This window comes from Micromonospora tarensis (assembly GCF_016803395.1).
Taxonomy (GTDB): domain Bacteria; phylum Actinomycetota; class Actinomycetes; order Mycobacteriales; family Micromonosporaceae; genus Micromonospora; species Micromonospora tarensis.
Window position 1 is genome coordinate 1 of record NZ_JAEVHL010000008.1, and the last position, 87,332, is coordinate 87,332.

Sequence of the window (87,332 nt, forward strand, 5' to 3'; positions counted from 1 at the left end):
CGATCATCCGCGCCGCCCGCGAGTGGTCGCGGTCGGCCGAGGCGAGCGCCGCGCCGGCAACGCAGACGTACGGCACGAAGTCGGCCCAGTCGTTGCGGAACACCCGCTCGCGGTTCTCGGCGAACAGCGTCCTGGCCACGTCGAGGTTGCCCAGGCCCAGCTCGCAGAACGCGAGGTTGTGGTATTCCGAGTTGACCGTCCTGGGTTGGCCGAGCGCCTCGTTGAGCGCGATGCTCTCCCGGTACAGCTCCCGAGCGCGGACCAGGTCGCCAGACATCCGCGCCACCCCGGCCAGGACGTGCCTCGGCCGTTCCTCAAGGCTTCGGTCGCCGGCGCGCAGCGCCACCGCGAGCGCCTCCCTGGCCCGGGCTTCCCCACCCGACAGGTCACCGCCACGGATGGCAACCCGGGCGAGGCTGTACCGGGCCTCCACCTCGCCCGCCGGGTCGCCGGCGGCCTGGGCCCGCTCGATCTCGGCCTCGCTCATCCGCACCACGGCGGCGGTCTCGCCGCGCCGGAAGGCCGAGCGGACGTTCTCGCTGAAGGTCATGAGTCTTCCTGTTCCGCTGGCCGGTTGCCCGTCAGCCCGCCTGGAACACGGTCCAGGTCTCCACGAGCGTGAAGCCCATCGATTCGTAGAGCGGTCGGCCCATCGGGCTGCTGTGCAGGTAGGCGGCGTCCGCGCCGGCGGCGATGCCAGCACGCAACACCGCCTCGGTGAGCCCGCGGCCCAGGCCACGACCTCGGGCCGCCGGGACGACGGCGATGTTGAACACGCCGACAGCGCCGCGGGTCCGCACCCCGAACGCGGTGCCGACGGGGCGGCCGGACTCCTCGGCCAGATAGCCGGTCATGGCGTCGGCGTCGAGCACCGCACCGCCCATCAGCGAGCCGAAGGCGCCGTCGGGGACCTCGAAGCTCTGGTTGAGGGCGTCGGTGTACCGCTCGCTCTCGACGGCGCGACCTGGCGTACCGGCGTCCGCTGGGCCGAGCCGGCCCGGAACACGATGTCGTCGGTGGCGCAGGCCAGGAAGGGCAGCTCGGAGCGTCCGCGCAACCCGTGCCGGGCCGCGAGATCGGCGACCTCGTCGCTCGCCTCGCCACGAACCATGAGCGACCAGTTCGGCACCTGCCTACGGACCTCGGTCGCCAGTTCGTCGAGCGACCCGAGGTCGGCTCGGTGGTCGTGTCAAAGACCCCGTTGAGCGTCGGGATGCCGGCCTGGGTGAGCCCTGCGCGAGCGGTGCCGCGCTCGGCGTACCAGCCCTTCGGGGTCACCCGGCAGAGGAGTTCGATGGCGTCGAAGTACGCCGTCGCCATCCGGTCGGCGGTGGTGCTCATATCCGGTCTCCCCCAGAACGCGCTCGCTGGTCCTCGTCCGACAACCTAACCAGCGGTCGGGTTGGCGAGCACCTTCGAGAGGCCGAGGTCACCCCGCACCGGCACCGCGCGGGCGGGCGGGCACTCGTCGTGGCGCACTCCTGGGGTTCGGCCGCGCCGTCTCCGCCGAACGGGTCCGGCGGGCGCCGCGCACCGATCAGGAATCGAGAAGCCCGCGAGCGCCGCCCAGCCTAGCCTTTGCCCAGGTAGCCGACAGCGCGCCAGGCCTGATCAACAGAGGGAGCCCGAGTATGTCAGCGAAGACCACCACTACCGAGTCCGATGGCTTCAGCGCCGAGGAGCGGGCCGCGATGAAGGAGCGTGCCGCCGAACTACGCGCCGAGGGCAAGAAGGGCGCGCAGAAGGCCGACGGCCTCCAGGCGGTCCTCGACCGGATCGCCCAGATGGAGCCGGAGGACCGCGCGCTCGCCGAGCGGGTGCACGTGACGGTGACCGCCGCCGCCCCGGAGCTGTCCCCCAAGACCTGGTACGGGATGCCCGCCTACGCGAACGCGGACGGCAAGATCGTGCTGTTCTTCCAGGACTCCGGCAAGTTCAACTACCGGTACTCGACACTGGGCTTCCAGGACGCCGCCACCCTCGACGACGGCGACCTGTGGCCGGTGGCGTACGCGTTGCGGCAGTGGAGCCCGGCGGTGGAGAAGAGGGTCACCGAGTTGGTGCGGGCGGCGGTCTCCTGACCCGTCCCGTTCCACACCCCGGAGCGAACCAGCGGGCGGTGTCGGGCATCTCGACTGTCCGGCGGAGCCGGGCCGGACGCCCTTCCGCAACCGGCCCGAGGTGAGCGATGATCGGGAACGGAGCTGAGGGAGGCACCCGGTGCGTACGTTGTGGGGCAGGTCGCCAGCGGTGGGACGGGGTCGCCCGGTGACGAGCCGGGCGGCCGACGGCGGCCGGCGGCCGGCGGGTCGCGGTCCCTCAACCACTGCGACGGCGACGCCCCGATGATCATGATGGCGATCGTCAGTCAGTTCGCGATCACCGAACTACCGGAGTGACAATTGTCGATCACTGACCAGGCGTTGGCCATCGCGGCGGCGGAGGCCGGAGCAGCTGTCGTCCGCGCTCGACACGGATCGTCGCTGACGCGCTTCACGAAGCTCGGGGACGACTTCGCCACCACTGCCGACATCGAGGCGGAGCAGGCCATCCTCGACGTCCTGCGGGCGGCGCGTCCGCAGGACGATGTGCTGGGCGAGGAGAGCGGGCGCACGGGTACCGGCGGAAACGGACGCACGTGGCTGGTCGACCCGCTGTGCGGCACGTTGAACTATGCCGCCCGCACCATGCTGGCCTCGGTCAACGTCGCGCTGCACACCGGCACGGGCAGCGCGGTGGCCGCGTCGGCGGACCCGTTCATCGGTGAGGTGTTCTGGACCGACGGCAGCGCCGCGTACGTCCGTAGCGCCGGGACGGACGAGCGGCTTGCCCCGTCGGCCGAGTCGAAGCTGGTCGACGTCAACCTCGACCCACCATTCCCCAGCAGGGACGTCTTCCTGGCCGCTCGACTGCTCGCCGACGAGGACTTCGCCGAACGGTTCCACCCACGGGTGATCTCCACCAGCCTGGCCGTGGCGTGGGTCGCCGCCGGTCGCCGCGCCGCCTACCTGACGGACCGCCACGACCTGGGCCGCAGCGTCCACTTCGCGGCCGGAATCGCCCTCTGCCAGGCGGCCGGTTGCGTGGTCACCGGGCTCGACGGCCAGCCGCTGCACACCGGCGGGAACGGGCTCGTCGTGGCCGCCGACGAGCGACCCACGCCGCCCTGCTGGCCCTCATCCGCAAACAGCGCACCGGGCGGGACCAGGGGCCGAGGTCGTGGTCAGTCGCGGGGCCAGACCTGGACCGGCACGGCCGGGAAACCCGACGCTGAGAAAGTGTTCGGTGCGGCGGTCGCGGAGTAGGCAGTCCGGCCAGGCATCGAGCACCGCCGGCAGGGTGCGGTGACCGACCGCAGTTGACGGCGGGGCCCTGCCGCTGGTCGGAGGCCGCTGGTCGACAGTCAGTCATGGTGGCGGGTGTGCTCCCCGGCGGGCGTGGAGTGGGCCGGGTCGGGCCGCGGCGGGTCGCTTCCGGCGCGGCGCAGGGCGGGGCCGATCAGCAGCGTCGACGTCGCGAACATCGCGGCGAACAGCAGCAGGGCGACGCCGGGTGCCCACCAGGTGGCGAAGCGACGGCGCAGTCGGAGCAACATCGGCGTCATGGCGGCCACGCCCAGCACACCGAACAGCACAGTGCCGCCGGCCCCGGCCAGCAGTGCCGTGCCGGCGAACAGGCCGAGGTGGTGCAGCAGGTGTGGGGCCAGACCCATCGTGGTGCCGAACACGGCCCCGACGCTCCACCGACCGACGCCGGGGCGGGTCGCCGGGCTGTCGTCGGCATCGAAGCGCGAGGCGGTCACCGCTGCCGCGTCGCGGCGCGGTCCCGCACCGGCGCGCGCCCCGGAATCCGCAGCAGCCGGCACTGCCGGACCGTCAGCCACCGGCCGCCCCGCTCACCGCTGCCGCGCTCGGCTGCCTGTTCGCGGCGTGGACGAGTGTCGTCAACGCGGCGATGACCGCCGGGCGCTGCTCGGCCGGGATGTTGCGCAGCAGGTCGGCGAAGCGGGCCGCGCGGGCGACCGCCAGTTCACCGGCAGCGCGACGGCCCTCGGACGTCAACTCCAACCAGACCAGTCGGGCGTCACCGGCGCGCTCGGCCCGTTGGACCCAGCCCCGGGCGGTCAGCTGGGACACCAGCCGACTGACAGTGCTCTTCTCCAGCCGCAACCGCTCGCCCAGAACGCTCTGCGTCAACGGACCGTCCCGGTCCAACTCCCCTACCGCGTGTGCCTCGGAGGTCGGCACCGGCGTGCCGCACGGAGTGCGGTCTGGCTGATGCAACCCGAACGCGCGCACGAACGCGCTGATCCTTCCTTGGAGGGCGAGAGCCTGTTCGAGATCATCGTCCGACATGGTTCGACCCTACAACCAATTGGTTCGATCGTACAACCATGCATCGCCCTGCCGATCCGGCGCGGCGCGGCACGCCGGATACTTGTCCGTTGTGACGACCAAGGCCCTGATCTTCGACTTCGACGGCCTGCTGATGGACACCGAGAGCACGCTGTTGGAGAGTTGGCGGTGGGAGTGGCAGCGGCACGGCCTGCGGCTCGACCCGGCGGGTTTCTTCGCCGACCACGGCGGCGACGCGAACGAGGTTCGGTACGCGACGCTCGGCGCGACAGTGGGGCCGAGCTATGACCGCCCGTCCAGCCACGCCCTGCGGATGGCCTACCGAGCGGAGCTGAACGCCGCACTGAGCCCCGCGCCCGGCATTGTCGGCTGGCTGGATCGAGCCACGGAGCTGGGGCTGCGGCTGGCCGTGGCGAGCAGTTCCCCGAGCACCCACGTCGGCGCACTGCTGGACCAGGCAGGTTTGCGGGCGCGGTTCGAGGTGCTGGCGACCGGCGAGGAGGTGCCCGCGCACAAGCCGGACCCGGCGGTCTACCTGCTGGCGTTGCGGCGACTCGGACTTCCGGCAAGCCAGGCGGTCGCGTTCGAGGACACCGCGCACGGCGTGGCGGCGGCACAGGCGGCCGGGCTTCGCTGCGTGGCGGTGCCGAACCCGCACGCGGACCACGCCCGCTTCTCGGCCGCGGACCTCGTGCTGCGCAGCGCCACGGACCTGGCCCTGGACGCCCTCCTGGCCACTGTGGCGCGGCGCGCGGACAGGCCCACCCGATCTTCGGTCAGCGCCGGCAGGCACACTGAGGAGCGATCCGACTCTTGACATGAAGTCCGGTTGAGGTCCTAGCGTGCCGTCGGTCACCTCAGCACCGTTGTCGAAGGGATTCTGATGCAGCTGCCACGTGTTCTCCGGCCGCGTACCGTCGCGAGCGCGCACTGCGACCTGCCGTGCGGGGTCTACGACCCGGCCCAGGCCCGGATCGAGGCCGAGTCGGTCAAGGCGCTCTCCGAGAAGTACCAGGCCAGCGACGACCCGGAGTTTCGCACCCGCGCGCTGATCATCAAGGAGCAGCGCGCCGAGCTGGTCAAGCACCACCTCTGGGTGCTGTGGACCGACTACTTCAAGCAACCGCACTTCGAGAGGTACCCCCAGCTGCACGGTCTCTTCAACGAGGCGACCAAGCTGGCCGGCGCCGGCGGCGCGAAGGGCGCGCCGACCCGGCGGTCGCCGAGCAGTTGCTCGCGAAGATCGAAGAGATCTCGAAGATCTTCTGGGAGACCAAGCAGGGCTGATCAGCCGAGGGCGGGTGGCTCGGGCCACCCGGTCCGGCGTACCGCGTTCAGGAGGAACCGTATGGCGTCGCGCACTGACCTCGTCGAAGACCTGATGGGGCGTTTCCCCCACGTGCCGCGGGAGGCGGTCCTGAAGGAGGATCTGCTGCGTGGCGGCCTCGCCTTCGACGACGCGGCACTCACCGACAACGAACACGGGGACGTCAAGCCGAAGTCGTACTTCATCTTCTCCTTCGACCACCGGACGCTGCCGGAGCTGGGCAGCGCCGCGCTGCGCCGGCCACCGGAGGAGATCGTGCTCACCGGAGGGCCGTACGAGCTACGTCGGACCGTGGTGTCGGTCCGCATCAACCCCAGCTCGCCGTACCGCGTCGGCACGGACAGCGACGGCCGGCTGCGCCTGTTCCTGGACGGACGCCCGATCGCCGACGTCGGGCTGCCTCCCATGCCGGCCTACTACCGGCACACGCTCGCCAACGGCAAGTCGGTGATGGAGGTCGCCCCGACGATCCAGTGGGGTTATCTGATCTACCTCACCGCGTTCCGGGTCTGCCAGTACTTCGGCGCCAAGGAGGAGTGCCAGTACTGCGACATCAACCACAACTGGCGGCAGCACAAGCAGGCCGGCCGGCCCTACACCGGGGTCAAGCCCGTCGACGAGGTGCTGGAGGCGCTGGAGATTATCGACCGGTACGACACCAACCGGGCGTCGCAGGCGTACACCCTCACCGGCGGCAGCATCACCTCGCAGGTTGGCGGGTTGGCCGAGGCCGACTTCTACGGCCAGTACGCCCAGGCGATCGAGGAGCGGTTTCCGGGGCGGTGGATCGGCAAGGTCGTCGCCCAGGCGCTGCCCCGAGCTGACGTGCAACGCTTCTACGACTACGGGATCCGCATCTACCACCCCAACTACGAGGTGTGGGACAAGCGGCTGTTCGAGCTGTACTGCCCGGGCAAGGAGCGATACGTCGGTCGGGAGGAGTGGCACCGCCGCATCCTCGACTCCGCCGAGGTCTTCGGCCCGCGCAACGTGATCCCGAACTTCGTGGCGGGCGTCGAGATGGCCGCCACGCACGGCTTCGCGACGGTGAACGAGGCGATCGATTCCACCGCGGAGGGGCTCGACTACTTCGTGTCCCGTGGGATCACGCCCCGGTTCACCACCTGGTGCCCGGAGCCCACCACTCCGCTGGGCCGGACCAACCCGCAGGGAGCACCGCTCGAATATCACGTGCGCCTGCTGGAGGTCTACCGGGCGACCATGGACGCCCACGGCCTGTCCAGCCCACCCGGGTACGGTCCGGCCGGCCCCGGGCGAGCGGTCTTCTCGGTCAGCTCCTTCATGGACACCCTGCCGTCGGCCGACTCGTAACGAGCGCCCGCGGGCGGGAGCGCCACCGAAGGGTGCTCCCGCCCGCGTCATCCGCCTCGGCTCGGTTGCCTCAGGCCACCGGCGCTAACTGGCGTACGTCTCGAACTCGCCGACCCGTGGCGTACCGCCCGAGCTGTTGATCCTGAAGCTGATCTTCGTCAGGGCGGTCGCGGCGAAGGTGATCGAGCCGGCCCCGCTGCCGGCGGCCAGGACGGCCCCGTTGTCGTTGTTCACGAGCTGCCAGGCCCCGATGGTGCCCTGGGTGCCGGACGGTTCCCGGATGACCACCCGGGACACCCGGGTGGCCGACTGCCACTTGATCGAGATCGTGCCGGTCGAGCCGGCCGGCGACCACCAGGTGCCGAGGTCGCCGTCGCGCACGTTGCCGTAGCTCGTCCCACTGGCCTTGCTGGAGCCGTCGGCACCCGCGCCGAGGCTGAGGTTGGTCCCACCGGACGGGGGCGGGGTGGTCGGCGGCGGAGTGGTCGGTGGCGGGGTGGTCGGCGGCGGAGTGGTCGGCGGCGGGGTCTGCGGCGAGCAGCTACCGTTCGACACCCGCAGACCCGTGTTGGCCCCCACCGTCTGACGGACGATGTCCGGCACGCAGCTCGCCCCGTCGAGGCTGTACGGGTACGGGATGCTGACGGTGGTGTTGGAGGTCGGGTTGGGACCGGCGGGGTAGTTCTCGCTGCCGGCGCTGGACCAGGTCACGTTGTCGAACACGTTGCCGTTGACCTGCCAGTAGCCGCGTTCGTCGGTGTAGAACGTCCCCAGCACGTCCTTGGAGTCGCGGAAGTAGTTGTTCTCCACCTTGGCCCTGGCTCCGGCCCGGGAGTTGATGCCCGACTCGTGCAGGCTGACGTAGTGGTTGTTGTAGATGTGCGCGATGCCGCCGCGCAGCAGCGGCGTCCGGGAGTCGATGTTCTCGTAGAGGTTGTGGTGGTAGGTGATGAAGCCGTTGGACGTGTCGCTCTCGCTGGACCCGACCAGGCCACCGCGACCGGAGTTGCGCAGGATGCTGTAGGACAGCGTCACGTACTGGGTGTTGTCCTTCATGTCGAAGAGGCCGTCGTACCCCTCCGACTCCCCACCGGAGGCTTCCAGGGTGACGTGGTCGACCCAGACGTTGCGGACCGTGCTCTCCATGCCGATGGCGTCGCCGCCGTTGGAGGTGGGCGAGCCCGACTTCTTGACGTTCCGCACCGTGACGTTCTGGATGATGATGTTGCTGGAGTCGCGGATGTGGATGCCGAGCTGATCGAAGACGGCGCTGCCGACTCCGATGATGGTCACGTTGCTGATCTGCTTGAGCTCGATCACGCCCGCCGCGGTGTTGCAACTCGACCCCGACACCTTGCTGGTGTTGCCGTGGTTGATGGTCCCGGTGACCTCGATGACGATCGGGGTGCTGCTGCTGGCCCGACCGCACAACGCCGCGTGGATCGCCGTGCCGGTGGTGGCCCGCACCGTCTGCCCGCCCGCACCGCCGGTGGTGCCGCCGTTCTGGGTGGCGTAGCCGGTGGCGCTGCCGGCCGCCGCCGATGCCTGCGGGGACGGCAGCGCCACCCCGACCGCGATCCCCACGGCCGCCGTGGCCAGCGTTGCCTGAAGTCGCAGCGCGACTGGTCGTCTCATCTCGCCTCACCTTCACATTCGTCTCGTTGGTCGCGACCGCGCCTACCCTCGGAGTCCTTGAAGGAATAGTCGGCAGTGAATCGCATAGATTTCATCGCTGTGGCTTACGCCCTGGTAGAAGCAGGGTCCTGCCGCGCGATCAGGGTGCCGATGATGACACTGATCACCTGTCCGTTAACTGAAACATCGATGTAACGCAATCGTAGGAAAGCGGTTTCCGGAAAGGCAAGGGCTAGCGCTTGCAGGTTTGTTGCAGTGCTCGGGCCGGCTGACGGGAAGGCGTGGGCGGACCGGCGGCACGGCGTACGGCAGCGCGGGCGAGAACAGTGCCACCACGCACGGAATCCGCAGCATCACCCCGATCACCACCGTCCACACGTACGGCCAGAAGGTGTCGGCGGTGGCGATCGAGTACCCGGCCACGGTCAACCCCCGCACCCTCGACACCGCCACCTTCTCGGTGACCGACACCATCTACAACTTCCGCTTCAACCCCATCGAGGACCTGCCGAAGCTCGCCGACCGGACGATCACCCACACCTACACCAACGGTGTGCCGGGCACCCGGGCCGACCACCGATCGGCACCCGGCAGGTACGTCATCGTCGAACTCGACCCCGCCGACACCGGCGGCTCCACGGTCATCGTCTCCAAGTGCCCGACGTTCCTCTGCACGGTGAAGGTGAACCCCGAACTGCCGACCCGGGTCGTGCAGCGCAAGGACGTGCACGGTCAGCCCGGTCGCGGCGTCGGCAAGGGGCCACTGCTCGCCAGGGCCACCCCGGGCGAGTCCCGGCCGGTCACCGAGAAGCCGGTCAACCAGCTGGTCGACGAGTTCAACTACGGCTCGTTCCTCAGCGGCGGCATGGTCCTGCCGTACCACTACCACCTGCCGAAGAACTACCAGCCCGCCCGGAAGTATCCGCTCGTGGTCGTCCTCCCCGGTCACGGGATGGGCTGGGACGGCGACAACCTCGGGGTGCAACTCGCCGCCGACATCCCGGCCACCGCGTGGCTCCAGCCGGAATGGACCGGCAGCGCCGAGGAGGTGATCGTGCTGGCGCCCCAGCACCAACGGGTCGGCGCGCGCCGAGGCGGACCTGCTGGTCAAGCTGCTCGACCAGTTCGTCGGCCAGTTCGCCGTGGACACCCGCCGGGTGTACGCGTCCACCGTGTCGTACGGCTCCCAGCTGCTGTGGGAGGCCTTCGCCAAGCGGCCGGACCTCTTCGCCGGCGGCCTGGTGACCGGCGGCTTCCCGGTCGGCGCCAGCCAGGCGACCGCCATCGCGGCGGCGGAGGTGCCGGTCTGGATCACCCACGGCGAGCACGACCACCTGCTGAACGTCTCCGGCGCGCGCAACTCCACCGCCGCGCTGCGGCAGGCGTACGCCGCCCGGGGTAAGACGCCGGAGCAGGTCGCCGAGCTCGTGCGCTACACCGAGTACGCCGACGCCGCCTTCTCGGTGCCCGACTACCACGCGGCGTTCGGCCCGACCTACGAGGACCGCGACATCCTCCGCTGGCTGCTCGACCAGGCCAAGCCCGGCAACGCTGGCGACTGACGCGGTGGGGGCCGGGTGAGGTGTCGCCCGGCCCCGCAGCGCGATCTCCCCGCCCGGTCGGGTCAGCGGCGGGTGTCGTCCGGGTCCGGCTCGGCGGCGGACGGCGCACCGCCGACCAGCACCGACTCCCGGCCCTCCGCCCGGGCGCGGGCCAGCAACCCGGCAAGCCGACGTCGGCGGTGCCGGGTCACCGCCCGCACAGCGAGCAGCAGTACGGCGAGGAGACAGAGCAGTACGAGCTGCACCCACGGCACGACCCAGGTGGTGACGGTGGCGGACGCCAGCCGCAGCTCGGCGGCGGCCTGACCCTCGCCGAGCAGGGCCGGTGACGTGGTGACTGTGGTACGCAGACGCCCCAGCGCCCAGACGCCGTCGGCCCGGGCCCGCACCGCGCGGCTGCGCCCGGGAGCAACTCCTCGACCGCGCCGGTGGCGTCGTGGCTGGTCCGGCCGAAGAGGTCGGACACCGTCACCCGGGAGGTTCCACCGACCCAGACGTTGCCGTCGTTCTCGACCGTGTAACGAACCCGGACCGTGCCAGCGCGGAAGGGATTCCACGACGGCGAGTACGACGTGCTGAGGCCGCCCACCGGCAGGGCCGCTCGGGCGACGCCGTTGACCCGCAGCATCACCCGGAACCCGACCCGGCTCTCGACGCTCACCGTCCCCCCGGTGCTGGTGACCGTCGCGGCGATGCCGGCCGGATGGTCGCCCGGCGTGGCGTCCCTGGGCACCGTGATCGTGAACGGCACCACTCTGGTCTCGTTCGGGCCGACAGTGACCCGCTGCTGGACGTCGATCCAGGTGCCACCGTCGACCGAGGGCCGGTCCGACGACAGCATGTTGAAGCGGCCCTTGTCGGTGAGGTAGCCGTCGGCGGCCTTCAGGGAGAAGGCGACAGCGCTGCGGCTGAGGTTCCGTACCGCCAGGTGTTCGGTCACGGCCTGCCCCGGGTCCAGGTTGGCGGTGATCCACCGGCGGTGGTCCGGCCCGGTCGCCGACGCCGGCTGGACCGTCCAGGTCAGGGCCTTCGGGTCCGGTTCCGCCGCCACGGCGGCCGGCGCGGCCGCCACCGTGAGGGACACGACGGCGAGGGCGACGAGCGCCCGACGCAGCGGGGTGACGGTCATGACGCGGCCCTTCGGCACGGGGCTGGCGGGGGCCCGGTGCGGGCCCCCGCCAGGCCACTACTCGAACAGTGAGAGGGTGAGCGTGGAGTTGTACTCGCCGGCGGCGACCTCGGCGGGGGTCCGCAGGTACAGGTCGGCGTTGACCGAGTACGAGTCGCCGGCGACGGCCGCGGAGTCGAAGGCCGAGACCAGCAGCTCCTGGTCGACGAGACCGACGTTGTTGCCCGGCTGGGTGGCCTCGTCCAGCGAGGTCACCACCTCCTCACCCTCGGTGACCAGGCCGGTCTCTCCACCGTCGAGCAGGCGGGGCTTCCAGCCGAAGTGGTCGGCGGTGATCGGTGCCTGGCCGGCGCCGCCGGTGAAGTCGGTCGCGCTGCCGAGCACCGCCCAACCGGCGCCGTCCGGCACCTCGTCGGCGACGCGGGTGTCGGTGACCGTCACCGTCGGGAGCGTACCGACGAACTGGCGGACCAGCAGGGTCGAGCCGTCCTCGGAGAGCGCGACGGCGTCACCGGCGATCGACATCGCGAGGACGCCGGGCTCCCTGATCTCGTCGATGTCGACGGTGACCCGCACGCTGGCATCGTCGCCGGGCTCCGCCACGGCGGGCGACGGCAGCACCGCGGCCCCGGTCAGGACAGCGCCGACGGCGCAGGCGGCGAGCAACTGCCGCCGTTTGTATGTGTTCATGTCAGCTCCGATCTCAGCCGTGAAGGGTTAGCCGCCGCAGGTGCCGGCGGGGTGTTGCACGGTACGGACGGTCGTCACATCCCGCCCGCCGATCGCCCCGGTCACCCGGACCGTGGCCGAAGCAGCCGGCACCGACTCGGCGCGGGTGTTGAAGGACTGGTACGCGTTCGTGCCCGGCGCGACGGCCGTGAACGACCGCTCGCCGTACGGCGTTGCCAGGTTGATCCCCACCGGGGCGTCATGGTCGTTGCGCGCCTGCACCGCCACGTACGCGTTGCCACCCACGCACCGCGTCGACGCGGTGACCGTGACCGGCAACTCGGGTTCGGTGGCCGCCGCGAAGGCCCAGTTGTCGATCTCGAAGAGGTCGACGCCGGCCGGGCCGGTGACGGTGAAGTAGACGTCGTGCACGCCGCTGACGCCGGTGAGGTCGGCGCTCACCTCGGCCCACTGGCCGAGCGGGGTGTCGACCGCGATCGTGCCGACGACCGGACCGGCGGCGTCGTCCAGCCGTACCTGGACCTGCCCGCCGGGCGCGAGCGCCCGCACCCGTGCCGTGACGCTCCGCGCGCCGTCGCCGCCGAAGTCCACCGACGACAACGCCGTCCAGTCGCCGTTGTCGATGTCCCTGACCACCAGGTTCGGTGCCGCGCCGCCGAACTGACCGGAGCTGCCGTCGACCTTCGTGGTCGCGACGCCCTTGCTCCAGCCGAAGGTCTCGGCCTCGAAGAGCCGGTACGGGTCGAAGTCGCGGACCTGGTCCACCCCGGCGTAGGTGCCCACAACCTGCTGGATCGTGCCGTCCGGGTTGAAGGTCAGCTGCTGGATGTGCGGGCTGCGGTACCCCTGGGTGGTGTTGCCGTTGATGCGCTTGTTCAGGGTCGGGGCGTGGTAGGTGAAGTAGTACTTGCCCTCGAACTCGAACACCGACTGGTGGTTGTTGCCGCCGGTGCCGGCGCCGAAAAACTGCGACTGGTTCGGGAAGAGCACCCCGGCGTAGCTCTCCTTCGGCCACGACATCGGGTCGTCGGAGATCAGGTAGCCGATCTGGCCACCCCCGGGGTAGCCGGGAAGCGGCTGCTGGCTGCCGCCGAAGTCGTTCCCACCGAAGTGCGAGGAGTACGAGAAGTAGTACCTACCCTGCCGCTTGAAGACGTGACCCGCCTCGAAGGCGACCGGGGCGTCGACCACCGCCGCCGTCCCCTCGGTCGCGACCATGGTGTCGCTGAGTTCGATCGCCCGGATGTTCTTCGGGTTGTTGAAGCGTTCGGCCGGCGGCATGCTCGTCGACGCCGGACCGCCGCCGAAGTAGAGGTACGGCTGGCCGTCGTCGTCCACGAACGGGGCCGGGTCGAACTTCCACGCGACGTCCTCGGCACCGGGGGTGCTGCCGTTGATCAGCGTGCTCGTGCGCTCGGTGGTCCACGGGCCGAGCGGCGAGGCACCCGTGATGACGTTGCTGGAGCCACCGCCGTTGGCGTAGTAGAGGAAGAACTTCTCCACGCCGTTCACCACCTTCTTGGTGATGCCCGGCGCCCACGAGTTGGCGGTGAACGGTGCCACCCCGTTCGGGCCGGCGACCTGGATCTCGCCGTGGTCCGTCCAGTTCACCAGGTCCTCCGACGAGATCACCGTGATCTGGTTGATGTCGCCGTAGTTGATCCCCGGCGAGACGCCGGTGGACGGGTTCGGGGCGTACCCCTGGGTGTCGTTGGTCAGGTACATGTACACCCGGCCGTCGTGCACGAAGCCGAAGCCGTCGGCGCCGAACTTGTGCCCGATCAAGGGGTTGTGCTCACCCGGCAGCTTGCCGACGACCTCGATGGTCTTCGACGCCGGCGCGGGCGGCGCGGCGCCGACCACCGACACGTCGTCGACTGTGAAGTCCATCAGGTGCACGGCCGGGTCGGTGGACGGGGTGCTCGTCCAGGGGGTCTCGAAGAACAGCCGCGCCGTCGACACGGCCTGCCCGGCCGGGATCGTGAACGTCCCGTTGAACTGCGTCCACTGGCCCTTCGTCGCCGTCACGCTGACCAGGTTGGTGTAGGTGCCGCCGCCGTAGTGCATGGTGGCGAAGAACTGTTTGGTGGCCGGGCCGTCGGCGTTCTGGTACTTGATGCGGGCCGTGAGGGTGTAGGCCTGACCGGCCTGCACCTTGCCGCTGAGGTCCTGCATCGGCCCGGACCCGGTGGTCGTCCGGCTGGTGACCAGCGCGGCGCTCGCGCCGGCGTACGCATCGGACGTGGCCGACAACTGGGCGCCGTCGGCGGCGTTTCCGTTGTTGACGAACCAGTTCGCCAGGCCCTCCTCGAACCCGCCGTTGACGATCAGATTCGTCTCGGCGGCCTGGGCGGGCACCGACCCGGCTCCGAACGTCGCGGCCAGCAGCAGGCCGACCGTCGCGATCGCCGCGACCCGTCCTCGGGTCGCCCGTCGCAGTCGTTGTTCCACGGGACATCCTCCTTCATCTCTGACATGCGGTCATCGGTGTACGGGGGATCGGTGGTGTGGGTTCTCGGGTGGTCCGGACATCAGGGGTCGACCGGCCGCCACCGGCTCGACCACGGCCGGCGGCGCGGGCAGTTCGGCTGTCCGCGCCGCCGGGCCGGTCGGTGGTAAAGCTCGTGGAGGAGCCCGAAGGCCCCGGGGTGGGTCAGCCGCCGCAGTTGCCGGCGGGGTGCTGCGCGGTGTGGACTGTGGTCACGTTCTGGCCCGCGACCGCGCCGGTGACCCGGACCGTCGCCGAACCGGCCGGCACCGCCGCCGCGCGCGCCGGGAACGACTGGTAGACGTCCGCCCCGGACGCCACCACCGGGAACGACCGGTTTCCGTACCGGGTCTCCATGGTGATTGCGACCGGATCGTTTGAGTCGTTGCGCGCCCGCACCGCCAGGTACGCCTTCCCACCGAGGCAGCGCACCTCGGCGGTGGTGGTGACCGGCAGGGCCGCCAGCACGCCGAGCCGGGCCAGTTGGTAGCTGAGCGCCCGCTCCGGTGCGTCGATCTCGTTCTGGGTGCCGAACCGTCCGGCCCGCGCCGAGGTCGCGGCGGCGAGCGCGGACTGCGTCGCGGCCCAGGCGTCAGCCGGGTAGTGGCGGGCGTCGAGCGTCTGCGCGTGGCCGATTGCCGCGTCGAGGGCGGTGCTGTCCAGCGGCCGGGCCTGCGCGGTCAGCACGTCGCTGAGCAGGTAGTCGTCGAAGTCGACGTGCCCGCCGGTCTGCTGGGTCGCGTAGTTGAACAGCCCCACCCGATGCCCCATGAAGTGCGCCAGGCTGCCATCGAGCGCCTGCGGGCCGACGCGGTTGCCGAGCCGGGTCCACCGCACGCCGTCCAGGCTGTAGTAGAACGTCGTCCACAGCTGACCCACCGGCGAGGCGAAGTCGAGGTCCGCCTTGACCCGTACCTCTGTCGCGTCGCCCAGCGGCACCGTCGTACCCGGGATGAAGGCCTCCAGCGTCGACTGGTCGAGGTCGACAGCGAACGGCTGCGACCGGTTGACCACGCCGAGGGTGTTGACCCCGCCGACGCGCTTGACCGCCACGTACGAGAAGCCGCGGTTGTAGGCGGCCAGGCCCGCGACGTCGCCGTCGCGCATGCCGGAGATGTCCATCCGGGTCTGCACCGACTGCCGTGGCCCGAACGTCCGCTGCGACAGCGTGTTGCGGGCCTCCTCGAACCACGCCAGCTCGGCCCGGTTGGACAGCTTGGTGTAGACGTACTGGCCGGTGACCACAGTGCCGGCCGTCAACCGCAGCCAACCGTCGCGGTCGGTCAGCGACCAGTACCTGTTGTCCGGGGCGTGGTTCCACTCCCACGCCAGGTCCAGCCGCGACCCGTTGGGGGCGATCTCCGCTGGGTCGAGCGGCGCCGGGACCGTCCACTGCTCGTCCTGGTACGCCTTGGCCGGCGCGTCGTTGGCGAAGTCGTCCGAGGCGACGATGCTCTTCTGCCGCTCGAACAGCTCCTCGGCCGGGCTGAGCCGGATCGGCTTGTCGAACAGGCCGTTGACCGGCACGGCACCGTTGCTGCCGAACGTCGCCACCCGTCCTGCCAGGTGGCCGGGATGAGCGCCGGGATCCGGCCGATCGGGAACGTGTCCCGGAAGAACATGCCGTGCCAGTCGGTCCGGCCGTCGGCGCGGCTGATCGGCACCAGGCTGCCCTGGGCGAAGCCGTTCGAGTTGAGCACCCCGCGCGCCTCGTAGGTGTTGACCCCACCGGCCGAGGTGTAGCGCCCGAGCAGGTCCTTCGAGCGGAACATGACGACCTGCCGGCCCTGCCCGGACGGCCAGGTGATGATGACGGCGTAGTACCAGCCGTCGATGTGGTAGAACTGCGCGCCCTCGAACAGGCCGCCGATGAACGGCTGCCCGGCGTAGTCACTGGCGGTGAAGATGTTCGGGTAGTCCTGCACGATGGCCGTCAGGTCGGCGTTGAGGCGGACGGCGCTGGTGCCACCGGAGCCGTAGAAGATGTACGGCGTGCCGTCGACGTCGAAGAAGAGCGAGGGGTCGTGCAGGCCACGGCCGAGGGCGGTGCGTTGCCAGCCGCCGTTCTCGATGTCGTCGGTGCGGTAGAGGTACGCGCCGTTGAGGTTGTTGGTGTTGAAGGCGACGTAGAACATGCCGTCGTGGTAACGCAGCGACGACGCCCACTGGCCCTGGCCGTACGAGTTCTGACCGTTGCGCAGCGAGAACGAGTCACCGATGCTCGCCCGGTCGAAGACGTAGTTGACGATCTCCCAGTTGACGAGGTCGTACGACTTCATGATCGGCGCGCCCGGACTCAGGTGCATCGTCGTGCTGATCATGTAGTAGATGTCGCGGCCCTCGTCGTTCTCGGCGGCCGGCACCCGCTCGACGCTGATGTCCGGCACGTCGGCGTTGAGCAGCGGCACCGAGTACGTGCCGGCGCCGGTGTCGGTCGAGGTGTACGACGACCGCGGCGACCACCCGTCCTCGGCGTGCGCGGCGGCCGGGGTGGCCACCAGGCCCGCACCGACGAGGACGGCGGCCGATGCGAACGCGCACAGTGGACGGAGGCGACGAGCCCGCACCGCGTACCACACCCGGGACAGGGCGTTCGCCAGGTGCTGAGCGATGGTGTTCAGGCTGTTCACAGCGGATGTGCGGGTGGAGTTCAGGACACCTGAGCGGATCGACACGACCAAGACGAGCTCCAAACGCGAGAGCGGCGTGAAGGCCATCGTGTTATCGCTAACAACAACTGTCAAGACAATCAATGAAACGCGCCCGAAGTATTCCCGTAACACACACTGTCCACATAGGACAAGTACACCCCCACCCCAGCTCCGACCTGACCCCGGCCCGACCCGGGGTGGGGGTGGGTGGGGGTCAGGCGGTTAGGCAGGTGCGGAGAGCGGCGGTGAGGTTGTTGGCGCGCTCGTCGCCCATGCCGCGCATCTGGTTGACCACGTAGCCGAACCCCACCTGATGCTCGGCGTCGGCGAAGGCCAGGTTTCCGCCCGCGCCGTCGTGGCCGAAGCTGCGCGCGCCGAGCAGCGGCCGGGCTGGCGGCGAGTGCAGCAGGAAGCCGGTCCCCCATCGTTGTCCGGTGTCCGGCGGACCGTGCCGCTGCTGGCCGCGCGAGCGCACGACGACCGCGTCGTCCACCGACGCGACGGCGAGCAGGGGCTCGCCCTGGATGTTCGACACGCAGGCCGCGTAGAGGCGCGCGAGGCCGTCCGCGGTGCTCACCGCGCCCGCGCCCGGGATTCCGGCGGCCCGGATGGCGTCGTCGTTGAAGCTCACCAACCCGTCGGCGTCGGCGGGAAAGGCGAAGGCGCCGCCCATGGTGATGCCCCGTTCGGCGACCGGGTCCACGAACGGTTCGGCATCCGGAGGTGGTGCCAGGCCCCAGGCGACGCTCTCCTTCGCACTGGCGGGCAGCCCGAGCCAGGTGTGCAGGCCGAGCGGCCCCGCCACGGTGTCGGCGAAGAACGCGCCGGGTAGCTGGCCGGTGATCCGCCGGATCACCTCGCCGACCAGCCAGCCGTACGTCATCGGGTGGTAGCCGTGCGCGGTGCCCGGCTCCCACAGCGGGGCCTGCGCCTCGATCGCGCGGATGACCGGGTCCCAGGCCAACACCTCGTCGAGGGTCAGCGGTCGGTCCAGCGCGGGTAGGCCGGCCTGGTGCGTGAGCAGCCACCGCACCGGAATGTCGGCCTTGCCGTGCTGCCCGAACTCCGGCCAGTATCGCGTCACCGGGGCGTCGAGGTCGAGCCGCCCCTGCTGGACCAGCAGGTAGGCGCAGACGGCCAGAATTCCCTTGGTGCAGGAGAAGACGACCACCGGCGTGTGCGCGTCCCACTGTCGCCCGGTCCGGACGTCGGCCACCCCGCCGTACAGGTCGACCACCTTGCGACCCCGCGCGTAGACGGTGAGCGCGGCGCCGACCTCTCCCCCGGTGCTGAAATTGTCCCGGAAGACGTCGGCGACGGGCCCGTAGCGCTCGTCGACGTCGCCGTGGATCTGTGGCTGTGTGCGCACTGCCTACCCCTTCACTGATCCCTGGATCAGGGCCTTGATGAACTGTCGCTGGAAGATCAGGAACACGATCAGGGTGGGGGTGAGGATCAGCAGCGACCCGGCGCACAGCAGCACCAGATCCGTGCCCCACTGGCCCTGGAACGCGCCGAGCGCGCCGGCCATCGTGCGTTTGCTGGCGTCGTCGACGAGGACGATGGCGAGCAGGAACTGGTTCCACGTCCAGAGGAACATCAGGATGGTCAGCGAGGCGATCGCCGGCCGGGCGAGTGGCACCTGGACCCGCCAGAACAACTGCCACGTGCTGCTGCCGTCCACCCGGGCCGCCTCGGACAGCTCGACCGGCACGTTGGTGAAGTGGGCCCGCATCCAGAACACCGCGAACGGCATGTACAGGCCGATCAGCGGCAGGATGATCGCCCAGCGGGTGTTGAGCAGACCGAGATCCTGCATCTGGTAGTAGAGCGGAGTGACCACCGCCTCGAAGGGCAGCGTCAGGCCGAGCAGGAGCAGGCCGAAGACGAGCCGGCCGCCGGGCACCCGCAACTGACCGAGCCCGAACCCGGCCATGGTGGCGATCAGCACGGACACCGGCACGACACCCGCCACGATGAGCAGGCTGGAGCGCAGCAGGGCACCCATGTTGGCGGCGGTGAAGGCGTCGGCGAAGTTCCCCCACTGGGGGTCGGACGGCCAGGCCAGACCGTCGGGTACGCTGCCGCGCGGCTGCAACGCCGCCGAGAGCATGCTCACGAACGGCAGCAGGGTGACCACGATCAGGGCGATCAGCAACACTCGGCCGGTCACCTGTTCGCGTCGGCTCAGGTTCACGGCTTCTCCCCCCGGGTCAGTCGTTGGATCGGCAGCACACAGGCCAGCACCAGCAGCATGAGTACGACGGCGAGCGCCGAAGCGAGCCCGACCTGACGCTGCGAGAAGGCCAGCCGGTAGATCTCCAGGCCCGGCACGGTGGTCTGCAGGCCGGGGCCGCCACTGGTGGAGATGTAGACGATGTCGAAGCTGGCCAGGGCGGCGATGATCGTCACGGTGAGGCAGACCCCGATCTCCTGACGCAGGCTGGGCAGGGTCACGGCGAAGAACTCGCGCACCGGCCCGGCACCGTCCAGGCGGGCGGCCTCGTACAACCCCGGATCAATCTTGCTCATGCCGGTGACCAGCAGGATGGTGCAGAGACCGAGCAGGACCCAGGCCCCGATCACGCCCACGGCCGGCAGCGCCGTGTCGAAGTCGCCGAGCCAGGCGCGCGTGACGCCGCCGAGGCCGACCGCCCGCAACACCTGGTTGACCAGACCGTTCGACGAGAGCAGCCAGCTCCACGCGATGCCCGCCGCCACCAGCGGGATGACCTGCGGCAGGAAGAGGATGGTCCGGACGACGGTCCCGAACGCGCCGGTGGTGATCCGGCGGACCATGCTCGCCACCAGCAGCCCGAGCGCGACCGGGATGAAGCTGAAGAAGACGATCAGGACGACCGCGTTACCAATGATCTTCAACAGGTCGCTGTCGGTGAAGACGGTGAGGTAGTTGTCCAGGCCCACCCAGCGGGCCACCCCGATCCCGTTCCAGTCGTAGAGCGAGTACTGCAGGGTCAGCACGAGCGGGCGGAGGACGAACACCGCGTACATCACCAGGGCGGGCAGCACGTACAGCCAGCCCGTCCCGGCCGCGCGGGCCCACCGGAACCGGTGAGCCGCGCGGGGGTCGGACGGGAACGACGATCGTCGCGCCCGGTTGGTGCGCTGCCGAGGGCAGACGTCATCGGGACAGTTCCTTCGCGTACTCGGCCTGGACCGCCTTCACGTACCCCTCGGGCGTCTGCTGGCCGGCGACCAGCTTCTGCAACTCGGGCGTGATCGCGGCGGCGAAGATACCGCCGGTCGCGTTCGCGGTGAAGTCCACAGCGCCGTTCTCCGCCCCGAGCTGCTGCGACGCCTTCAGGGTCTCGGCCAGCACGGTGTTCGGCGCGGCGGCCGGCACCGGCAGGTCGCTCGGGCCGCCGGGGCTGGAGCCGCCGACCGTCACCGAGATCTCGCGTGCCTTGGCGTTGGTGTGCACCCAGTTCAGGAAGTACGCGGCGGCGTCCGGGTTCTTGGCCTTGGCGGAGACGCCGAAGGTGTTCGGGGCGGACATCGCCACGTGCTTCCCACCGGGGGACTCGGTGGGGAAGAGGAAGAAGCCCACGTTGCCGGGCATCGCCTTGTCCAGGTTGGCCGACTCCCAGTCGCCGTTGAACATGAACAGGCCGTTGCCCTTCTGGAACTCCCCCACCATGCCCGCGTAGTCCAGGGCGTTGGCGTCCTTGGGGAAGTAGCCGGCCTGCGCCCACTTCTGGATGGTCTGGGTGGCCTTCAGCGCGGCCGGGGTGTCGAAGGTGGCCCCGGGCTTCTGGAAGATCCAGTCGGCGACCTGGGTCGGGTCGCCGAACTGGTTCTGCAGCGCCTGGTGCGGGAAGTTGATGCCGGCGGTGTTCTTGTTGAACTGCATGATCGGCTGGATTCCGCTGGTCTTCGCCTTCGCCAGCAACTGCTCGAAGTCGGCGACAGTGGCCGGCGGCTGGGTCATCCCGATCTGGGTGGCCAGCTTCTTGTTGTAGAAGACGCCGGTGACGCTGTAGCCGAGCCCCATCCCGTACAGCGAGCCGGTGCCCCGGGTGTTGTCACCGACGCGCAACTGCATGAGCTGCGAGGCGGGGAACTTGTCCCAGCCGTACGCGGTGAAGTACGGGTCGAGGTTCTTGAGCAGGTCGTCCTTGACCAGGTCGACCATGGTGGGGAGCCGGATGATGTCCGGCGCGTTGTCCGAGGCGATCACCCGGGGCGCGTTCTCCACGATCACCGTGAACTGGTCCTCGCGGATGGTGAACGTGACATTGGAGTGCTGCTTGGAGAACTCGTCGGCCAACGCCTTGGCCAGCGGGAAGCCGGTCTCCGCGTACATCTCCAGGGTGATCGGGTCGCTGCCCAGCTCCGTCTTGACGGCGGCGTCGGACTGCTGGGTCGACGACCGGTCCTCTCCCGGCGCGCTACAGGCCGTCGCGGTCATCCCGACCGCCAGCAGTGACGCGAGGAGCACAGTTCTCCGTCGCGGAAACTTTGTCAGCAATTCTGCCATTCCAAGACTCCTTGACATCTTCACGCGCACGTCGTGAGCGCCTCGCCCGGGCGCAGCACCCGTACGGTCAGCGAAAAGAACCATCGAAGGCACCTCTGGATGCGCCAGAAGTGGTCGCTAAACTGATTTAGCAGAGCATGCGCGTGGCACGGGAAGCTGTCAAGGACAACTTCGCAACGGTGCGGAAACGTTGGGTTCACCTCGGCCCGACCCTGACCGGCGCTGGATCCCGGACGGCGACGCATCATGATGGGCGGGAGCGGCGCCCGTGGCACCGCGCCTGATTCGGAGGACTGATGGGCCGCAACAGAGCAACACTGGCCGATGTCGCGCGCAAGGCCGGGTTGTCCAAGACCGCCGCGTCGATGGTGCTCAACGGCAGGGAGGGCACCCGACTCTCGGCCGAGGCGCACCAGCGCGTGTTCGCCGCCGCCGAGGAGCTCGGCTACCGGCCCAACCTCGCCGCGCGCAGCCTCCGGACCCGCAAGACGGCCACCATCGCGTTCGTGTCCGACATCGTGGCCACCACCCGGTTCGCCGGCGATCTCATCCGCGGCGCCCTCGACGCGGCCCGCGAACGGGACCACGTCCTCCTCATCACCGAGACACAGGGCGACGCGACCTTCGAGCAGTACGCCATCGAGGCCGTCCTCGACCGGCAGGTGGACGGAGTGATCTACGCGGCGATGGCGACCCGACGGCTGACCGTCCCCCCGGCCATCCTCGGCGGCCCGGTGGTGCTGCTCAACGCCACGAGCCCCGACAGCCTGCCCAGCGTGCTCCCCGACGACGAACGGGCCGGCCGTTCCGTCGCCAACGCGCTGCTGGAACTCGGCCACCGCGACGCGATCGCCCTCATCGGCCGTAACCGCCTCAAGGAGGACGACCCCGAGGTCTCGCTCGCCGCCCGCGCCCGGTTACGCGGCATCCAGCAGGCGCTCAACGAGGCAGAGGTCAGCCTCCTGGCCGAGTGTTTCTGCACCGAGTGGTTGCCCGAACACGGTTACGCCGCCATGCGGGGCCTGCTGACCAGGCCGAAGCGACCCAGCGCGATCATCTGCATGAACGACCGGCTGGCCTTCGGCGCCTACCAGGCGCTCGGCGAGGCGGGGCTGACCGTCCCGGAGGACATCTCGGTCATCTCGTTCGACGACGACCCGATCGCCGCCTGGCTGCGTCCCGGCCTGGCCACCACGGCACTGCCGCACGAGCAGATGGGGCGGCGGGCGGTCGAACTGCTCCTGGACGGCGGCGTCGCCGAGCCGTCGCTCGTTCCGATGCCCCTGCGCCGACGCCGGTCCCTCGCGCCTCCGGCCGGCTGACCACCGACCCTCCGCCGTACCGCCGGCTGGCCGTGGCCGGCGCTAAAACGGTTTAGTGCTAGGTTTCCGGCCATGCTTCGTCTATCCGACCACTGGGTGTGGGACAGCTGGTACGCGCAGGACGACAACGGCCTCTGGCACGTGTTCTTCCTGCGCGCGTCCCGCGCCCTGCACGACCCGCACCGGCGGCACCGCCGGGCCAGCATCGGCCACGCCGTCTCGGCGGACCTGCGCTCGTGGCGGCTGGTCGCCGACGCCCTGGTCTGCGCCGACGCACCCGGCTGGGATGACCTGGCGACCTGGACCGGCTGCACGGTCCGCGGGCCGGACGGACGGTGGTACCTGTTCTACACCGGCGTCGGTCGCGCCGAGGACGGGCTCGTCCAACGCATCGGGCTGGCCGTCTCCGACGACCTGATGACCTGGCACCGGCACGGCAGCGAGCCGATCGTCCAGGCCGACCCCACCTGGTACGAGCTGCTGGACAAGGACCTGTGGTACGAGCAGGCATGGCGTGACCCCTGGGTCTTCCCCGACCCGGATGGCGGAGGCTGGCACATGCTGATCACCGCCCGCGCCAACACCGGACCGACGAACACCCGTGGCGTCGTCGGCCACGCCACCTCCACCGACCTCGTCACCTGGACCGTCCAGCCGCCGCTGTCGACACCGGCCGGCTTCGGCCACCTGGAGGTGCCCCAGGTCGCGGTCGTCGACGGGCAGCCCCTGCTGCTGTTCTCCACCGACACCACCAGCAGCGCTCGACGCGACGACCACCGGATCTGGGTGGCGACCGGCGAGACCACCCTCGGGCCGTGGGACATCGCCGGCGCGCAGCCGTTCACCCACCCGCACCTGTACGCGCCCCGGCTGGTCCGCGGACCCGCCGACGACTGGTCCCTCGTCGGTTTCCTCGACCACGTCGACGACACCTTCGTCGGGGAACTCACCGATCCCATCCCCGTCCGCTACGAGGCCGCCGCCGGGCTGACCGTGGACCCGGCGAGGGCGAACGCAGGGCAGTAGACCGGACGGAGCTGGGCCGATCACCGTCGGTCACCATCGTCCGGAGGTGGATGGGGAGTTGAGCGGTATACCTCAGAGGCAATAAATATGCCTCTGAGGTATACCGCTCCTCGGCAGATCGACCGGCCGGGCCAGCCGAGTGCCCACGGATCTACTCGTCTAGGTCAGCTGCGCAGCTGCCACTGCTGGTTGGTGCCGCCGTTGCAGGACCAGAGGATCAACTTCGTGCCGTTCGCCGTCCCGGCGCCGTTGGCGTCCAGGCAGAGACCCGACTGCGCGCCGGTGATGGTGCCGTTGGCGTTGATGTTCCACTGCTGGTTGGTGCCGCCGTTGCAGTCCCAGATCACCACCTGGGTGCCGTTGCTGGTGCCCTGACCGGAGGCGTCCAGGCACTTGCTGCCGTACACCATGAGCTGCCGGCTCGCGGTCGCGGTCCACCGCTGGTTGGTGGCACCACTGATGCAGTCCCAGAGCTGGGCCTGCGTGCCGTTCGTCGTGCTGGAGTTGCCGATCTCGGCGCACCGGCCCGACTGGACGCCCACCAGCTGAACGTTCTGTGGGTTGGTGCCGCCACCGCTCTGCACGCCGGCGGCGTTGATCACCGTCTGCGCGCCGGACGGCCAACCCCCGGTGACCGTGACGTTGCCGTTGACCACGTTGCCGCGGTCGCCGTTCGTCACGTTCGTGCTGTTGTTCGTCGCCCAGTTGTTGGTGACGGTGAAGTTGCCCATGTTCTCCGCGTACCAGTAGTTGGCGGTCGCCCAGGTGCCGGTCGAGGAGAAGACGTTGTTGCGGGCGGTGTAGTAGCGGGACCCCTCGTCGAAGTAGAGCCCGAACCAGCCGTTGGTCCGCAGGCAGTAGTTCTCGTTGATGGTTCCGCCCGGGTTCGCCGACAGCGTGTAGATGCACCCGCCGTCGGTCATCTGCTGCATGACGTCGTGCACGTAGTTGCCGATGACCTGGTTGTTGGCCGCCGTGGTCGCCGTCGTGTAGCGCGGCTGGTAGTTGTACAGGCCCCGGTTCGCGTAGTGCTGGCTGCCACCGGCGTCGTTGGCGCCCCAGCCGTACCCGACCGACAGACCGGTGTACGGCATGTTGTAGACCTCGTTGTGCGAGACCAACGCGGTGTTCACGTAGGTGGTCAGGATCGAGACCACCCCCCGGTACTCCAGGCCGAGATCGTGCACCCGGTTGTTGCTGATGGTGATGTTGCGGTTGACCATCCGCTGGTCACTGGGGTGATGGGCGTCGGCGCGTACCCCACCGACCACGATGCCGCCGGCGGAGTTGCGGGCGATCTCGGAGCGGGTGACGGTGATGTTGCTGGCGCCCAGCCCGACGCCGCTGGCGTGGGCGTTGGCGTCGTTGCCGATACCGATCGCGGTCTGTCCGAGGTTGACGAACTGCGAGTCGCTGAAGGTGATGGTGTTTGCCGCGGAAACCTGCACGGCGGCCGGCATCTGGTTCCAGTTCGGCCGGGTCGCCTCGAACTGCGGGCAGCCGGCCTGGCACGAGGTCAACGCGTCGGACGGACGCGACCAGGTGCCGGTGATGTGCGCACCGGTCTGCTGGTCGGCGAAACCGTTGCTGCTGCTGGGGCCGAGCCAGCTGGTGCCGGTGAAGGTGATGCCGCTGAACGAGATGTGGTGCGCCGGGGCGTCATAGCTGCCGCCGACGTTGACCAGGGACTGTAGCTGCGGCAGCTCGACGCTGACCGAGCTCATGTTCTGCCCCGCCAGCGGGATGTAGTTGAGCTGGCCGTTGCTGGGGTTGAGGTACCACTCCCCCGGTGAGTCCAGGAACTCGTACGCGTTGGTCAGGTAGAACGGACCGGCGCGGTGCGGGCTGGAGAGGGTGTCGAAGCCGAACGTGTTGTTGTTCCACGCGGGCTGCTGCATGGTCAAAAAGTTGCCGCTGATGCTCTGCACCGGCGAGTACCGGTCGGTGAACGAGCCGACGCTCTCCACCTCGACCCGGTTCTGGTTGCCCAGGTTGTTGAGGTAGCTGAGCGCGCTGTTGCTGAACCGCATGCCGCTGGTGGTGAAGGTGAAGTCGGAGCGGTTCACGGCGGTCCGGGCCCGGGTGGCGACGGCCCCGTTGACGTAGAGCTGGCGGGAGTCGAGCCCGGCCCCGACGTTGGCACGCCAGATGTTGCGGCCGGCGTCGACCTGCGACCAACCGGTGACCGCGCGGGCGCCGGTGATCGTCGGACGGGCGGAGGCAGCCGCCCGCCAGACCACCTGGTAGCCATTGGTGCCCGAGTCGGCAGCGGTGAATCGCAGCGGCGCCGAGAGCCGGTAGGCGCCGTTGGCCAACTCCACGACGATGTCACCGGACATCGCGCTGTTCTGCGTCCGCACCGCGGCCTGGGCGGCGGTCAGCGAACACGGTTGGCTGGCCGAGCAACTGGTGCCGGTGCCGGTGGGCGACGCGTAGAGGGTGGTGGTGGCTGCGGCGGCCGGGGCGGCCGCGACGGTGACGGCGACCACTGCGGTGACCGCCGTCGCGGCGGCGCGGCCAGCAGCCGGCGCAGCGGAGGGTAAGGGGACACGGGATGGTGCTCCTGACGTGCGGAGGGCATGGGGACGGAACGCCTCGACGAGCGGGAGGCGTGGCTGGCGGGCGGGCGGTTATCCGAGGGTCTCCCGGAGATAGCGCAGGCCGTCGGTGGCGAGCCGGTCCTGCGAGGGGGCCAGCGGACGCCAGATCGCCGCGGCGGTGGCGATTGTCTCGTTCTCCGCCGTGAACGACTCGATGCAGATCGGGCCCGGATAGCCGGTGTCCCGCAGCACCGAGAAGAAGCGGGGCCAGTCGAAGTGGTCGGCGCCGGGTGCGCCGCGGTTGGTGCCGCTGACCTGGACGTGCTTGATGTGCGGGCCGGCGACGGCGAGAGCCGCGTAGGGGTCGGCCTCCTCGATGTTCATGTGATAGGTGTCGATCATGATGCCGACGCTCGGCGGCAGACCGTCGATCAACTCGACCGTCTGCTCGATCGTGTTGACGACGCTCGTCTCGTAGCGGTTCAGCGCCTCGACCCCGATGCTCACCCCGCACTCGCCGGCCTGCTCCGCCACCGGGGCGAGGGCCCGCCGGAAATCCGCGTAGCAGGCCGCGCGGGCCGCCGGCGACATCCGCCAGGTGCGGCCGACCGAGGCGTACACGGGGCCGCCGACGCATCCGGCGCCGACGGCCGCCGCGCTCGCCACGCAGCCCTTGAGGTACGCCACTGTCGACTCGACCACGTCCGGTGCGGCGTCCACCAGGTCCCGACCCGGCGGCGTGACCGCGCAGACGCCGGCGGCGACGAGGCCGTGCGCCGCCAGCAGGTCCCGGGTGCGGGCCGGGTCCCAGTCACCGGGCTGCTCGATCGGCAGCTCGACCGCGTCGAAGCCGAACGCGGCGATCCGTGGGATCAGTTCGGCCAGGGCCTCGTCGTCGACCGGCGAGGCCCACACCCAGGGGTTGACACCGATGGCGTACACCGGACCTACTTCCAGCGCTGCGGGTAACCGGGCAGGTCGGTGCAGCCGCACATCGCGTAGTGCAACGGCGGCATGTTCGGGTCGAGGTACTGGTCCAGGTTCTCCTGGGTGACGGTCGGCTGCGGCAGCTTCCACGGGTTGGACACCTGCTCGCCGTCGAGGATCCGCAGCGCCGCGATGACCGGGGTGCGCCACTGGTAGGTCGGGTAGGTCGGCGCGATGGCGGTGAGCTTCTTGTCCTTCCAGATCTTCAGGAAGTCGAGCTGGTCCTCGCCGTTCATCGGTGGGACGGGCTTGCCCGCGTCCTGGAACGCCTCGACCGCCGCGACGGCCACCGCTCCGGCGTCCATCCAGACGCCGTCGATAGTGCCGTACCGCTGGATGTAGTCGTCCACGATCTTCTTGGTCTTGGCCGGATCGCCGTCGGTGAACTCGACGCCGACCACGTCGACCTTCGCCTTGTCGAACGCCACCTTCGCGGCCGACCAGCGGGTCTCCAGGACGTCGACGCCGGGCAGGATCCGCAGGGCGAGGACCTTGCCGCCGGGCTTCATCTTCTGGCTGACGAACTCGGCGCCGACGTGGCCGAACCCGTAACCGCCGATCGGGTTGATGAAGGTCACCGGGCACTTCGTGTTGACGCCACGGTCGAAGACGACCACCGGCAGCCCGGCCTGGCAGGCCGCCTCGACGGCCGGGGTGAGCGTGGCGGTGGTGTTCGGCGAGACGATCAGCGCGTCGCAGCCCTTGCCGAGCAGGTCGTTGATGTCCGCGATCTGCTTCTGGTCCTTGCCCTCGGCGTCGACGTGCACGAACTCCTTGATCCGGCTCTTCTGCGCCTCGACCTCGGCCTGCATGGTCTTGAACCCGACCTGCCGCCAGGGGTTGTTCAGGGCCGCGTTGGAGAAGCAGATCTTGTGCGGCCCGTTCTTCTTGAACTTGGCGGTGTCCACCATCGTCGGGTTCAGCACCTGCTCCCACGGCTTGTCCGCCGGACCGGTCGCGGTGGCGCTGAGCAGCGACAGCTCGGCGTCGTAGTCGGCCTGCACGAAGAACTTCGACTGCTCCCCGGTGCCCGACCCGGCGGCCGGGGCGCTGCCCGAAGGGCCGGCGGCCGGTTCGTCGGTGGCGCAGGCGGCGAGGGACAGCACTGTGACAGCGGCAAGCGCCGCCATGGAACGTCGCACTATGGTTTCCCCTTTATCTCGACGAAGAACGCGTTGCCGAGACCGCCACGGCGAGCAGGATGATCCCGCCCTGGACGGTCGACCTGAGGGCGCCGGAGACGCCGTAGAAATTCATCAGGGCGAACAGCAGTTCGAGGGTCAGCGCGCCGAGCATCGCGCCGACCACCGCGCCGCGGCCTCCGCCCAGGGCGACGCCACCGAGGACGACCGCCGTGATCGCGCCGAACTCCAGGCCCGCGCCGGCCTGGAACGAGACGCCGCTGTAGCCACCCAGCAGGATCGCCGCCACCGCCGCCGCGAGGCCGCTGAGGATGAAGGCGATGGTCCGGGTACGCCAGACGCGTACCCCGCTCAACTCGGCGGTGCGCGGGTTGTCACCGACAGCGACAAGCGTCCGGCCGAAGTCGGAGCGCATCAGCAGCACGGCCGCCACCGCCAGCACCACTAGGACCAGCAGCGCGTACGGCACCCGGCCGAGCAGCGGCACGTCCTCGAAGGCCCGCCGGCCGAACCGCCGGAACTCCTCGGAGAGCCCACCCTTCGGGGCGCCGTCGGACCACAGGTAGACCGCGCCGACGAGGATCAGGAACATGCCCAGGGTGGTGATGAACGACGGCACCCGCAGCCGGGTGGTGACCAGGCCGTTGACCAGCCCGACCAGGGCTCCGAAGGCGAGCAGGAGCAGCACCACCGGCCAGGTGCGCGCCGGGTCGCTGTCGATCAGCCGGGCGGCGACCACCACCTGCGCGGTGACCAGCGAGCCGACCGAGAGGTCGAACTCGCCGGAGACGATCACGAAGTACTGGCCGGCGGCGAGCAGGATGATCGGCGCCGAGCGACCGAGGAAGGACATCAGCGACGGCGGGGCGAGGAAGTCGGGCTGCCGAATGCCGACTAGCACCAGCAACACCGCGAGGATCAGCAGGATCGGCAGGACGCCCCCGGGGCGGACCCGGGGAAGACGCAGCGGCAGGGAACGGGGCTGGACGGTCTGCATGGCTAGGCCGCCTTTCGCATGGCCCGGCGGGCGTAGACGGCGACCGCGGCGATGATGATGGCGCCCCGGATCACCTGCTTGAAGAAGGCGTCGACCTCGAGCTGGTTGAAGATGGCATCGATGCTGGCGAGCAGCAGCACCCCGCCGACGGTGCCGACGACGCCGCCGCGCCCACCGGCGAGGGCGGTCCCGCCGATCACCACGGCGGCGATCGACTCCAGGTCGTAGAGGCCCTCGGTGCCGACCCGGGGCGCGCCCGAGCCGAGGCGACTGGCGAGGTAGATGCCGGCGAGCCCGGCACACATCGAGCACAGCATGTGGGCGGTGACGAGGACCCGGTCGTTGCGGACGCCGGAGAGCCGGGCTACCTCCGGGTCTCCGCCGACGGCGATCAGATGGTGGCCGAAGCGGGTCCGGGACAGCGCGAACCAGGCCGCCGCGGTCACCGCGACCAGCAGCAGGAACGACACCGGCACCGGGCCGACCCGCTGGTAGCCGAGCGACTGCACGAGCGAGGGAGCGGTGGTGCCGGCCGGGCCGTCGTAGCCGTTGTCGAGGTAGCCCTTGAGCAGCAGCCCCACCCCGAGGGTCGCGATGAACGCGTTGACCCGGAGCTTGGTGACGAGAAGCCCGTTGAACAGTCCGATGCCGGCGCTGACGGCGAGCACCAGGCCGATCGCCGGCAGCACCGCGCCGTCACTGCCGTTCATCGTCTCGGCGGCGACGAGGGTGCTGAGGCTGATCACGTACGCCACCGAGAGGTCGAGGGAACCGCCCAGGATGACCAGGGTCTGACCGACGGCGACGAGGCCGAGGCCGGCGGCGACGTGCAGCAGGCTCACCGTGGTGGACTGGTTGAAGAGCTGACCCCCGTCGAGCAGGACGACCAGCCAGCCGATCGCGAGGGTGAGGGTCAGGGCCACGAAGACGCCCGGTACCGGGCGGCGGGCCGGCAGGAGCGACAGGGCGCTCACTGGGCCATCTCCGTTCGCGACTGCGGGGCTCGCAAACCCGGCTCACTCCTCGCGCTCACTGGGCCATCTCCGTTCGCGACTGCGGGGCTCGCAAACCCGGCTCACTCATCGCGCTCACGCGGCGGCCTCCCGGACGGTGCCGACCGCCAGTGCCATGACGTCCTCCTCGGTCGCGCCGGCGGGCAACTCGCCCGCGATCCGACCGTCCCGCATGACGACGATCCGATCGCTCATTCCCAGCAGCTCCGGCAGGTCGGACGAGATCATCAGCACGGCCGCGCCGTCCTGGGCGAGGCGGCGGATGAGATTGTGGATGGCGGATTTGGCGCCCACGTCGATGCCCCGGGTCGGCTCGTCGAAGAGCAGGATCCGTGGGTTGAGCGCGAGCCAGCGGGCCAGCACGACCTTCTGCTGGTTTCCGCCGGACAGGAAGCGGATCTCCTGGTCGTCGCCGGCGGCGCGGACCTCGACGGCGGCGAGCAGCTCGCGTACCCGTTCGGTGCGGGCCGCGTGACCGGACCGCGCCGCGAACACGGCCCGGCTGGCGAGCAACGCGTTGTCGAGCACGGACTGCCGGGGGACGATCCCCTCAGCCTTGCGGTCCTCGGTGACGTAGGCGATGCCGGCACGCATCGCGGCCCGGGGCGAGCGCAGCCGGACCGGTTTGCCGGCGAGGGTCACCTCGCCGGTGCTGAACGGGGACACCCCGAAGAGCGCACGGGCCAGCGCCGACCGCCCGGAGCCCTGTAGGCCGCCGATGCCGAGCACCTGGCCGGCGCGCAGTTCGAGGCTCACTCCGCGCAGCTTCCGGTTGCCCGCGTCCCGGACGCTCAGTCGGACCGGACCAGGGTCGTCGGCGTCGGCCCGGTCCGGGTAGTAGCTGGACAGTTCCCGGCCGACCATGTGCCGGACCAACTCGTCGGCGGTGGCGTCGGCGGTGTCCACAGTGGTGACCCGGCGGCCGTCCTTGAGCACGGTGATCCGGCCGGACAGGTCGAAGACCTCGGCGAGCCGGTGCGAGACGTAGAGCAGGCCGATCCCCCGCTCCTGGAGTCGACGCACCAACCCGTAGAGCAACTCGACCTCGTGGTCGGCCAGCGCGGCGGTCGGCTCGTCCATGATGAGCAGCCGCGCGTCCAGGGCGAGCGCCTTGGCGATCTCGACGACCTGCTGCTGGGCGACACCGAGCTGCCCCACCCGGGCGTCGGCCGGCAACGCGGTCTCGCCGATCGAGGCGAGCAGCTGCCGGGTGCGGTCCAGCATGCCCCGACGGTCGACCAGCCCACGGCGGACCGGCTCGTGCCCGAGGTAGACGTTCTCCGCGACGGTGCGCTCCGGAAGGAGGTTGAACTCCTGGTGGATGATCCCGACGCCGGCCCGCTGCGCGTCGCGCGGGCCACGGAAGGTACGCGGCTCACCGGCGAACTCGACGGTGCCCTCGTCCGGGGTGTAGCCGCCGGAGACGATCTTCATAAGGGTCGACTTGCCGGCACCGTTCTCACCGACGACGGCGTGCACCTCGCCCGGCGCGACGTCGAGGTCGACACCGTCGAGAACGCGTACCCCGAGGAAGGACTTGCCGATGCCGCGAAGGGTGAGTAACGGCACCGGCCGTGGGTCTGACATCCCTAGAGCCCTCACAGATAGTAGTCATCAACAAGGTTCGATAGGACTCTACGGCGGCTTCGGCGCGCTGGGCATCGAACTTTCGTAGCCATCGACGGATGCTTACGTTCTTATGTTGCGAACATTCCCTTGACATCGAGGAAACATCACACGTATGAAGATAGATGTTTGGATGGAGGTCCGCAATCCTCGACTGGGGCTGATTGCCAGGGCCGCAGCTCGAGCGGCAGAGACGCCGCAGCGAGGGAGTCGATCACGGCCGTCGTCAACCGGGCAGGACGTCGGACGTCACTCAATTAATTGACACTCACCTATTCCTGGCTCATCCTGAGCCCGTGGATCACCGGACGAGACCCCCAGCAAACATCACGCTGGGTGACGTCCCGCGGGTCTGACTGCCGTCTTCGGCGAGCGGCACGAGGACCGACCACCACCCTCGTGCCGTCGCACGCGTCCAGGCACAACCTGACGTGCTGCGGGGCCCGTGGTCGCTATCGGAGTTGCCCGTCCAACCTAGGAGACGCCATGCGTCGCAACACACTGCTCATCTCAGTGATCGCCGGTCTGTTACTGGCACTCGGGCTCGCGCCACCCGCGTCGGCGGCCCCGGCCTTCCGGGCCCTGCTGTTCACCAAGACCGCCGGTTACCGGCACGACTCGATCCCCGCCGGGATCGCGATGTTCCAGCAACAGGCGGCGGCCAACAACTTCGAACTGGTGCAGACCGAGGACTCCAGCGTCTTCACCGCCAGCAACCTGGCGACCTTCGACGTCATCATCATGTTCCAGACCTCCGGCATGGTCTGGACCTCGGCCGCCCAGCGCCAGGCCGTGGAGGGCTACCTCGCCAGCGGCAAGGGCATCGTCGGCATCCACAACGCCACCGACATGGGTATCGAGAGCGAGTACCCGTGGTGGGACCAGACCATCAACGGCGGCGCGCACATGCCCGAGCACTCCCCCGGTGTGCTGCCCGGCACCGCCATCGTCGCCGACAAGCAGCACCCGTCGACGGCCGGCCTGCCGGACCGGTGGAACCGTAGCGAGGAGTGGTACAACTTCGACGCCAACCCGCGCGGCAACGTGCACGTGCTGGTGACCGCCGACGAGCGCACCTACAACCCGGGATCCCGGGCGATGGGCCCGGACCACCCGATCTCCTGGTGCCGCAACGCCGGCGGTGGGCGGGTGTGGGCCACCGCGATGGGCCACGCGATCGACTCCTACAGCGAGACGAACTTCCGTAACCACGTGCTCGGCGGAGTGCGGTGGGCGGCCGGCAACGTGGCCGGCGACTGTGGCGGCACCGTCTGGGGCAACTTCGAGAAGCGCACCCTCGACGACAACACCGTCGACCCGATGGCGATGGGGGTGGCGCCGGACGGCCGCGTCTTCTATGTAGAGCGCGGCGGCCAGGTGAAGATCTTCAAGCCCTCCACCAACAGCACCGTGACCGCCGGCACGCTCAGCGTCTACACCGGCGGCGAGGACGGCCTCACCGGCATGGCGCTGGACCCCAACTTCGCCAGCAACGGGTACATCTACCTGTACCACTCACCGGCCAGCAGCAGCACCGACGTCAACCGGGTCTCCCGCTACACGGTCAGCGGTGACACGCTGAACACGTCCAGCGGTGTGACGATCATCGACATCCCGGCGTACCGGGACCGCACGTTCCCGGAGCCCGGCCACACCGGCGGGTACATCGAGTTCGGCCCGGACGGCAACCTCTTCATCGGCACCGGCGACGACACGCCGCCGAACCTCGACCCGAACTGGCAGGGCTACGCCCCGCTGGACTGGCGCTCGGGCAAGTCCAACCTGGACGCCGCCCGCAGCGCCGGTAACACCAACGACCTGCGCGGCAAGCTGCTGCGCATTCGCCCGTCGGCCAGCGGCGGCTACACCATCCCGAGCGGCAACCTCTACCCGCAGGGCACGGCGCAGACCAAGCCGGAAATCTACGCGATGGGCTTCCGCAACCCGTTCCGCTTCTCCATCGACCCGGCCAACGGTTGGGTCTACCTGGCCGACTACGGACCGGACCGGAACCCACCCACCACCAACCGGGGCCCCGAGGGCCTGGTCGAGCTCAACGTGATCAAGACGCCCGGCAACTACGGCTGGCCGTTCTGCCACGTGACAACCAGCCGTACGCGCCGTACAACCCGGACACCGGCGTGGTCGGCGCGAAGTTCAACTGCTCGGCACCGGTCAACAACTCGCCCAACAACACCGGCCTGACCAACCTGAAGCCGGTCGTGGCACCCAACATCTGGTACGGCTACGGCACCTCGCCGACCTTCCCGGAGCTGGGCTCCGGCGGCTCGGCGCCGATGGGTGGGCCGGTCTACCGGTACGACCCGGCGAACACCTCCGCGACGAAGTTCCCGGCCTACTACGACGGCGTGCACTTCTTCTACGAGTGGGCGCGTAACTACGTCAAGGAGGTGCACTTCGACTCCTCCTCGGCAGTGACCCGCACCAACCCGTTCCTGCCCAACACGCGGTTCAACAAGCCGATGGACATGGAGTTCGGCAAGGACGGCTCGCTCTACCTGCTGGAGTGGGGCACCAACTTCGGTGGCGGCAACAGCGACTCCGGGCTCTACCGGATCGACTACATCCAGGGCGGTCGGTCGCCGATCGCCAAGGCCACCGGCACGCCGACCAGTGGTAGCGCACCGCTCACCGTCCAGTTCAGCAGCGCCGGCACTGCCGACCCGGACCCGGGCAACACGCTGAGCTACCAGTGGACGTTCGGTGACGGCACCACCTCCACCGCTGCCAACCCGTCGAAGGTGTACACCGCCAACGGCAACTACACAGCGCAGTTGAAGGTCACCGACAACACCGGCAAGACAGGCTTCGCCAACGTCCAGATCACCGTCGGCAACAGCGCGCCGGTGCTCACCATCACCACCCCGCCCAACGGAGGCATGCTCACCTTCGGCGACCGGGTGCCGTACCAGATCACGGTGACCGACCCGGACGGCGGAACCGTCGACTGCTCGAAGGTGTTCCTCAACCCGGCGCTGGGTCACGACGACCACGCGCACGAGACCACCGAGTACCCGGGCTGCTCGGGGACCATCTCCACCGACCTGCTCGGTGGCCACCCCGACGGCGCCAACCTGTTCTACGTGCTGAACGCCCGGTACACCGACAGCGGCGGTGCGGGGGGCGCGGCCCCGCTCACCGGCACCGCGCAGGCGATCCTGCAACCGAAGCACAAGCAGTCCGAGTACTTCAGCAGCCAGTCCGGCATCCGGGTCGTCGACCAGGCCGCCGCGGAGAGCACCAAGCGCGTCGGTGACATCTCCACCAACGACTGGATCGCGTTCAGCCCGATGAGCCTGTCCGGCATCTCGACCGTCAGTTACCGGCTGTCGTCGCCGTCCGGGGGCGGCTCGATCGAGCTGCGCGCCGACTCGCCGACCGGCACGCTGCTGGCCACCACGACGGTGCCCAGCACCGGTGGTTGGGACAACTACCAGTCCACCACACCGGTGAGCGTCGCCGCCCTCAGCGGGACGCACACGCTCTACATGGTGTTCAAGAACAGCAGCAACTCGTTCGATCTGGACTCGCACACCTTCGGCGGCAACGGCGTCGGCGTACCCGGCACCGGCACCGGCGGTGGCCTGGCGGGTAAGACCTACACGGTCACCGCCCAGCACAGCAACAAGCTGATGGACGTCAGCGGGGTCTCCACCGCCGACGGCGCCCAGATCACCCAGTGGGCGGCCACCGGCGGCAACAACCAGAAGTGGCAGGCGGTCGACGCGGGCAGCGGTGCGGTCTACCTCAAGGCGCTGCACAGCGGCAAGTGCGTCGAGGTGGTGGGCAGCTCCACCGCGGCGGGCGCCTTCCTCCAGCAGGCCACCTGCAACAACGGCAACCAGCAGAAGTTCACCGCGACCGCGACCGGAACCTCCGGCGTGTACACGGTGCGCAGCGTGCTGAGCGGGCTCTGCGTGGACGTCAACGGCGCGTCCACCGCCGACGGCGCCCGGCTGTTGCAGTGGACCTGCCACAGCGCCACCAACCAGCAGTGGCGGTTCACCGCGGTGTGACCCGCGGGCTGTCGCGGTAACGCATGACGTCCCGGTCGGGGCCGGTTTCCGAGGATCGGAGCCGGTCCCGGCCGGGACGTCGACGTCAGCCCGGACGGACCGCCGAGCCCTCAGCCGGCGCGGCGAGCAGCCCGGCCTCGACCAGGGCGTCCCACAGGGCCTCCGGTACGGCCGCCTCCGACCGTCGCATTGTCTCGGCCACCTGCGACTCGTTGCGGACACCGACCACCGTCGACACCACGGCCGGGTGCCGCCGGACGAAGGCGAGTGCCGCCTGCGGCAGGGTCACGCCGTACGTCTCACAGACCGCCGCGATCCGCCGCGCCCGCTCGATCACGTCCGCCGGGGCCTGCTGGTAGTTGTAGACGGCGTCGGCCGGGGGCCGGTCCCGCGAGAGCAGCCCCGAGTTGTAGACGCCCGCGATGACCACGCCCACGCCCCGGCTGCCGGCGATCGGCAGCAGGTCGTCGGCCGCACCCTGTTCGAGCAGCGTGTACCGCCCGGCGCACATCAGCACGTCGACGTCGGTCTCCCGGACGAACCGGGCCAGCATCGCCGACTGGTTCATCCCGGCGCCGATGGCGCCCACGACACCCTGGTCGCGCAGGTCGGCCAGGGCGGGCACGGCCTCCCGCGCGGCCTGTTCCCAGTGGTCGTCCGGGTCGTGCAGGTAGGCGACGTCGATCCGGTCCAGCCCGAGCCGATCCAGGCTGGCCTCGATCGAGCGACGGACGCCGTCCCGGCTGAAGTCCCACACCCGCCGATGGCTCGCCGGAACGTCGAACCCCTCGGCGTCGCGCAGGTGCGCGTCCTGCGGCGACGGCACCAGCCGCCGCCCCACCTTCGTCGACACGACGAACTCGTCGCGCGGTCGCTCCCGCAACGCGACGCCGAGGCGCCGCTCGGACAGCCCGAGGCCGTAGTGCGGCGCGGTGTCGAAATACCGCACACCCGCCGCCCAGGCCGCGTCGACCGCGACGGCGAACTCCTCGTCCGTCGTCGCCCGGTACAGGTTGCCGCCCTGCGCCGCGCCGAAGCCCAGCTCGGTGAGGCGTATCGCGGGGCGACGCGGTAGGGACCGCGCCCTCACGACGAGCCCAGCCGGTAGACCCGGCGGGCCGTGTCGCCCCAGACCGGCGCCTGCTCGGCCACGTCGTGGTCACCCAGCAGCTCGGCCAACGCCTCCACCCACCGCGCGTACGAGCTGGCCAGCAGACAGACCGGCCAGTCCGAGCCGAACATCAGCCGGCCCGGCCCGAACGCCTCGACGGCGTCCTCGACGGCGGGGCGCAGGTCCGCCGGCGTCCAGTGCGCCTGCCGCACCTCCGTCACCAGCCCGGAGAGCTTCGCCGTCGTGTTCGGGGCGGCCGCCAACGCCCGCAGGTCCCGACTCCAGTCCGCCACCTCGGGGCGGCCCAGCGCGGGCTTGCCCAGGTGATCGAGGACGAAGCTCACCTCGGGCAGGTCGCGCGCCAGCCGCGTGGCCATCGGGAGCTGGTGCTGGCGGACCAGCAGGTCGAAGACCAGACCGGCGGCGCCCACCGCCGCGATCCCCCGTCGAACGTCCGGACGGTCCAGGTACGCCGGGTCGGTCTCGGACTGCACGAGGTGGCGGATGCCGACGAGTCGATCCCCACCCGGTCCGGCCCGGAAGCGGTCGAGGCGGTCCGCGACGTCGTCGGCGGTCAGGTCCACCCAACCGACGACCCCACGGACCAGAGCGTCCTCCGCCGCCATCTCCAGCAGGTCCACCGTCTCGGTCTCGCTGGCGATGGACTGCACCACCACGGTCTCGGTGACTCCGGCCGCCCGGGCCAGCGGCGCGAGGTCGGCGGGTTCGAAGTCGGCGTCGATCGCCGCCATGGTCACCGGATCGATCCACGGCTGCGGGTGCCGTGCGCGGACCCAGAGGTGGTGGTGTGCGTCGACGATTCCGGTTCGCCGGGGCACCTGCCCGCCCGTCACCGGCCCAGCCATCCGCCGTCGACGGGCAGCACGACGCCGTTGACGTAGTCCGACGCGGCCGACGCCAGGAACACCGTGGCACCGCCCAGGTCGTCGGCGCGGCCCCACCGGCCGGCCGGGATGCGCGCCCGGATCGCCTGGTCACGATCGGGGTCGTCGCGTAGCGCCCGGGTGTTGTCGGTGGCGATGTAGCCGGGCGCGATGGCGTTGACGTTCACCCCGTGCGCCGCCCACTCGTTGGCGAGCGCCCTGGTGAGCCCGGCAACGCCGGACTTCGACGCGGCGTAGCCGGGGACGGTGATGCCGCCCTGGAAGCTCAACAGCGACGCGGTGAAGATGATCTTCCCGTGCCCACGCTCGACCATCGTCCGGCCGATCTCCCGGCTCAGCACGAACTGGCTGCTCAGGTTCACCTCGATCACCTGGTCCCACATCTCGTCCGGGTGGTCGACGGCCGGGGTGCGGGCGATCGTGCCGCCGTTGTTCACCAGGATGTCGACCGGCCCGAGAGCGGTGAGGTCCGCGGCCAGCCGGTGCACCGCCGCCCGGTCACCGAGATCCGCCCGCAGCGCGGTGAAGCGGCGGCCCGTCGCCCGTACCCGCTGCTCGACCTCGCTGCCGCTCGGTTCGAGCTGGGCCGAGACACCCACGATGTCGGCGCCGGCCCGGGCCAGCGCCTCGGCCATGGCGAGGCCGATGCCGCGCCGGGCCCCGGTCACCACGGCGGTCCGTCCGGACAGATCGAACAGCGCGCTCACCGGTCGCCCTCCCGCACGTCGAGCAGTACCTTCATCACGCCGCCACCCTCCAGTGCGGTGAACGCCTCGGCGACCGCCTCCACCGGTTCGATTCGGGAGATGAGCTGCCGCGCCGGGATCGCGCCCGAGGCGACCAGCCGGATCGCCTCCGCCATGTCGTCGCGCTGGTACAGCCGGGCACCGAGGAGCTCCAGCTCACGCCAGAAGAACCGGTGCAGGTTGACCTCTCGGGGCTTCGGATGGATCGCCACCAGCACCAGCCGACCGCGGGTGGCGAGGACGTCGACCGCCGTGGCCACGCCGGCGGCGGCGCCGGACACCTCGAAGGCGATGTCGGCGCCCGCGCCGTCGGTACGGTCGTTGACCATCGCCACGACGTCGGTCGAGCCCGGGTCGACGACCTCGATACCGACCTCCTGGGCCACCGCGCGCCGGAACGGGTCCGGCTCGACGAGCAGCACCCGCGCGCCGCGGCCTCGGGCGACGGTGGCGATGAGGACCCCGACCGGCCCACCGCCGACCACTACCACCTGGTCGTCGGCGCTGACGTCCGCCCGCCGCACGTCGTGCACCGCGACCGCCACCGGCTCGACGAGCGCCGCGTGGTCCAGCGGCAACTCCTCGGGCAGCGGCAGGACCAGCTCCTCCGGGACGGTCCAGGAGGACTGCATGGCTCCCGGCGAGTCGATGCCGAGAAAGTTCATCGCGTGGCAGACGTGGGAGTTGCCACGCCGGCAGGCCGGGCACCGTCCGCAGGGCCGGGTCGGCATCACCGTGACGGGCTGGCCGACGCGCCAGCCGGTGACGTCCTCGCCGACGGCCGCGATCCGCCCGGACATCTCGTGCCCGATGACGGCGGCGGGGCCGACCCGGGCGTCCATGTCGCCGTGGTAGATGTGCAGATCAGTACCGCAGATCCCGGTGTACGCCACAGCGATCCGCAGCTGACCGCGGCCCGGTGGCTCCGGGTCGCGATCCTCGATCCCGAGGTGCCGCGCCCCCCGGTAGACGACTGCCTTCATCGTTCCTCCGTCTCGACGTCGGCACGTCCATCGCGCCGACCGGGCATGGTCGTGGGTGCACCGCACCGCGGTGCACCCACGCCTGCCGTGCTCTGGTGGTCAGCTCAGTGCCGTACGGTCGGCGACACCTCGGCCCGGGAGGGCAGCGGAACGGCCGGCACCTGGCGGGCCGGGACGACCCCGTCGAGCCCGGCCAGCAGCCGCCTTCCGGCCCGCTCCGGCCGCACGTTGGGGCTGTCGGCCGTCTGCGTCCACGGGAGCCGATTGGCCGCAGTGATCTGCCCCTCGTCCACCCGGACGCCCAGCCCTGGTGAGTCGCCGAGGATGAAGGCGCCATCCTCGACGTGCAGGTCGATGGAGATGCCCAGCGGTGGACGCAGGTCCTGTAGCTCGCTGGTCAGATGGTTCGGGACCGAGGTCGCGGCGTGCAGCAGCCCGACCGGGCTGTTGCCGATCGGGCTGACCGGCAGGTCGTAGGCGTGGGCCAGGGCGGACGCCCGCAAAAAGTGGGTCACCCCCCAGACGGCAGCCATCTGGACGACGTCGACCGCCCCGGCGGCGATCAGCGGACGGTACTGTTCCAGCCCGGTGAGGTTCTCGCCGGTGGCGACCGACGCGCACACTCCACGGCTGACCGCCGCGAGACCCTCGGCGTCCCAGCGCCGGACCGGCTCCTCGATCCAGATCAGGTCCAGGGTGCGTTCCAGTTCGCAGACGTGCCGGACGGCCTGCTTGCGGGTCCAGGCCTCGTTCACGTCGAGCATCAGACCCGGCCGCCGGCCGTGCCCGGCCTCGGTCAGCACCTCCCTGACCAGACCGAGGCGGTGCCGGTCGGCCTCGATGTCGAGGCCGCCCTTGAGCTTGGCCGCCCGCAGACCGTGGCTCGCGTAGACCTCGTACTCCGCGACGAGTTCGTCGTCGGTGAGCCCGATGTCCAGGCCGGACGCGTAGGCGGTGACCCGCCGGTCACGCCCGCCGAGCAGCCGCCACAGCGGCTCGCCGGCGGCCTGCGCCTTGATGTCCCACAGCGCGGTGTCCAAGGCGCCGATGGTGCCGAACACCGGGCCGGCGTGACCGGCCTTGAAGGTGTGCCGCAGCATCCGGTCGTACAGGGTCGTCACCGCACGGGGGTCTTCGCCCTCGATGGCGGCGAAGATCCGCTCGATCTCGACGTGCGGCCCGAGGCCGACTCCCGAGATGCCCTCGTCGGTGTCGACGAGGACGATCGAAATCGGCACCACCCCGTCGGCGAACACGCCGTTGGCGTCGCCGACGGGCCGCCCCCATTCCTGGACCGTGGTGAGCGTCCGATATCCCGTGATCCGCATGTCAACCCTTCGTGGAACCGGCGGCGACACCGTCGGCGATTTGGCGCTGGAGGAACAGGTAGACCAACAGGACGGGTATCGCGGCGATCAGCACCCCGGAGGCGAAGGTCGGGATGTTGTCGGAGTACTGCCCGCGTAGCGAGGTCACGCCGATCATGAGCGTGCGGTTCTCGGCCGAGGGCATCATCACCAGCGCCATGAGGACGTCGTTCCAGCAGAACAGGAGGTCGAGGATGCCGACCGAGAGCAACGCCGGGGTGCCCAGCGGCAGCATGATCCGCCGGTACACGCCGTAGACGGTGTTGCCGTCGATCCGCGCGGCGTCGATGATCTCCGGCGGAATGCCCCGGTAGTAACTCGTCATGAGAAAGACGGTGAAGGGCAGGAACTGGGCCACGTAGACGAGGATCAGCCCGGGGTACGTGTCGATGAGCGCGGTGTCGGCCATGATCCGGGCGAGCGGCACCATGATCACCTGAAACGGGATGAAGAGCCCCGCCAGGCAGCCCAGGAACAGCGCCGACGAGCCACGGAACCGCAGCTGACTCAGGGCGAAGCCGGCCATCGACCCGAGCAGCAGGAGCAGCAGCACCGACACCGTCACCACGACGAACGAGTTGACGAAGTAACGGCCCATGCCGACGCTGTTCCACGCCGTGCTGATGTTCTCCCAGCGCAGCGCGTCGGTCACTGAGAACCGGTCGAGGATGTAGTCACGCCGCGTCTTCATCGCGACGTTGGCGGTGAACAGCAGCGGGTAGATCGTCGCCAGCGCGAGCAGTGACATGGGGATGGCGACCAACCACCATCCCAGACGGACCCGGGACATCAGTCCTCCTTCCCCGCGCGTCCAGCAGTTTGACCTGCAACAGCCCGACCACCAGCATGATGACGAAGAGGATCGTCGATGCGGCCGACGCGAGCGCCGGCCGGTTCATCTGGCCCTGCTGGATCCAGATGTAGTACTCCGGCAGGTACGTCGAGCCCTCCGGGCCGCCGGTGGTCATGACGTAGAGCAGCCCGAACATCGACGTCAACATCCCGATCATCGTGGTCACGAAGACGAACTGGATGGTGCGCGACAGGCTCGGGATGATCACGTGCCGGATGACCTGGCGTAGTGACGCGCCATCCATTCGGGCGGCGTCCAGCAGCGCGGCGTCCAGCGTGGCGAAGCCGGCGAGGAACACCACCAGGGACATTCCGAAGGTGGCCCAGATGTGCACGCCCGCCACGATGACCATCGCAAGATCCGGGTCTCCGAGCCAGTCCACCGGGCTGACCCCGAAGGAACCGAGGGTGGCGTTGAGCGGGCCGTCGAAGGCGAGCAGCAGGTTGAAGATCGCGCCGACGATGACCGGCGAGAGCACTGCCGGGAAGAAGTAGACGCTGCGGTAGAAGCGGTGCCCGGGCACCTTGAGGTAGATGAACGTCGCGAGCAGGCCGGGGATCGCCACCGCCACCGGAAGCAGCAGGACCAGCAGCCCGACGTTGCTCAGCGCGGTCCGGAACAGCGGGTCGTCGAAGAGCTCGCGGTAGTTGCCGAAGCCGACCGCCGTCCCGTTCTGCGCGCCGTCGCCGGTGAAGGAGAAGTTCACGCCGAGGATCAGCGGATAGAGGCGCATCAGGACGATGATCAGGACTGCCGGGGCGACCAGGACGTAGGGGGCGAAACGTTCGGATCCCCGGCTGCCGCGGCCGCGTTGGGGACGTACGCCACCCCGACGGGCGGCGGGGGTGACCGCCCCGCCGCCCGTCCGGCCGGAGCCAGACGGGCCGACGATTGCGTGTTTCCGATCGGCACGAGGTCAGCCCGCCTGGTCGGAAGCGGCCAACTGCTTCACCACCTCGTCGACGGTGATCGAGCCGCTGAGCAGCTGCTGGGACAGCCTGCCCATCAGGTCGATCGTCTTCGACGACAGCGCCACGTGCAGCGCCGGCTTGCCGCTCTTCAGCTCACCGACGATCGTGGAGACGGCCGGGCCGCCCTGCGACACGTCGATAGTGGTGTCGGCGGCGATCGCGCCGGCGTCGGCGTAGAAGGCCTTCAACGCGTCAGCCGAGGTCAGGGAGCGCACCAGGTCGGCGGCCACCTTCGGGTCCTTGGTCCACTTGGCGACCGCGTAACCGATGCCACCGTCGTACGGCATGCTCGGGGTGGTGCCGGCGGTGACGACCGGCGCCTTCATCACGCCGAGCTGCTCCGGGGTGAGGAACTCGTTGAAGTCCTTCCAGTGCCCGACGTCCGACATCAGACCCATGACGTGGGCGGCCTTGCCGGACTGGAAGTACGCGAAGGAGTCGTTGAACATCGCTGTCGAGTTGGCCCCGTCGCTGTTCATCTTCTTGTCACCGGCCTCCTTCCAGGTCTGGAAGAGCCGCTTGACGTTCGCCGAGTTCCAGTCGCGCTTGCCGGCGATCCAGGCGTCGTACTCCTGCGGGGTGAGCGTGGTCGATCCGAGGCTGGAGATCCAGAACTGGATGCCGACGCCCTCCTTGTTGCCGAGGGCGAAGCACTTCGCACCGGCCTTGGCGATGGCGGCGCAGTCGGCGACGAACTTGTCCCAGGTGGCGGCCGGGGTCGCCGGGTCGAGGCCGGCCTTCCGGTAGACCTCCTTGTTGTAGTAGATGGGGTAGCCCTGCAGCGTCACCGGCCCGGCGTAGACCTTGCCGTCCTTGGTGAACGCCTCCCAGCCGGCCAGCCGCTGCTTGTCCTCGGCCACGTAGTCGGTGATCGGCACCAGCGCGTCCACCCGGTCGCGGATCTGGCCACCGCCGTTGAAGAGCATGACGTCCGGACCCTTGCCGGCCTGGATCGCCGCCCCGAGCAGCGTGTAGTACTGGTCGAAGGGTTGCGCGACGAACTCGACAGTGACATCCGGGTGCTTCTTCTTAAAGTCGGCCTTGGCCTTGTCCAGATAGGATTTGGCGAACGCCTCACCGGACTTCCAGTCCCACACCACCAGCTTGCTGTCCGAGCTGGTGGCCTTACCCGAATCGCTAGCACTTCCACAACCGGCCAAGGCCAGGCCCACAACGAGGACGGCCGACCACATAGCTCGCTGTCTCATCAGTTGTCACCTCAGAAAGGGGGGTGGCCGGCGGGTGTCCCGCGAGCCAATGTTGACCGGAAGGTAACTCGTATGACGTGTGACGTCAATACTCGGCCGTACACTGAGCCAGACGTCGTGCCACGGCGAGCCTTTCGGAGGGGGACATGACGCCATCCCAGGAGACGGCCCTGAACAGCCCGGTGACCCCGGCATGGGTGCGTCGGCCGACCAACCTCGCCAGGGCGGTCACCGCGGAACTGGTGGAGCGCATCGTCCGCGGCGTACACCCGTCCGGGACGCCCCTACCGCCCGAGCCGATCCTCTGCGAGACCTTCTCGGTGAGCCGGACCGTGGTCCGGGAGGCAGTGAAGATCCTTCAGGAGAAGGGGCTGGTCCAGGTCCGTCAGGGTGCCGGCACCATGGTCACCCCGCCGTCGCACTGGGACATGCTCGACGAACTCGTCCTCGCGGCCACCATCGCCATGGACGACAGCCTCGCCATCCTCGACGATCTCGTCGTCACGCGACGGGTGCTGGAGTCCGACATGGCGAACGTCGCCGCCCGGCAGGCCGACCCGGAGACCATCGAGCGGCTGGCGGCGATGGTGGACCGGATGGACGAGCTGGTCGACGACCACGTCACCTACCACGATCACGACCGGGCCTTTCACGACGCGATCATGCAGGCGTCCGGGAACCGCATCGCCCGCGGCGTGGTACGCGCCCTGGAGAGCCAGGTGATCAACACCGCCCGCTACATGGGCCGCACCGAACGCGCGTTGTGCGTGGCGTCGAACCAGGGTCACCGGCGCATCTACGAGCGGATCGCCGCCCACGACTCCGACGGTGCCGCCCAGGCGATGTTCACCCACATCACCGAGGCCTGGCTGGTGCGCCGCAGCGGCTCGGACAACCCGGTCCGCCTGCGACGCTGACCGTCGGCGCAGACCACGCGGCGCCCACCCCCGGAGCACGGGAGCGGGCGCCGACACTGTGGTCGACCAGCATCAGGAGAACTGGGCGAAGAACCTCCAGATCTCGCCCTTGGTCCAGGTCGTGATGCCACTCTCGGCATAGGTGCCGTCCACCGGGCCGGGCATGTGCCCGTTGTCGTACGCCGCCCACTGCACCGGGTACCCGGACCGGCAGCCCGAGTAGGTGGTGGTGATGTGCGTACGGCTGCCGCCCGCCGGCTCGGGCGGGTTCTGGGCGGCGCAACCGTTGTTCCGGACGAACGTGTCCCGCAGCGCCCTACCCTGGGAGATGCTCAGCACGTTGTCCGAGATGCCGTGCAACCCGAAGTACGCGATGGGCTGGGTACCGCCGCTGCACCCGCTGATCTGCCCGCCGGAGATGACCGCGACGGCCCGGAAGACGGTGGCCCGGGCACAGGCGATGGCGTAGCTCATGCCACCACCCCAGCTGAAGCCGAGGGCGAACCGCTGCCTCGGGTTGACGCAGAGGCTGCTCTCGATCCGGCTGATCATGTCGTCGACGAAGACGATGTCCTCACCGCCGGAGTTGCCCCAGCCGTTGCCGAACCCCTGCGGCGCGACCAGGATCGCGCTGTTGTTCGACTGCTCCTGCTGGCCGTAGTAGGACCACGGGGTCCCGCTGGTGCCACCGGAGGAGACATCCTGCATGGTGCCGCCCCGCCAGTGGAACGCGAAGATCAACCGGTAGGGGTTGCTGTTGTTGTAGTTGGCCGGCACCCGCAGGATGAACGTACGGCTCTTGCCGTTGCTCTGGATCGTGTGCGTGCCGCTGGCGAGCGTCGGCGCCTTGCCGCACCCGCTGCCACCCGACGGTGGAGGGGTGGTGCCGCCGTCGGTGGCGACGAGTTGCCACTGCTGGTTGGTGCCGTTCCAGTCGGAGTACTGCACGATGTTGCCGCCGTCGGCGGTGGAGGCGCCCTGCACCTCCACCGCCTTGGAGCTGTTGCGGTTGATCAGCCGGACGTAGCCGCCGTCCGAGTCGGCCAGCCGGAACTGCTGGTTCGTCCCGTTGAGGTCGGACCACTGCACGATGGCACCGCCGTCGGCGGTGGAGAAGTTGCTGACGTCGAGCACCTTGCCGGAGTGCCGGGACTTCAGCCGGTAGAAGCCACCTCCGGAGTCGACGAACTGCCACTGCTGGTTGGCGCCGTTGTTGCGCGTCCACTGGCTGATCCGGGCGCCGTCGTTGGTGGCCGAGGCGTACAGGTCCAACGCCTTGCCGCTGTTGCGGTTCACCAGGACGTACCAGGCGTTGGTGTCCACTGTCGCCGCCGCCGCTGGCGCCGCGTTGACCGCGACGAGTGTGCCGGCCGCCATCACCGCCGCTGCCGCCGCGGCCAACCCGGTCCGCCAGCGACGTCTCTGCCGAGAGGCGGGACGAGCCGCACCGATGGTCTTCATGAAGCACTCCTTCGATCGGGGTCACCCACGAGCAGAGGTCCGAGGGTGCCCGGCGGGCGTGCCGACCACGGTGGTGGCGTCAGCACGTGGGGGTGTGGTGCGGCGGGACGACGTCAATTCGAGGAGAGGGGTAGGTCGCGCTCGACGATGGGCGCCCGCCCGATGGGCGGGCCGCCATCCGCACCGACCAGACCCCTGATCAGCCGATTCGGACCAGTTGCCACTGCTGGTTGCTGCCGCCCCAGTCGGCGTACTGGACGACGTTGCCGCCGTCCGCCGTGGAGGAGCCCTGCACCTCGACGGCCTTGCCGCTGTTGCGGTTGATCAGACGCACGTAACCGTCAGCCGAGCTGGCGAGCCGGAACTGCTGGTTCGTGCCGTTGCCGTCGGCCCACTGCACGATCGCCGCCCCGTCGGCGGTGGAGAAGTTGTAGACGTCAAGCACCTTGCTGGAGCTGCGGGCCTTCAGCCGGTACCAACCGCTGCCCGAGTCCACGAACTGCCACTGCTGGTTGGTGCCGTTGTTCCGCGTCCACTGGCTGATCCGCGCTCCGTCGGTGGTCGCGTTGGCGTACACGTCCAACGCCTTGCCGCTGTTCCGGTTCAACAACACGTACCAGGCACTGGTGTCCACCCCGGAGCCCGGCGGGGGCGTGGTGGGCGGGGTCGAGCCGCCGTTGAGGGCGTCCAGGACGGCGGTGTAGGCGGCCTTCTTGTTGCCGTTGCAGTCGAACAGCAGCGCGTTGTCCGACCCACGCCACGAGTCGCAGTCGCGCACCCCCCAGGTGGTGATGCCGGTGCAGCGCGACACAGCCAGGCAGGCGCGGGTGACCGACCCGTAGATGTTGGCCTGGTTGCCGCCGGTCATCACGTCCAGCTCGGTGATCTGCACGTCCACACCGAGATCGGCGAACCGCTGCAGGTTGGCCTGGTAGTCACCGGCCAACGAGGTGCCCAGGTGCGACTGGAAACCCACGCAGTCGATCGGCACACCACGGGACCTGAAGTCCCGCACCATGTTGTAGATCCCGGTCGACTTCGCGTTGATCCCGTCGGTGTTGTAGTCGTTGTAACACAACTTCGCACCCGGATCCGCCGCCCGCGCCGCCCGGAACGCCGCCTCGATCCAGTCATTACCGGTCCGCTGCAAATTCGAGTCACGCCGACCACCGGAACCACCATCGGCGAACGCCTCGTTCACCACATCCCAGGCATAGATCTTGCCCCGGAAATGCGTCGCCACCTGCGTGACATGGTTGATCGCCGCGTTACGCAACGCGCTACCGGACATGCCCTGCGCCCAACCCGGCTGCTGCGCGTGCCACAACAGGGTGTGGCCCCGCACGCTCATGCCGTTGGCCTGCGCGTGACTGACCAGACGGTCACCACCGCTGTAGTTGAACTGGCCCTGCTGCGGCTCGGTGGCGTCCCACTTCATCTCGTTCTCAGGCACGACGCTGTTGAACTCACGGTTCAGGATCGTCGTGTACGCACTGGTGGACAACTTGCCGGTGGCCACCGCCGCGCCGAAGTAGCGGCCCTTCTCCGCCGCCGACGTCCCGAGGGTGGTGCCGGCGCTGGCCGCGCTGGTCAACGCCAGCGTCATACCGGCGGCGAGCGCGCCGGTGACCGCTATGGTCACCGCCGCTCGCAGGGCTCTCTTGTGTTTCATCCGGATTCCTTCTCTGTGGTGGCGCGGCGATGAGGGTGCGGCGCCGCGGATTCGTCCCACACCGGCGAGACCGTGACCAGCAAGAGCCCGGTCGCCGTCACGGCATCGGTGCGGGGTCCCGACCCGACGGCCCGCATGCCCTGGGCAGACGTCGAGCCACGAGGCACGGCAGCGGGTTCGCCCGGTGAACCACAGGTGCGTCGTCCTCAGATATCGACTGTGAGCGATAACATGCCGTTCGTCAAGTCGTCACAAACGGCCTCGGGGGCGGGCCGCCCGGGGCTCCCCCGGTGGTGCCGGGGCCGTGCCCGCACGGCCCCGGCACCACGCGTCACTGGAACGACGCGTCGTCGACGAGCAGGCTGTCGGTGCCCTCCGCCGTCTCGACGTAGAAGGCGGCGCTGGACAGCGTGCCGCTCCACGAGACGGTCGCCGTGCCGGTGAGCTGGGTCCAGCCGTTGGCGTTGACCCCCGCCGCGGGGGTCAGTTGGAGGTAGCTGGTGGTGCCGTTCGCGGTGAGCGACAGTGTCGCCTTCGCCGACGGCGTGCCGCTCTGCGCGCGTACCCAGACGCTCGTGGTATAGCTCTTGCCGTTGGTGAGCTTCGAGGTCACGTCCTGGCTGGGGCCGTTCCACGCCGCGGTGCGCCCGGTGATCGACAGCGACCCGCCGCCGCCGTGCGCGACGCTGGTGTTGCGGGAGAGCGTTCCGCTGCCGTGCAGACCCCAACCCGTCGTGCCGTTCTCCACGTCGCCGTTGCTGAGCACGTTGCCGCCGCTGCCGGTGCCGCCGCTGAACTGCCACCAGTTGATGTTGAACAGGTTGCCGCTGCCGCCGGCGAAGCGCAGGTACAGGTCATGGGTGCCGGTCGCACCGCTGACCGCGCAGGTGGTGGTGGTCCAGGTCTGCCAACCGCCGGTGCCGCCCACGGCGCACGTCCCGACGACCGGGCCGCTGGCGCTGTCGAGGCGCACCTCGATCCGGCCCCCGCTGGTGGCCGAGGCGACCCGGGCGCTGAAGGACGTCGCACCGGCACCGAACCCGACACCCTTGACCTTGATGTGGTCGCCGTTCTCGATCCAGCCGACGTTCATCCCGCCCTCGCTGGACACCTCGGTCTCGATACCCGAGCCCCAGGCGATCGTCTCGGCCTCCTGCCGCACGTACGGGTTCAGGGTGCCGCTCTGCGGCGCGCCGGTGCTGGTCATGTTGATCGTCGGGATCGTGCCGTTGGAGTTGTAGGTGAACTTCTCCACCGCGACCGACCGGGTGTAACCACTACCGCCGGGCAACGCTCCGTTGTGGTAGAAGAAGTACGACCCACCCTGGAAATCGATCACGCCGGCGTGGTTGGTGAAGCTCGCCCCCTGCCGCGGCATGATCGTGCCCCGGTACGTCCACGGGCCGGTCGGACCGGTGGCGGTCGAGTACGCGATGAACTCCGAGCAGCACTCCGCCGCGAACACGTTGTAGTACAACCCGTTGCGCTTGAACACCCACGGACCCTCCTCGTAGAGGGTGGGACGGCTCGCGTTGCCGTTACGGGTGCCGAAGCCCGCCGTGGTCAGCTGAATACGCGTCGCGCTGCCCGAATAGGAGATCATGTCCGCGTTCAACTTCACGTACCACAACCCGGGGTTGCCCCAGTAGAGGTAGGCCTGCCCGTCGTCGTCGATGAAGACCGTCGGGTCGATCTCGTTGTTGCCGACCAGGGGCCGGCCGATGGCGTCCCGGAACGGGCCGGTCGGGCTGTCGCCCACCGCCACCCCGATGACCATCTGCCCATTCGAGCGCTGGCGTACCGGCACGTACCAGTAGAACTTGCCGTTGCGGGCGATGACCTGGCCCGCCCACGCGTTGGCGTCCGCCCAGGAGAATGTCGCCAGGCTCAGCGGCGAGCCGTGGTCGGTCCAGTTGACCATGTCGGCCGACGACCAGACCCGCCATTCCTTCATCGTGAAATACGTCGAGCCGTCCTCGTCATGGCCGGTGTAGAGGTACACCCGGCCGTTGTGCACCAACGGCGCCGGGTCGGCGGTGTAGATGTGCTGGACGATCGGGTTGTCCGCCTTGGCGGGCGTGGCCGGCAGCAGCGCGAGGCCGCAGACGAGGCTGGCCAGCCAGGCGACGGCGCGCCGGGCCCGGCCGTTGGTCCGGGTTGTGGTTCTCTCGTTCACCTTCACGGTTGCTCCCACAGAGAGTGCGCGATGCGCGGGATCTGGGTCGATGAGCCACCGCTGCCGGACTGTTGATCGAGCGGGCGTCACGGGCCCACGCCGAGCACCACGACCGGCGGCCGTGTTAGCGCTAACAGATTGCGGTTGAGTCGTCCCCTCCCGTGTCTGACCTGGATTTTCGAGTGGTGCGAGATGCCCGTCGTAACCACTTCGCAGCATTGCGGTATTGACGTTGACATCCACGATTTACGATGCACCGTACTGAGCGGCAGGGCGGGCGTCAACGGCGGACCGAACGCCCGTCCCCGTCGATCTCGGTGACCCCCTGTCACCGCCCCAGGCCCCGGCGACACCGATCCGGAGCGTCCGCGATCCATCTCGGACGGCAGCGGCCGGGGTGTCGCGGCGCGACGCCGCCGGAAGAACCGCGGGAGAGCCCGGCGCGGCATCCGGGGGTTGCGGGCATGTTAACGACGAACTATGTTAGCGATCACATCGATGTGCCGCGATAGGCGTCTGGGGTGGGCACCCGGCGTCCACGCAGGCAGCTTTCCGCCACCACCAACCTCGACCCACGGCGCCCTTCCGTCGCCAGGAGCGGGGCGGCAGCTTCGTGGCTCCCGCCACCGACCTGACGGGGCACCACCTGGGAGCTGACCAGGCAACACCCGCACGCCATCTTCCGCACCACCCGTCACCGTCCCTTGGAGGTTCCCATGCCACCGCCGCTCAGCCGCCGCCATCTGCTCCAGGCCGCCGGCGCCACAGTGGTGCTCTCCGCTACCGGCGCCGCTGTCACCCCCGGCAGCGCGGGTGCGGCCGTCGTACCGCCAGCCCGGGCCGACATCGGGGTCTCGGCGTACGCGTTCGACCTCGGTCAGGTCCGGCTGACCTCCAGCCGCTGGATGGACAACCAGACCCGAACGCTCAACTACCTGCGGTTCGTCGACGTCGACCGGATGCTCTACAACTTCCGGGCCAACCACCGGCTGTCCACCAACGGCGCCGCCACCAACGGTGGCTGGGACGCGCCGAACTTCCCGTTCCGGACGCACATGCAGGGGCACTTCCTCACCGCGTGGGCGTACGCGTACGCGGTGCTGGGCGACACTACCTGCCGGGACAAGGCCAACTACATGGTGGCCGAGATGGCCAAGTGCCAGGCCAACAACTCCGCCGCCGGGTTCGGCGCGGGTTACCTGTCCGGCTTCCCGGAGTCCGACTTCACCGCCCTCGAGGCCCGGACGCTGTCCAACGGCAATGTGCCCTACTACTGCATCCACAAGACCCTCGCCGGGCTGCTCGACGTCTGGCGCTACATCGGGAACACCCAGGCCCGTACGGTCCTGCTGGCCCTCGCCGGCTGGGTCGACACCCGGACGAGCCGGCTGAGCTCCAGCCAGATGCAGTCGATGCTGGGCACCGAGTTCGGTGGCATGAACGACGTGCTCACCGACATCTACCAGCAGACCGGCGACAGCCGGTGGCTGACCACCGCCCAGCGCTTCGACCACGCCGCCGTGTTCAACCCGCTGGCCGCCAACTCCGACCAGCTCAACGGGCTGCACGCCAACACCCAGGTGCCCAAGTGGGTGGGCGCCGCCCGCGAGTACAAGGCCACCGGCACCACCCGCTACCGGGACATCGCCAGCAACGCGTGGAACATCACCGTCGGCGCGCACACGTACGTCATCGGCGGCAACAGCCAGGCCGAGCACTTCCGGGCGCCCAACGCGATCGCCGGCTACCTCAGCAACGACACCTGCGAGCAGTGCAACACCTACAACATGCTCAAGCTGACCCGGGAGCTGTGGCTGATCGACCCGAACCGGACCGACTACTTCGACTTCTACGAGCGCGCGCTGACCAACCACCTGATCGGTGGACAGAACCCGGCCGACAGCCACGGCCACATCACCTACTTCACCCCGCTGCGGCCGGGTGGCCGGCGGGGTGTGGGCCCGGCCTGGGGCGGCGGCACCTGGAGCACCGACTACAACTCGTTCTGGTGCTGTCAGGGCACCGGCCTGGAGATCAACACGAGGTTGATGGAGTCCATCTACTTCTACAACGGCACGACGCTGACCGTGAACCTGTTCACGCCGTCGGTGCTGACCTGGTCGCAGCGCGGCATCACGGTCACCCAGAGCACCAGCTACCCGGTCAGCGACACCACCACCCTGACCCTGTCCGGAACGATGAGCGGCTCGTGGAGCATCCGGGTGCGGATCCCGGCCTGGACCAGCGGCGCGACGATCGCCGTGAACGGCACGGTGCAGAACGTCGCCGCCACCCCGGGCAGCTACGCCACCGTCACCCGCAGCTGGGCCGCCGGGGACACCATCACCGTGCGGCTGCCGATGCAGGTCACGATGCGGGCCGCCAACGACAACAGCTCCGTGGCCGCCGTCACCTACGGCCCAACGGTGCTCGCCGGCAACTACGGCAACACCGCGCTGAGCGCCCTGCCGGCCCTGACCGTCAGCTCGATCACCCGGACCAGCACCAGTTCGCTCGCGTTCACCGCCAGCGCCAACGGGTCCACTGTGAACCTCGCCCCCTTCCAGGACGCGCACGGCTACAACTACACCGTCTACTGGAACACCGGCGGTGGCGGCAACACCGGCGGCAGCTACCGGCTGGTCAACGTCGGCACCGGGCTGGTCCTCGGCATCCAGAACATGTCCACCGCCGACGGTGGGCTGGCCGTGCAGTGGGGTGACACCGGCACCGCCGACCACAACTGGGTGATGGTGACCGACGGCAACGCGGTCCGGTTCCGCAACGTCAACAGCGGCAAGGTGCTGGGTGTGGAGAACATGTCCACCGCCGACAACGCCCGGGTCCTGCAGTGGGCGGACAACGGCACCGCAGACCACCGGTGGATCCTGGTGGACAACGGCGACGGGACCTACAAGATCCGCAACGTCAACAGCAACAAGCTGCTCGGCATCCTGAACGGGTCGACCGCCTACGGCGCGCAGGCCGTGCAGGATCCGGACAACGGCAGCGCGGACAACCGTTGGCGGCTGGTCCGCAACGCCTGACATCCACCCCGCTCGACGTCTCACCGGCGCGGCCGATCGACCGGCCGCGTCGGTGACGCCGGGCGGGTGGACGGCGGCGGTCGTACAGTGGAGAGGGTCCTGGCCCCCGTGAACCAGGCGGACGTGCCGGCTCGTGCCGCGCCTCCGCCCGGAAGGAGCACAGTGAACCGCCCCCTCCGCACCGCGCTCGGCGGCGCGCTGACCGCCGCCCTGCTGACCTCCCTCGCCGTCACGCCCGCACAGGCGCACCCCGCGGCGCGGCCACCGGCCGTCCTCGCCCTCCCCGACGGGTTCCAGCCCGAGGGCATCGCCACCGCCGGCCGGTACGCCTACTTCGGCTCCCGCGCCACCGGCGCCATCCACCGCGTCGACCTGGTCACCGGCCGGGGCACGACGATCGGCGCGGCCACCGGCACCCCGTCGCTCGGCCTCAAGGTCGACAGGCGCGGCCGGCTGTTCGTCGCCGGCGGCACGGCCGGCGACGCCCGGGTGCTCGACACCCGCACCGGCGACGTGCTGGCCCACTACCAGTTCGCCACCGCCCCGACGTTCGTCAACGACGTCGTGTTGACCCGCGACGCCGCGTACTTCACCGACTCGAACCGCCCCGTGCTCTACCGGCTGCCACTCGGTCGCGGCGGCACCCTCCCGCCCGCCGACGCGTTCAGCACGATCCCGCTGACCGGCGCGTACCAGCAGGTCGGCACCGGCGTGAACCTCAACGGCATCGTCACCACACCGGACGGCCGGGCCCTGATCGTCGTGCAGTCCACCACCGGCACGCTGTACCGGGTCGACCCGCGACCGGGGTGAGCACCCCGGTGGACGTGCCCGGTCACACCTTCACCAACGGCGACGGCCTCCTGCTGCTCGGCCGCACCCTCTACGTCGTGCAGAACCGCCTCAACCAGGTCGCTGTGGTGCGGCTGAACCACGCCGGCACCGCGGGCACGCTCACCAGCACCATCACCGACCCGAACTTCGACGTGCCCACCACCGTCGCCAAGGCCATGGGCCGGCTCTACCTGCCCAACGCCCGGTTCACCACGCCACCGACCCCGACCACCCCGTACACGGCCGTCGCGGTCCGCGCGCACTGAGCGACCGAGGGGGTACGCCCACCGCGCGTACCCCCTCGGCCACGCGCGGCACCGGCCGGCGATCGACCGCCGGTAAAGTCACCGACACCCCGGCGACGACTGTCGCCCCGTGCACCCGGAGTCCGCGTGGCCGTTGATCCGTACCGATTTCCGCGCCGCGCCCTGGCCGTCGTGTGTCTGATCGCCGCCGCCGGCCTGCCCGCCACACCGTCGATGACCGGCCCGCCCGGCGGCGACGGGTCGCGACCCACGGTCCTGCGGGTGCTCCAACTGAACCTCTGCAACAGCGGTCGGGCCGGCTGTTACACCGGCCGGGCGGTGACCACGGCCGCCGAGGTGGTCAGCGTCGAGGTGCCCGACCTGGTCACCCTCAACGAGATCTGCCAGGACGACGTGGCCGTTCTGCGCCGGGTGTTCGAGGCCGTCCACCCTGGTCGGACCGTCGTGTCCGCGTTCCGGGCCGCCCCCGACCGGCCCAGCGGCGACGACACCCGGTGCCGCAACGGCCAGCCGTACGGCGTCGGGCTGCTCACCCACCTGCGGACGCCGAACACCCGGCACACGGTGTACGGCGGAGTCCACCCGACGCAGGACCTGGCAGACCCGGAGGTACGCGCCTGGCTCTGCGTCAACGTCGAGGGCACAGTGCTCGCCTGCACGACGCACCTGGCGGCCACCGGCTACCGGGTCGCGCTCGCCCAGTGCGGCCACCTGCTCGACACGATCCTGCCGACGATCAGCCGACGCGCCGGGTACCAGCCCATCGTGCTGACCGGCGACCTCAACCTCCGCGCCGGCGGCGACCCGGACGTGCGGTCCTGCACCCCACCGGGCTACCAACGCGTCGACGACGGCCGGCTGCAACACCTGCTGGCCACCACCGACATCACGCTCTGTTGTCGCAGGTCGGTGCCCACCCGCGGGGCCACCGACACCCCGGGCTGCTGGCCACCCTCACCATCGACAGGAGCCGGCCCGGTCGCCCGTCGACCTGAACCTCCCCGCACACACGACCACGGCGGACCGGTCGCCCCGACGTCAGCGGGAGGTGTCCCGGCGGGACGGGAACGGGGTACCCGGCCGACCGAGCGTGGAGCGGGCCCGCAACCCGACCGGGTCCGGAGCGGGGGTGGACGGCTCGGCCGCCTGGTCCAGGACCCGCCGCCCGTCCAGGTACGCGGAGGCGGCCCGATCGTCGTCGGTCGGGCCGGCGAGCAGGGCGTAGAGCAGGCCGACCACCCCGAAGATGACCGCCAGCATGATCGGCACCAGCAGGGTGCTCACCCCGGCCCCGCTCACCTCCGCCGCCCGTTCGTGGCGGTGCACGGACAGGGCGCTCATGCCGGTGAAGTGCATCCCGTTCACGGCGACACCCATCACCAGGGCCGAGGCGAAGATGGCCAGCCCACGCCGGACGGTCATCGCGAGCCACAGCGCGACGGTCGCCGCCACGACGGCGATGACCACCGAGAGCACCACCCGGTCGGTGTCGTAGCCGAGGCTGCCGTTGAGGCGCATCGCGGCCATCCCGGTGTAGTGCATGGCGGCCACCCCGGCGCCGGTGAAGACGCCGCCGGCGATCAGTCGGACCGGATTCAGCCGACCGGTGCCCACGATGGCCAGGCCGATGCCGACCGCCACCACGGCGATGGCCGTGCTGGCCACGGTCAGCGGCACGTCGTAGCGGATCCGGGCGTTCTGCACGGCGAAGCCGAGCATCGCCATGAAGTGCATGGCCCAGATGGCGGTGCCACCCAGCGCCCAGGCCGACAGCAGGCCCCACCACGCCCGCTGGCCACTCGTGCGCGCGGTACGGATGCGTCCGGCACAGATCAGACCGAGGATCGACCCGAGCACGGACAGCGCGTAGCTCAGCGCGGGCGTGATCCACCCGTACTCAAAGTGATTGATTTCCGCCACGGCGGCTTTCTCCCCATTCGTTACCGGCGCGTCAACAAGACGCCCTGGCAATGATCAGGGGTGCCGTGATCAGGTGCGATAGCACCCCCGGGCTATCCGAGGGGTGCCGTCGCGGTGACCGTCAGCTGCGTCGATTCGCCAGCGGCCATCACTGAACGTAACGGTCAGGCCGAGGTGTGGTACGCCAGTACGCCCCGGTTGATCGCCGCGATCGCCTGTCGGGCGGTGGAGCGCAGCTCCGGTGCCGCGCCGCCGGAGTCGGCGAGCTGACCGAGCAGATCGACGACCTGGCGGGCCCACCGGACGAAGTCACCAGCGGGCATCTCACCGTCGATCTCGTGCCCGCTGCCGAGCACCTTGGCCAGCGCCTCACCCCGCGCCCACCGGTAGACCGGCCAGGCGAAACCGAGATCCGGCTCCCGGGTCGCGGTCAACCCCCGCGCCGCCTCGTCGGCCTCGATCTCCCCCCACAGCTTCAGCGTCTCGTCGACCGCGTCGGCGACCGGGCCGCGCGGCAGCGACGCCCGCTCGTCGACGTCGCGGCGCGCCTCGAACACCACCACCGACACCGCGGCGGCCAACTCGGCCGGGGACAGCCCGTTCCACACCCCCCGGCGCAGACACTCGGCGACCAGCAGATCCGCCTCGGTCCAGATCCGACCGAGCATCCGACCGGCGTCGGTGACCGCGCCGTCGCGGGCCAGGTAGCCGCGCTCGGTCAGCAGCGCCACGATCCGGTCGAACGTGCGGGCGAGCGACCCGGTCCGCCCGCTGACCCGCTGGCGCAGCTCCTCCGTGTCGCGCTCCAACCGCCGACGCCGCTCCGCCCAGCGGGCGTGCTCCTCCCGCTCCGGGCAGGCGTGGCAGGGGTGACGGCGCAGCTCGGTGCGGAGCTGGGTGATCTGGTGGTCCTCGCCGCTCACCTGCCGGGAACGGCCACCGCGCCGCCCGCCGTGCCGGTCCAGACCGGTGCCGCTGACCTCCGCGGCGAGATCCCGCCGGGCGGCCGGTGACCGGTGGTTGAAGTGCTTGGGCACCCGGATCCGGGCCAGCACCTCCGCCGGAGTGGTGAAGTCGCCGGGGCTGACCCGCCCGGCCCAGCGATCCTGGGTGAGCACCAGCGGTCGGGGTTCACCGAACCCACCGGTCGCCGGGTCCAGCACGACGGCCAACCCGGCCCGCCGGCCCGACGGCACCCGGATGACGTCGCCGACCCGCAACCGCTCCAGCGACTCCACCGCGGCGGCCTTGCGCTGGGTCTGCCCCTGCCGGGCGATGGCCTTCTCCCGGTCGGCGATCGCCACCCGCAGTGCGAAGTACTCGTCGAAGTCACCGTGGTGGCAGGCGGCGTCCGCGCCGTACGCCTCGATGGTCTCGGTGTTGCGCTGCACCTGCCGGGCCAGACCGACCACCGACCGGTCCGCCTGGAACTGGGCGAACGACGACTCCAGCAACGCCCGGGCCGGCTCCGCGCCGACCGTGCCGACCAGGTTCACCGCCATGTTGTACGAGGGTCGGAAGCTGGAGCGCAGCGGGTAGGTGCGGGTGGAGGCGAGCCCGGCCACGTGCCGGGGGTCGGTCTCCGGGGACCACACCACGACCGCGTGCCCCTCCACGTCGATGCCCCGGCGGCCGGCCCGTCCGGTGAGCTGCGTGTACTCCCCCGGGGTCAGGTCGACGTGCGCCTCGCCGTTGTACTTGACGAGGCGTTCCAGCACCACGCAGCGGGCCGGCATGTTGATGCCCAGCGCCAGGGTCTCGGTGGCGAAGACCGCCTTGACCAGGCCGCGGACGAAGAGTTCCTCGACGACCTCCTTGAACACCGGCAGCATGCCGGCGTGGTGCGCGGCCAGGCCCCGCTCCAGGCCGTCCAGCCACTCCCAGTACCCGAGGACCGACAGGTCCTCGCCGGGAATGGCGGTCACCCTGGACTCGACGACCCGCCGGATCTCCGCCCGCTCCTCGGGCGAGGTGAGTCGCAGCCCGGCGGCGAGACACTGCTGCACCGCGGCGGCGCACCCGGCCCGGCTGAAGATGAACAGGATCGCCGGCAGCAGCCCCTCCCGGTCCAGCCGGTCGACGATGTCCGGGCGCAGCGGGCCACGCCAGCGTGGGCCACGTCGGCCAGCACCGGGCCCCGCGCTGCGGCCCTCACCCAGCTCCAGCCGCCGCGCGGTCTCCCGGGTGTAGCGCAGCAGCTCCGGATGCACGTCGTGCTTGCGGGCCGCGTCGGCGTCGTGGAACAGGTCGAACATCCGCTTGCCGACCAGCATGTGCTGCCACAACGGCACCGGACGGTGCTCGCTGACCACCACGGCGGTCTCACCGCGTACGGTGACCAGCCAGTCGGCGAACTCCTCGGCGTTGGAGACGGTCGCGGACAGCGAGATCAGGGTGACCGAGGCGGGCAGGTGGATGATCACCTCTTCCCACACCCCACCGCGGAACCGGTCGGCGAGGTAGTGCACCTCGTCCATCACCACGTAGGCCAGCCCCTGGAGGGTGCTGGAGCCCGCGTAGAGCATGTTGCGCAGCACCTCGGTGGTCATCACCACCACCGGCGCGTCGCCGTTGATCGCGTTGTCGCCCGTCAGCAGGCCGACCTGGTCGGCCCCGTAGCGGGCGACCAGGTCGTGGTACTTCTGGTTGGACAACGCCTTGATCGGAGTGGTGTAGAAGCACTTGCGCCGGGCCGGTCGGGTCGACGCGTCGGCGGCGGGTGCCGGGTCGTCGGGCCGCCCGCGCAACGCCAGGTGTACGGCGAACTCCCCGACCACCGTCTTACCGGCGCCGGTGGGAGCGCAGACCAGGACGCCGCTGCCCCGCTCCAACGACTGGCACGCCTCCCGCTGGAAGTCGTCGAGGTCGAACCCCAGATCGAGGGCGAACTCGTCCAGCGCCGGAAACTCGGAGGCCTGTGCGGCCCGGCGGCGCGCCGCTGCGTACCGCTCGGCGGGGCTCGACATGGCACCAAGATTAGTGCGTGCGGGGCGGCGTCACCCCACAAGGCCGTCCGGAGGGGCCGTCGGGGGCGGTCGGTAGGGTGCACGGCGTGCCGGACCATGCCGAACCGCCCAAGACCAGTCCGCCGGGCAGCACCGACCGCCGGGCGTCCCGACGCCCGGTGAAGGCGGTGCTCTTCGACTTCCACGGCACGCTGGCACAGGTGGAGGAGCCCCGGCAGTGGGTGCGCGAGGCCGCGGCCGCCTGCGGGGTCACCCTGGACCAGGTCCGGGCCACCGCGCTGGCCGACCGGCTGCTGACCGCCGGGCGCGCCGGTGGCCCACTGCCGGCGCGGGTGCCACCCCGACTGGCCGAGCTGTGGGCCGACCGGGACCTCTACCAACACGCCCACCGGGGCGCGTACACCGGGCTGGCCGAGACCGTCGACGCGGGCATCGAGGGCTTCGCCGACGCGCTCTACGAGCGGCTGCTGAGCGCCGAGGGCTGGCTACCGTACGCGGACACCGCCGCCACGCTGCGCGCGTTGCGCGACGCCGGGATGCCGGTCGCGGTGGTCAGCAACATCGGCTTCGACCTGCGGCCGCACTTCGACACGTGGGGCTTCACCGACCTGGTCGACGCGTTCGTGCTCTCCTACGAAGTCGGGCGCTGCAAGCCCGACCCGGCGATCTTCTGGCGCGCCTGCGGCATGCTCGGCGTCGACCCCGAGCAGACACTGATGGTCGGCGACACGCCGGCGGACGCGGGCGCGGTGGCCGCCGGCTGCTCGGTGCTGTGCTCCCGGCAGCGACCCGGGCCGGGAGAACGGCCTGGGCGCGGTGCTCGATCTCGCCCTGCCCGGCTGACCCGCACTCCGCCCGCCGCGTAGGCCGGCGGCGACGGGCGGCGGGCAGCGCGACCGTCACCCACCTCAACCCATCCAGATCTTGGACAGTTTCCGTCAGGAGCTAACGGAAACTGTCCAAGATCTCACCAGGTTGCGGTACGTCGGCGGCGCGGCCGGCGAGGTCAGGACCTCAAGGCCAACGGACCAGCGGACCCCACGCCACTACGTGACCGATCAGCCAACCAGCGAACCCATCGCGCGGCACCGCCGACCACGTCCGCACGGCACCGGCCGACCAGACACCGGGTGCCAGCGACCGACCCGGAACCGGCGCTGCCGACCTACGGCATCAATCGTCGGCGCCGTCAGTCGCCACACCACGAACCCTTTCACCGCCAAGATCGCGCAAGATCCTGGTTGTAGTGGCCTTCGGCGCGGTCCGAGACCACTGGAACAACGATCGAGCACGATCTTGGCGGCGACGTCAGCGAGCCCGCCGGGCTCGGCAAGGCGGAACCGTGGGGCCGCCGGGTGGTGGCGGCGGATCCGCTACGGGCGTGCGCGGGGTCACGGGGTGGGTACCGCCTCGGCCGGGCCGCCGCGCAGCGCCTACCGTCCTGCGCGTGACGGAAACTCTGCAGCCCACGCCACAGCCGGTCCGGACGCGACCGCCCGGCGCGGTGGCGTCGCCGCCGTGGGGCTGGTGCTCGGCGGGGCCCTGTCGGTGCAGTTCGGCTCCGCCGTGGCCGCGCTGCTCTTCCCGCGTACCGGAGTGGCCGGCGCGGTGACCCTGCGACTGACCATCTCGGCGGCGCTGCTGCTCGTCGTGTGCCGGCCCCGGCTGCGCGGGCACGACCGCTCGGCCTGGCTCGCGGCGGGCGCGTTCGGGTTGGCGCTGGCCGGCATGAACTCGCTGTTCTACCAGGCCATCGAACGCATCCCACTGGGCCCGGCGGTGACCCTGGAGGTGCTCGGCCCCCTCGCGTTGTCGGTGTTCAGCGCCCGTCGACCGGCCAGCTGGGGTTGGGCGGGGCTGGCCCTGGCCGGAGTGGTCCTACTCGGGCAGGGGGGCTTCGACCGGCTGAACCCGGCCGGGGTGGCCTTCGCCTTCGGCGCCGGAGCCATGTGGGCCGCGTACATCGTGCTGAGCGCCCGGGTCGGCGACCGCTTCCCGGGCGTGGATGGTCTGGCCCTGGCCCTGACCCTCGCCGCGCTGGTCACCCTGCCGCTGGGCATCCTCGACGGCGGCGCGGCGCTGCTCGACCCGTCGGTGCTGACGCTCGGGGCCGCCCTGGCGGTGCTCGCCTCCGGGCTGCCCTACACGCTGGAGCTGCTGGCGCTGCGGCGGATCCCCACCGCCACCTTCGCGGTGCTGATGAGTCTCGGCCCGGCCGTCGCCACGCTCGCCGGTTGGCTGGTGCTCCGGCAGGCGCTGACCCTGCTGGAGTGCGCCGCCATCGTGCTGGTCATCGCGGCCAGCATCGGCGCGGTGCGGGTCAACGTAGCAGCCGCACGGCGCCCGGAACGGCGCTGATCGTCACCGGCAGGTCCAGGGAGCGTTCCCCGTCGGCGTACGTGGTGATGCCCTCGGCGGCCAGCTCCACGGTGCGGGCCCGGAAGCTGCGCACCAGCGGATGGTCGACGTGGGTGCCCTGGTAGATGCGCGGCTTCACCCGGATCAGGGTCCGCCGGTCGACCCGACCCGCCACCACCACGTCCAGCAGCCCGTCGGTCGGGTCGGCGTCGGGGCAGATCCGCATCCCGCCGCCGTAGCTGGGGCAGTTGCCCACCGCCACCAGCACCGCGTCCAGCTCGTGCGGCACCCCGTCCAGGCGCAGCGTGTAGCGGCGGGGCCGCAGCCGGGCCAACTCGACCAGGATGGCCAGGTCGTACCGGCGCTGACCGCGCGGCCAGCGCATCCGGTTGGCCCGCTCGTTGACGATCGCGTCGAACCCGGCCGCGAGGACCGCCCCGTACCAGCGCTCGGTGCCGTCGGTACGGGTCATCCGGGCCAGGTCGACGGCGCTGCTCCGGCCGGCGCGCAGCGCCCCGGCGATCACCGCCACCGCCGTGAGGGGGTTGGCCGGGAAGTCGGTGTCGAGGGCGAAGTCGTTGCCGGTGCCGGCGGGGACCGGGCCGAACGGCACGTCGGTGCCGGCGACCGCCTGTAGCGCCCGGTGCACCGTGCCGTCTCCACCGACGGCCACCAGCGCGCCCGCGCCATCGGCCACCGCCCCACGGCACGCCGCCTCCGCCTCGGCGGGACTGGACGCCGGCAACAGCCGGATCGGTCGATCGGCGGCGGCCAACCCGTCCAGCAGCCGGGGCAGCAGCGCCCGGTGCCGACCCCGAGCAGCGGTCGGGTTGGCGAGCACGGCGACCGGGCCGGGCCGGTGGTCGTCTGCGGTCACGGGCAGCACCGTACCGGTCGGACACCCCCCGTTCACCAGGGGCAGGCGCGGTCACTTTCAGTCCCGTGGTCGGCGCGGCCGGTGAGGCCCGGACAGGCCGACGCCGCCCCCGGGAACCGGGGGCGGCGTCGGCAGGAGGAACAGTGCGCGCCGGTCAGGTCATGTCGTCGTAGCGTCGCTCGATCGGCGCCGGTGGAGCGATCGGATCGGGTACGCCGATCGGCGTGCTCGCGTCGACCCGCTGCCCCGCCACGACCGGGTCCGCGTCGAACTCCAACGGCGACACCTCGTCGTCGTCGATGCCGGCGTAGATCTCCTTGCCCCGGCCCCGCCGCTTGTCGTTGAGGAACGCGATGCCCACCGCGCCGAAGTAGAGCGCGGACAGACAGATCGCCAACGCGGTCATCCCGAACGGGTCCGGGGTGGGTGTCACCACGGCGGAGAACGCGAAGAACACGAAGATCGCCACGCGCCACCAGCTGAGCAGCCGCTTCGCGCTGGCGATGCCCACGAAGTTGAGCATCAGCACCAGCAGCGGGAACTCGAACGCCACCCCGAACAGCAGGATCAGGTTGGTGACGAAGGAGATGTACTTGGTGATCTCCAGGGTCGTGCTGATCTCGCTGTCCGAGATGCTGAGCAGGAACTCCAGGCCCTTGGCCGTCACGAAGTACGCCAGCACCGCGCCGGCCGCGAACAGCGGCGCGGCCAGGGCGGTGAAGAAGTACGCGTAACGCCGCTCGTGCCGGTGCAGGCCGGGCGCGATGAACGCCCAGAGCTGGTAGAGCCACACCGGCGCGGCCACGATCAACCCGACCCAGAGCGCGACCTTCAGGTTGAGCAGGAACAGGTCGGCCGGGCCGAGCTGGACGAACTCACACTTGCCCTCGACATACCTGGCCTGCGGCAGGTCGCAGTAGGGCTGCTGGAGCAGGTGCAGCACCGGCTCGGCCAACCAGATGCCGAAGCCGAAGCCGACCAGGATCGCCACGGAGGCGCGGAACAGACGGTTGCGCAGCTCGCGGACGTGCTCGATGAGCGTCATCGAACCGTCGGCGGCCCGCTCGAAGGTGCTCGGGCCGCGCTTGCGTAGTGCGAAGGCCACGGTGGTGGGGCCCTTCGGTCAGTTGTCGCGGACGCGGTGCACCGGGTCGACGACCGGCTGCTGCGTCGGCGCCTGCTGGTACGGGGCCTGCTGCGGCGCCTGCTGGCCGGTGTGCGGCGGCAGCGGCTGGTAGCCGGCCTGCGCGTCGGCCTTCTCGGCGAGGTCGCGGTCGTCGTCCTGCAGGCTCTTGGTCTCGGCCTTGATGATCCGCAGCGACCGACCCAGCGAGCGGGCCGCGTCGGGGAGCCGCTTCGCACCGAAGAGCAGGATCAGCACAACCACGAGTACAGCGATGTGCCACGGCTTGAGGGCACCCATGAGAAGCTCCAGTCGCTCTGTGTCCGAGGGGTGGTACGCAGCCCATCGTACGTGCGGATCGGCCGCCCGCCATCCGCTGGGTGGTGGTGGTCTGGCCCGGAGGGTGAAGTCTTGACCAACCCGCGATGATCCGTCAACCACCGTCAGGTTCGGGCACGATCAGCCGCGCTTGGCCTTGATCACCGCGAGCCGCCGCTGGGTGGTGTCGAGTTGACGTTGGAGCCCCTCGGCGCGCTGCTGCAACGCCTCGGCGGTCTCGCGCAGCGCCTCGGCCTCGGTGGCCCGCCGCTGCAACGCCACGGCGGCCCGACCCAGCCGGGGCAGCCGGGCCAGCACCGGGCGCACGGCCAGGGCGAGCGCCACGGAGCGGGAGCAGCACCACCGCGAGCACGATCCAGATCAGCACGGCGGTCAGCCTACTGGGTGCGACAGGCGACCGCCCGGATCACCCGACGGCGCGTTCCCCGGGTCGACCTCGGGCAGCCGGGGCGTGGCCGCGGGCACGGCGTACGCGTCCAGGGCGGCGGCGGCCGTCGCCCGCACCTGCTCGGCCAACTCCACCGGGGCGACCACTGTGACGTCCGGGCCGAGGCCGAGCACGAACCGGCGGGCCCAGCCCAGGTCGGTCACCCGCAGCGAGACCAGCCACTGGTCGCCGTCGCCGGCCTCGACCCGCTCACACGGATAATATTCGGTGATCCACCGTTCGCTTCGACCGATCCGCAACGTGATCAGCGGCAGGTCGGCCGAGGGGCGGAACACACCCTCGGTGAGGTCGTGCGGGACGGCCTGCGGCGGGACCGTGGCCGGCTCGGCCAACTCGGTGACCGCGTCGATCCGGTCAGCCCGGAAGAGCCGAACCGCCTCCGCCCGCCGACACCACGCCTCCACGTACGCCCGGCCGCCGACCATCAACATCCGCAGCGGGTCGATGACCCGCTCGGTGGTCTCGTCCCGTGCGGCCGTGTAGTAGGTGATCCGCAGCGCCTTCCCACCCTCCACGGCGGCCCGTAGCGCCTCCACCCGCGGGGTGTCCCCGGGCAGCCGGACCGCCACCGGGGCGCCCACCAGGTCACCCGCGTCCTCGATCTTCGCGAGCGCCCGTTCGACGGCCTCCCGGTTGGCGACCCCGGGCGTCTCGGCGAGCATCCGCAGCGCCACCACCAGCGCGAGCGCCTCGTCGGGGGTGAGCCGCAGCGGCCGGTCGATGCCGGCGTCGTAGGTGATGGTCACCCGATCACCGTCGAACGCCATGTCGATCAGATCGCCGGGACCGTAGCCGGGCAGCCCGCACACCCAGAGCAACTCCAGGTCCTCGCGGAGCTGGCGCTCGGTGATGCCGAGGTCACCGGCCGCCTCGGCGATCTCGATGCCGGGCCGGGCCAGTAGGTAGGGCACCAGGTTGAGCAGTCGGGCCAGCCGGTCGGCGGACGCGCGGGAGCCGCCGCGGGCGGCCGGGCGGGTCACCGGGCACCCCCGGTGCCGGCCAGCTCGTCGTGTCGGACGGCGATCTCCTTGAGTCGTTGGATGACCGCCTCGCGAACCTCGGGCGGGTCGAGCACCCGCACGTCCGGGCCGTAGCCGACCAGGTAGCCGGCCAGCCCGTCCGGGTCCGCGTACGGCAGGATCAGCCGGTCGCCGTCCGGCCCGGCGGTCACCTCGACGGCCCAGCGGCGCAGCCCGGCGGCGCGCCCCGACGCGGCCAGCACGGTGGCCCGGCCGGTGCGTTCCACCGGCCCGGACCAGCGGGCCACGTGGCTGATCAGGTCGACGTTGGCCGGTGGCTCGTACGCCCCGGCGGCGCCGGTCACCCGGACCGCGCCGACGACCCGGGACAGCCGGAAGCAGCGGGTGGCCTGCCGGTCCTGGTCGTGGCCGACCACATACCACCGGCCCCGCCAGCAGACCACGCCCCAGGGTTGCAGGCGCCGCCGGCTGGGCGCGTCACGGTCGGGAACGCGGTAGTCGAACCCGACCTCGCGGCGGTCCCGGGCGGCGGCGGTCAGCGGCGCGAAGGCCGGATCGACGGTGACCATCGGCTCCAGGCCGAGGGTCGCCTGCGGGTCCACGTCGACCCCGGCGGCCCGCAGCTTGGCCAGCCCGGACGACGCGGCGGCGGCCAGCCCGGCGTGCTGCCACAGCCGGGCGGCGATGCCGACGGCGGCGGCCTCGTCCGGTTCGAGGAGGATGTCGGGCAACGCGTACTCGCGGTGCGCGATCCGGTAACCGGGCTCGGCGTCGAAGGCGCTCGCCGTGCCGGTCTCCAGTGGCACACCCAACTCGCGCAGCTCGGCCTTGTCCCGCTCGAACTTGCGCTGGAACGCCTCGTGGTCGCGCGCGTCGTCGGGGTCGTGCTCGTAGCCGGGCACGGTCGCGGCGATCTGCGCGGCGGTCAGGAACCGTCGCGTGGACAGCAGGCAGATCACCAGGTTGACCAGGCGTTCGGTGCGGGTCCGCGACACCCGGTAGACGCTAGCAGCCGACCCGCCCACGCCGTGCACCCACACGGGCGTGCCGCACACTTGTTCGGATCGGTGCTGTCACGGCCACTCGTCCGGCGGTCCGCGGCCACCGGTCCTAGGCTGACTCCCATGTCGCAAGCCGAGGTCAGGCCCGAGCGCGAGAGCGTCGGCACCGTGGTCGTCGCCGGTGCCGCCAACCTCGCCATCGCGGTGGCCAAGCTGGTCGCCGGGCTGCTCTCCGGGTCGGCCGCGATGCTCTCCGAGGCGGCCCACTCGGTCGCCGACACCACCACCGAGGTGCTGCTCTTCCAGGCACTACGCCGTGGCGCCCGCCCCGCCGACCGGCGGCACCCCTTCGGGTACGGCAAGGAGAGCTACGTCTGGGCGTTCTTCGCGGCGATGTTCACCTTCGTCGCTGGCGCCGGCTTCGCCGTCACCCACGGCGTCACCACGATCCTGGTGCACGAGCACAGCGGCGACTACCTGCTCTCGTACATCGTGCTCGCTGTGTCGTTCGTCATCGAGTCGATCTCGCTGGCCCGGGCCGTGCGCCAGGTCCGCCGGGAGTCCCGGCGCTGGCAGACCACGCCTCGCCGGTTCCTGCGCCTGACCGCCGACACCACCGTCAAGGCGGTCTTCCTGGAGGACAGCGCCGCCCTGATCGGCCTGGTGCTGGCCGGCCTCGGCGTCGGCCTGTCGCACGCCACCGGCGACGAGGTGTGGGACGGCGTCGCGTCGATCCTGATCGGGTTGCTGCTGCTGACGGTCGCCGGGATCCTCGCCGGCAACAACCTGTCGCTGCTGGTCGGCCGGGCCGTCCCGGAACGGCTGCGCCGCGAGATCGAGCGGGAGCTGGCCGGGCTGCCCGAGGTGGAACGCATCGACACCCTGCTGACCATGCAGCTCGGGCCGGACGACATCCTGGTCGCCGCGAAGGTCGACTTCCGCGACGAGGCCACCGGCGCGCAGATCGAGGCCACCGCCGACGAGGCCGAACGGCGGCTCACCGGCCGGTACCCGGAGATCCGCTTCGTCTTCCTCGACCCCACCCGCTCGTTGCCGGGGGCCGACGGCAGCGCCCGGGACACCCAGGCCAGCCCGACGCCGGACGCCGGCGGACTCGACCCGACCTGAGCCCCGCCACGCCGCACCCGGGCGCGGGCCGTCGGGCCCGCGCGGCTAGCGTGCCCGTCATGGTGCGATGGCGTACGGGAACGGTGGCGACGCTGCGACGGCAGTGGACCGGGGCGGTGGAGCTGGACGTCGACCTGCCCGACGGCACGCGGATGCGGGCGCTCGCCTACCCGGAGCTGGTCGGCACGCCCGAGCCCGGCGACCGGGTGCTGCTCAACGCCGGTGCGCTGCTGATGGGGTTGGGCACCGGCGGGTACGCCCTGGTGGTGGCCGTGCCGGACCGGTTGCCGCCGGACCCGCCGGAGGTCACCGACACCCGCGACGCCGGTCACCTGGTGAAGGCCCGCTACACCCCGTTGCAGCCGATCCTGCTCGGCGTCGACGAGGAGGCGTCCCCGCACCGCGAGGTGCTGGCCGACGCGGACGACCTGGCCGCCATGCCGGTGGTCACCGCCGACCTGCACTCGGCGCTGCCGGCGATCCTGGCCGGCATCCGGGCCGACGCGCCGCGGGCGCGGGTGGCGTACCTGCTCACCGATGGTGGGGCGCTGCCCGCCTGGTTCTCCCGGACCCTCGCCGGGCTGCGCGCCGAGCTGGCCGGCACGATCACCGTCGGGCAGGCCTTCGGCGGTGACCTGGAGGCCACCACCCTGCACGGCGGTCTGCTCGCCGCCCGCCACGTGCTCGACGCCGACGTGGCCATCGTGGCCCAGGGACCCGGCAACCTGGGCACCGGCACCCGGTGGGGTTTCTCCGGCGTCGCCGTCGGTGAGGCGGTCAACGCGATCGCCACGCTGGGCGGCCGGCCGGTCGGCTCGCTGCGCATCTCCGCCGCCGACCCGCGCCCACGGCACCGGGGCGTGTCCCACCACAGCCTCACCGCGTACGGCCGGGTGGCGCTCGCCCCGGCGGAGCTGGTGGTGCCCGACGACCTGGAGCCGGCCCTCGCCGACGAGGTGGACGCGGCGCTGGCCCCGCTGACCGCCCGGCACCGGATCGTCCGGGTGCCCACCGGCGGTCTCGACGCCGCGCTGCGCGCCAGCGCGGTGCCGCTGTCCACCATGGGCCGTGGCCTCGACGCCGACCACGCCTACTTCCTGGCGGCGGCCGCCGCGGGCCGGCACGCGGTCAGTCTGCTGGCGGGCGCGAGCTGATCAGGCCAGGAAGATCAGGGCGAGCCAGCCGCCCACGATGAGCGCCAAGGCCAGGGCCAGCACCCACGTCGGTACGGTGTATTCACCGCGCCGGTTACGGTCGATCTCGGCGCGGATCTTCTCCCGCCGGCGTTCGACCCAGTTCTGCCGCTCGGTGCCGCGCTCGGCGGGGTCGGAAGGTCCAGAAGTCGTCATGGCGGGCTCAGCCTACCGGTCCGCCCGACCCCGGCGACGACGACCGCCGCCGGGGTCGGGGCGACCCGATCACATGCTGGCGATCAGCCGTTCCACCCGCTCGTCGTAGGCCCGGAACGGGTCCTTGCAGAGCACGGTGCGTTGCGCCTGGTCGTTGAGCTTGAGGTGCACCCAGTCGACGGTGAAGTCCCGCCGCTTCTCCTGGGCGTGCCGGATGAACTCGCCGCGCAGCCGGGCCCGGGTGGTCTGCGGCGGGGTCTCCTTGGCCTCGAAGATCTCCGGGTCGGTGGCGACCCGGTCGACGTCGCCACGGCGCTCCAGCAGCCCGTAGAGACCGCGGCCACGGCGCACGTCGTGGTAGGCCAGGTCCATCTGCGCCACCCGGGGGTGCGACAACGGCAGGTCGTGCTTGCGCTGGTAGCGCTCGATCAGCCGCAGCTTGCTGACCCAGTCGATCTCGCGGGCGACCGGCTCCAGGTCGCCGGTCTCCACCGCGTTGAGCACCCGGCCCCACAGCTCGACGACCCGCTTGGCGGCCTGGTCACCGCCGCGTCGCTCGACGAACTCGGTGGCCTTGGCGAGGTACTCCTGCTGGATGTCCAGCGCGCTCACCTCCTTGCCGGAGGCCAACCGCACCTTGCGCCGGCCGGTGATGTCGTGCGACACCTCCCGGATCGCCCGGATCGGGTTCTCCAGCGACAGGTCGCGCATCACCACCCCGGCCTCGATCATCCGCAGCACGATGTCGGCGGTGCCGACCTTGAGCAGCGTGGTGACCTCGTTCATGTTGGAGTCACCGACGATCACGTGCAGCCGCCGGTAACGCTCGGCGTCGGCGTGCGGTTCGTCGCGGGTGTTGATGATCGGGCGACTGCGGGTGGTCGCCGAGGAGACGCCCTCCCAGATGTGCTCGGCCCGCTGCGAGAGGCAGTAGACCGCGCCGCGCGGGGTCTGCAGCACCTTGCCTGCCCCGCAGATCAACTGCCGGGTGACCAGGAACGGGATGAGCACGTCGGCGAGCCGGCCGAACTCGCCGTGCCGGGAGACCAGGTAGTTCTCGTGGCAGCCGTACGAGTTGCCGGCCGAGTCGGTGTTGTTCTTGAACAGGTAGATCTCACCCGCGATGCCCTCGTCGTGCAGCCGCTTCTCGGCGTCGACGAGCAGGCCCTCCAGGATCCGCTCGCCGGCCCGGTCGTGGGCGACGAGATCGGTCACCGAGTCGCACTCCGGTGTCGCGTACTCCGGATGCGACCCGACGTCCAGGTAGAGCCGGGCTCCATTGCGCAGGAAGACGTTGCTCGACCGCCCCCAGGACACCACGCGACGGAACAGATACCGCGCGACCTCGTCCGGGGACAGCCGCCGCTGCCCGCGATAGGTGCAGGTGACGCCGTACTCGGTCTCGAGGCCGAAGATTCGCCGCTCCATGGTGTGACATTAGCCGCCCGAAGGGTCGGTTCGTCACTGTCGGAGCACAGGTCGTGCTCCGAGCGCGGTCACATAACGGTTGAGTGCGACATTCCGTCCGGGCCGAGGCTCGCCACGAACCGCCGGCAGGCGTCGTACTCCGGCAGCAGACCCCGCTCGCGGGCCTGCGCCAGGGTCGGCGCCGCGTCGTCGCGGGCGGACAGCAGCGGGACGTCGGCGGGCCACTCGATGCCCAACTCGTCGTCCAGCGGGTGCACCGCGTGCTCCCCCGTCGGGTTGTAGGTGGCCGAGCAGAGATAGCTCAACGTGGCGTCGTCGGTCAACGCGCAGAACCCGTGTCCCAGGCCCTCGCTGAGGTAGACGGCCCGTCGGTCGGTGTCGTCCAGCCGGACGCCCTCCCAACGGCCGAAGGTCGGCGAGCCCACCCGCAGGTCCACGATCACGTCGAGGACCGCGCCGCGCACACAGGTGACGTACTTGGCCTGCCCGGGCGGGACGTCGGCGAAGTGCACCCCGCGCACCACACCCCGGGCGGAGACCGACAGGTTCGCCTGGGCCAGCCGCAACGGATGCCCCACCGCCTCGGCGAGCCTGTCGAAGCGGTACCACTCCATGAACATGCCGCGCGGGTCGCCGTGCTGCTGGGGGGTGATCTCCCAGGCGCCCTCGATGCTCAACTCCCGGATCTTCACCAGGCCGCCCCGTCGCCGGTCTCGGTCAGCAGACCGAGCAGGTAGTCGCCGTAGCCGCTCTTGGTCAGCGGCTCGGCGAGCGCGCGCAGCTGCGCGTCGTCGATCAGGCCGGCCCGCCAGGCGACCTCCTCGACACAGCCGATCTTCAGACCCTGCCGCTCCTCGACCACCCTGACGAACTCGGCGGCCTGCATCATCGAGGTGAACGTGCCGGTGTCCAGCCAGGCGGTGCCCCGGTCCAGCACGGTCACCGACAGCTCCCCGGTCTCCCGGTACACCTCGTTGACCGCCGTGATCTCCAGCTCGCCGCGGGCGCTCGGGGTGAGCTTGCGGGCGATGTCCACCACCCGGTTGTCGTAGAAGTACAGGCCGGGCACCGCGTAGCGGGACTTCGGCCGGGCCGGCTTCTCCTCGATCGACAACACCCGACCGTCGGCGTCGAAGTCGACCACGCCGTACTCCTGCGGGTTGGCCACCTGGTAGGCGAAGACCCGGCCACCGACCAGGTCACCGTGCTCGGCGAGCTGCCGGCCCAGACCCACACCGTGGAAGATGTTGTCGCCGAGGACCAGCGCCACCGACTCGGTGCCGATAAAGTCCGCGCCGAGGATGAACGCCTGCGCGATGCCCTCCGGGCGCTCCTGGGCGACGTACTCCAGCCGCAGCCCGAACTGGCTGCCGTCGCCGAGCAGCCGACGGAACTGGTCCTGGTCGTCCGGAGTCGTGATCACCAGGATCTCCCGGACCCCGGACATCACCAGGGTGGAGAGCGGGTAGTAGATCATCGGCTTGTCGAAGACCGGCATCAGCTGCTTCGAGACCGCCCGGGTGATCGGCCAGAGCCGGGACCCGGTGCCGCCGGCAAGTAGGATTCCACGCACCGGGGAAGCCTAGCGGCACGTACGCCGGGTCGCGTGCCGGGTGTGACCCCGGCCGTCGCGTATACTTCCGGACCCGTGAGGATCCTCGTCACCGGCGGAGCCGGATTCATCGGGTCGGAGTACGTTCGCCTGCTGCTGGGCAAGCCCCTCGGTAGCGCCGACGGCGTGCCGCCGCTCGAGCCGGCGGTCGTGACCGTGCTCGACAAGCTGACCTACTCGGGCAACCTGGCCAACCTCGAACCCGTCCGCGACGACCCGCGACTGCGGTTCGTGCAGGGCGACATCTGCGACCCGGTCGTGGTCGACGAGGTCGTCGCCGGCCACGACGTGATCGTGCACTTCGCCGCCGAGTCGCACGTCGACCGCTCGATCGCCGGGGCCGCGCCGTTCGTCACCACGAACGTGCTGGGCACCCAGACGCTGCTCGACGCCGCCCTGCGGCACGGCACCGGCCGGTTCGTGCACGTCTCCACCGACGAGGTGTACGGCTCGATCGACGAGGGCTCCTGGACCGAGACCTGGCCGCTCGCCCCGAACTCGCCCTACTCGGCGTCCAAGGCCGGCTCCGACCTGCTCGCCCTGTCGTACCACCGCACCCACGGCATGGACGTGGTGGTCACCCGCTGCTCCAACAACTACGGCCCGTACCAGTTCCCGGAGAAGGTCATCCCGCTGTTCGTCAGCAACCTGCTCGACGGCGGCACCGTGCCCCTCTACGGCGACGGCGGCAACATCCGCGACTGGCTGCACGTGCACGACCACTGCCGGGGCATCGCGCTGGTGCAGCAGAAGGGCCGCGCCGGCGAGGTCTACAACATCGGCGGCGGCACCGAGCTGACCAACAAGGAACTCACCGGACTGCTGCTCGACGCCTGCGGCGCCGGCTGGGACCGGGTCGTCCCGGTGACCGACCGCAAGGGCCACGACCGCCGCTACTCCCTCGACATCACCAAGATCAGCGAGGAGCTCGGCTACACCCCCAGCATCACCCTGGACCGCGGCCTCGCCGACACCGTCCGCTGGTACCGGGACAACCGCAGCTGGTGGGAGCCCCTCAAGTCCACGCCGACCGCATGACCCGACTACTCGTCACCGGTGCGGGCGGAATGCTCGGCCGGGACCTGGTCGCCGTGCTGGGACGACGGTCCGACCTCAAGGTGACCGCCGCCACCCGCGCCGATTTGGACATCACCGACCCCGTCGCGGTGCGAGCCGCGGTCGCCGGGCACGACGTGGTGATCAACGCCGCCGCGTGGACCAACGTCGACGGCGCCGAGACCGACGAGGCGGCGGCGACCGCCGTCAACGGCCACGGCGTGGCGAACCTCGCCGCGGCGTGCGCCACCGACGGCACCCGGCTGATCCAGGTCTCCACCGACTACGTCCTCGCGGGCAACGCCGACACCCCCTACCCGGAGGACGCGCCCACCGCGCCGGTCAACGCCTACGGCCGCGGCAAGCTCGTCGGCGAACAGGCCGTCGCGCGGCTGCTGCCCGACACCGGGTACGTGGTGCGCACCGCCTGGCTGTACGGCGCGCACGGCCCCAACTTCGTGGCGACCATGCTCCGGCTGGCCAGCCAGCGCGAACACCTCGACGTGGTCGACGACCAGCACGGCCAGCCCACCTGGTCGCACACGCTCGCCGAGCGGTTGGTGGCGCTCGCCGACGCGGCACTGGCCGGACAGGCGGCACCGGGCGTCTACCACGGCACCTGCGCCGGACAGACCACCTGGTACGGACTGGCCCGCGCCGCATTCACACTGGCCGGGCTGGACCCGGACCGGATCCGACCCACCACCAGTGACCGGTATCCACGTCCGGCCCCCCGACCTGCGTACAGTGTGCTAGGGCACAGCCGCTGGGCAGCCGTGGGTCTGCCGCCGCTGCCGGACTGGCACACCGCCCTGGTTGACGCGTTCCACTCCCCCGCTCCACCCGCCCCGTGGAAGGTCGCATGAAGCTCACCCTCGTCACCGGCCTGACCGGCCTGCTGCTCCTCGGCACCATCGTCGAGCTGCTGCGCCGCCGTCAGCTGCGCGAGAAGTACGGCATGCTCTGGCTCGCCGTTCTGGTCGTCGTGATCCCGCTGTCCCTGTTCCCCCGGCTGCTCGACAGCGTCGCCGGGCTCCTCGGCGTCGCCTCCGGCGTCAGCCTGGTGCTCTTCCTCGGCATCGTCTTCCTGCTGCTGGTGTGCGTGCACCTGAGCTGGGAGGTCAGCGCACTGGAAGAGGAGACCCGCACCCTGGCCGAAGATTTCGCCCTGCTCCGCGCACAGATCGACGCGGACCGGGCGGCCCGAGACGAACTGGTGTCCAGCGATGGTTAACGGCAAGCGCACCTTGATCATCATCCCGGCCCTCAACGAGTCGGGTTCCATCGCCGACGTCGTCGGCGAGGTCCGCGGTGAACTGCCCGGCGTCGACGTCCTCGTCGTCGACGACGGCTCCACCGACCACACCGCCGCCGTGGCCCTGGCCGCCGGCGCCCGCGTCGCGAAACTGCCGTACAACCTCGGCGTCGGCGGTGCCATGCGCCTCGGCTACCGCTACGCACGCGACAACGACTACGACGTCGCCATCCAGATCGACGCGGACGGCCAGCACGACCCCCGGTACGTGCCGAAGCTGGTCGACCTGCTCGACGACAACGACCTGGTCATCGGCGCCCGGTTCGCCGGTGAGGGCGACTACAACGTGCGCGGCCCCCGCCGCTGGGCGATGGTCATGCTCTCCGGCGTGCTGTCCCGGGTCGCCCACACCAAGCTCACCGACACCACCTCCGGCTTCCGGGCCGCCAACCGGCGGGTCATCGAGATGTTCGCCGGCTGGTACCCGGCCGAGTACCTCGGCGACACGGTGGAGACCCTGGTGCACACCGCCCGACGCGGATACCGCATCAAGCAGGTGCCGGTCGCCATGCGCAAGCGGATGGCCGGCACGCCCAGCCACTCCCCCGCCCGAGCGATGATCTACCTCGGTCGGGCGTTCGCCGTCCTCACGCTGGCGCTCATTCGCCGGTGATCCGTCGTCTCCTGCGCCTGATCCCGCCCGGCACCATCGCTGTTGGTGCCGGGCTGGGTCTACTCGGCCTCGCCTCCTATGTCCACCTCGCCGTCGCCGGCCACAGCCTCACCGAAGCCGACTACTCGTCCCTGTCGGTGCTCTGGTCGATCGTCTTCACCCTCGGCATCGGCGTGTTCATGCCCGTCGAGCAGGAGGTGGCCCGGGTCGTCGCCGCCCGGCACAGCCAGGGGCTGCCCCCCGGGCCGGTGCTCGCCCGCGGCGTCACCGTCGCCGCCGTGATGCTCGCCGTGCTGGTGCTGGCCGTCACCGTCGGCCGACGGCCGCTCGCCGACAACCTCTTCCACGGCGACACCACCATGGTCACCGTGCTGGTCGGCGCGCTCGCCGCGATGGCCGTCGCCTACGCCACCCGCGGCGTCCTCTCCGGCCTGCAGCTGTTCCCCTGGTACGGCACCCAACTCGGCATCGACGGCGGACTGCGCATCATCATGGTCGCCCTGCTCGGGCTGGCCGGGGTGACCTCTCCCATCTGGTACGGCCTGGTGCTCGTCGCCGCCCCGCTGGTCAGCGTCCTGCTCACCCTGCCGCCGGTGCTCGGCGCCATCGGCAGCGGCCCACCGGTGCCCTGGGCCACCCTGCTGCGCGGCCTCGGCCTGCTCACCGCCTCCAGCCTGCTCTCCCAGGTCGTGGTCAACATCGGCGTGATCAACCTGCAACTGCTCGCTCCCACCGAGACCGCCGCCGCCGGCGCCCTGCTCTCCGCGCTCGTGCTGGTCCGCATCCCGCTTTTCGTCTTCGGCTCGATGCAGGCGTCCCTGCTGCCCGGGCTGGCCACCACCGCCACCACCGGCGACCAGGCCGGCTTCCACAGCCTGCTGCGCCGCGCTCTCGGCATCGTCACCGCCCTCGGCCTCACCGGGGCCGTCGGCGCCGTACTGATCGGCCCGTGGCTGGTCCGCACCCTCTTCGACGCCCCCGGCGTCCTCGGCCACGGCGACTTCGCCTGGCTGGCCGCCGCCACCCTCGCCTACCTGTGGGCATGGTGCTCGGCCAGGCCCTGCTCGCCCTCGACCGGCACCGCGCCCAGGCCCTCGCCTGGACCGTCGGCGTCGCCGCACTGGTCGCCGTCACACTGCTGCCGGCCCCGGTCACCCTCCGGGTCGAACTGGCCTACGCCATCGGCTCCGTGGTCGTCGCCGGCACCATGGCGGTGCTGCTGCGCGGTGGCTTCCGCCGACCCACCACCCCCAGCCGGCCCCTCGCCGACGCCGTCACCCCCGCCGTATCCGGAGGCATCCGATGACCCGCCCACAGGTGACCGCCGTGATGCTCGCCTACGGCGCCGAGCCGTACCTGGTCGACGCCGCCCGGGCCGTGCTGGCCAGCACCGACATCGACATCGACCTGGTCGTCGTCGACAACGGCTGCACCGGCGACGGCATCGACATCGTCAAGGGCTTCCCCCAGGTCCGGGTGATCCGCCCGGAGGAGAACACCGGCTACTCCGGGGGCTGCCGCGTCGGCGCCGCCGAGGCCACCGGGGACTGGCTCGCCTTCGTCAACTCCGACGCCATCGTCGCCCCGGACGCCCTCGCCAAGACGGTTGCCGTCGCCGCCGAACCGGGCGTGGGCGCCGCGATGGCCTCGATCCGCCTCGCCGACACCCCCGAGCTGATCAACACCTCCGGCAACCCCCTGCACTTCACCGGGCTGTCCTGGGCCGGTGGCAACGGCGAACCGGCCACCGCGCACGCCGTGCGCACCAGCGTGCCGTCGCTCAGCGGCTGCTGCTTCGTGATCAGCCGGCACCGGTGGCAGGAACTCGACGGCTTCGCCGCCGAGTACTTCGCCTACCACGAGGACACCGAACTCAGCCTGCGGCTCTGGCAGCGCGGCCTGCGCCTGGAGTACGTCCCCGACGCCGTCGTGCGCCACCACTACGAGTTCTCCCGCAACGACCTGAAGCTCTACCTGGTGGAACGCAACCGGCTGGTCACGCTGCTCACCGCGTACCAGACCCGGACCCTTGTGGTGCTCGCACCGATGCTGCTGCTCACCGAGGCCGCCATGCTCGCCGCCGCGCTCGCCGGCGGCTGGACCAAGCAGAAGACCCGCGGCTGGGGCTGGCTGTGGCGCAACCGGTCCTGGGTCGCCGCCCGCCGCCGTCAACTCCAGACCGAACGTACCGTGCCCGACGGGGTGGTCGCCGAGCTGATGACGGCCCGGGTCGCCCCCTCGAACGTCGACTCGCCACCCGGCATGGGTGTCTTCAACGCGGTCGCCGCCGGCTACTGGGCCCTCGCCCGGCCGCTGCTGCCGCGCCGCTGACCCAGCCGGCGCGCCCTGGTCCGGACACCGCGCCACTGCCCGCCCGGACAGCGCCGCTGACCCAGCCAGACGAAAGCGCCGGGGCCCGCATCACGCGGACCCCGGCGCTTTCTCGTCACCCGATCAGCTGTCGGCCTGCCCCGGTCGATCCTCCAGATCAGCGGAGCCCGCCGAACTGGTCGGCTTACCCGACTCCCCGGTCGGCACGCTCGGCGTGTCCGGCAGGTCGCTCGCCGGCGGCGCCTCCTTGCCGTCCAGCAGCGCGGTCAGCGCGGCCCCGGTGATCCGCCGGAAGGTCCGGCCGACCCGCTGCCGGTCCAGCACCGCCACCTCAAGCTGGTTCGCGGCGATCGCCCGGGCGGCACCGCCCTCCCCGCCGACGCTGCCCAGCGCCTGCACCGCGACCTTGACCGCCTCCCCGAGCGACATGTCCGCCCGGTGGTTGGACTTCAGCACACCGGTGATGGCCTCGGCCTGACCGCCCATCGCCATCCGCCCCGGCTCGTCGTTGACCGAGCGTCGTAGGTGAGCCGGTACAACTCGTCGTCAGCGGGCGTGGCCCCGACCTCCGCCACGCAGATCTCCACCTCGAACGGCTTCGACTGCTCGGTGAAGATCGCGCCGAGGGTCTGCGCGAACGCGTTGGCCAGGGCCCGCCCGGTGACATCACGACGGTCGTAGCTCAACCCGTTGAGGTCGGCCATCCGCACGCCGGCCCGACGGAGGTTCTCGAACTCGTTGTAACGGCCGACCGCGGCGAAGCCGATCCGGTCGTAGATCTCACTGACCTTGTGCAGGGCGCTGGAGAGGTTCTCCGCGACGAAGAGCACCCCGCCGGAGTAGCTCAGGACCACCGCGCTGCGCCCCCGGGCGATGCCCTTGCGGGCCAGCTCGGAACGGTCGCGCATGATCTGTTCGGGCGAGGCGTAGAACTGCATGGCCACGGCGGCGGTTCTCCTTACGGCGCTGTGCTGACGACTGCTGGCTGGTGGGGGTGGTGGGCGCGGCTCAACCGCCCGGGTTCTCCATCCGCCCGGAGACCACGCCCTCGGCGATCGTCGCCGTCTCGGCGTCGGTGAGCCGGTAGGTGCCCTCGGCGGTAGCGGTCATCACCACCGGGTAGATCCGCCGGGTGAGGTCCGGCCCGCCGGTCGCGGTGTCGTCGTCGGCCGCGTCGTAGAGCGCCTCGACCGCGAGCCGGGTCGCGTCGGCCACCGACAGGCCGGCCCGGAACCGCTTCTTCAGGGCGGACTTGGCGAACAGCGACCCGGACCCGATCGCGTCGTAGCCGGTCTCCTCGTAGGGGCCACCGGTCACGTCGAAGCTGAAGATCCGACCGGCCCGCGCCGGGTCGGCGGCGGCCAGGTCGAAACCGGCGAAGAGCGGCACGACGGCGAGCCCCTGCATGGCCGCGCCCAGGTTGCCCCGGATCATCGAGGCCAGCCGGTTGGCCTTGCCGTCCAGCGAGAGCATCGCGCCCTCGATCTTCTCGTAGTGCTCCAGCTCCACCTGGAACAGTCGCATCAGCTCGATCCCGATGCCCGCGGTGCCCGCGATGCCGACGAGCGAGTACGCGTCGGCCGGGTGGACCTTCTCGATGTCGCGCTGCGCGATCAGGTTGCCCATGGTCGCCCGCCGGTCGCCGGCCATCACCACACCCTCGGCGGCCGCGATGGCCACGATGGTGGTCGCGTGCGGCGCCAGGTCGGCGGCCATGCCCGGCGGCAGCGCTCGCCGACCGGGCAGCATCTCGGGGGCCACCCGACTCAGGAACGTCGTGAAGGAGGACGTCCCCGCGTTGGTGAACACATCTGGTAGACGCCCGGATGGATCAAAGCCCGCTGCCACGTGGTTCCTCTCAGGTACGTGATCGCCCTGGCCAGCCTCGTGGGACTGTCACGGAACTGGCCAAGACCACCGTTGCAGTTGAAGCAGAGTATCCCGCGCACCCATCCGGTGCGATGATCGTGGTCCAGATGTTGCGGATCAAGGCCGCCGCAGATCGCACAGACCCCGCCCTGCTCGGCCAGGAGCTCCTGAAACTCCTTCTCCCCCACGCCGTAGCGCTGCCGCAGGTGGTACTCGCGGTTGCCGCCGTACAGCCGGTCCTTCGTCTCTCTGGTCTTGGCGTTGTGGCAGGGCTTGCAATAGGTCGCGTAACCGGAGGCATCCGCACGGTTGCGGGGGAAGGCTTCGAACGGCTTGACCGCATCGCAAGCCGGACAGAATCTGTGTCCCTCCGGCACAACTCGGCCAGGGCGCACCTCACGGTCGAACCTTGCCTTCACTCGACGCGCGTAGCTTGCCTTGGACCGCTCGTTGAAGCAGGGCTTGCAATAGCTGCCCCGCCCATCCGGCCGCTTCGAATTCGCACAGAACTGATCGAGCGGCCGCCATTCGCCGCAATCTCGGCAGCGACGGAGCCCGTCGCGATCGTCATTGACCCGAGCCATGTCCGAATTACCCTATATGTTCACTGACCTCCTTTTTGTACGTAACCTCTCACGAATTCCTCTGCGTTCTCTTCGAGGACCGAGTCGATCTCGTCGAGGAGGTCGTCGACGTCCTCGGTGATCTCGGCGTGTCGCTCGGCCACCTCGGGGTTCGCCTCGGTGGTGACGTCCTCGATCTCCTCGCCCTGACGGGACTTGCCGGACTGCGACTGGCCGCCGCTGTCATGAGTGGCCACTGCTGCCTCCTCCACGATCGTCTGCGATGAACTTACCTCGCGCGGGCGACGAAAAGCCCGCCGCGCGCCGGCTTGCGGCACACGGCGGGCATCCAGATCCTGGATCAGCCGCCGGTCAACGTCTCCAACAGGTCCTTGGCGCTGGCGCAGCGGTCGAACAGCGCGCCGACGTGCGCGCGGGTGCCCCGCTCCGGCTCCATCATCGGCACCCGGACCAACGACTCCCGGCCCACGTCGAAGATCACCGAATCCCAGCTCGCGGCGACCACCTCGGAGGCGTACTGGGCCAGGCAGCGACCACGGAAGTAGGCCCGGGTGTCCTCCGGGGGCTGGGTCATCGCGGTACGGGTCTCGTCGTCGGTGAGCAACGTCTTCATCGCTCCCCGGCTGACCAGGCGGTGGTAGAGGCCCTTCTCCGGCCGGACGTCGGAATACTGCAGGTCGACCAGTTGGAGCTTGTGCGCGCCCCAGCCGAGCTTCTCCCGCTCCCGGTAGCCCTCCAGCAGCCGCAGCTTGGCCACCCAGTCCAACTCGTCGGCACAGAGCATCGGATCACGCCCCAACCGGTCCAGGACGCCCTCCCAGCGGTCGAGCACGTCGACGGTCTGCTCGTCGGCGTCGGTGCCGTACCGGTCGTCGACAAAGGACCGAACCCGCTCCAGGTAGGCCCACTGCAGGTCCAGCGCGGTGAGCCGACGGCCGTCACGCAGCCGCATGCGGTGCGTCAGGGAGGGGTCGTGGCTGACCGCGCGCAGCTCGCTGACCGGGTCGGCGATGCCGAGGTCGGCACCGAGCGCCTTCTCCTCGATCATGGTGAGGATCAGCGCGGTGGTGCCGACCTTGAGGTAGGTGGAGACCTCGGAGAGGTTGGCGTCGCCGATGATGACGTGCAGTCGCCGGTACTTGTCGGCGTCGGCGTGCGGCTCGTCGCGGGTGTTGATGATCGGCCGCTTGAGGGTGGTCTCCAGGCCGACCTCGACCTCGAAGAAGTCGGCGCGCTGCGAGATCTGGAACCCGCTCTGACCGCCGTCCTGGCCGATGCCGACCCGACCGGCGCCGCAGACGATCTGCCGGGTGACGAAGAACGGCGTCAGGTACGCCACGATGTCGGCGAACGGCGTCTGCCGGCGCATCAGGTAGTTCTCGTGGGCGCCGTAGCTGGCGCCCTTGTTGTCGGTGTTGTTCTTGTAGAGGTGGATCGGCTGGCTGCCCGGGATGGTGGCCGCGCGGCGGGACGCCTCGGCCATCACCCGCTCGCCGGCCTTGTCCCAGCGCACCACGTCCCGGGGGGTGGTGACCTCCGGGGTGGAGTATTCCGGGTGGGCGTGGTCGACGTAGAGCCGCGCACCGTTGGTGAGTATCACGTTGGCCAGGCCGAGGTCTTCGTCCGCGAGGGCCTCGGCGGGGTCGTACGCGGCGCCGGAGTAGGTGAAGCCACGGGCGTCGCGTAGCGGCGACTCTTCCTCGTAGTCCCACCGGGCCCGCCCGCCCCGGTTGAGTTCGGGGCGCCCCGTAGGCGTTGACCACCTGCGATGAGGTGACCATCGGGTTGGCTCCGGCCTGTCCCGGCACGGAGATGCCGTACTCGACCTCGGTGCCCATGATCCGACGTACCGTCATGCGACCACTCGCTTCGCTCGCCCACGGAGCCGGCGTGCCCGCCGCTCACACCATCGAGACTAGTCTGCGCGATGGCGCACCGCGCCACCCTGCGGGTCGGCGCGGCGCGGCTACCGTGGCGTGGTCGGCTTCAGCGGCACCACGGTCAGGCCGTCGCGCAGGGCCGGGTCCGCGGCGAGTGCCCCGTCGATGGCCTGCTGGGCGGCCGGGTCGGCGACGATGAGCCGCAGCGGGCGGGGGACGCGGCGCAGGATCTCGGCGGTGCGGGCGGGCTCGTTGTAGATCTGGAAGTAGATGCCGGGTTCGGTCTGACCGCTGGTCCCCTGCATCGCGGACAGGAAGATCGACTCCCGGTAGCCCTGCAGGCCCTGCTTGTCCAGGACCAGGGTGACGGTGCCGGGGATCGCCGGGTAGTTCCGGTAGGCGGTGTTGGTGACCGACGCGGTCCGGGAGACGGCCCGCACGTCGCGGCCGGCCCAGTCCTTCGCCCAGGTGCCGTTGCCGCCGTTGCGGTGGAAGAAGCCGCCGGTCCAGCCGACCAGGCCGGTGCCGGCGAGCACCGCGAGCGTCACGAGGGCGGCGGTGGCGACGGCGGGGACGACGCCGGTGATCGGGCGCCGGCGCGGTTCGCTGTCGGTGCTCGGGGCGGGTGGCACCGGCAGCAGTCGGGCCAGCGCGGCTGCGCCGATGGTGAGGACGACGATGACCAGGTGGGCGGTCTTGCCGAAGTAGTAGGCGGGTTGGGTGCCGTTGGCGAGGTTGACGGCGGCCATGCTGGCGGAGAAGAGCAGGGCGACGGCCAGTGCGACGAGATAGCGCCGCCAGGTGGACTCGGCGAGGTTGGTCCGGACGAGGACGGCGGCGACGACGAGCGCGCCGAGCCCGAGGATGGTGTTGTACGTCTCGACCGGCGGGGTGCCGCCGGGGGCGGCGAGCGCCTCGCTCTGACCGGCGACGAGGACGCCGATCAGGGCGATCAGCGGGGCCAGGGCGGCGGTGACAACGGCGACGATGGCGACGGTGCCGGGGCGGGTACGCAGTCGGCGCCGGTCGGCGACCAGCCAGCAGAGCACCATGGCGCCGGTCGGGAAGAGGAAGAGGTAGTAACTGAACCCGATGCCGATCAGCAGCGCCCCGACCAGGATGAGTTGTTCGCGCAGCCGGTGCAGGGGGCGGGCGACGAGGGCGACGAGGACCACGGCGAGGCTGAGCCCGAACGCCTCACTCGGGTAGCCGGCGACCAGCAGTCGGGGCAGTTCGGCGCCGAGGACGAGCGCGGTCACGCCGATGACGAGGACCACTCGGCGCAGTGGATGCAGCGGGCCGGCGACGTGCTGGGCGGCCCAGATCAGCGCGAGCACCAGCAGCCCGAAGGTGGCCAGGCACCAGAGCACGTAGTGGTCCATGAGTCGCGCCCCGGTGGGCGGGTCGCCGGCGCTGCGCAGGAAACCGTCGAGCAGGGCGGTGCTGAAGTGCCACCCCTGGGGATAGTGGACGAGGCCGGAGAAGATGTGCTCGCGGGCGCTGTCGGGGTCGAGGAAGAGGTATCCGCCGAGCCGGCCGATCACGTCGAACAGTGCGGGGTGGCGGCCGTTGTCCTCGCCGACCATGGCGAGGTTGAGTCGCTGGCCGAAGCTGTCGGCCCGCAGGTAGGGGGTGGCGAGGTAGCCGGCGGCGAGCGCCGCGGCGGCGAGCGAGACCAGGTCGGACCAGCCGGGCGGGGCAGCCGGGGGGCGCGCCGGGACAGCACGGCGGCCACTGTCAGCACGGTGAGCGCCAGACCGGTGACCGGCACCGGGTGCAGGCCCCAGGGCCAGACGGTGAAGAGGAGCCCGACGGCGCAGGTGAGGCCGGCGAGCAGGGCCAGGGCGAGCATCATCCGGTCGAGCAGGCTCCGGCCGGAGCGCAGCAGGCTGGCCGTGCCGAGCAGAACCACCGGCGGCAGGAGCCACGCGGCGTGCACGGCGGTCGCGGCGACGGGGACGACCCAGCAGGCCAGCAGGACACCCAGCAGTAGGCCGACGCCGGGGCGTCGGCCGGCCGGCGAGGTGGTTACCGGCTCTTGGTCTTCCGTGCGACCTGATACTGCTGGCATTTGCGCGGTGGTGTCGGCACGCACGGAAGTCCTCGTTCGGTAGGTCGGCGAAGTCGCCGCAGTCTAGCCGGACCGGGCGGGGGCGACGTGCCGCTGGTGCGGCGTACGTGACGGGGTGGTGTCGGGCACAGACAGCGGCGGCACCGGACGGGGTCCGGTGCCGCCGCTGGACGGGTCAGAGGTACTGGCCGGTGTTGCTGGCGGTCTCGATGGACCGGCCGGCTTCGGCGCCCTTGCCGCCGGAGACGAGCGTGCGGATGTAGACGATCCGTTCGCCCTTCTTGCCGGAGATGCGCGCCCAGTCGTCGGGGTTTGTGGTGTTGGGGAGATCTTCGTTCTCGCGGAACTCGTCGACGCAGGCGTCGAGCAGGTGCTGCAGGCGCAGCCCCTTGCGGCCCGAGGTGAGGAACTCCTTGATGGCCATCTTCTTGCTCCGGTCGACGATGTTCTGGATCATCGCGCCGGAGTTGAAGTCCTTGAAGTAGAGGACTTCCTTGTCACCGTTGGCGTAGGTGACCTCGAGGAAGCGGTTCTCCTCGGTTTCGGAGTACATCCGCAGCACCACGGCGTCGATCATGGCCGCGACGGTCGCCTGGGGGTCGGTGCCGTGTTCGGCCAGGTCGTCCGGGTGCAGCGGCAGCCCGGAGAGGATGTACTTGGAGAAGATGTCCTTGGCCGCCTCGGCGTCCGGTCGCTCGATCTTGATCTTCACGTCGAGCCGACCGGGGCGCAGGATCGCCGGGTCGATCATGTCTTCCCGGTTGGAGGCGCCGATGACGATGACGTTCTCCAGCCCCTCCACGCCGTCGATCTCGCTGAGCAGCTGCGGGACGATGGTGTTCTCCACATCGGAGGAGACACCCGAGCCACGGGTCCGGAAGATCGAGTCCATCTCGTCGAAGAACACGATCACCGGCGTGCCCTCGCCGGCCTTCTCCCGGGCCCGCTGGAAGATCAGCCGGATGTGCCGCTCGGTCTCACCGACGTACTTGTTGAGCAGCTCGGGGCCCTTGATGTTGAGGAAGAAGCTGGTGTGCTTCTCCTTGCCCTGCCGTTCGGCGATCTTCTTGGCCAGCGAGTTGGCCACCGCCTTGGCGATGAGCGTCTTACCGCAGCCGGGCGGGCCGTATAGCAGGATGCCCTTGGGCGGGCGGAGCTGGTGCTCGCGGAACAGGTCCGCGTGCAGGAACGGCAGCTCCACCGCGTCGCGGATCTGCTCGATCTGCGACTGGAGGCCACCGATGTCGCTGTAGTCGACGTCGGGCACCTCCTCCAGGACCAGCTCCTCGACCTCGCTCTTCGGGATCCGCTCGTACGCGTACGCCGAGCGGGGCTCGATCATTAGCGAGTCGCCGGCCCGGATCGCCGAGCCGATGAGCGTCTCGGCGAGGTGCACGATGCGCTCCTCGTCGGAGTGCGAGACCACCAGCGCCCGGTCGCCCGGCGCGCCGTTCGGCCCCTCCAGGATCTCCTTGAGCATCACGACCTCGCCGACCCGCTCGTAGCCGAACGCGTCGACGATGTTGAGCGCGTCGTTGAGCAGGACCTCCTGGCCGCGCCGCAGGTCGCCCACGTCCAGCGAGGGCGAGACCGCGACCCGTAGCTTGCGGCCGCCGGTGAAGACGTCCACCGTGCCGTCCTCGTGCTTTGCCAGGAAGACGCCGTAACCACTCGGCGGTTGTGCGAGGCGGTCGATCTCCTCCTTGAGCGTCACGATCTGGGTGCGCGCCTCCTTGAGGGTGCTCACCAGCCGGTCGTTGTTCTCGGTCAGCCGCGCCAACTGTGCCTGGGTGGCCGCCAGCCGCTCTTCGAGCTGCCTGACGTGTCGGGGGCTTTCGGTCAACTTACGCCGCACCAGGGCGAGTTCCTCCTGCAGGAACGCGACCTGCGTGGAGAGATCGTGGGCTTCCTTCTCCCACCGTGCGGCGCGCGAGTCCGCGTCGTCGCTGCGTGCTGCCACGTCCCACCTCCCCGGGGGGCTTGAACGTTCTGCCCTAACACTAGCCGCTATGAGGCCGATTCGGTCCCACGCAACACCCTCGTCACCGAACCTTGATCGCCAGACGGGGCCTGACGGGCGGTTACCGGCGTTCGGGTACCGTCGAAGCGTGGGACGGGAGAACATGGGGGGTGCACCGGTGGCCGAGGTCGCGACCGACCAACTGCAGGTCTGGGTGGACCAGGACCTCTGCACGGGCGACGGGCTCTGCGTGCAGTACGCGCCGGAGGTGTTCGAGTTCGACATCGACGGTCTGGCCTACGTCAAGACCGTCGACGGTGAGCTGCTGATGGCGCCGGGCAGCCGGGTCGACGTCCCCGCGCACCTGCGCCTCGAGGTGATCGACTCAGCGAAGGAGTGCCCGGGCGAGTGCATCCACGTGGTGCGCGGCGACGGGGTCGAGGTGGCCGGCCCGGAGGCCGAGGAGGACTGACCCCACCGGCCGGGCCGCGCGGCCGGCCGGATCCGAAAGGGTACGCCTCAGAGCATCGGGCGGCCGACCACGGAGGCGACCAGCCGGGCGAACTCCTCCAGCCGGGCGATCTGCCCGGCCCCGCCGTCGTCGAGGGTCTTGCCGAAGCGCAGCGCGTCGTGCCGTGGGGTGCCGGCCATCTCCTCGCTCGGCGGCGCCTCGTCCAGCGAGGTGAGCAGCAGGTAGACGTCGATGCTGTCGACCCTGATCTCGCCGCTGTCGGAGCGGTTGAGCCGCCGCCGGCAGCCCACCTCGGTGACGGTGGAGACCGGCACCACCCGCAGCGACGAGGTCATCGAGCCCGGCGGCCCCTCCTCCGGCGGCACGTCCTCGCCGTGCCAGAGAATCAGCCGGCTGCCGTCGCAGACGACGACCTCCTGCCACACGCCGTTGACCTCGTTGACGAAGCGTTCCAGGGTGAAGCCGAGCACCGACGCGCCACGCAACACGCCCCCGAGCGCCTCCAGCGCGACGTCCGGGTCGCGCAGGTAGGCGCGCGCCGCCGATTCCAGGTCCTGGTAGGGCGACCAGTCGGGGAAGACGGCGGGCAGGTCACCGCCGCCGTAGCCCGGTCGGCTCATGCCAGCGCCTCCCCCTGCTCGGCGGTGCCGGCGCCCAGCTCGATGGTCACGGCCTGTCCATCTCCCCCGTACCGTCGGGCTGCGCGCCGGCCGCCTGGGCGGCCGCCGCCTGGCGGGCCGCCTCCGCCTCGCGGAGCACCTGGCGGCGCTGCGCGTAC

General features: G+C 70.6%; 76 protein-coding genes and 6 pseudogenes. 27 read left to right on the plus strand and 55 right to left on the minus strand.

Features of this window, described 5'->3' with window-relative positions:
* Both JM949_RS03105 and JM949_RS03110 read right to left on the minus strand, forming a co-directional pair.
* Window positions 1-550 (minus strand): tetratricopeptide repeat protein (locus tag JM949_RS03105; protein WP_203146952.1); only part of this gene is annotated, 550 nt, incomplete at its 3' end.
* Between the two features lie 31 nt (window positions 551-581).
* The gene (locus JM949_RS03110) at window positions 582-884 is read right to left on the minus strand and encodes a GNAT family N-acetyltransferase (RefSeq protein WP_203146953.1); all 303 of its coding nucleotides are present in this window, start codon (window positions 882-884) and stop codon (window positions 582-584) included.
* A 747-nt stretch (window positions 885-1,631) separates the two neighbouring features.
* Between JM949_RS03110 and JM949_RS03115 the strand changes: the two genes are divergently transcribed.
* The 3 genes and pseudogenes from JM949_RS03115 to JM949_RS03125 all read left to right on the plus strand — a co-directional run.
* Window positions 1,632-2,081, plus strand: a complete 450-nt coding sequence (locus JM949_RS03115) for an iron chaperone (protein ID WP_203146954.1) — start codon at window positions 1,632-1,634, stop codon at window positions 2,079-2,081.
* 150 nt (window positions 2,082-2,231) lie between these two features.
* Window positions 2,232-2,399, plus strand: coding sequence for a hypothetical protein (locus tag JM949_RS03120; RefSeq protein ID WP_203146955.1), 168 nt, complete (start codon window positions 2,232-2,234; stop codon window positions 2,397-2,399).
* A 3-nt stretch (window positions 2,400-2,402) separates the two neighbouring features.
* A pseudogene (locus tag JM949_RS03125) lies at window positions 2,403-3,193 on the plus strand (inositol monophosphatase family protein); the annotation flags it as partial.
* A gap of 210 nt (window positions 3,194-3,403) precedes the next feature.
* Here JM949_RS03125 and JM949_RS03130 read toward each other — a convergent pair.
* Together JM949_RS03130 and JM949_RS03135 are read right to left on the minus strand one after the other, a co-directional pair.
* The gene (locus JM949_RS03130; RefSeq protein WP_203146956.1) at window positions 3,404-3,802 is read right to left on the minus strand and encodes a hypothetical protein; all 399 of its coding nucleotides are present in this window, start codon (window positions 3,800-3,802) and stop codon (window positions 3,404-3,406) included.
* Window positions 3,803-3,875: 73 nt separating this feature from the next.
* Complete coding sequence (locus JM949_RS03135) at window positions 3,876-4,355, minus strand: MarR family winged helix-turn-helix transcriptional regulator (RefSeq protein ID WP_203146957.1); 480 nt, start codon at window positions 4,353-4,355, stop codon at window positions 3,876-3,878.
* Between the two features lie 91 nt (window positions 4,356-4,446).
* Between JM949_RS03135 and JM949_RS03140 the strand changes: the two genes are divergently transcribed.
* The 3 genes and pseudogenes from JM949_RS03140 (at window position 4,447) to JM949_RS03150 (ending at window position 7,014) form a co-directional block, all read left to right on the plus strand.
* Entirely contained in the window at window positions 4,447-5,172 is a 726-nt protein-coding gene (locus tag JM949_RS03140; RefSeq protein WP_203146958.1) for an HAD family hydrolase, read from the plus strand.
* A gap of 66 nt (window positions 5,173-5,238) precedes the next feature.
* A pseudogene (gene sodN / locus JM949_RS03145) lies at window positions 5,239-5,642 on the plus strand (superoxide dismutase, Ni).
* Window positions 5,643-5,736: 94 nt separating this feature from the next.
* Entirely contained in the window at window positions 5,737-7,014 is a 1,278-nt protein-coding gene (locus JM949_RS03150) for a radical SAM protein (RefSeq protein WP_321170134.1), read from the plus strand.
* A gap of 84 nt (window positions 7,015-7,098) precedes the next feature.
* On the opposite strand, the gene JM949_RS03155 is transcribed toward JM949_RS03150, so the two are convergent.
* Complete coding sequence (locus JM949_RS03155) at window positions 7,099-8,649, minus strand: pectate lyase family protein (RefSeq protein WP_203146960.1); 1,551 nt, start codon at window positions 8,647-8,649, stop codon at window positions 7,099-7,101.
* Between the two features lie 250 nt (window positions 8,650-8,899).
* On the opposite strand from JM949_RS03155, the gene JM949_RS03160 reads away from it, so the two are divergent.
* Window positions 8,900-10,051 (plus strand): hypothetical protein, encoded by a 1,152-nt coding sequence (locus JM949_RS03160; RefSeq protein WP_203146961.1) that lies wholly within the window; start codon window positions 8,900-8,902, stop codon window positions 10,049-10,051.
* Window positions 9,948-10,211 (plus strand): hypothetical protein, encoded by a 264-nt coding sequence (locus JM949_RS03165; RefSeq protein ID WP_203146962.1) that lies wholly within the window; start codon window positions 9,948-9,950, stop codon window positions 10,209-10,211. Before JM949_RS03160 ends, JM949_RS03165 begins: the two co-directional genes overlap by 104 nt.
* A 62-nt stretch (window positions 10,212-10,273) precedes the next feature.
* Here JM949_RS03165 and JM949_RS38415 read toward each other — a convergent pair whose 3' ends face one another.
* The 10 genes from JM949_RS38415 to JM949_RS03205 form a co-directional block, all read right to left on the minus strand.
* Window positions 10,274-10,402, minus strand: coding sequence for a hypothetical protein (locus JM949_RS38415; RefSeq protein WP_255545502.1), 129 nt, complete (start codon window positions 10,400-10,402; stop codon window positions 10,274-10,276).
* Window positions 10,399-11,340, minus strand: a complete 942-nt coding sequence (locus tag JM949_RS03170; RefSeq protein WP_238432484.1) for a DUF916 domain-containing protein — start codon at window positions 11,338-11,340, stop codon at window positions 10,399-10,401. Before JM949_RS03170 ends, JM949_RS38415 begins: the two co-directional genes overlap by 4 nt.
* Window positions 11,341-11,397: 57 nt before the next feature.
* Window positions 11,398-12,030: a hypothetical protein gene (locus tag JM949_RS03175; RefSeq protein ID WP_203146963.1), complete on the minus strand. Its 633-nt coding sequence runs from the start codon at window positions 12,028-12,030 to the stop codon at window positions 11,398-11,400.
* Between the two features lie 27 nt (window positions 12,031-12,057).
* Window positions 12,058-14,481 (minus strand): family 43 glycosylhydrolase, encoded by a 2,424-nt coding sequence (locus tag JM949_RS03180; protein WP_203146964.1) that lies wholly within the window; start codon window positions 14,479-14,481, stop codon window positions 12,058-12,060.
* Between the two features lie 202 nt (window positions 14,482-14,683).
* Window positions 14,684-15,877: a beta-xylosidase family glycoside hydrolase gene (locus JM949_RS36340; protein ID WP_309231985.1), complete on the minus strand. Its 1,194-nt coding sequence runs from the start codon at window positions 15,875-15,877 to the stop codon at window positions 14,684-14,686.
* Entirely contained in the window at window positions 15,802-17,148 is a 1,347-nt protein-coding gene (locus JM949_RS36345) for a glycoside hydrolase 43 family protein (RefSeq protein WP_309231977.1), read from the minus strand. The genes JM949_RS36340 and JM949_RS36345 overlap by 76 nt, the downstream gene beginning before the upstream one ends.
* Window positions 17,149-17,383: 235 nt before the next feature.
* Entirely contained in the window at window positions 17,384-18,538 is a 1,155-nt protein-coding gene (locus tag JM949_RS03190) for a serine hydrolase domain-containing protein (RefSeq protein ID WP_203146965.1), read from the minus strand.
* A gap of 3 nt (window positions 18,539-18,541) precedes the next feature.
* Complete coding sequence (locus JM949_RS03195) at window positions 18,542-19,366, minus strand: carbohydrate ABC transporter permease (protein ID WP_203146966.1); 825 nt, start codon at window positions 19,364-19,366, stop codon at window positions 18,542-18,544.
* Window positions 19,363-20,199, minus strand: coding sequence for a carbohydrate ABC transporter permease (locus JM949_RS03200; protein ID WP_309231978.1), 837 nt, complete (start codon window positions 20,197-20,199; stop codon window positions 19,363-19,365). Before JM949_RS03200 ends, JM949_RS03195 begins: the two co-directional genes overlap by 4 nt.
* Window positions 20,200-20,311: 112 nt before the next feature.
* Window positions 20,312-21,628 carry an ABC transporter substrate-binding protein gene (locus tag JM949_RS03205; RefSeq protein WP_309231979.1) on the minus strand — a complete coding sequence of 439 codons (1,317 nt, stop codon included), beginning with the start codon at window positions 21,626-21,628 and terminating at the stop codon, window positions 20,312-20,314.
* 335 nt (window positions 21,629-21,963) lie between these two features.
* On the opposite strand from JM949_RS03205, the gene JM949_RS03210 reads away from it, so the two are divergent.
* Together JM949_RS03210 and JM949_RS03215 are read left to right on the plus strand one after the other, a co-directional pair.
* Window positions 21,964-22,989 (plus strand): LacI family DNA-binding transcriptional regulator, encoded by a 1,026-nt coding sequence (locus JM949_RS03210; RefSeq protein ID WP_203146968.1) that lies wholly within the window; start codon window positions 21,964-21,966, stop codon window positions 22,987-22,989.
* 51 nt (window positions 22,990-23,040) lie between these two features.
* Window positions 23,041-24,015: pseudogene (locus JM949_RS03215) on the plus strand (family 43 glycosylhydrolase); the annotation flags it as partial.
* A 164-nt stretch (window positions 24,016-24,179) separates the two neighbouring features.
* Here JM949_RS03215 and JM949_RS38965 read toward each other — a convergent pair.
* The 6 genes from JM949_RS38965 to JM949_RS03245 all read right to left on the minus strand — a co-directional run bounded on the left by JM949_RS38965 (window position 24,180) and on the right by JM949_RS03245 (window position 32,281).
* A complete protein-coding gene (locus tag JM949_RS38965; protein WP_309231980.1) occupies window positions 24,180-26,504 on the minus strand; it encodes an RICIN domain-containing protein in 2,325 nt (774 codons plus the stop codon).
* A 141-nt stretch (window positions 26,505-26,645) separates the two neighbouring features.
* Window positions 26,646-27,497, minus strand: coding sequence for a sugar phosphate isomerase/epimerase family protein (locus JM949_RS03225; protein WP_203146970.1), 852 nt, complete (start codon window positions 27,495-27,497; stop codon window positions 26,646-26,648).
* A 5-nt stretch (window positions 27,498-27,502) separates the two neighbouring features.
* Window positions 27,503-28,684: an ABC transporter substrate-binding protein gene (locus tag JM949_RS03230; protein ID WP_309231981.1), complete on the minus strand. Its 1,182-nt coding sequence runs from the start codon at window positions 28,682-28,684 to the stop codon at window positions 27,503-27,505.
* 13 nt (window positions 28,685-28,697) lie between these two features.
* The gene (locus JM949_RS03235) at window positions 28,698-29,681 is read right to left on the minus strand and encodes an ABC transporter permease (RefSeq protein WP_203146971.1); all 984 of its coding nucleotides are present in this window, start codon (window positions 29,679-29,681) and stop codon (window positions 28,698-28,700) included.
* Between the two features lie 2 nt (window positions 29,682-29,683).
* Window positions 29,684-30,655: an ABC transporter permease gene (locus tag JM949_RS03240; RefSeq protein WP_203146972.1), complete on the minus strand. Its 972-nt coding sequence runs from the start codon at window positions 30,653-30,655 to the stop codon at window positions 29,684-29,686.
* Between the two features lie 114 nt (window positions 30,656-30,769).
* Window positions 30,770-32,281, minus strand: a complete 1,512-nt coding sequence (locus JM949_RS03245; protein ID WP_203146973.1) for a sugar ABC transporter ATP-binding protein — start codon at window positions 32,279-32,281, stop codon at window positions 30,770-30,772.
* Between the two features lie 525 nt (window positions 32,282-32,806).
* Here JM949_RS03245 and JM949_RS36350 point away from each other — a divergent pair.
* Together JM949_RS36350 and JM949_RS36355 are read left to right on the plus strand one after the other, a co-directional pair.
* Entirely contained in the window at window positions 32,807-34,525 is a 1,719-nt protein-coding gene (locus tag JM949_RS36350) for a ThuA domain-containing protein (RefSeq protein ID WP_238432485.1), read from the plus strand.
* A complete protein-coding gene (locus JM949_RS36355; protein WP_309231982.1) occupies window positions 34,462-36,357 on the plus strand; it encodes an RICIN domain-containing protein in 1,896 nt (631 codons plus the stop codon). The genes JM949_RS36350 and JM949_RS36355 overlap by 64 nt, the downstream gene beginning before the upstream one ends.
* 85 nt (window positions 36,358-36,442) lie before the next feature.
* Here JM949_RS36355 and JM949_RS03255 read toward each other — a convergent pair whose 3' ends face one another.
* From JM949_RS03255 to JM949_RS03290, 8 genes are all read right to left on the minus strand, one after another.
* Window positions 36,443-37,447 carry an aldo/keto reductase gene (locus JM949_RS03255; RefSeq protein ID WP_203146974.1) on the minus strand — a complete coding sequence of 335 codons (1,005 nt, stop codon included), beginning with the start codon at window positions 37,445-37,447 and terminating at the stop codon, window positions 36,443-36,445.
* A complete protein-coding gene (locus JM949_RS03260; protein WP_309231983.1) occupies window positions 37,444-38,322 on the minus strand; it encodes an amidohydrolase family protein in 879 nt (292 codons plus the stop codon). The genes JM949_RS03255 and JM949_RS03260 overlap by 4 nt, the downstream gene beginning before the upstream one ends.
* Window positions 38,319-39,080 carry an SDR family oxidoreductase gene (locus JM949_RS03265; RefSeq protein WP_203146976.1) on the minus strand — a complete coding sequence of 254 codons (762 nt, stop codon included), beginning with the start codon at window positions 39,078-39,080 and terminating at the stop codon, window positions 38,319-38,321. Before JM949_RS03265 ends, JM949_RS03260 begins: the two co-directional genes overlap by 4 nt.
* Window positions 39,077-40,102 (minus strand): zinc-dependent alcohol dehydrogenase, encoded by a 1,026-nt coding sequence (locus tag JM949_RS03270; protein ID WP_203146977.1) that lies wholly within the window; start codon window positions 40,100-40,102, stop codon window positions 39,077-39,079. Before JM949_RS03270 ends, JM949_RS03265 begins: the two co-directional genes overlap by 4 nt.
* Window positions 40,103-40,206: 104 nt before the next feature.
* Complete coding sequence (locus tag JM949_RS03275; protein WP_203146978.1) at window positions 40,207-41,430, minus strand: mandelate racemase/muconate lactonizing enzyme family protein; 1,224 nt, start codon at window positions 41,428-41,430, stop codon at window positions 40,207-40,209.
* Between the two features lies 1 nt (window position 41,431).
* The gene (locus JM949_RS03280; RefSeq protein WP_238432486.1) at window positions 41,432-42,217 is read right to left on the minus strand and encodes a carbohydrate ABC transporter permease; all 786 of its coding nucleotides are present in this window, start codon (window positions 42,215-42,217) and stop codon (window positions 41,432-41,434) included.
* The gene (locus JM949_RS03285) at window positions 42,144-43,055 is read right to left on the minus strand and encodes a carbohydrate ABC transporter permease (RefSeq protein WP_238432487.1); all 912 of its coding nucleotides are present in this window, start codon (window positions 43,053-43,055) and stop codon (window positions 42,144-42,146) included. The genes JM949_RS03280 and JM949_RS03285 overlap by 74 nt, the downstream gene beginning before the upstream one ends.
* 183 nt (window positions 43,056-43,238) lie before the next feature.
* A complete protein-coding gene (locus tag JM949_RS03290; protein ID WP_203146980.1) occupies window positions 43,239-44,501 on the minus strand; it encodes an ABC transporter substrate-binding protein in 1,263 nt (420 codons plus the stop codon).
* A gap of 146 nt (window positions 44,502-44,647) precedes the next feature.
* Between JM949_RS03290 and JM949_RS03295 the strand changes: the two genes are divergently transcribed.
* The gene (locus JM949_RS03295; RefSeq protein ID WP_203146981.1) at window positions 44,648-45,418 is read left to right on the plus strand and encodes a FadR/GntR family transcriptional regulator; all 771 of its coding nucleotides are present in this window, start codon (window positions 44,648-44,650) and stop codon (window positions 45,416-45,418) included.
* A 72-nt stretch (window positions 45,419-45,490) separates the two neighbouring features.
* On the opposite strand, the gene JM949_RS03300 is transcribed toward JM949_RS03295, so the two are convergent.
* The 3 genes from JM949_RS03300 to JM949_RS03310 all read right to left on the minus strand — a co-directional run bounded on the left by JM949_RS03300 (window position 45,491) and on the right by JM949_RS03310 (window position 50,640).
* Window positions 45,491-46,879, minus strand: a complete 1,389-nt coding sequence (locus JM949_RS03300) for an RICIN domain-containing protein (RefSeq protein ID WP_203146982.1) — start codon at window positions 46,877-46,879, stop codon at window positions 45,491-45,493.
* Between the two features lie 199 nt (window positions 46,880-47,078).
* A complete protein-coding gene (locus JM949_RS03305; RefSeq protein ID WP_203146983.1) occupies window positions 47,079-48,551 on the minus strand; it encodes an endo-1,4-beta-xylanase in 1,473 nt (490 codons plus the stop codon).
* Window positions 48,552-48,882: 331 nt separating this feature from the next.
* Window positions 48,883-50,640, minus strand: coding sequence for a family 43 glycosylhydrolase (locus JM949_RS03310; RefSeq protein ID WP_238432504.1), 1,758 nt, complete (start codon window positions 50,638-50,640; stop codon window positions 48,883-48,885).
* Window positions 50,641-51,443: 803 nt separating this feature from the next.
* Between JM949_RS03310 and JM949_RS03315 the strand changes: the two genes are divergently transcribed.
* The 3 genes from JM949_RS03315 (at window position 51,444) to JM949_RS36360 (ending at window position 54,874) form a co-directional block, all read left to right on the plus strand.
* Entirely contained in the window at window positions 51,444-53,774 is a 2,331-nt protein-coding gene (locus JM949_RS03315) for a beta-L-arabinofuranosidase domain-containing protein (RefSeq protein WP_203146985.1), read from the plus strand.
* A gap of 162 nt (window positions 53,775-53,936) precedes the next feature.
* Window positions 53,937-54,587, plus strand: coding sequence for an SMP-30/gluconolactonase/LRE family protein (locus JM949_RS03320; RefSeq protein WP_238432488.1), 651 nt, complete (start codon window positions 53,937-53,939; stop codon window positions 54,585-54,587).
* The gene (locus JM949_RS36360) at window positions 54,584-54,874 is read left to right on the plus strand and encodes a hypothetical protein (RefSeq protein WP_238432489.1); all 291 of its coding nucleotides are present in this window, start codon (window positions 54,584-54,586) and stop codon (window positions 54,872-54,874) included. The genes JM949_RS03320 and JM949_RS36360 overlap by 4 nt, the downstream gene beginning before the upstream one ends.
* A gap of 302 nt (window positions 54,875-55,176) precedes the next feature.
* Here the strand turns inward: JM949_RS36360 and JM949_RS03325 are convergent, their stop codons facing one another.
* From JM949_RS03325 to JM949_RS03335, 3 genes are all read right to left on the minus strand, one after another.
* Complete coding sequence (locus JM949_RS03325; protein WP_203146986.1) at window positions 55,177-55,428, minus strand: hypothetical protein; 252 nt, start codon at window positions 55,426-55,428, stop codon at window positions 55,177-55,179.
* Between the two features lie 484 nt (window positions 55,429-55,912).
* The gene (locus tag JM949_RS03330; protein ID WP_203146987.1) at window positions 55,913-56,794 is read right to left on the minus strand and encodes an MHYT domain-containing protein; all 882 of its coding nucleotides are present in this window, start codon (window positions 56,792-56,794) and stop codon (window positions 55,913-55,915) included.
* A 164-nt stretch (window positions 56,795-56,958) separates the two neighbouring features.
* Window positions 56,959-59,760, minus strand: a complete 2,802-nt coding sequence (locus JM949_RS03335) for a DEAD/DEAH box helicase (protein WP_203146988.1) — start codon at window positions 59,758-59,760, stop codon at window positions 56,959-56,961.
* Window positions 59,761-59,846: 86 nt separating this feature from the next.
* Here JM949_RS03335 and JM949_RS03340 point away from each other — a divergent pair.
* Both JM949_RS03340 and JM949_RS03345 read left to right on the plus strand, forming a co-directional pair.
* Window positions 59,847-60,603 (plus strand): annotated as a pseudogene (locus tag JM949_RS03340) (HAD family hydrolase).
* Window positions 60,604-61,278: 675 nt separating this feature from the next.
* The gene (locus JM949_RS03345; protein WP_309231984.1) at window positions 61,279-62,118 is read left to right on the plus strand and encodes an EamA family transporter; all 840 of its coding nucleotides are present in this window, start codon (window positions 61,279-61,281) and stop codon (window positions 62,116-62,118) included.
* Here the strand turns inward: JM949_RS03345 and JM949_RS03350 are convergent.
* The 6 genes from JM949_RS03350 to JM949_RS03375 form a co-directional block, all read right to left on the minus strand.
* Window positions 62,081-63,004, minus strand: a complete 924-nt coding sequence (locus tag JM949_RS03350; RefSeq protein WP_203146990.1) for a diacylglycerol kinase family protein — start codon at window positions 63,002-63,004, stop codon at window positions 62,081-62,083. The two genes, JM949_RS03345 and JM949_RS03350, sit on opposite strands and share 38 nt — an antisense overlap.
* A gap of 145 nt (window positions 63,005-63,149) precedes the next feature.
* Entirely contained in the window at window positions 63,150-64,100 is a 951-nt protein-coding gene (gene tatC / locus JM949_RS03355) for a twin-arginine translocase subunit TatC (RefSeq protein ID WP_203146991.1), read from the minus strand.
* 18 nt (window positions 64,101-64,118) lie between these two features.
* Complete coding sequence (gene tatA, locus JM949_RS03360; protein WP_203146992.1) at window positions 64,119-64,418, minus strand: Sec-independent protein translocase subunit TatA; 300 nt, start codon at window positions 64,416-64,418, stop codon at window positions 64,119-64,121.
* A gap of 159 nt (window positions 64,419-64,577) precedes the next feature.
* Complete coding sequence (locus JM949_RS03365) at window positions 64,578-64,781, minus strand: hypothetical protein (RefSeq protein WP_407664685.1); 204 nt, start codon at window positions 64,779-64,781, stop codon at window positions 64,578-64,580.
* A gap of 48 nt (window positions 64,782-64,829) precedes the next feature.
* Window positions 64,830-65,885, minus strand: coding sequence for a helix-turn-helix transcriptional regulator (locus tag JM949_RS03370; RefSeq protein ID WP_203146993.1), 1,056 nt, complete (start codon window positions 65,883-65,885; stop codon window positions 64,830-64,832).
* The gene (locus tag JM949_RS03375) at window positions 65,882-66,880 is read right to left on the minus strand and encodes a helix-turn-helix transcriptional regulator (protein WP_203146994.1); all 999 of its coding nucleotides are present in this window, start codon (window positions 66,878-66,880) and stop codon (window positions 65,882-65,884) included. The genes JM949_RS03370 and JM949_RS03375 overlap by 4 nt, the downstream gene beginning before the upstream one ends.
* A gap of 129 nt (window positions 66,881-67,009) precedes the next feature.
* Between JM949_RS03375 and JM949_RS03380 the strand changes: the two genes are divergently transcribed.
* Both JM949_RS03380 and JM949_RS03385 read left to right on the plus strand, forming a co-directional pair.
* Complete coding sequence (locus JM949_RS03380) at window positions 67,010-68,014, plus strand: cation diffusion facilitator family transporter (RefSeq protein WP_238432491.1); 1,005 nt, start codon at window positions 67,010-67,012, stop codon at window positions 68,012-68,014.
* A 59-nt stretch (window positions 68,015-68,073) separates the two neighbouring features.
* On the plus strand, window positions 68,074-69,168 hold the full coding sequence (locus JM949_RS03385; protein ID WP_203146995.1) for a DUF3866 family protein: 1,095 nt from the start codon (window positions 68,074-68,076) through the stop codon (window positions 69,166-69,168).
* On the opposite strand, the gene JM949_RS03390 is transcribed toward JM949_RS03385, so the two are convergent.
* The 4 genes from JM949_RS03390 to rfbA all read right to left on the minus strand — a co-directional run bounded on the left by JM949_RS03390 (window position 69,169) and on the right by rfbA (window position 72,364).
* Window positions 69,169-69,363: a hypothetical protein gene (locus tag JM949_RS03390; protein ID WP_203146996.1), complete on the minus strand. Its 195-nt coding sequence runs from the start codon at window positions 69,361-69,363 to the stop codon at window positions 69,169-69,171.
* A gap of 69 nt (window positions 69,364-69,432) precedes the next feature.
* On the minus strand, window positions 69,433-70,791 hold the full coding sequence (gene pafA / locus JM949_RS03395) for a Pup--protein ligase (RefSeq protein ID WP_203146997.1): 1,359 nt from the start codon (window positions 70,789-70,791) through the stop codon (window positions 69,433-69,435).
* A gap of 68 nt (window positions 70,792-70,859) precedes the next feature.
* A complete protein-coding gene (gene rfbC, locus JM949_RS03400) occupies window positions 70,860-71,483 on the minus strand; it encodes a dTDP-4-dehydrorhamnose 3,5-epimerase (RefSeq protein WP_203146998.1) in 624 nt (207 codons plus the stop codon).
* Window positions 71,480-72,364: a glucose-1-phosphate thymidylyltransferase RfbA gene (rfbA, locus tag JM949_RS03405; RefSeq protein ID WP_203146999.1), complete on the minus strand. Its 885-nt coding sequence runs from the start codon at window positions 72,362-72,364 to the stop codon at window positions 71,480-71,482. Before rfbA ends, rfbC begins: the two co-directional genes overlap by 4 nt.
* A 75-nt stretch (window positions 72,365-72,439) precedes the next feature.
* Between rfbA and rfbB the strand changes: the two genes are divergently transcribed.
* From rfbB to JM949_RS03425, 4 genes are read left to right on the plus strand one after another with little or no spacing between them, the layout of a single operon-like run.
* Window positions 72,440-73,441, plus strand: coding sequence for a dTDP-glucose 4,6-dehydratase (rfbB, locus tag JM949_RS03410; protein WP_203147000.1), 1,002 nt, complete (start codon window positions 72,440-72,442; stop codon window positions 73,439-73,441).
* Window positions 73,438-74,325: a dTDP-4-dehydrorhamnose reductase gene (gene rfbD, locus JM949_RS03415; protein ID WP_203147001.1), complete on the plus strand. Its 888-nt coding sequence runs from the start codon at window positions 73,438-73,440 to the stop codon at window positions 74,323-74,325. The genes rfbB and rfbD overlap by 4 nt, the downstream gene beginning before the upstream one ends.
* The gene (locus JM949_RS03420; RefSeq protein ID WP_203147002.1) at window positions 74,322-74,693 is read left to right on the plus strand and encodes a DUF2304 domain-containing protein; all 372 of its coding nucleotides are present in this window, start codon (window positions 74,322-74,324) and stop codon (window positions 74,691-74,693) included. The genes rfbD and JM949_RS03420 overlap by 4 nt, the downstream gene beginning before the upstream one ends.
* Window positions 74,686-75,387: a glycosyltransferase family 2 protein gene (locus JM949_RS03425; protein ID WP_203147003.1), complete on the plus strand. Its 702-nt coding sequence runs from the start codon at window positions 74,686-74,688 to the stop codon at window positions 75,385-75,387. The genes JM949_RS03420 and JM949_RS03425 overlap by 8 nt, the downstream gene beginning before the upstream one ends.
* A 59-nt stretch (window positions 75,388-75,446) precedes the next feature.
* On the opposite strand, the gene JM949_RS36365 is transcribed toward JM949_RS03425, so the two are convergent.
* Window positions 75,447-76,382, minus strand: coding sequence for a hypothetical protein (locus JM949_RS36365; RefSeq protein ID WP_238432492.1), 936 nt, complete (start codon window positions 76,380-76,382; stop codon window positions 75,447-75,449).
* A 47-nt stretch (window positions 76,383-76,429) separates the two neighbouring features.
* Here JM949_RS36365 and JM949_RS36370 point away from each other — a divergent pair, with 47 nt between their 5' ends.
* Entirely contained in the window at window positions 76,430-76,693 is a 264-nt protein-coding gene (locus JM949_RS36370) for a hypothetical protein (RefSeq protein ID WP_238432493.1), read from the plus strand.
* Window positions 76,690-77,718 carry a glycosyltransferase family 2 protein gene (locus tag JM949_RS03435; RefSeq protein ID WP_203147004.1) on the plus strand — a complete coding sequence of 343 codons (1,029 nt, stop codon included), beginning with the start codon at window positions 76,690-76,692 and terminating at the stop codon, window positions 77,716-77,718. The genes JM949_RS36370 and JM949_RS03435 overlap by 4 nt, the downstream gene beginning before the upstream one ends.
* A gap of 123 nt (window positions 77,719-77,841) precedes the next feature.
* Here the strand turns inward: JM949_RS03435 and prcA are convergent.
* The 8 genes and pseudogenes from prcA to arc form a co-directional block, all read right to left on the minus strand.
* A pseudogene (prcA, locus tag JM949_RS38420) lies at window positions 77,842-78,662 on the minus strand (proteasome subunit alpha).
* Window positions 78,663-78,726: 64 nt separating this feature from the next.
* A complete protein-coding gene (prcB, locus tag JM949_RS03445; protein ID WP_203147005.1) occupies window positions 78,727-79,566 on the minus strand; it encodes a proteasome subunit beta in 840 nt (279 codons plus the stop codon).
* Window positions 79,485-80,171: an endonuclease VII domain-containing protein gene (locus JM949_RS03450; protein WP_203147006.1), complete on the minus strand. Its 687-nt coding sequence runs from the start codon at window positions 80,169-80,171 to the stop codon at window positions 79,485-79,487. Before JM949_RS03450 ends, prcB begins: the two co-directional genes overlap by 82 nt.
* A gap of 20 nt (window positions 80,172-80,191) precedes the next feature.
* The gene (locus tag JM949_RS03455; RefSeq protein ID WP_030332902.1) at window positions 80,192-80,407 is read right to left on the minus strand and encodes a ubiquitin-like protein Pup; all 216 of its coding nucleotides are present in this window, start codon (window positions 80,405-80,407) and stop codon (window positions 80,192-80,194) included.
* A gap of 104 nt (window positions 80,408-80,511) precedes the next feature.
* Window positions 80,512-81,843, minus strand: a pseudogene (dop, locus tag JM949_RS03460) (depupylase/deamidase Dop); the annotation flags it as partial.
* Window positions 81,844-82,137: 294 nt separating this feature from the next.
* Window positions 82,138-83,637 carry a hypothetical protein gene (locus JM949_RS03465; protein ID WP_203147007.1) on the minus strand — a complete coding sequence of 500 codons (1,500 nt, stop codon included), beginning with the start codon at window positions 83,635-83,637 and terminating at the stop codon, window positions 82,138-82,140.
* A complete protein-coding gene (locus JM949_RS03470) occupies window positions 83,592-84,122 on the minus strand; it encodes a hypothetical protein (protein ID WP_203147008.1) in 531 nt (176 codons plus the stop codon). The genes JM949_RS03465 and JM949_RS03470 overlap by 46 nt, the downstream gene beginning before the upstream one ends.
* A gap of 175 nt (window positions 84,123-84,297) precedes the next feature.
* A complete protein-coding gene (gene arc, locus JM949_RS03475; RefSeq protein ID WP_203147009.1) occupies window positions 84,298-86,082 on the minus strand; it encodes a proteasome ATPase in 1,785 nt (594 codons plus the stop codon).
* A 178-nt stretch (window positions 86,083-86,260) separates the two neighbouring features.
* Here arc and JM949_RS03480 point away from each other — a divergent pair, with 178 nt between their 5' ends.
* Complete coding sequence (locus JM949_RS03480; protein ID WP_203147013.1) at window positions 86,261-86,554, plus strand: ferredoxin; 294 nt, start codon at window positions 86,261-86,263, stop codon at window positions 86,552-86,554.
* Between the two features lie 47 nt (window positions 86,555-86,601).
* Here JM949_RS03480 and JM949_RS03485 read toward each other — a convergent pair whose 3' ends face one another.
* Window positions 86,602-87,174: a hypothetical protein gene (locus JM949_RS03485; RefSeq protein ID WP_030332883.1), complete on the minus strand. Its 573-nt coding sequence runs from the start codon at window positions 87,172-87,174 to the stop codon at window positions 86,602-86,604.
* Window positions 87,175-87,332: the final 158 nt, after the last annotated feature.

Coding starts and splice junctions, on each gene's coding strand:
- JM949_RS03270 (WP_203146977.1), bottom strand. CDS start 40,102: ATGAAGGCAGTCGTCTACCGGGGGGCGCGGCACCTCGGGATCGAGGAT.
- JM949_RS03390 (WP_203146996.1), bottom strand. CDS start 69,363: ATGACGACTTCTGGACCTTCCGACCCCGCCGAGCGCGGCACCGAGCGG.
- JM949_RS03275 (WP_203146978.1), bottom strand. CDS start 41,430: ATGCGGATCACGGGATATCGGACGCTCACCACGGTCCAGGAATGGGGG.
- tatA (WP_203146992.1), bottom strand. CDS start 64,418: ATGGGTGCCCTCAAGCCGTGGCACATCGCTGTACTCGTGGTTGTGCTG.
- JM949_RS03425 (WP_203147003.1), top strand. CDS start 74,686: ATGGTTAACGGCAAGCGCACCTTGATCATCATCCCGGCCCTCAACGAG.
- JM949_RS03380 (WP_238432491.1), top strand. CDS start 67,010: ATGTCGCAAGCCGAGGTCAGGCCCGAGCGCGAGAGCGTCGGCACCGTG.
- JM949_RS03335 (WP_203146988.1), bottom strand. CDS start 59,760: ATGTCGAGCCCCGCCGAGCGGTACGCAGCGGCGCGCCGCCGGGCCGCA.
- JM949_RS03385 (WP_203146995.1), top strand. CDS start 68,074: ATGGTGCGATGGCGTACGGGAACGGTGGCGACGCTGCGACGGCAGTGG.
- JM949_RS36350 (WP_238432485.1), top strand. CDS start 32,807: ATGCGTCGCAACACACTGCTCATCTCAGTGATCGCCGGTCTGTTACTG.
- JM949_RS03115 (WP_203146954.1), top strand. CDS start 1,632: ATGTCAGCGAAGACCACCACTACCGAGTCCGATGGCTTCAGCGCCGAG.
- JM949_RS03175 (WP_203146963.1), bottom strand. CDS start 12,030: ATGAACACATACAAACGGCGGCAGTTGCTCGCCGCCTGCGCCGTCGGC.
- JM949_RS03245 (WP_203146973.1), bottom strand. CDS start 32,281: ATGTCAGACCCACGGCCGGTGCCGTTACTCACCCTTCGCGGCATCGGC.
- JM949_RS03285 (WP_238432487.1), bottom strand. CDS start 43,055: ATGCGCCTCTATCCGCTGATCCTCGGCGTGAACTTCTCCTTCACCGGC.
- JM949_RS03210 (WP_203146968.1), top strand. CDS start 21,964: ATGGGCCGCAACAGAGCAACACTGGCCGATGTCGCGCGCAAGGCCGGG.
- JM949_RS03135 (WP_203146957.1), bottom strand. CDS start 4,355: ATGTCGGACGATGATCTCGAACAGGCTCTCGCCCTCCAAGGAAGGATC.
- JM949_RS03295 (WP_203146981.1), top strand. CDS start 44,648: ATGACGCCATCCCAGGAGACGGCCCTGAACAGCCCGGTGACCCCGGCA.
- JM949_RS03235 (WP_203146971.1), bottom strand. CDS start 29,681: ATGCAGACCGTCCAGCCCCGTTCCCTGCCGCTGCGTCTTCCCCGGGTC.
- JM949_RS03150 (WP_321170134.1), top strand. CDS start 5,737: ATGGGGCGTTTCCCCCACGTGCCGCGGGAGGCGGTCCTGAAGGAGGAT.
- JM949_RS03485 (WP_030332883.1), bottom strand. CDS start 87,174: ATGAGCCGACCGGGCTACGGCGGCGGTGACCTGCCCGCCGTCTTCCCC.
- pafA (WP_203146997.1), bottom strand. CDS start 70,791: ATGGAGCGGCGAATCTTCGGCCTCGAGACCGAGTACGGCGTCACCTGC.
- JM949_RS03290 (WP_203146980.1), bottom strand. CDS start 44,501: ATGAGACAGCGAGCTATGTGGTCGGCCGTCCTCGTTGTGGGCCTGGCC.
- JM949_RS03465 (WP_203147007.1), bottom strand. CDS start 83,637: ATGGTCGGCGAGGACAACGGCCGCCACCCCGCACTGTTCGACGTGATC.
- JM949_RS03420 (WP_203147002.1), top strand. CDS start 74,322: ATGAAGCTCACCCTCGTCACCGGCCTGACCGGCCTGCTGCTCCTCGGC.
- JM949_RS03170 (WP_238432484.1), bottom strand. CDS start 11,340: ATGACCGTCACCCCGCTGCGTCGGGCGCTCGTCGCCCTCGCCGTCGTG.
- JM949_RS03110 (WP_203146953.1), bottom strand. CDS start 884: ATGGGCGGTGCGGTGCTCGACGCCGACGCCATGACCGGCTATCTGGCC.
- JM949_RS03450 (WP_203147006.1), bottom strand. CDS start 80,171: ATGGCTCGGGTCAATGACGATCGCGACGGGCTCCGTCGCTGCCGAGAT.
- JM949_RS03155 (WP_203146960.1), bottom strand. CDS start 8,649: ATGAGACGACCAGTCGCGCTGCGACTTCAGGCAACGCTGGCCACGGCG.
- rfbD (WP_203147001.1), top strand. CDS start 73,438: ATGACCCGACTACTCGTCACCGGTGCGGGCGGAATGCTCGGCCGGGAC.
- JM949_RS03470 (WP_203147008.1), bottom strand. CDS start 84,122: ATGCCAGCAGTATCAGGTCGCACGGAAGACCAAGAGCCGGTAACCACC.
- JM949_RS03315 (WP_203146985.1), top strand. CDS start 51,444: ATGCCACCGCCGCTCAGCCGCCGCCATCTGCTCCAGGCCGCCGGCGCC.
- JM949_RS03280 (WP_238432486.1), bottom strand. CDS start 42,217: ATGTCACTGCTCGCGCTGGCGACGATCTACCCGCTGCTGTTCACCGCC.
- JM949_RS03305 (WP_203146983.1), bottom strand. CDS start 48,551: ATGAAACACAAGAGAGCCCTGCGAGCGGCGGTGACCATAGCGGTCACC.
- JM949_RS03300 (WP_203146982.1), bottom strand. CDS start 46,879: ATGAAGACCATCGGTGCGGCTCGTCCCGCCTCTCGGCAGAGACGTCGC.
- JM949_RS03435 (WP_203147004.1), top strand. CDS start 76,690: ATGACCCGCCCACAGGTGACCGCCGTGATGCTCGCCTACGGCGCCGAG.
- JM949_RS36370 (WP_238432493.1), top strand. CDS start 76,430: ATGGTGCTCGGCCAGGCCCTGCTCGCCCTCGACCGGCACCGCGCCCAG.